This is a genomic window from Parabacteroides sp. (assembly GCF_977054455.1).
In genome coordinates this window covers 57,672-172,739 of record NZ_CDRTCT010000004.1, presented here as the reverse complement: position 1 = coordinate 172,739, position 115,068 = coordinate 57,672, and the positions used below count along the sequence as shown (strand labels likewise).

100 protein-coding genes, 4 tRNA genes, 1 rRNA gene, 1 pseudogene and 1 CRISPR repeat array (1 of these 107 cut by a window edge) are annotated in these 115,068 nt (G+C 45.8%); of the genes and pseudogenes, 31 read left to right on the top strand and 75 right to left on the bottom strand.

Annotated elements, in window-relative coordinates; all coding sequences use genetic code 11:
- From ACW6QF_RS03315 to mltG, 11 genes and pseudogenes are all read right to left on the bottom strand, one after another.
- Positions 1-103: ribosomal RNA gene (locus ACW6QF_RS03315) — 16S ribosomal RNA — on the bottom strand; the annotation flags it as partial.
- A gap of 482 nt (positions 104-585) precedes the next feature.
- A pseudogene (locus ACW6QF_RS03310) lies at positions 586-1,299 on the bottom strand (FAD-dependent oxidoreductase); the annotation flags it as partial.
- 23 nt (positions 1,300-1,322) lie between these two features.
- Positions 1,323-1,832 (bottom strand): RagB/SusD family nutrient uptake outer membrane protein, encoded by a 510-nt coding sequence (locus ACW6QF_RS03305; RefSeq protein ID WP_456086809.1) that lies wholly within the window; start codon positions 1,830-1,832, stop codon positions 1,323-1,325.
- Positions 1,771-2,115 (bottom strand): RagB/SusD family nutrient uptake outer membrane protein, encoded by a 345-nt coding sequence (locus ACW6QF_RS03300; RefSeq protein ID WP_456086808.1) that lies wholly within the window; start codon positions 2,113-2,115, stop codon positions 1,771-1,773. The genes ACW6QF_RS03305 and ACW6QF_RS03300 overlap by 62 nt, the downstream gene beginning before the upstream one ends.
- A complete protein-coding gene (locus tag ACW6QF_RS03295; RefSeq protein ID WP_456086812.1) occupies positions 2,102-2,236 on the bottom strand; it encodes a sigma factor-like helix-turn-helix DNA-binding protein in 135 nt (44 codons plus the stop codon). Before ACW6QF_RS03295 ends, ACW6QF_RS03300 begins: the two co-directional genes overlap by 14 nt.
- Positions 2,237-2,374: 138 nt before the next feature.
- Positions 2,375-4,789, bottom strand: a complete 2,415-nt coding sequence (locus tag ACW6QF_RS03290) for an alpha-L-rhamnosidase-related protein (RefSeq protein ID WP_456086807.1) — start codon at positions 4,787-4,789, stop codon at positions 2,375-2,377.
- Entirely contained in the window at positions 4,786-5,574 is a 789-nt protein-coding gene (locus ACW6QF_RS03285) for a 4Fe-4S binding protein (protein WP_456086806.1), read from the bottom strand. Before ACW6QF_RS03285 ends, ACW6QF_RS03290 begins: the two co-directional genes overlap by 4 nt.
- Before the next feature lie 5 nt (positions 5,575-5,579).
- Entirely contained in the window at positions 5,580-6,089 is a 510-nt protein-coding gene (locus ACW6QF_RS03280; RefSeq protein ID WP_298551857.1) for a TlpA family protein disulfide reductase, read from the bottom strand.
- A gap of 109 nt (positions 6,090-6,198) precedes the next feature.
- Positions 6,199-6,780 (bottom strand): indolepyruvate oxidoreductase subunit beta, encoded by a 582-nt coding sequence (locus ACW6QF_RS03275; protein WP_456086805.1) that lies wholly within the window; start codon positions 6,778-6,780, stop codon positions 6,199-6,201.
- Positions 6,777-8,375: a thiamine pyrophosphate-dependent enzyme gene (locus ACW6QF_RS03270; RefSeq protein WP_456086804.1), complete on the bottom strand. Its 1,599-nt coding sequence runs from the start codon at positions 8,373-8,375 to the stop codon at positions 6,777-6,779. Before ACW6QF_RS03270 ends, ACW6QF_RS03275 begins: the two co-directional genes overlap by 4 nt.
- Before the next feature lie 173 nt (positions 8,376-8,548).
- Entirely contained in the window at positions 8,549-9,577 is a 1,029-nt protein-coding gene (gene mltG, locus ACW6QF_RS03265; protein WP_456086811.1) for an endolytic transglycosylase MltG, read from the bottom strand.
- A gap of 281 nt (positions 9,578-9,858) precedes the next feature.
- On the opposite strand from mltG, the gene ACW6QF_RS03260 reads away from it, so the two are divergent.
- Positions 9,859-9,945, top strand: a tRNA-Ser gene (locus ACW6QF_RS03260).
- Positions 9,946-10,086: 141 nt separating this feature from the next.
- Here the strand turns inward: ACW6QF_RS03260 and ACW6QF_RS03255 are convergent.
- From ACW6QF_RS03255 to ACW6QF_RS03235, 5 genes are all read right to left on the bottom strand, one after another.
- Positions 10,087-10,160 (bottom strand) — tRNA-His (locus ACW6QF_RS03255).
- An 87-nt stretch (positions 10,161-10,247) separates the two neighbouring features.
- Positions 10,248-11,333 carry a CapA family protein gene (locus tag ACW6QF_RS03250; RefSeq protein WP_456086803.1) on the bottom strand — a complete coding sequence of 362 codons (1,086 nt, stop codon included), beginning with the start codon at positions 11,331-11,333 and terminating at the stop codon, positions 10,248-10,250.
- The gene (folD, locus tag ACW6QF_RS03245) at positions 11,330-12,226 is read right to left on the bottom strand and encodes a bifunctional methylenetetrahydrofolate dehydrogenase/methenyltetrahydrofolate cyclohydrolase FolD (RefSeq protein ID WP_456086802.1); all 897 of its coding nucleotides are present in this window, start codon (positions 12,224-12,226) and stop codon (positions 11,330-11,332) included. Before folD ends, ACW6QF_RS03250 begins: the two co-directional genes overlap by 4 nt.
- A 20-nt stretch (positions 12,227-12,246) precedes the next feature.
- Positions 12,247-13,572, bottom strand: coding sequence for a signal recognition particle protein (gene ffh / locus ACW6QF_RS03240; protein ID WP_456086801.1), 1,326 nt, complete (start codon positions 13,570-13,572; stop codon positions 12,247-12,249).
- A 719-nt stretch (positions 13,573-14,291) separates the two neighbouring features.
- Entirely contained in the window at positions 14,292-15,248 is a 957-nt protein-coding gene (locus ACW6QF_RS03235) for an Rpn family recombination-promoting nuclease/putative transposase (protein WP_456086800.1), read from the bottom strand.
- A 731-nt stretch (positions 15,249-15,979) separates the two neighbouring features.
- On the opposite strand from ACW6QF_RS03235, the gene ACW6QF_RS03230 reads away from it, so the two are divergent.
- From ACW6QF_RS03230 to ACW6QF_RS03220, 3 genes are all read left to right on the top strand, one after another.
- Positions 15,980-16,291, top strand: coding sequence for a hypothetical protein (locus ACW6QF_RS03230; protein ID WP_456086799.1), 312 nt, complete (start codon positions 15,980-15,982; stop codon positions 16,289-16,291).
- A gap of 398 nt (positions 16,292-16,689) precedes the next feature.
- On the top strand, positions 16,690-18,750 hold the full coding sequence (locus ACW6QF_RS03225; protein WP_456086798.1) for a tetratricopeptide repeat-containing sensor histidine kinase: 2,061 nt from the start codon (positions 16,690-16,692) through the stop codon (positions 18,748-18,750).
- A gap of 123 nt (positions 18,751-18,873) precedes the next feature.
- Entirely contained in the window at positions 18,874-19,647 is a 774-nt protein-coding gene (locus ACW6QF_RS03220; RefSeq protein ID WP_456086797.1) for a LytR/AlgR family response regulator transcription factor, read from the top strand.
- A 7-nt stretch (positions 19,648-19,654) separates the two neighbouring features.
- Here ACW6QF_RS03220 and ACW6QF_RS03215 read toward each other — a convergent pair whose 3' ends face one another.
- The 9 genes from ACW6QF_RS03215 to panC form a co-directional block, all read right to left on the bottom strand.
- Entirely contained in the window at positions 19,655-20,803 is a 1,149-nt protein-coding gene (locus tag ACW6QF_RS03215) for a BACON domain-containing protein (protein WP_456086796.1), read from the bottom strand.
- Between the two features lie 5 nt (positions 20,804-20,808).
- Entirely contained in the window at positions 20,809-22,464 is a 1,656-nt protein-coding gene (locus tag ACW6QF_RS03210; RefSeq protein WP_456086795.1) for a serine/threonine protein kinase, read from the bottom strand.
- Between the two features lie 3 nt (positions 22,465-22,467).
- A complete protein-coding gene (locus ACW6QF_RS03205; protein WP_298551436.1) occupies positions 22,468-23,520 on the bottom strand; it encodes a PP2C family protein-serine/threonine phosphatase in 1,053 nt (350 codons plus the stop codon).
- 18 nt (positions 23,521-23,538) lie between these two features.
- Positions 23,539-25,194 carry an FHA domain-containing protein gene (locus ACW6QF_RS03200; RefSeq protein ID WP_298551438.1) on the bottom strand — a complete coding sequence of 552 codons (1,656 nt, stop codon included), beginning with the start codon at positions 25,192-25,194 and terminating at the stop codon, positions 23,539-23,541.
- A gap of 32 nt (positions 25,195-25,226) precedes the next feature.
- Entirely contained in the window at positions 25,227-26,519 is a 1,293-nt protein-coding gene (locus ACW6QF_RS03195; RefSeq protein ID WP_456086794.1) for a protein kinase domain-containing protein, read from the bottom strand.
- A 16-nt stretch (positions 26,520-26,535) separates the two neighbouring features.
- The gene (locus ACW6QF_RS03190) at positions 26,536-27,261 is read right to left on the bottom strand and encodes a zinc-ribbon domain-containing protein (protein WP_298551442.1); all 726 of its coding nucleotides are present in this window, start codon (positions 27,259-27,261) and stop codon (positions 26,536-26,538) included.
- 135 nt (positions 27,262-27,396) lie between these two features.
- A complete protein-coding gene (locus ACW6QF_RS03185) occupies positions 27,397-28,719 on the bottom strand; it encodes an MATE family efflux transporter (protein ID WP_298551444.1) in 1,323 nt (440 codons plus the stop codon).
- Positions 28,720-28,822: 103 nt separating this feature from the next.
- Complete coding sequence (gene panD, locus ACW6QF_RS03180; RefSeq protein WP_298551446.1) at positions 28,823-29,173, bottom strand: aspartate 1-decarboxylase; 351 nt, start codon at positions 29,171-29,173, stop codon at positions 28,823-28,825.
- A gap of 134 nt (positions 29,174-29,307) precedes the next feature.
- Positions 29,308-30,150, bottom strand: a complete 843-nt coding sequence (gene panC / locus ACW6QF_RS03175) for a pantoate--beta-alanine ligase (protein ID WP_298551447.1) — start codon at positions 30,148-30,150, stop codon at positions 29,308-29,310.
- 99 nt (positions 30,151-30,249) lie between these two features.
- Between panC and ACW6QF_RS03170 the strand changes: the two genes are divergently transcribed.
- Both ACW6QF_RS03170 and ACW6QF_RS03165 read left to right on the top strand, forming a co-directional pair.
- Entirely contained in the window at positions 30,250-31,068 is an 819-nt protein-coding gene (locus ACW6QF_RS03170; RefSeq protein WP_456086793.1) for a glycogen/starch synthase, read from the top strand.
- 10 nt (positions 31,069-31,078) lie between these two features.
- On the top strand, positions 31,079-32,464 hold the full coding sequence (locus ACW6QF_RS03165) for a DUF4270 domain-containing protein (protein WP_298551451.1): 1,386 nt from the start codon (positions 31,079-31,081) through the stop codon (positions 32,462-32,464).
- 84 nt (positions 32,465-32,548) lie between these two features.
- On the opposite strand, the gene ACW6QF_RS03160 is transcribed toward ACW6QF_RS03165, so the two are convergent.
- From ACW6QF_RS03160 to ACW6QF_RS03150, 3 genes are read right to left on the bottom strand one after another with little or no spacing between them, the layout of a single operon-like run.
- Entirely contained in the window at positions 32,549-33,856 is a 1,308-nt protein-coding gene (locus tag ACW6QF_RS03160) for a glycoside hydrolase family 57 protein (RefSeq protein WP_456086792.1), read from the bottom strand.
- A 16-nt stretch (positions 33,857-33,872) separates the two neighbouring features.
- Positions 33,873-35,141 (bottom strand): glycosyltransferase, encoded by a 1,269-nt coding sequence (locus ACW6QF_RS03155; RefSeq protein WP_298551455.1) that lies wholly within the window; start codon positions 35,139-35,141, stop codon positions 33,873-33,875.
- 14 nt (positions 35,142-35,155) lie between these two features.
- On the bottom strand, positions 35,156-37,096 hold the full coding sequence (locus ACW6QF_RS03150) for a glycogen debranching enzyme N-terminal domain-containing protein (protein WP_456086791.1): 1,941 nt from the start codon (positions 37,094-37,096) through the stop codon (positions 35,156-35,158).
- A 322-nt stretch (positions 37,097-37,418) separates the two neighbouring features.
- Between ACW6QF_RS03150 and ACW6QF_RS03145 the strand changes: the two genes are divergently transcribed.
- On the top strand, positions 37,419-39,494 hold the full coding sequence (locus ACW6QF_RS03145; protein ID WP_456086790.1) for a M3 family metallopeptidase: 2,076 nt from the start codon (positions 37,419-37,421) through the stop codon (positions 39,492-39,494).
- Here ACW6QF_RS03145 and ACW6QF_RS03140 read toward each other — a convergent pair.
- From ACW6QF_RS03140 to cas1, 13 genes are all read right to left on the bottom strand, one after another.
- Positions 39,468-40,139, bottom strand: a complete 672-nt coding sequence (locus tag ACW6QF_RS03140) for a histidine phosphatase family protein (RefSeq protein WP_456086789.1) — start codon at positions 40,137-40,139, stop codon at positions 39,468-39,470. The two genes, ACW6QF_RS03145 and ACW6QF_RS03140, sit on opposite strands and share 27 nt — an antisense overlap.
- 20 nt (positions 40,140-40,159) lie before the next feature.
- Complete coding sequence (gene cmr6, locus ACW6QF_RS03135; RefSeq protein ID WP_456086788.1) at positions 40,160-40,924, bottom strand: type III-B CRISPR module RAMP protein Cmr6; 765 nt, start codon at positions 40,922-40,924, stop codon at positions 40,160-40,162.
- Between the two features lies 1 nt (position 40,925).
- On the bottom strand, positions 40,926-41,303 hold the full coding sequence (locus tag ACW6QF_RS03130) for a hypothetical protein (protein WP_456086787.1): 378 nt from the start codon (positions 41,301-41,303) through the stop codon (positions 40,926-40,928).
- A gap of 12 nt (positions 41,304-41,315) precedes the next feature.
- A complete protein-coding gene (locus ACW6QF_RS03125; RefSeq protein WP_456086786.1) occupies positions 41,316-42,008 on the bottom strand; it encodes an RAMP superfamily CRISPR-associated protein in 693 nt (230 codons plus the stop codon).
- A gap of 5 nt (positions 42,009-42,013) precedes the next feature.
- A complete protein-coding gene (locus tag ACW6QF_RS03120; RefSeq protein ID WP_456086785.1) occupies positions 42,014-43,174 on the bottom strand; it encodes a type III-B CRISPR module-associated Cmr3 family protein in 1,161 nt (386 codons plus the stop codon).
- Entirely contained in the window at positions 43,149-44,672 is a 1,524-nt protein-coding gene (gene cas10 / locus ACW6QF_RS03115; RefSeq protein ID WP_456086784.1) for a type III-B CRISPR-associated protein Cas10/Cmr2, read from the bottom strand. Before cas10 ends, ACW6QF_RS03120 begins: the two co-directional genes overlap by 26 nt.
- Positions 44,673-44,679: 7 nt before the next feature.
- Positions 44,680-46,143 carry a hypothetical protein gene (locus ACW6QF_RS03110; protein ID WP_456086783.1) on the bottom strand — a complete coding sequence of 488 codons (1,464 nt, stop codon included), beginning with the start codon at positions 46,141-46,143 and terminating at the stop codon, positions 44,680-44,682.
- Between the two features lie 13 nt (positions 46,144-46,156).
- Positions 46,157-46,585 (bottom strand): hypothetical protein, encoded by a 429-nt coding sequence (locus tag ACW6QF_RS03105; RefSeq protein ID WP_456086782.1) that lies wholly within the window; start codon positions 46,583-46,585, stop codon positions 46,157-46,159.
- 3 nt (positions 46,586-46,588) lie between these two features.
- The gene (locus ACW6QF_RS03100) at positions 46,589-48,121 is read right to left on the bottom strand and encodes a CorA family divalent cation transporter (RefSeq protein WP_456086781.1); all 1,533 of its coding nucleotides are present in this window, start codon (positions 48,119-48,121) and stop codon (positions 46,589-46,591) included.
- A complete protein-coding gene (locus ACW6QF_RS03095; RefSeq protein WP_456086780.1) occupies positions 48,118-48,894 on the bottom strand; it encodes a hypothetical protein in 777 nt (258 codons plus the stop codon). Before ACW6QF_RS03095 ends, ACW6QF_RS03100 begins: the two co-directional genes overlap by 4 nt.
- A 6-nt stretch (positions 48,895-48,900) precedes the next feature.
- Complete coding sequence (locus ACW6QF_RS03090; protein ID WP_456086779.1) at positions 48,901-49,575, bottom strand: CRISPR-associated endonuclease Cas6; 675 nt, start codon at positions 49,573-49,575, stop codon at positions 48,901-48,903.
- A gap of 383 nt (positions 49,576-49,958) precedes the next feature.
- Positions 49,959-50,246, bottom strand: coding sequence for a CRISPR-associated endonuclease Cas2 (cas2, locus tag ACW6QF_RS03085; RefSeq protein ID WP_456086778.1), 288 nt, complete (start codon positions 50,244-50,246; stop codon positions 49,959-49,961).
- Positions 50,246-52,516: a CRISPR-associated endonuclease Cas1 gene (gene cas1 / locus ACW6QF_RS03080; RefSeq protein WP_456086777.1), complete on the bottom strand. Its 2,271-nt coding sequence runs from the start codon at positions 52,514-52,516 to the stop codon at positions 50,246-50,248. The genes cas2 and cas1 overlap by 1 nt, the downstream gene beginning before the upstream one ends.
- Before the next feature lie 94 nt (positions 52,517-52,610).
- Positions 52,611-54,198: direct repeats of the CRISPR family, unit length 35 nt; unit sequence GTCTTAATCCTTATTCTAATGGAATACTCTCTGAC.
- Positions 54,199-55,044: 846 nt separating this feature from the next.
- Between cas1 and ACW6QF_RS03075 the strand changes: the two genes are divergently transcribed.
- Genes ACW6QF_RS03075 through ACW6QF_RS03065 form a run of 3 tightly spaced genes read left to right on the top strand, consistent with a single transcriptional unit; the run spans position 55,045 to position 57,684 of the window.
- The gene (locus ACW6QF_RS03075; protein WP_298551461.1) at positions 55,045-55,479 is read left to right on the top strand and encodes a dCMP deaminase family protein; all 435 of its coding nucleotides are present in this window, start codon (positions 55,045-55,047) and stop codon (positions 55,477-55,479) included.
- Between the two features lie 11 nt (positions 55,480-55,490).
- The gene (locus tag ACW6QF_RS03070) at positions 55,491-57,224 is read left to right on the top strand and encodes a S41 family peptidase (RefSeq protein ID WP_298551463.1); all 1,734 of its coding nucleotides are present in this window, start codon (positions 55,491-55,493) and stop codon (positions 57,222-57,224) included.
- Positions 57,169-57,684 carry a 5-formyltetrahydrofolate cyclo-ligase gene (locus ACW6QF_RS03065; RefSeq protein WP_456086776.1) on the top strand — a complete coding sequence of 172 codons (516 nt, stop codon included), beginning with the start codon at positions 57,169-57,171 and terminating at the stop codon, positions 57,682-57,684. Before ACW6QF_RS03070 ends, ACW6QF_RS03065 begins: the two co-directional genes overlap by 56 nt.
- A gap of 1 nt (position 57,685) precedes the next feature.
- Here the strand turns inward: ACW6QF_RS03065 and ACW6QF_RS03060 are convergent, their stop codons facing one another.
- From ACW6QF_RS03060 to recF, 3 genes are read right to left on the bottom strand one after another with little or no spacing between them, the layout of a single operon-like run.
- Positions 57,686-58,081: a YkvA family protein gene (locus tag ACW6QF_RS03060; protein ID WP_456086775.1), complete on the bottom strand. Its 396-nt coding sequence runs from the start codon at positions 58,079-58,081 to the stop codon at positions 57,686-57,688.
- 15 nt (positions 58,082-58,096) lie between these two features.
- The gene (locus tag ACW6QF_RS03055) at positions 58,097-58,390 is read right to left on the bottom strand and encodes a DUF721 domain-containing protein (RefSeq protein WP_298551468.1); all 294 of its coding nucleotides are present in this window, start codon (positions 58,388-58,390) and stop codon (positions 58,097-58,099) included.
- Complete coding sequence (recF, locus tag ACW6QF_RS03050) at positions 58,387-59,490, bottom strand: DNA replication/repair protein RecF (RefSeq protein ID WP_456086774.1); 1,104 nt, start codon at positions 59,488-59,490, stop codon at positions 58,387-58,389. Before recF ends, ACW6QF_RS03055 begins: the two co-directional genes overlap by 4 nt.
- A gap of 136 nt (positions 59,491-59,626) precedes the next feature.
- Here recF and ACW6QF_RS03045 point away from each other — a divergent pair, with 136 nt between their 5' ends.
- The 5 genes from ACW6QF_RS03045 (at position 59,627) to ACW6QF_RS03025 (ending at position 61,535) form a co-directional block, all read left to right on the top strand.
- Positions 59,627-60,313, top strand: a complete 687-nt coding sequence (locus tag ACW6QF_RS03045) for a tetratricopeptide repeat protein (protein WP_148478805.1) — start codon at positions 59,627-59,629, stop codon at positions 60,311-60,313.
- 77 nt (positions 60,314-60,390) lie between these two features.
- The gene (gene ribH, locus ACW6QF_RS03040) at positions 60,391-60,873 is read left to right on the top strand and encodes a 6,7-dimethyl-8-ribityllumazine synthase (RefSeq protein ID WP_008148823.1); all 483 of its coding nucleotides are present in this window, start codon (positions 60,391-60,393) and stop codon (positions 60,871-60,873) included.
- 55 nt (positions 60,874-60,928) lie between these two features.
- Positions 60,929-61,011, top strand: a tRNA-Tyr gene (locus ACW6QF_RS03035).
- A gap of 13 nt (positions 61,012-61,024) precedes the next feature.
- Positions 61,025-61,097 (top strand) — tRNA-Gly (locus tag ACW6QF_RS03030).
- Positions 61,098-61,211: 114 nt separating this feature from the next.
- Positions 61,212-61,535: a hypothetical protein gene (locus tag ACW6QF_RS03025; RefSeq protein WP_456086773.1), complete on the top strand. Its 324-nt coding sequence runs from the start codon at positions 61,212-61,214 to the stop codon at positions 61,533-61,535.
- Here ACW6QF_RS03025 and ACW6QF_RS03020 read toward each other — a convergent pair.
- Positions 61,532-61,735 (bottom strand): hypothetical protein, encoded by a 204-nt coding sequence (locus tag ACW6QF_RS03020; protein ID WP_298551477.1) that lies wholly within the window; start codon positions 61,733-61,735, stop codon positions 61,532-61,534. The genes ACW6QF_RS03025 and ACW6QF_RS03020 overlap by 4 nt on opposite strands.
- A gap of 488 nt (positions 61,736-62,223) precedes the next feature.
- On the opposite strand from ACW6QF_RS03020, the gene ACW6QF_RS03015 reads away from it, so the two are divergent.
- Positions 62,224-63,381, top strand: a complete 1,158-nt coding sequence (locus tag ACW6QF_RS03015) for a glycerate kinase family protein (RefSeq protein WP_456086772.1) — start codon at positions 62,224-62,226, stop codon at positions 63,379-63,381.
- Here ACW6QF_RS03015 and ACW6QF_RS03010 read toward each other — a convergent pair.
- The 7 genes from ACW6QF_RS03010 to rbsK form a co-directional block, all read right to left on the bottom strand.
- A complete protein-coding gene (locus ACW6QF_RS03010; RefSeq protein WP_456086771.1) occupies positions 63,356-64,288 on the bottom strand; it encodes a glycosyltransferase family 2 protein in 933 nt (310 codons plus the stop codon). The two genes, ACW6QF_RS03015 and ACW6QF_RS03010, sit on opposite strands and share 26 nt — an antisense overlap.
- 5 nt (positions 64,289-64,293) lie before the next feature.
- Positions 64,294-64,677 carry a GtrA family protein gene (locus ACW6QF_RS03005; protein ID WP_298551483.1) on the bottom strand — a complete coding sequence of 128 codons (384 nt, stop codon included), beginning with the start codon at positions 64,675-64,677 and terminating at the stop codon, positions 64,294-64,296.
- Positions 64,649-65,407: a hypothetical protein gene (locus tag ACW6QF_RS03000; protein WP_456086770.1), complete on the bottom strand. Its 759-nt coding sequence runs from the start codon at positions 65,405-65,407 to the stop codon at positions 64,649-64,651. Before ACW6QF_RS03000 ends, ACW6QF_RS03005 begins: the two co-directional genes overlap by 29 nt.
- A 107-nt stretch (positions 65,408-65,514) precedes the next feature.
- Positions 65,515-66,516, bottom strand: a complete 1,002-nt coding sequence (locus ACW6QF_RS02995) for a GRP family sugar transporter (protein WP_186928227.1) — start codon at positions 66,514-66,516, stop codon at positions 65,515-65,517.
- Between the two features lie 7 nt (positions 66,517-66,523).
- Entirely contained in the window at positions 66,524-67,540 is a 1,017-nt protein-coding gene (locus ACW6QF_RS02990; RefSeq protein ID WP_456086769.1) for a nucleoside hydrolase, read from the bottom strand.
- A gap of 10 nt (positions 67,541-67,550) precedes the next feature.
- A complete protein-coding gene (locus ACW6QF_RS02985; protein WP_298551490.1) occupies positions 67,551-69,104 on the bottom strand; it encodes an ADP-ribosylglycohydrolase family protein in 1,554 nt (517 codons plus the stop codon).
- A gap of 23 nt (positions 69,105-69,127) precedes the next feature.
- The gene (rbsK, locus tag ACW6QF_RS02980; RefSeq protein WP_186928230.1) at positions 69,128-70,057 is read right to left on the bottom strand and encodes a ribokinase; all 930 of its coding nucleotides are present in this window, start codon (positions 70,055-70,057) and stop codon (positions 69,128-69,130) included.
- A gap of 164 nt (positions 70,058-70,221) precedes the next feature.
- On the opposite strand from rbsK, the gene ACW6QF_RS02975 reads away from it, so the two are divergent.
- The 6 genes from ACW6QF_RS02975 to ACW6QF_RS02950 all read left to right on the top strand — a co-directional run bounded on the left by ACW6QF_RS02975 (position 70,222) and on the right by ACW6QF_RS02950 (position 76,564).
- Positions 70,222-71,811 carry a hypothetical protein gene (locus ACW6QF_RS02975; RefSeq protein ID WP_456086768.1) on the top strand — a complete coding sequence of 530 codons (1,590 nt, stop codon included), beginning with the start codon at positions 70,222-70,224 and terminating at the stop codon, positions 71,809-71,811.
- Between the two features lie 119 nt (positions 71,812-71,930).
- A complete protein-coding gene (locus tag ACW6QF_RS02970; RefSeq protein ID WP_456086767.1) occupies positions 71,931-72,491 on the top strand; it encodes a sugar O-acetyltransferase in 561 nt (186 codons plus the stop codon).
- Positions 72,492-72,598: 107 nt separating this feature from the next.
- Positions 72,599-73,567, top strand: a complete 969-nt coding sequence (locus ACW6QF_RS02965; protein WP_298551758.1) for an alpha/beta hydrolase — start codon at positions 72,599-72,601, stop codon at positions 73,565-73,567.
- Between the two features lie 6 nt (positions 73,568-73,573).
- Positions 73,574-74,440: a DUF3737 family protein gene (locus ACW6QF_RS02960; RefSeq protein WP_298551498.1), complete on the top strand. Its 867-nt coding sequence runs from the start codon at positions 73,574-73,576 to the stop codon at positions 74,438-74,440.
- A 15-nt stretch (positions 74,441-74,455) separates the two neighbouring features.
- Entirely contained in the window at positions 74,456-75,634 is a 1,179-nt protein-coding gene (locus ACW6QF_RS02955) for a MalY/PatB family protein (RefSeq protein WP_456086766.1), read from the top strand.
- Between the two features lie 201 nt (positions 75,635-75,835).
- Positions 75,836-76,564 (top strand): 6-bladed beta-propeller, encoded by a 729-nt coding sequence (locus tag ACW6QF_RS02950; RefSeq protein ID WP_456086765.1) that lies wholly within the window; start codon positions 75,836-75,838, stop codon positions 76,562-76,564.
- Positions 76,565-76,735: 171 nt separating this feature from the next.
- Here the strand turns inward: ACW6QF_RS02950 and ACW6QF_RS02945 are convergent, their stop codons facing one another.
- From ACW6QF_RS02945 to ACW6QF_RS02855, 19 genes are all read right to left on the bottom strand, one after another.
- Positions 76,736-77,047, bottom strand: a complete 312-nt coding sequence (locus ACW6QF_RS02945; RefSeq protein WP_456086764.1) for a DUF4491 family protein — start codon at positions 77,045-77,047, stop codon at positions 76,736-76,738.
- 175 nt (positions 77,048-77,222) lie between these two features.
- Complete coding sequence (secG, locus tag ACW6QF_RS02940; protein ID WP_186928235.1) at positions 77,223-77,591, bottom strand: preprotein translocase subunit SecG; 369 nt, start codon at positions 77,589-77,591, stop codon at positions 77,223-77,225.
- A gap of 7 nt (positions 77,592-77,598) precedes the next feature.
- Entirely contained in the window at positions 77,599-78,363 is a 765-nt protein-coding gene (locus ACW6QF_RS02935) for a hypothetical protein (RefSeq protein WP_456086763.1), read from the bottom strand.
- A 3-nt stretch (positions 78,364-78,366) separates the two neighbouring features.
- The gene (lptE, locus tag ACW6QF_RS02930) at positions 78,367-78,879 is read right to left on the bottom strand and encodes an LptE family protein (RefSeq protein WP_298551507.1); all 513 of its coding nucleotides are present in this window, start codon (positions 78,877-78,879) and stop codon (positions 78,367-78,369) included.
- 3 nt (positions 78,880-78,882) lie between these two features.
- Positions 78,883-80,070 (bottom strand): sigma-54 interaction domain-containing protein, encoded by a 1,188-nt coding sequence (locus ACW6QF_RS02925; protein WP_456086762.1) that lies wholly within the window; start codon positions 80,068-80,070, stop codon positions 78,883-78,885.
- Positions 80,071-80,168: 98 nt separating this feature from the next.
- Positions 80,169-80,996 carry a lysophospholipid acyltransferase family protein gene (locus tag ACW6QF_RS02920; RefSeq protein WP_456086761.1) on the bottom strand — a complete coding sequence of 276 codons (828 nt, stop codon included), beginning with the start codon at positions 80,994-80,996 and terminating at the stop codon, positions 80,169-80,171.
- A 6-nt stretch (positions 80,997-81,002) separates the two neighbouring features.
- The gene (locus ACW6QF_RS02915; protein ID WP_456086760.1) at positions 81,003-81,890 is read right to left on the bottom strand and encodes a CDP-alcohol phosphatidyltransferase family protein; all 888 of its coding nucleotides are present in this window, start codon (positions 81,888-81,890) and stop codon (positions 81,003-81,005) included.
- 7 nt (positions 81,891-81,897) lie between these two features.
- Entirely contained in the window at positions 81,898-82,626 is a 729-nt protein-coding gene (locus ACW6QF_RS02910) for an SDR family NAD(P)-dependent oxidoreductase (RefSeq protein WP_456086810.1), read from the bottom strand.
- Between the two features lie 8 nt (positions 82,627-82,634).
- Positions 82,635-83,105, bottom strand: a complete 471-nt coding sequence (locus ACW6QF_RS02905) for an adenylyltransferase/cytidyltransferase family protein (RefSeq protein WP_186928241.1) — start codon at positions 83,103-83,105, stop codon at positions 82,635-82,637.
- A 313-nt stretch (positions 83,106-83,418) separates the two neighbouring features.
- The gene (gene pdxA, locus ACW6QF_RS02900) at positions 83,419-84,519 is read right to left on the bottom strand and encodes a 4-hydroxythreonine-4-phosphate dehydrogenase PdxA (protein ID WP_298551513.1); all 1,101 of its coding nucleotides are present in this window, start codon (positions 84,517-84,519) and stop codon (positions 83,419-83,421) included.
- A 58-nt stretch (positions 84,520-84,577) separates the two neighbouring features.
- Entirely contained in the window at positions 84,578-85,609 is a 1,032-nt protein-coding gene (locus ACW6QF_RS02895) for a DUF4837 family protein (RefSeq protein WP_456086759.1), read from the bottom strand.
- Between the two features lie 60 nt (positions 85,610-85,669).
- Positions 85,670-86,701 carry a 23S rRNA (adenine(2503)-C(2))-methyltransferase RlmN gene (gene rlmN, locus ACW6QF_RS02890; protein ID WP_456086758.1) on the bottom strand — a complete coding sequence of 344 codons (1,032 nt, stop codon included), beginning with the start codon at positions 86,699-86,701 and terminating at the stop codon, positions 85,670-85,672.
- A gap of 111 nt (positions 86,702-86,812) precedes the next feature.
- Positions 86,813-88,951, bottom strand: coding sequence for a peptidylprolyl isomerase (locus ACW6QF_RS02885; RefSeq protein WP_298551519.1), 2,139 nt, complete (start codon positions 88,949-88,951; stop codon positions 86,813-86,815).
- Between the two features lie 97 nt (positions 88,952-89,048).
- Positions 89,049-90,305 carry a hemolysin family protein gene (locus ACW6QF_RS02880; protein WP_298551521.1) on the bottom strand — a complete coding sequence of 419 codons (1,257 nt, stop codon included), beginning with the start codon at positions 90,303-90,305 and terminating at the stop codon, positions 89,049-89,051.
- On the bottom strand, positions 90,305-91,045 hold the full coding sequence (gene lptC / locus ACW6QF_RS02875; RefSeq protein WP_456086757.1) for an LPS export ABC transporter periplasmic protein LptC: 741 nt from the start codon (positions 91,043-91,045) through the stop codon (positions 90,305-90,307). Before lptC ends, ACW6QF_RS02880 begins: the two co-directional genes overlap by 1 nt.
- Positions 91,046-91,047: 2 nt before the next feature.
- A complete protein-coding gene (locus ACW6QF_RS02870) occupies positions 91,048-92,412 on the bottom strand; it encodes a tetratricopeptide repeat protein (protein WP_298551525.1) in 1,365 nt (454 codons plus the stop codon).
- A 29-nt stretch (positions 92,413-92,441) separates the two neighbouring features.
- Positions 92,442-93,731 (bottom strand): hypothetical protein, encoded by a 1,290-nt coding sequence (locus tag ACW6QF_RS02865; protein ID WP_456086756.1) that lies wholly within the window; start codon positions 93,729-93,731, stop codon positions 92,442-92,444.
- Positions 93,718-94,497, bottom strand: a complete 780-nt coding sequence (locus ACW6QF_RS02860) for a type III pantothenate kinase (protein WP_456086755.1) — start codon at positions 94,495-94,497, stop codon at positions 93,718-93,720. Before ACW6QF_RS02860 ends, ACW6QF_RS02865 begins: the two co-directional genes overlap by 14 nt.
- A 199-nt stretch (positions 94,498-94,696) precedes the next feature.
- Complete coding sequence (locus ACW6QF_RS02855; protein ID WP_456086754.1) at positions 94,697-98,719, bottom strand: glycoside hydrolase family 2 TIM barrel-domain containing protein; 4,023 nt, start codon at positions 98,717-98,719, stop codon at positions 94,697-94,699.
- A gap of 141 nt (positions 98,720-98,860) precedes the next feature.
- Between ACW6QF_RS02855 and ACW6QF_RS02850 the strand changes: the two genes are divergently transcribed.
- The 6 genes from ACW6QF_RS02850 (at position 98,861) to ACW6QF_RS02825 (ending at position 108,479) form a co-directional block, all read left to right on the top strand.
- Positions 98,861-100,411, top strand: coding sequence for an ATP-binding protein (locus tag ACW6QF_RS02850; protein ID WP_456086753.1), 1,551 nt, complete (start codon positions 98,861-98,863; stop codon positions 100,409-100,411).
- A 347-nt stretch (positions 100,412-100,758) separates the two neighbouring features.
- Entirely contained in the window at positions 100,759-101,340 is a 582-nt protein-coding gene (locus ACW6QF_RS02845) for an HU family DNA-binding protein (protein WP_456086752.1), read from the top strand.
- Positions 101,341-101,353: 13 nt separating this feature from the next.
- Positions 101,354-102,553 (top strand): lipoprotein N-acyltransferase Lnb domain-containing protein, encoded by a 1,200-nt coding sequence (locus ACW6QF_RS02840; protein WP_456086751.1) that lies wholly within the window; start codon positions 101,354-101,356, stop codon positions 102,551-102,553.
- Complete coding sequence (locus ACW6QF_RS02835) at positions 102,526-104,127, top strand: alkaline phosphatase family protein (RefSeq protein WP_298551537.1); 1,602 nt, start codon at positions 102,526-102,528, stop codon at positions 104,125-104,127. Before ACW6QF_RS02840 ends, ACW6QF_RS02835 begins: the two co-directional genes overlap by 28 nt.
- Positions 104,128-104,238: 111 nt before the next feature.
- Positions 104,239-107,598 carry a preprotein translocase subunit SecA gene (gene secA, locus ACW6QF_RS02830; protein WP_456086750.1) on the top strand — a complete coding sequence of 1,120 codons (3,360 nt, stop codon included), beginning with the start codon at positions 104,239-104,241 and terminating at the stop codon, positions 107,596-107,598.
- 146 nt (positions 107,599-107,744) lie between these two features.
- Positions 107,745-108,479, top strand: a complete 735-nt coding sequence (locus ACW6QF_RS02825; protein ID WP_456086749.1) for a hypothetical protein — start codon at positions 107,745-107,747, stop codon at positions 108,477-108,479.
- Positions 108,480-108,589: 110 nt separating this feature from the next.
- Here the strand turns inward: ACW6QF_RS02825 and ACW6QF_RS02820 are convergent, their stop codons facing one another.
- From ACW6QF_RS02820 to ACW6QF_RS02810, 3 genes are read right to left on the bottom strand one after another with little or no spacing between them, the layout of a single operon-like run.
- A complete protein-coding gene (locus ACW6QF_RS02820) occupies positions 108,590-109,891 on the bottom strand; it encodes a sensor histidine kinase (protein ID WP_456086748.1) in 1,302 nt (433 codons plus the stop codon).
- Positions 109,892-109,904: 13 nt separating this feature from the next.
- Positions 109,905-111,278 (bottom strand): sigma-54-dependent transcriptional regulator, encoded by a 1,374-nt coding sequence (locus ACW6QF_RS02815; protein ID WP_456086747.1) that lies wholly within the window; start codon positions 111,276-111,278, stop codon positions 109,905-109,907.
- A 57-nt stretch (positions 111,279-111,335) separates the two neighbouring features.
- Positions 111,336-112,817: a TolC family protein gene (locus tag ACW6QF_RS02810; protein WP_298551546.1), complete on the bottom strand. Its 1,482-nt coding sequence runs from the start codon at positions 112,815-112,817 to the stop codon at positions 111,336-111,338.
- A gap of 165 nt (positions 112,818-112,982) precedes the next feature.
- On the opposite strand from ACW6QF_RS02810, the gene ACW6QF_RS02805 reads away from it, so the two are divergent.
- The 3 genes from ACW6QF_RS02805 to ACW6QF_RS02795 all read left to right on the top strand — a co-directional run bounded on the left by ACW6QF_RS02805 (position 112,983) and on the right by ACW6QF_RS02795 (position 114,241).
- Positions 112,983-113,354: a diacylglycerol kinase family protein gene (locus tag ACW6QF_RS02805; RefSeq protein WP_456086746.1), complete on the top strand. Its 372-nt coding sequence runs from the start codon at positions 112,983-112,985 to the stop codon at positions 113,352-113,354.
- Between the two features lie 97 nt (positions 113,355-113,451).
- A complete protein-coding gene (locus ACW6QF_RS02800) occupies positions 113,452-113,661 on the top strand; it encodes a hypothetical protein (RefSeq protein ID WP_298551551.1) in 210 nt (69 codons plus the stop codon).
- A gap of 22 nt (positions 113,662-113,683) precedes the next feature.
- Positions 113,684-114,241, top strand: a complete 558-nt coding sequence (locus ACW6QF_RS02795) for a phosphatase PAP2 family protein (protein ID WP_456086745.1) — start codon at positions 113,684-113,686, stop codon at positions 114,239-114,241.
- A gap of 75 nt (positions 114,242-114,316) precedes the next feature.
- Here ACW6QF_RS02795 and ACW6QF_RS02790 read toward each other — a convergent pair whose 3' ends face one another.
- Positions 114,317-115,068: the 3' portion of an FtsX-like permease family protein gene (locus ACW6QF_RS02790; RefSeq protein ID WP_456086744.1), read on the bottom strand. 541 nt of this gene lie beyond the right edge of the window; the window shows 752 of its 1,293 coding nt (coding positions 542-1,293); its start codon lies beyond the right edge, outside the window — the gene reads right to left on this strand; the stop codon is at positions 114,317-114,319.

The following is a 115,068-nucleotide window of genomic DNA, read 5'->3' as shown; positions in this document are numbered from 1 at the left end:
CCGGTCGCCGGCGGTGTATTGCTACACCCCGCTGCCCCTCGACTTGCATGTGTTAAGCCTGTCGCTAGCGTTCATCCTGAGCCAGGATCAAACTCTTCGTTGTTGAAATTGTTTCTTATACCTTTGCCCAGAATCTCGTGATTTATCGTAGTCCGTACTTGACGGTATGTTTCGTATTTCTACGTCTCTTGTACTACTTGTTGATATGTAAATCTTTCAAAGAACTTTTTTCGCTTTCTTTCGATTGCGGCTGCAAAGGTAAGGACTTTTTTTTAACTGCCAAATTTTTCAAGAGAAAATTTGAAAAGTTTTCGAAAGCCGCCGGATGGTCGGACATGTCGCTTAGCCTGGCTAACCTCATCCACCCATTCCGGGAAATACCTTCTCCATCATGTCGACTTAAACCACTCTCGCTCGAATGCGGGTGCAAAAGTAGAGATTTACAATATACGATCCAAATATTTTAGACTCTTTTTTCCGCCTTTTTTTGACGGACAAGAAAATAGGGGCTGTTTTTGGGAAGATCAGACACTTCATTTCCACAACGACCGTCTTCATCCCTTTGAAAAAAAACACCCTGTAAGTTTAAGGGACAATACCTCCATATTTCCGAATCAATACTTTTAGTTCCTCAACAGATAGATCCGCCGGAGATTTTCCCTTTGAACAAGCCAAAATCGCTGCTGCTCCTGCCGACTGCCCCATTCCCATGCAAGAAGCCTGTACCCGCAAAGCAGAATTGGCTAACCGATCACTACTAACACAGCGGCCTGCAACCAAAAAATTACGGCTACCTTTTGGTATTAGTGCACGCAAGGGAACTGTAGCAACTACTCCTTCAGCCAAATGCTTTGGTGAGACACCATGTGTAACATGTAAATCTATAGGATAATAAGAATAGGAAAGAGAATCGTCAAAAATCTTTCCTTCTATGTAATCCCGGTGAGAAATTTGGTATAGGCCATCAATCCGGTAAGTTTCACGAATCGCAGTTTCAGCTTGCATTTTTTTTATTCGTGTATTCTCACATCCCGGCAAAGTACGTACAAAACGAAGGGCTCTCAATAAGGAAGTACGCCCCTCAATATTGGCCCGTGTATGTAACTCCGAGGTTGATGAATCCGCGTTCAATACATGTTGTGTAGCCAAACCTCCTTTGACCGTCAGAAGTCCTTTTACTCCTGCATATGCATCTGTCTTTAGCAACACCCCTCCTTTTAAAGCATCATCAAATTTATTTGAAAGATCTGAAAAATCCAAAGATGATAAATCATACCCTTCCAACTCAAAGATTAAAGAACCCGGTTGTACTTCCTCTTCCTTTAAACGTCTATATCCAGCCCCTTCGTTGCCTTTATGATTTCTGCAGCTTTGCCCGTTCTTTTAAGCTCCAACCAGCGTTTACCTTCCACTTGGAATTCATATCCACGCTCCTTCATAATCAAATCTAATAAGGCACTCACAGACGGACAATCCGACTGCTTGTAATCAAATTCAGAGGCAACCATCGTATTCCGCCCATAGGCCCGACGCCGAATTTGATTGACTGCCTCCAAAGCCTCAGCCGTAACTTTCCCGTTTTCCATCACTAAGGCTTCTGCATAGATCAATAATAAATCCGAATATCCGTAAACAGGATCGTCATTAGCTCCCCCAGCCTTGCTAATTGCATTTTTATCAATGAACTTCGTGCAGACCAAAGTGTTTGTACCTAAACCAAACTCTACGGGACTCCAGAGCTGCTTCCTCAAATCCCTGTCATCCCATTCCTTATAAACAGGATTCGTCAAATCGCCATATATTGCATAAGCTCCTCCAAACGGAAAAACCACCCGTCTCAGGAACTCCTCCCCAATTACGAACCAGATGAAAATAGACGAATGCCCGCATAAATTTTGCCTCTGCAACAAAAACATCAATATCAGGATTTCCTTTCGGGAAATTCTGAATCACAAGGTTTGCACAACGTATACTGATAAAAAAGCTCTTCCATATGTCGGAGACTCTCGTTATATTCGTATCATTTAACTTCTTATACTCTCCGATTTGTGTCCAACTTCCACGTCCATAAACAAAATCGGAGAGGCACTCCAACGTCGCTTCATACACCGACATTTGAGTGGTTTTCCACCGTCCGTTTACTAATGTTCAGACTTGCAGTAATCTCCTCGTTATCAAGGCCATGTGCGCAGCTCATACGAAAGATCAGCCGGCGCTGCGGAGGCATTTGTTCCACTTTCAGATCGATCAAAGCCTGCAATTCGCGGACAAAGAGCAACTCTTCCGTATTTTCGACAACGAGCGGACGGAAGAGTTGTTCGGCATTTTACATATTCATCCTCCTTTTCCATAATAGCATCTTTATCCCGGCAAGCTATTCTACCGTCAAGACCTGTTCACCGGACTTAAGTTGATATTCTTTTCCTTTCCAAACGAATACACCATCCGTTCCCGCGGGCAATGCCAGACGTGCCGTCAGCTTGCCCTTCTTATCGAGTTTGTAGGAAGCAGTCACGCTACCCGCCGGGTGCGGCATCGTACCTGACACCTCTTTCAGGTCACCCAATGACGGAGCGATGCGGACAGACTTGAAGCCCGGCGCATTGCTGTCTATACCTAACAAGATACGGAAAAACTCGATATTCGGACTGGCTCCCCAAGCATGGCAATCGGAACGGGTCGGTTCGGGCATTTCCGCCCAAGTCGTCAGCCCCAGTGCCATCTGGTCCCGCCAAATCTGCAGATTGTCAAGCAGGCGGTCCCCCATACCGGCAGCCTTCAATGCCTGATGCACATAATAACGAAAATAGATTGTCGCCTGTATCAGCGACGGATCGTTCAACGTTCGCCCCATCACCCCCGCGGCCTCCTCGCCCGTCACGATACCCGCCAGTATAGCCAACGAGTTGACATGCTGCGAAAAACTACGGTGATCGTAAGTATCGGCAAACAATCCGCGGGCAGCATCCCAGTATTTCGCCCGGATCGTTCCCCGGATCGCAGAAGCGATCTGCGTATAATGATCCGCCATCGACGGAATGCCGAAAGCACGTTCCATGCCGGCAGCCGATTCGAGCGTCAGGATATACATCAAGTCCTGAAAAGCAGAATTGCCCTCCTTTTCACGCACAGGTTCGCCCGACTGAAAACCCGCAGCCCAGTCGGCAAAGAACCAATGCGGCACATACCCCAGGCTATGATCCGGCTTCAACCACTGCTCGTACCAGGAAAGTATCCCGCGATAAGCAGGCAGCAAAGTCTTCATATAAGCCTCATCCCCACGGTACATCCAATAGTCATGCCCCATACAGATCCACCAAAGCGAGAAAGAAGAAATGAACTGGTGCAGACTCGACGGATAGCGGCTCATCGTAATCCCGTCTGCCACGACCGACTGCCGTCCCTGCTCGATTGCATTCTTCACCATATAAGCATCATGCGTATTATATAAGGTAATCATCGTCTGGATGCGGGTATCACCGAAATACTGCAACTGCTCGTAATAAGGGCAATCCATATAAGTCTCGTTCGCACAGAGACGTGCCGTATGCCAGCCTATCTCAAGCATCTTGTTCAACTCGTCGTGTCCGGGTGCAGAAAAAGCAATCTCGCTCCGGAAAGGATAAGCGGAGAACGTACCATAGACATCTTCCAGCACAAGCGGTTCGTCGGCGGTCGAGATCGTCAGATCCACATACCGCCACGTACGCCACCAAAGAGTGGTAAAATCGCGCCCCTCGCCCCCGTCAGCAATTACTTTGTCTTCATATCCTATGAATCTTTTGCCCTCCACCTCATCACGGTTTCCTTTTGCCGGAAGCGAATAAGATTTAGTCGTACCCTGCTCTTTGCCTTCATAAAGAGCTTCGGCATAGGCAATCGCAATTTCAGCATCCTTGCCGCGGCTGAACAAAAGAGAAAGATAGCCCGTTGTCAACTTGCCGTTGTCAAGCAGGAGATGCACCTTGCTATTCGCAGGAACCGTCAGTGAAGTTTTTGTTTTCAAGAATCCGGCAGGCGCCTTCACCCCTTCGGAGATACGCACAGCCTCAAAACGTTCGGGCAGCAAGTCCATCGGAGGAATCGGACGAGGCACAAGCAGGCGTCCGGGATAGTCACGCGATCCCTTCGCTCCCCCCTCGATACCTGCACGGGCAGGCAGCCACTTGCTGTCATCATAAGCAGGCTGTTCCCATCCCCAAGGATACTTCGATGCAGAGAGAAATTCACCTGGCCCCGCCACATAGTAGCCTAAGACAGGCTTATGCCAGGGAGCATAGGCCTCGTTCTTCATGCACAGCCAGGAAGCATCCGTATTGACCACAGCCTCTACCTCCGTATTCCCTTGCAGGAGAAATCCGGTCTGGTTAAAGCTGATCTGCGCAACCGGCTTCTGTTCGGCATAATTCCAGACCACAGCCGCCAGCACGTTTTGTCCCTTTTTCAGGTAAGGAGCCAGATCGACCGTTTCAAAATTCCAGTTATAGATATCCCCACGTGCCGGTCCGAGCGAAACGAAACGGCCGTTCAGGTAAAGCTTGTAACGGTTGTCAGCCGTCACATGGACGATAAAGCGGGATGGGACTTCACCCAGTTCGAACGTCTTGCGCATGTGGTAGACGCCATACACATTGGCAGGCTCTCCAGGCATAGAAATCCAGTGCGCTTTCCAGCGTCCGGCAAGGAGTTCGGGATTGATGTCTGCTTGCCGGTAACCTTCCAAGCGGATCTGGGCGCCAAGCGACAGGCTGCAAAGCAGAGAGAGGAAAATCAGTACACGTGTCTTCATACAAATAACTCCGGTTCGCGGCGGGCACTAAAGTTCTTATGCAACATCGCCGTATAAGGCGTATCGAACGTGCGAGCGCCTTCGGGACATTCCTTCACACAAGCACAGCACTTGATACAAGTCGCCGGATCACTGAACATGCGATCATCGACAATCGAAATAGCCGATACGGGGCACACGTCGATGCAATATTCGCATTGCGTACACAAATCCTCATCCGTCACAGGAGCCTGCGGCGTGGAAGGCCCCTTCACCTTGTAGGGAAAATTCCCTTTCACCTCCAATGGCTTCAAGCAGGAAAGTTCGTCCACCTTTTCGAGTTTCTCCTTGATGGCCCGTCCGAAGCTGACCGCAGCTTCATGGTCGGCATCATCGGGACGCCCGGCAGCAATGGGCATATCCTTACGGCTGAAAGAATGCTCCCCGATGAAAGCAGCTGCCGAAACAAGGACAAAGCCGGCATCGACTAACGTGTCGGACAATTCCTTCAATGCATCCTCGTAATCACGGTTACCGTAAACCACGACCGGAACTACCGGAGCCTGATGGGCATGGAAAACACGAAGTCGCTCCATCGCCGTCTCCGCCACACGCCCGCCATAGACGGGAGCAGCCACGATGGTCAGTTCATCATCATGGATTTCAAGCTCTTCCGTCGGGGCATCGTAAGTAATGTCCGACTCCAACAGGACGCTTCCCTCCAATCCCTCCGCAATCGCATAGGCAGTCTTGGCTGACGTATGCGTCGGGGAAAAATAAATGATATGTACGTTTTTATATTCCATTTTCCTTATTTTAAAGCAGCTTCAATCTTATCCATCAGTTCCGCAAATTCCTCGTCGCTATAGCCTTTGGTGGCATATACCACTTTACCAGTCTTATCCACCAGATAGCTCCGGGGGATCAGGTTCTTGGCAAAAGCGCCATAGACCGCCCGGTTCTTGTCCGGATAGAGCGGGAAGGTGAAACCTTTCTTTTCGTTATACTTCTGCAACTCGGCGTCCGTATGCTCGCGCCCGATCACCAACAAGGCGAAATCCTTGTTGTCCTTATACTTCGGCCAAAGCGTCTTCTGCACCTCGGCAAGTTCCTTCTGGCAGGGTGGACACCAGGTCGCAAAGAAATTCACCAGGATCACTTTCCCCTTCAGCGAAGCGGAAGGCGTCTCCGTGCCATTGTCGTTCACAATCGTAAAAGCCGGCATCTGCTGGCCTACTTTGACGATATCACCACTCTCATCCTGCGCTTTCAAGGCGAAGGCTACGAGCGCGAAAAAGGTAAGGAATAAGTACTTCTTCATGTTTTTTTTATTTATATTTTTTCAGAAAGGCGTTCCGGCTACCGGATTCGTTCAATATTGTCAGGAGAGGCGTTTCGGCTATCGCCCCTCTCACTGACATTTTGATACTTTATCTCAAATTATTGGCCACATCATAGCCGGCTTTCAACGCTTTGAGGTTCATTTCAACGATTTCCTCGCCTTTCCGCCCGAAGATGCGTCGGATACCATCGGCTATCTTGTCATATTCGATCCCTATAAAGGGGGCGGCGGCCCCCAACATCACGATGTTGGCCGCACGTACGGAACCCACCTCTTTGGCGATCGCTTCCACATCCAGCACGACCTTGTGCGGCAATTTCTCCAGTTCTTCGTTCACTTTCTCCACCTCCGGATAGTTGGGGATATTGATGAACGGCTGCGAATTGGTCACCAGCCACCCGTCCTTCTTCAGATAAGGCAGGTAGCGGAGCGCTTCCATCGGTTCGAGCGAGATGATAAGGTCGGCCTGTCCTAACGGGATCAGGTCGGACGCAATCGGTTGGTCGGACAGGCGGAGGTTGGACTGCACGTCGCCCCCACGCTGGCTCATTCCGTGAACTTCGGCTTGTTTCATGTACAAACCTTCTTTTAATGCGGCTTCTCCGATAACGGCAGCGATGGAGAGGATGCCCTGTCCTCCCACACCGGATAATATGATGTCTGCTTTCATTTCTTGCTTGCTTTTTTCTTTCTTGTTAATGTCTGGATACATTCGCGGCGGGGGATCAGGACGGATACGCCTTTATATTCGATCTCTTCGCGGATGATCGCTTTCATCTCGTCGTAGTTCTTCTTCAAAGGAACCATGACACGGATATGGGCCGGATCGACACCGATACCGGCACAGATCGATTCGAGACGGCCTGTTCCGGCAGAGTCTTGTCCACCGGTCATGGCCGTCGTCTCGTTATCGGAAATGACGATCGTAATATTCGTGTTTTCATTGACGCAATCGAGCAAGCCGGTCATACCGGAGTGTGTGAATGTCGAGTCGCCGATCACCGACACAGCCGGGTAAACGCCCGCGTCGGAAGCTCCTTTGGCCATTGTGATAGAGGCTCCCATGTCGATACAAGTGTCGATTGCCCGGAAAGGAGGCAAAGCGCCCAGCGTATAACAACCGATATCACCGAACACTTTGGCGCCTTTGTACTCGGCCAGGACTTCATTCAGCGCTTCATACATATCGCGATGTCCGCAACCCTGACACAATGCAGGCGGACGTTGTTCGACAACTTCCGGAGTGGCATAATAGCTCTCGATCCGCTTGCCCAGCGCCTTACCGACAGCATCGGGAGTCAGCTCGCCGTCGCGTTGCAATGTGCCGTCAAGTCGGCCGTGCACCCGGATACCGATACTGAGAAAACCTTTCAGTTGTTCCTCGACCACCGGATAGCCTTCTTCGAGAACGAGAATTTCCTTGCATTCGCTGACGATCTTTTCGACCATCTTGCGGGGTAACGGGTACTGGCTGATCTTCAATACCGGATGTTCGAAACCGTCGGGATAGTTCTCCGAAAGATAGTTGAACGCAATACCGGTCGTGATGATGCCGAGATCCTTGTCCGGTCCGTCGAAATAAGTATTATAAGGCGAGGCTTCGGAAGAAGCGGTAAATGCATCCTGCGCCGCGATCAACGTCTTGAAGCGTTTGCGGGCAAGTGCCGGGAGAAGGATGAAACGCTGACGTCCGTCTTCGGGCGTATGCATTTCGTTTTCCATCTTCTGTTCGCGTCTGACCACACCTGCACGGGAGTGAGCCATACGGGTGGTGATGCGTACCAGGACAGGATAACCCAGTTTTTCGGATAATTCGAACCCGTCATATACCATGTCGTATGCCTCCTGCTGGCTGGACGGCTCAAGCATCGGGATCATGGCGAAGTTGCCATACATACGGTTGTCTTGTTCATTCTGGGAAGAGTGCATCGAAGGATCATCAGCCGTAATGATGATCATACCGCCATTGATGCCGCTCATGGCAGCATTCATAAAACAGTCGGCGGCAACGTTCAGCCCCACATGCTTCATACAGCAAAGAGCCCGCTTGCCTGCGTAGCTCATCCCCAACGCCGCTTCCATAGCAGTTTTTTCATTCGCGCTCCAACGGCAGTGAATGCCCCTTTCCTTTGCGACGGCCGAACCCTGTACGAATTCGGTTATCTCGGTCGAAGGGGTTCCCGGATAGGCATACACACCGGACAGACCTGCATCGATAGCAGCTTGTGCCACGGCTTCATCCCCTAAAAATAGATGTTTTTCCATGTAATGTTTATTTTTGTTTTAACTGATTTTCGTATTATTTCTCCACAAAGATAAGACTTTTACCCATACACGCAACAACCGACCGGCATGGGATTTTAGTTTCATAGGCATGGAACTAAAGTTTCACTGGCATGGAACCCAAGTTTCTTGCCGAGAAACTGTTTCCGCATTGCTTACCGGATCTTCCGCCTGTTCAGTTCCGCCCGGTAACGGTTGGCATTACGATTATGCTCGGCAAGAGTGGCGGCAAAGTTATGCCGTCCTGAGAAATCCTCCTTCGCACACATATAAAGGTAGTTATGCTTCATGTGGTTCAGCACGGCATCCAGCCCCTTGATAGTCGGGATGCGGAGCGGTCCGGGAGGAAGTCCGGCATGTTTGTAGGTATTGTAGGGAGAATCGATCTCCAGATGCTCGAACAGGATGCGCTGAAGGGAGAAATCGCCCACGGCAAACTTCACTGTAGGATCCGCCTGAAGAGGAATGCCACGCTGCAAACGGTTAAGATACAAACCTGCCACAATGGGATATTCGTCTGCGGCAGCCGTTTCTTCTTCCACGATAGAAGCAAGGATGGCGACTTCGACCGGTGTCATTCCGATTTCTTTCGCTTTCGCCAGGCGGGTGTCATTCCAGAAATTCTTATATTCGCGCTGCATACGCTGCATCAGTTTTCCGGCGGAAATATTCCAATATACTTCATAGGTATTGGGAATAAACAGCGTAAGGATCGTCTCCGTCGTAAAGCCCAATGATGCGCAGTAAACGGAATCATCAAGCAAAGAAAGCAGATCATCCTCCCCGATCATCAACTGCCCGGCAAGCCTTTGGGCCAGATCCTGCTTGAAACGTATATTATTAAAGGTGATCCGGGTGGCTTCCTGATGTCCCCGACGCAAGTTGTTGAGCAATGCCAGGTTATTCATCCCCGGCTCCACGGCATAACGTCCGGAACGCATATTGTCAGGATATTTCAGCACTCCGGCAAGCAGCTTGAAACTCCCGATACGCCGGCAACCGGCAGAGTCGACCAACTGACGGCAGAGATCGCCAAAATCTTTCTTCTCGTCAATATAGACATATACGGTCTTGCGCGGCTCGAAATCAGGAGCAAGTATCAAACGGTATGCCCAGAATCCCGCACCTGCCAGCAAGAGGACGATAAACGAGAGGATTCCAACTATGAGAGTACGCTTTCGCATCTTCTTTTTCTCCATATTATATATAGTCTGCTGTATATCAGAACCGGCCACAAAAATAATATCTTTTTCCCGAATGCCCTACCTCTTTCCGACTTATTCCGGCCACAACAACCGGAAGAGGGAAAAACGCTCACTTTTGCAAAGTTGAAATCCTCTGATTGCCAACTATGTGCAAGAAGGAGCCTTTTTTCTTAAAAAATAATGCACCAAATGCTTTGTATATTTAAAAACTTAAGCATATCTTTGCAGCGCAATTCAAGGAAATGAAGCGCGAAACTCATGGAAGTGTGGGTGAGTGGCTGAAACCACCAGTTTGCTAAACTGACGTACTCGTTAGGGTACCGGGGGTTCGAATCCCCCCGCTTCCGCTCCAAAGGCTGTCGATCGAAAGGTTGGCAGCCTTTGTTGTTTCAATATCCATACCGGATCAGGAAGATCCCGGACCAGGATCAGCCTCAACTCCAAAGGAAGACAAACAAAAAAAGGCTGCCTTTACAGACAGCCTTACGGGTGAAAAATGGGACTCGAACCCACGACCCTCGGAACCACAATCCGATGCTCTAACCAACTGAGCTATTCTCACCATGTTTATCTTATCGAGTGTTTATTTCTTTAAGACGGTGCAAAGATAGAGGTTTTATTTTAAACTGCAAATAATTCGGAAACTTTTTTATTCAAAAATATACTCTCCGACCTCCTTATTATTACCTTTTAGAAACAAACGCGTCTTATCAACATACCTAATTAATGCAGAATCGACTGAAAAAGAGGAATTTTGTTTCTTTTCCGACCAAGAGGCCGCCGGGACGACCCGAATATCTTCTTTTCCCCGTTTATTCTTATACCGGGAGGAATAAATCAACGAATATTGTGCGGAAGCAATGTACCGGCGCAAGCCTTTCCGGCCTAAAACGACTTTCACCATGACGCCTCCATCGGTATGCTCCCGGCTCATGTTCGATATAAAATTGCCCAATGAATAAACGACCAGCCGGTCGGGAGTACCCTCCTTCCCTCTGCGGAGTTCCATCGGCTGGACAACATGCGGATGACTGCCTATGACCAGATCGACCCCCTGCCGCATCAGCCAATCGGCCAGTTCGCGCTGTTTACGGGAAGGCATCCGGTCGTATTCCAGCCCCCAATGCATATTGGCAATGATAAAATCCGGATTAAAGAGCTTGGCTTCGGCAATATCGGCCTCCATTATCGCCCTATCGATATGATTGACAATCCGGGGCGTATCGACTTTCAGACCGTTGGTGTCATAGGTATAATTGAGCATGATGATACGGAAATCCTTCTTACGGAGCAACATCGGGTAGGTGCGGTGACGGTGATCGCGGTCGAGAAAGGTTCCGGTATGACGTATCCCGAGAGAGTCCAGCGTCTGTATGGTACGGACAAGTCCGCGGGTACGCCTGTCCAAACAATGGTTGTTGGCTAACAGGAAAAAGTCGAAGCCTGCTTTTTGCAAGGCCAAAGCGAAGTCTTCCGGAGCGCTGAAAGCCGGATAACCGCTATACGGCTCCCCTCCCAACGGGACTTCGAAGTTCACAACGGCAATATCGGCGGCTTTCACTTCTTTCTCGATATTTGCAAAATAACCGCCCAAATCAAAAGAATCTCCCCTCCGGGTATTGTCGAGTTGTCTCTGGTGCATCATGGCATCACCGGCAAACAAGATTGTCAGCGAGTCCTGAGCGGATAAAGACAGAAAGCTCAAAAGACAAAACCCGGAGAGGAGGATTTTCATTTATAAATCTCTTTCTTTCCGGCTAAAAGCGTATTGCGCATCAAAGAGATGATGGTCATCGGCCCTACACCACCCGGAACCGGCGTGATATAAGAACACTTAGGAGCGACCTCGTCAAACTTGACATCGCCCGTCAGCTTAAAGCCGCTTTTGCGAGTTGCATCCGGCACGCGTGTCGTACCCACATCCACGATCACAGCTCCTTCTTTCACCATATCGCCTTTCAGGAATTCGGGAACGCCCAACGCCACAATGATAATATCGGCACTCAGGCACATTTCCTTCAGGTTTTCAGAACGACTGTGGCAAACAGTGACCGTGCAATCGCCCGGATAGGCTTTCTGCATCATCAGGGTAGCCATCGGCTTGCCCACGATATTGCTGCGTCCCAGCACTACGCAATGTTTACCGCGAGTCGGGATCTCGTAACGTCTCAACAGTTCCAGGATACCGGCCGGAGTCGCCGAAACGAAACAAGGAAGGCCGATAGACATACGGCCGACATTGATCGGATGGAAACCGTCCACATCCTTGCGATAGTCGATCGCCTCGATAATCTTCTGTTCCGAGATGTGTTTCGGCAGCGGGAGCTGTACGATGAAGCCGTCCACATCCGGATCGTTGTTCAGTTCGTCCACTTTGCGAAGAAGTTCTTCTTCGGTAACATCGGCTTCATAACGGATCAGAGACGATTTGAAACCGATCTCGTTACAGGTCTTCACCTTGCTGCCGACATACGTTTCACTCCCCCCGTCATGGCCGACCAATATGGCAGCCAAATGAGGGATCTTACCACCGGCAGCCTTGATGCGGGCCACTTCTTCCGCCATTTCCTGCTTCATCCGGGCAGAAACGGCTTTTCCGTCCAATAGCTTATACTGCTGTTCTTCCATGCTTTATACTCTTTTCGGGTTTATCTTTTGAATGAAGGGAATTTCTTGCTTCCCGGTTTGGCCGCTGTCAGCATACGCATCATCTTGCGTGTTTCATCGAACTGCTTGATCAGCTTGTTCACTTCCTGAATCGACGTACCGCTGCCTTTGGCGATGCGCTGGCGGCGCGAACCGTTCAGGATAGCCGGGTTGACGCGTTCTTCGGGAGTCATGGAATAGATGATCGCTTCGATGCTCTTGAAAGCATTGTCGTCGATATCGACATCCTTCAACGCCTTGCCTACGCCCGGAATCATGGAGGCCAGTTCTTTCAGGTTACCCATCTTCTTGATCTGCTGGATCTGCGAGATGAAGTCGTTGAAGTCGAACTGGTTTTTGGCGATCTTCTTCTGCAGGCGTTTGGCCTCTTCTTCGTCATACTGCTCCTGCGCACGTTCCACCAGCGAAACGATATCACCCATACCGAGGATACGGTCTGCCATACGTTCGGGATGGAAGATATCCAAAGCATCCATCTTTTCGCCCGTTCCGACGAATTTGATCGGTTTGTCTACCACCGTACGGATAGAAAGAGCGGCACCGCCACGGGTATCACCATCCAGCTTGGTCAGCACCACGCCGTCGAAGTTCAGACGTTCGTTAAATTCCTTAGCGGTATTCACGGCATCCTGTCCGGTCATGGAGTCGACCACAAACAAGGTTTCATCCGGTTGGATAGCACTCTTGATTGCAGCGATCTCATTCATCATCTGCTCGTCGATAGCCAGACGGCCGGCGGTATCGACAATCACCACATCGTTGCCTTTCGCCCGTGCTTCGCGGATCGCGTTCATCGCGATCTCCACCGGATTCTTGTTTTCCAGTTCCATGTAGACAGGCACTCCTACCTGTTCGCCGACCACGCGCAACTGCTCGATAGCAGCCGGACGATACACGTCGCAGGCTGCCAACAGCGGCTTTTTATTTTTCTTCGTCTTCAGCAGATTCGCCAGCTTGCCCGAAAAAGTCGTTTTACCGGAACCTTGCAAACCGGACATCAGGATGATTGCCGGATTGCCCTTCAGATCCAGATCAGTTGCCGTTCCTCCCATCAGTTCAGCCAGCTCGTCATGCACGATCTTGACCATCAACTGGCTGGGCTTAACGGAAGTAAGCACGTTCTGTCCTAATGCTTTCGTTTTTACCGTATCGGTAAAACTCTTGGCTACTTTATAGTTTACGTCGGCGTCGAGCAACGCTTTACGCACGTCTTTCAATGTTTCCGCCACATTGATTTCCGTGATCTTGCCTTCACCTTTCAACAGTTTAAACGATCTGTCTAACCTTTCGCTTAAATTCTCAAACATAATTCGTATGTATATTTATTTTTATCTTTATAATCTTTGAATGAGGGGCAAAGGTAAGAAAAAGGGATGAATAAAGCAGAGCTAATAGACAGAAAACTTAGACACAACGACTATAGATTACAATAACCCCAGATTAGCCTATATTCTATCTCGGGTAAAATTCCGGAACGATTTGATTTGACTTTTTGCCGGCTTTTAGCCGGAATTGGTAACGATTAAAAAAACGTTGTTGGCGGAAAACAAGAAAACGATGTCTTTTTGTAATCAGATGGGAGAAAGAACGGATATTGTGGAAAACCTGAACTCATGGAGAATCGCCTATAATAAAAAAAGTCGGGACATTTCCCGTATATCTCAAACCGATTCCGGGACTTTCCTGCCACGACGACCGTCCTCGTTACCTTTACGACCGTCTTCGTCGCCATCAAGACGGTCGTCATGCCATATATACTGCACACTTCATGGCAATCGCGACCGTCTTTGTGGCAAAAAACTGCGCATCTCAAGTGATGAAGCCCTTTCTTATCCTTAAAAAGCCGGATTTCACGCCCATCATTAAAGAATGTATTTTATTGTCAAGAAACCGGTATTATACAATAAGTCCTCTGTTTTACCACTAATAAATAAGAAAAACAAAACGGATAAATCTACATTTACGATACAAATATTACCGGATGTGAACTATTATGATCTTTTTCCTTACAAGGGAATAGCCTTCCTTATAAAGAGCGGATCGTTTCCTCGCTCAAGCCGGTACACTTTGCGATGGTAACCATATCTACACCCGTCTCTTTCATCCTGACAGCAACTTGGCGCATGCCTTCGGCAAAACCTTTTGCCTCACCTTCGGCAATTCCTTCGGCAAGGCCTTCCGCTTTTCCTTCTGCGATTCCTTCCAACTTGGAAGTATAGATCGCGTTGTTCTGGATATTGATGTCTTCGAGGTGACGGATGTAGACGAGGCGTTCGCCGGGCGACATGGAATAGAATTTCAACTTTTCGCGGGCTTCCTTCAGGCCGGGGACGGTCGTGTCCGGGCGGATCGTGCCGTCTTTCAGGTATTCCATCCATTCGTCCAAGGGCGTAAGAGCCACTTTGTCGAACTCGTTCACGCGGATCAGGATATATTCGGGGAAGATTTCGGCGGGAAGGCGCGAGACGAGGACATTGCGTTCGCGCTCGTTGACCCGCAACTGGTCGCCCGTATGCACGCCGACGAAATGGTTCTGCCCGTGGTAGATATAGTCCGTCCCGATGCCGATGTCGAAATAGAGGACGCTGATGGAGTAGACTTTCTTGATCTTGTCGTAGTCTTCACCCAAAGAAATATGTTCGGTGATGGCTTTGGCCACGCCGTAGAGGATGCGTTCGAGGTAGTTTATCTCGCGGGTGTTCTGGATCTCGACGATGATGATCTCGCCTTTGCTGTTCAAGGCTTTGATGTCGACGCGGTTGAACTTGTCGTCGGCGCGTTCCTGGTTGCCCTCGCTTTCGAGGATCTCGACGATCTTGATCTCTTCGTTCAACATGACGGTCAGGAAACCGTCGAGCACGTCGAAGTTGGCCTTCTGGCGCAGCAGACGCTTGATGGCCCAATCAAAACGGATATACCTGTCCTGCAACTCTTTCCTTTCCATCTCTTCCATGATTTTCAGATCCGACTCTTCCTTTTTCATAGTTACTGTTTTTTAGTTATTAATTAATCCACAAATATACATATTATTTATGAACGGGAAGAATGTTTCGGATTATCTATTGCGAACTTAGTGTTATTTCTTACTTATTGTACGATTTATCCAAATACCCGTTGGTCTGGATTGAAACAATAGCGCATGAAATTTGATTTTATACCCCATATATCCTAAATTACCCGCACGGGTAACTTTTTTTAACAAACAAGAAATTTGCCTATAGACTGAATATTAACGACATGCAGATATCCGCCGTTTTTGAAGGGGTTCTTGTATTTTTTATCATATATAAATCCGTTGGGAATAGGTTTACTTCTTCTCAAATTTGAATCATAAATCTGCATTTAACCACAAACATCTACTTATTAATACAAATAAAAATCTTTACTAAACTCCGAAAATAATTAATCTTGAGGCAACATTTTTTTGCAAACTCCATCAAATAGACTATCTTTGCTTCTGTTACCGGGGAGAAATCCGGTACATTGTTATAGGACATTTAATTATCTTCACGTAAAACTGGAAATTTCACAAAATCGATATTTAGATGTTCGTACCACGCTTATGTACTTTTAGTTACGATAAGTGGGGGTACGGCATACTACGTATTCTCGATTTTGGGGTATTCCAGTACCTACGTGAAGGGGTTATGTATATGTTACGTACCCCTTTTTTATGCGGTTGCGGAACATATCTAATTTTAAACTTATAAAGATATGAAAAAGAAAAGCCGGGAATCCCTTCGCGACATCGCCAATCGCATTCCGAAACAAAGTTTATGTGAGATTGAAACATCCCTTCGCTCCCTCCTTGACGAATGGACCATTATTTTTTCTGATGGTTGCCTCTCGTTTCCGATGGACGAAGTCCCTGATCTTGTCATACCGCTGACTACGATCTATGGAACATTAAAGACAAAAGATGCCTTCTACATCATTTGCCATAACAGGGTCTTGCATCATTTTGACCATATACGGCACCTGCACCAGGTCACTTTCCTCGACGATGCCCAAGATGATATTCTTTGAGTGTCACTCCCCCTTATCACGATCTTTTAGGGGGGTGTGTCATTAATCTGTATATTAGAGCACAGATGACACAGATGAGACTGGTTCACACAGATTGATTATTGCAAATCAATAAAATAAAAATCTGCGGCTATCTGTTGAATCTGTGTCATCTGCGCTCTATTTTATATTTTGACACATTCCTAAATTATGGCTATTAGTAAGGGAATTTTTAGCCTTAAAACGATACTTTATGAAACAGGAACCTGATAAAACGGTTGCCGACCGCTTTCAAATAATAGAAAATCCGAAAAATAATCCGCTTTTTATTCGATCATGTCATTATATCCGCTACATTTGCCGCAGAACAAACTTTAGAACGAATTCAATACAATCTGTCATCTAAGAACATCGCTAATATGAAAAAAGAACACATCCTCTACATCATTGCTATCTTTTTATTTTCCTTTAGCCTTTCCTGCAAAAAGCAGGTGCCGGTGGTACAGGAGATCAACTTCGCGCCTGAGAGAGACACGGTTTTCGCACAAGCCCAAAAAGCGATCTATTCGGATGCCCTCTTCGCACGCCGGATACTGAAAGACGCGATGCAGACGCGCCCGGTGCAGGACAGCGTAGACTGGTACATGCTCTACAACCTATATGTCAAGACCTTCCTGACGACTTCCGAGTTCGACTCGATCCTGCCGCTCTGCCGGAAAGTCGAACAGTTTTGTACACGCCAAAAGACGCTGACTCCTTCTCATTATTACTTGTTGGCAGATGCGAGCAACAACATCGGGAACCGGTATGCAATCGCCAGCATGAACGATTCGGCCCTAAAATATTTCAAACAAATGCTCGCCTACAGCCGGCAGACGCACAACAGCGAAGTGCTGCTGACGGGCTACACGAACCTGGCAGACGTCTACGTCCGCAGCGGCCGCTACGACCAAGGGGCCTGGTACTACCGGCAGATACTCTACATCGCCGACTCGCTCGACCTGCCCGAACAGGAGCTTATCAATATCTACATGGGGCTGGGACAAACCTATTCGGAGTTGCGCGATTTCGACCTTTCGCATTATTACTTCGGCCTTGCTTACCGCCTTTTCGACCAAATGGACCTCAACCGGAAATTCGTCTATTGCACGAACCACGGGAACGTCTACTTCTTTGAAAAGAAATATCCCGAAGCCCTCGACCTCTTCAAAAAAGGATACGAACTGGTCAAGCCGTCGCCCGAATATGCCTACGCCCAGAATGTCTGCATGTTGAATATCGGCGCGATCTACCTGCTGACGGGACAACTCGATTCGGCCCAATGCTACCTGGATCGCTGCTACTCCTATTTCGAAAAGACCGGCAACTCGTCGGCGCTCTACCATGCCCAGACGCAGGTACTCGAACTGGCACTCAAGAAAGGGGAGATCGCCGAAGCGACAAGGCTGCTCCACGGCATGACCGATAACATGCAAGCGGAACCGACCCTGGTCGACATCCGGAAAAAATACCTACAGCATTATTACGAGGAGACAGGCGATTACCGCAAAGCCTACCAATATCTCAAGGAAAACATGCGAATGGACGACTCCATCCGCAACGACCGCATTCGAATGCGGGTGGCCGAAACGGACCTCCGCTATAAACAGGATACGACGTTGATGAAACAAAGGCTTTTCATTCAAAGACAACAGAGTGACATGCGGTCGCTGGAACTGAGCGTCTATATCTGGATCCTCATTTGCGTGATACTGCTGACCGCCGCGGCCTTCATCTATTTCTACCAGAAAAAACAACGGGCCCTCCTACTGGCCGAAACGCGCAACAAGATCATCAGCCTCCGGATGGAAAACATCCGCAACCGCGTGTCGCCCCATTTCATCTTCAACACGCTCAACCGGGTGATCAGCCATTACAACCAGAGCGACAGCAGTTACAAAGAGCTGTACAACCTGATCAAAATCATGCGCCTCAACCTGCGCCTGACGGAAAAACTGTGCATCACGCTTGCCGAGGAGATCGATTTCGTCCGTACCTACCTCGCCCTCGAACAGGAAGGTTTCGGCCCGTCTCTTCAAACCGAGATACGGATCGACCCGCAAATCGACACCGACCGGTTCGAACTTCCCTCCATGATGATCCAGATTCCGGTCGAAAACGCCATCAAGCATGGCCTCCGGGAGAAAGAAGGTGAAAAATGGCTGTCCGTCACCGTCTGCCGGCAAAACGGTTCTATCATAATCGGCATAGAAGACAATGGCGCCGGCTTCCGCCTGCAAACCGGCCGGCCGGACATGCAAAGCACGGGAACGGGGTTGAAGGTGCTGAACCAGACCATCGAACTGCTGAATGCCGGAAACCCTGTCCCCATCACGATCCGGATCAGTAAAAGCAGCCGGGGGACAGATGAAAACCCGGGGTGCCTCGTGCAATTCACCCTGCCGGAGGACTACTCGTACGCCCTGCCGGAAGGAAAGTAATCCGTTTAGCCCCTTTTTGCAACCGGATAACCGGTCAAAAAGAGAGAATATCCACAATTTCGCATAGAAAGAGCCGGAGCACTTTGATGACAACTATTAAATTTGTAAAAAAAGAGAGGACACATGAAAAATAACTATAAGATAGTAATCATCGATGACGACGAACTGGCCGTAGACAACCTGACCTTCGAATTGAAGTCCTACCAGCAATTTAATGTGGAAGGAATCGCCAAAAACGGGGCAATGGGGAAAAAGATGATTTTCAAAACGATGCCGGATCTGGTATTCCTCGATGTCGAGCTGCCCGACATGCAGGGTCCCGAACTGCTGAACCTGATCCGCAACGAGATCACCTGGAACATGCAAGTCGTCTTTTACACGGCTTACAATAAATATATGCTCGACGCGATCCGCGAATCGGCTTTCGACTACCTTTTAAAGCCGATCGACAAAAGCGAATTGTCCAATATGATGAAACGTTTCATCGAGAAGGTGGAGGAACAACAGTTGCAGACGGTCCCTTTCCATATCCTGCTGAGGAGCCTCTCCCCGTTGGAGCAGACGATCATCATCCCGTCGCCGACAAACGACCTGCAGTTTCTCAGGCCCGAAAACGTGGGCTTCTTCAAATATAATTCGGACAGGAAACAATGGGAGGCGTACCTGAACAATGCGACCGCTCCCATCTCCATCCGTAAAAACATAGCGGCGGATCAGATACTGGCAAGTTCTCCCTCGTTCATACAGATTCATCAATCCTATATCATCAACATCAATTACCTGATCATGATCAAGGATAAGAAATGCGTGTTCTATCCGCCGTTCGACAATGTCCGCGACCTGCAGATCTCCAAACTGTATCTGAAGAAGCTGCAGGAGAAGTTTCTGATGCTGTAGGAAAACGTCAATCTTCTTTGGGAGTGAACAAAACCGCCCGCTGGTAGAGAGACTTCACGTTTTTCTTTTTGCCGAGAATCGGTTGGAAGGTCGTGTATTTCGATCCTTTCGCCAGTTGGATAACCGTTATCGGAATAAGCCTGCGCCCTTTTTTCACGAAGATCGTGCCGTCACGGTCTTCTTTCATTTTATTGGACAGGCATTTCAGGGACAAAGAGGCGTTTCCTTCACGGGTTGCCGTACACCAGTTCGGATAGGAGTAGATTTCCCAGGGCGTCTCATTTTGGCTGACCGTATATTCGACAGGCAAGTCCACCGTTCCGCCTTTCGGAATAAAGACGAGCGTATCGTTTTCATTCGGAGTGAAAATCTTGAAATTATCCATTTCTTGCATCAAATGGATTTCGGCATGACGCGAACCGGCACTGATACGGATCGTCCCTGTACGCCTTGTCGCCCCTTCGTTGATGGAAGGTTCGATGTACAGGTGCAGGCTGTCTTTACGCCAAGAACACCAGGGGGCATCGTTGCTTTCAATCGCCCAGTCGCAGTTCGAAGTTATTTCGATCGCTTTCTCCGTATCGTCGGCCCGGAAAAAGAGATCGGATTCACTCAGCGTCAATTTCTCCTCCGCTCCTTCCTGCACGATTTTGACGAGTTGTTTCCTGCCCGCCCATTTCAAGGTGATGGTTTGTGAGCGGCGCACAGTCGTCCGATTCGGATTGACGACGACTTTCAGTCCTTCTTTCTCCTTAGCGGCCGTACACCAGTCATGGACATCGGAGAAACTCCAGCTTCGTTTCGTTTTCACCGGGATGGTTTGTTCGCCTCCCGTTGCGGGGAACTCGTAGCTCTCTTCGGCAGTCGCTTTGGCGGTCTGTTGCGTGAAATAGTTCAAGACCTGGTTGCAGGCGGCGATCTGTTCGTCGCAATTCTGCACGCCTTGTTGGTCGCGGTTCACCTTGTAGCATCTCTTTGCCGATTCGAATTTGCGGGCTGCCTCTTTGACGGATGCCTCCGTCCGCTTCTTCAACAGGGCCAAACCGCTCTCGTACGTCCCGTTGCAATCCTGCGAAAAGGCGGATGCGGCAAAAAGGAACAGGGACAAAAGGCCGAACATGCCTTTCACATATAATTTGCTTATCGTTGTTTTCATCTTTTTCAATTATTAGTTTGACTGGCGATAGAGTCCTGAACGGCTTCCCTGCGGGCACGGAAATCTTTCAGGATGGCCGATTCCGGTTTAACGCCGGACGCCCGTTGGTAAAAGATTTCCGCCATATCGAAATCCTGGGTTTGTTCCGCCTCTGCCGCCATAGATACGAATAAATCATAAATCTCTTCAATTTTCTTCTGCACACTGTCTTTCCGGGCCGAAACGCCTGCCACACCGGGAAACTCGGTCCGGTATTCATCCTCCAGCCTCAAGGCAGCGTCATAACGCCCGATCGCCCCCAGGTAGAACAGCTCGTAATCTCCTCCCTGGCTTTTATTGCCAAGGTCGGTCAGGCTGTCACCGGCATGGACGTACTGGAGGTATTCGTTATAGCGGGCTTCGATTTCCATTGCTTTCGCCTCTGCCTCCTCTTCTTTTTGTTTCTGTTCCAAGCTACGAAAAACAAAAAACAAGATTCCGGCAAGGGCGATCACAGGGAGGCCCCACTTCAGGATGCGGGGGAGCAAACCATTCAGAAGAGCTTTGTTTGCTATATTATCTGATTCAGGGTCATGTGTTTCTATCTTTTCTATCTCCGGCTCTTCACGATAATTACGGTTCGCCTCCCAAACTAACTCATCCGAAGATTCGGATTCTTCCGCATCTTCCGTCTCCTTCGTCTCTTCCGGCCTTTTCTTCTCTCCCGGCACCTGGGGGTCCTCCGGCATCGGTTCCCCGCCTTCGGGGATTACCTTCTCTACGGCTACTTCCAAAGGAGTTTCCGGAGCTTTTTCTTCTTTTTGGGGAAAAGACTTTTCAGCCTGCTTGCCGGGCAGAACCGGGACTTCACCGTTCAGGTATTGCTCGCTATAAACCCGTATTTCCGTTGCGGAAGGGCGTTCCCATGTGTCCTTTCGCAGACACAAATCGATTATGGCCTTCAATTCGCCGGACCACTCCCCTTCCAGCACCGGAATCTCGGCGCCATGCTGCAACAACAATCCGCCATGTTCTCCGAAAGGAACCATGCCCGTAAGCAGCTCGTAGAGCGTCGCCCCCAGAGAAAACACATCGCTTGCTTTGATCGGCAAAGGATATTTGCTGAACCGCTCAGGTCCCATATAAGCCAACGTCCCGACGGAGCCTTCCGTCTTCATGATACTCTTCCGCAACGTATTCCGCGCCTTTATGCTGATACCGAAATCGGTCAACAGATAACGTCCCGACGTGTCGATCAGGATATTGTCCGGCTTAATGTCCTGATGGATGACCGGCGGTTCCTGTCCATGCAAATATTCCAGGCCGCTCGCAATGTCCCGCAGAAAAGACCACGCCTCCCTTTCGCTCATCTGTCCGATCAGCCTGGCTGCCGAACCTTGCCGGCAATAAGGCAAAACCAGATAAGGCATCCGCTCGAACGTGTCGTAATAAGTCGGCTTAAGCAAATTGCTATGGTTCAAATTGAAAACAAGGGAGAACTCGGTCGAGAAGAGTTGTACGCCGTGTTCATCCATACCGCCTCCCGGAGCATAGACTTTTAATGCGACTTTCAGGGAGGTCAGGGTATCGTCGGCCAACCACACTTCTGAAAAGCCGCCCCGTCCCAAGAGCCGTTCCAATCTATACCGGTTTGCAAATAGTATATTTTCTTCTAACTGCATAGTTTATTTTACTGTTTGTTCATACCATTGAATAATCTTGTTTTTCCAGGGATGCCCGTTCCTTTCTGCCCAAAACAGCCAGGCCAGGCACGCCAAAAGAAGGATGAACAAGATGCCGGTTGTCCAGTATGCGACTTTCCGGACCGGCCTTTTACGGTCTTTCTCCGTAAAGGTCGAGATGGTTTGCTGCATTTCCGGTATCGGCTCCTTGTTCTCTTCCGGGACCACCTGACAAAGGACGACCGTGACGTTGTCATGGCCTCCCAAGTCCAATGCGCCCTGAATCAACGCTTTCGCACACGCATCGATATCGTCCGAAGTTCCTTGCATGACAGACTCGATCTCCTCGTCCCGAAGCATCGAATTGAGCCCGTCCGAACAAAGCAAAAGCACCTCTCCCTCCAGCAAAGGCAAACGGATAAAATCGGGATTCGCCGCTTTCTGGGGGTTCCCCAGGCTACGGGTGATGATGTTGCTGTCGGGATGGTCGAAGGCGTATTCCGGAAGAAGACGGCCGCTGTCGACCAATTCCTGCACATAGGAATGGTCTTTTGTCACCTGCGTAAGCCCGGATACGGGATTGAACAGATACCCCCGGCTATCGCCACACCAGACGATGTTGGCATAACCGTCGAACAACCAGGCCGCTACAAGGGTAGTGCCCATCGACTTGACTCCTTTTTCCTCCTTGCTCCTTCTTTTTATGGCATTGTCGGCCGCTACCACCGCCTCGTGCATATATTTATGGATGGTCGAATCGTCTTTCACGATCTCGTCCGTTATCTTATCTGCCGAAAAGAATTCTTTCATCGTATCGACGGCTATCCGGGAGGCTATTTCGCCGGCATCCAATCCTCCCATGCCGTCTGCGACGACGAGCATCGCCCCTTTATCGCCTAACGTAAAAAGGGTATGGCAATCGCGGGGAAGCAACCACTCCCCCGCGGCAAGATCCGCACTCACGACAAAATTATCCTCGTTATTCGTACGGACACATCCCACATTCGTTTGTGCTCCGAGCTTGAACTTAAAAGGATTATTATTCGTTTCTCCCATATATTCTTTCATTTTTCATTACCGGACAGCTGCTATCGGCACGACCACTCCCCGCAATCCTTCGGCCATAGAAGAAATCAGACCGATCACTTCATACTCTCCGGTTTCCGAAACGGCGAAAACAGGTGCACCCGAACCGCCTATTTCAAAACTCGTATTCGTTGTCATGATATCGCCACGATCCAATCCGCTGTTAGCCGTTACGCCACTGCCGTAAACCGGTCCCGAAGCCGAGTTGATGCCGACTTCCGCCGGGAATCCTAAAATGGTCAAAGGAATGCCCCGGCCCAGCGAGGTCGATTTCGAAGGATCGAATTTCAAACCGCCTTTCTTGGCTGTCTGGAAATAAGCCCAGTCTTTTCCGCCGTTCGACGGGGCTATACGCAAACGGGCTCCCTTGACAAGGCCTCCTAACGGCCCCCGGAGAACCGTATAGGTATCGGCGCTGCGGTCACAAGTGAACTGGTCGCTCGTAAAAGTCAACGCATCACCGGTGGAAGAATAGGCTGTAAAATAAGCCACCACCTTTTCCAGATTACAGACGGCCTTGTTCAACGGGCGCATGTCTTCGTCCATCAGGTTGCCGTTTACCTGGAAATACCATCTTTCAATGATGCGGCGGGACGTGACAAAGCGTCCGTCACTCAACAGGAATCCGGTTCCCGCCCAGCGATGTATGATATCGATTACTTCCGTCTTGCCTTTTTTATTCGTATGTTCTACCTTGTCGAGTTGGATATAATAGATGTAGGGGAAACAACTCTCGTATGAAGTCATACCGCTTGCAGCCGGAGCCACGGAAGCAGAAGCGGGAGAAGCGACCGGTTCACTGGCGACAGCCGATTGTTTGGCTGATTCGTTTTCCGCTTTTTCTTCACGGGCTGTTTTCAAGTCGCTTTTCAGGCCCACCAATTCGCTACGAAGCTGGTTTATGCCCTGCGAAGTGCTGGCTTGACTGGCCTGGCTGGCCTGTATCGCCGCCTGAGCGGCAGTCTGGGCTTGGTTGGAAACGGCTGCGAGTTGTTTTTGCGCCTCCACTCCGGCACTATCCTGGCGAGCGCTTACAGACGCGATACTTCCCGCCAACATTTCATTCGCTTTCTGGTTTTGCTGCTGGTTCAGGATACTCCAACCGATAAAGCCTCCGATCACCAGCAGGAAAACGACAGACATCCAAACCATCATCTGCTTATAAGGTTTCAATGCCTGTTGGCGGAAGAGGCTGAACCGTTCCGTAAAGTTTATATTCTTGATCATGCTTCTGTCGCCCTGGGGTACGATAAATCCCATGCGGGGTCCATTGGAAGAGAGCTGTATCTCGTCTCCGTTCTGCAGATACCATTCATCCGTGACCGGACGGCCGTTCAAAAGCGTGGTATTGACTTTAGACAAATGAACCAGTTTCCAGCCTGCTCCATCGCGGACGATAGCCGCATGACGACGGCTCACCGAGGTAAACGAATCGTCGAAACGAACCTGGCAACGCGGATCACGCCCCATCTCTATCTGATCGACAATGATCTTTTGTGTTTCACCGGCACGGTGATATTTAGAAGACATGCGATGCTCCAATACGTAATATTGCTTATGCGCACCTCCCATCAGTGCACCCATTCCTGCGCCAACCGATCCGGAAAAGGACCGTCTGTATGGCTCTGTTTGTCTTTGTACCATAAGTCTATACTTTTTTCATTAATAAATTAGAATTAATAATCTTCAATCCGAAAGGTGACATCACCGATCGTTATGATATCTCCGGGGTGAAGTTCGCTTCCTTCCGACGTTACCGGAGTAGAGTTTATATAGGTTCCATTCACCGACTCTTTCCAATAGCCCGTTCGTCCCTTTTCGGCGATCCATTGCCCGTCACGGATAAACCAGCGTCCTGTATTGCCGTCCGTTTCGATCGTACAATGCCGGCGCGAAATGTAAGGACTTTCGTTCTCCGGGATGCATACGACATTCGACTCCTCCCTTCCTATCGTGACCAGCCTTTTCCGATCCCTGAACAAACGGCTCAAATCGTATACCTTACCATGTTCCGATCCTTGCATGACGCGCATGGACAATCCTTTCTTCCCGGCTCCCGGTTTCCGTTCGACCGGCAGCGGGATATGTGACACGAATTGTCCCCGAGGCAACCGCTCAAGCACGGCGGCAGCCGATTGCAAACGTTGTTTGAAATCCGGGACCAGGCAACCTTCGATCACCCTCTGCCAGACCACGCCATTTTCGATCTGTTCCAGTAACCGCTTGTCCCAGTTGCCGTTTTTCCCGTTCCGCTGATAGACGACCAAATCGTTATGATCGTTCAGTTCGCCGAAAGGCAGTTTACCGGTCAGCAATTGGTACATCATCACGCCGAAAGAAAAAACATCGGTTGTCGGGAGCACCGTTGCGTCTCCCCGCAAGCGGTTGACCTGCTCCGGAGGCATATAAGCATAGGTGCCGAAAATTTGTTGGGGACGCCCCAATATATTCCGTTCCGTCATTCGCTTGTTCCGGTCGCCACTGATCCCGAAATCGGTTAAGACGGCTGTTCCATCCTCTTTGATCAATACGTTTTCCGGCTTCAGGTCCCGATGCACCTTCCCGCTTTTGTGCAAATCGTTTAACCCGCAAAGGATCTCCCGCCCGATCTTGACCAGGTCGACGGGGGAACGGTCCATGTACTGGGTAAGATTCCCTTTCGGGCAATAGTCCATGACGATAAAAGGATTGCCGCACTCCAGCCCATGAGCCACGGAATGAACCAGGAACCGGCTTTTTATCAATCCGGTTTCAAATTCCATGACAAAGCGATCCATCAAAGGTTTACGAAGTTCGGGGACTATTTCCCATAGTTTCAGCAGCTTCAAAGCATACACCTGCGAACCGGGTCCCGTCACCTTGAACACTTTTCCGAAAGAACCTTCCCCCAGAACAAGGTCCACCCGATAGATCCCGCCGATATATTGGCCAACCGTAAAATCACATCTGTTAACGACAACTCCGGACATGGCTATTCATTTGAGGTTATTCGTCAAACTCAAATCTCCTATTGCCCAACACGATAATGTCTCCGGGCTTCAGCTCTATTTTTTCGGTTGTATATACGAATGTTGTTTTTTGTTCGCTCCTGTCCTGAAGATACCATTTCTTATTCTCATAGGTCAGGATAGCCTGTTCTTTGGAAGTTATCGTCATATTGCCTTCATCCGTATTTTCACGGTTAAGGATGATTTCTTCACCGGAGAATACAAGCGGAGAGGAAACAACTTCCTCATTCGCGTTAGGTATCATGGAAAGACGGCATGTGCACGCCGGGGCCTGCATTTCCCACGGCGTGATCGTTTTCCTCCCGTAACCGGAACGGGGTGGCCTTACCGGTTCTTTCTTCTGTAGCTCATACCCGCAATGCGAACAATAGAATGCATCTTTTCGATTTTCATGATTACACTTGGGACAAATCAAAGGATCAGATGCTGCTCCTGCCGGAGACCGGCGGGAATAACTACAATTCGGGCATTCCGACATATCCGGCAAAAGAGGATAACCGCATTGCGGACAATTTTCGCTTTCCCCTTGCTCGCAGACTGTAGGCCTACCGACATTTACCCCTATATTTTCATTCACTGTACGCCGAGCATAAACATCCGTTACAGCATGTTCACGCATGGCATAATTTGATAACGGAGAATTACACTTTTCACAATTTGACCTGTCGCCGGAATTCTCCCAACCGCAATTAGTACACCTCATAATTCGCCTTTTTTGTATATACAAAAAAACAAATTCAAGGCATTACGCAAAAACAGCAACAACCACGAACAGGACTATCCGGTCATTCCGCAAGCCTATCAGGTCAAAACAAACTACTATCCCGCCAAAACAAAGTCAGATTTTCTTGTTCTGCCAAGACGCTTTCCTCAAATAGATAACACTTGCGACCAATAAACCGGTGTAATACACCACCTCGGTCATGAAACAGATCGCAACCGGCATGTGCAGGCGCATACCGACCACATATATAAATAAGGTATAGAAAACGAGGGTGACCAACTCCATCACAAAAGCCGAACGGGTATTTCCCGTGCCCGTCACCCCGTTGAACACGATATTGGCAACCGCTCCGATCAGCAGGGCGCCCGAAATCACATAAAGGGAAGGGATCGAGGCTTGTATCAAAGTCACGTCATTGGTATAAACCGACAATATCGCAGAAGGAATCAGACAAGTGACAGACACAAAAACAGCCATGATCCCCAACGATATCCACGTGATATGACGGATGATCGGAATGACCTGGTCCTTATGCCCCGCCCCGATGCTGTTGCTGACAAACGTGTTCGTTGCCGTCGATAAAGAGTTGACGGGAATCAATAGAACGATGTAAACGCTCCGGACGATATTCGCAACCGCCAGTTCCCGCTGCCCTAAATGCTCCACGGCGACAAACAACATAAAGTAAGTGCTGAGCGAAATAAAATATTGCAACATCGTAAATATAGAGATGCCCAACACGCGCCTCAACAGTTTGACGTCGAACGACCGGAACTGGTTCAGCGCGTACTTCTTGATATCTACCGTCATCCGGGTATAAAGCATATAAAACACGATAGACACCGCCTCCGCCATCACCGAAGCGATAGCCGCCCCTTTTATTCCCAATTCCGGAAAACCGCAATTGCCGAAGATCAGCAGGTAGTCCAGCAACACATTCGTCAATGCCATCACAATCGCATTCAGCGTCAGCACCTTCGTCCGCGTAATGCCGATAAACAGAGCACGGAACATCACATTCACGAAAGAGAAAAAGAATCCGAACACACGCCAGTCCAGGAACTCCTCCGTGGCGTTCAGGATCGTATCGGAAGAAATCAGCACCCGCATAATGTCTCCGGCAAACAAGCGGGAGAAAGTGAACATGACGGCAGCCAGCATAAGCAGGAAGAAGACGCCCTGTATCATCACCGGCCCGACCTCCTTATAATTCCGCTCCCCGTTACGGCGGGCCATGATGATCTGCGATCCGGTGCTAAAACCGAAAGCGATCGTAAAGGCACAGATGTAATACAAGCCGCCCATTGCCGAAGCTCCCAGCTCAACCTCGCCGACCCGGCCCAAAAACGCGGTGTCCGTCACATTAATGACATTCTGTGCCAGAAGGCTCAGAAAAATAGGATAACTGACATTCCAAATTTGCTTGTTTGTGTACATATACTATTATTTACGAAGGAAATCCATACTCATAAAAAAAGCCCGCCACATCAGGCGAGCTTCTTCTTTATATGCTATTGCATTTATTTCAGCTACCGATGCTTCATATCAGTTTATTGGTTGCCGTATCAGGAAACACGACCGACGGCTTAAATGTTTTCGCTTCCTCAAAATCCATCAAGGCATACGACATAATAATGATGATATCGCCAGGTTGCGCCTTGCGGGCAGCCGCCCCGTTCAGGCAAACCACTCCCGATCCACGTTCGCCTTTAATGATATACGTCTCAAAACGTTCGCCGTTATTATTATTCACAATAGCGACCTTTTCGTTGGCAATCAGATTGGCGGCGTCCAGCAAATCCTCGTCGACAGTGATGCTCCCGATATAATTCAGGTTGGCCTCCGTTACCGTCACCCGGTGAATCTTTGATTTAACTACTTCTATTAGCATACGATATGAATTAGATATTTAAATTTCTTTTGTTTCAATATAATGAAACCATAGTTTCATGCCTAAGAAACTTATGTTTCATGCCTATGGAAATTATGTTTCATGCCTATGGAACAAAACAAATCATCTATCCTTTACTTATACTTGATATTATCTATCAGACGAACCTCTCCGCAATAGACGGTAATACATCCAACCGGATAAGTCGTATCGGACCAGTTCTTGATGGATTCCATCGTATTTCCATCCACGATCTCATAGTATTCCACACGCATGACAGGATCGGCGTTTATCGTATTGATTACATAGTCAATCACCTCCTGCACACTTTTTCCGGGCGCAAAGTTAGTACTTTCTTTTAACGTACGAGCTATTAACGGAGCTTTTTGACGTTGCTCGGGCGTCAGACGCACATTACGGCTGCTCAATGCCAGACCGTCCGCCTCGCGCAAAATCGGGCAGGCATTGATCTTCACCGGTATGTTTAGCTGTTCAACCATAGCCCGGATCACAGCTATCTGCTGGAAATCTTTTTCACCGAAATAGGCGTTATCCGGTTCGACCACATAAAAAAGCTTACTCACGATCTGAGCGACCCCGTTGAAATGTCCGGGACGGCGTGCCCCCTCCATTACCGCCGAAACAGTGCCGAAATCGAATGTGCGGGTATCAGGCTCCGGATACATTTCTTCTGCCGACGGAGCGAATACATAATCACAACCGGCCGGCTCCAACAAAGCGCAATCTTTATCCAACGTACGAGGATACGTTTCAAGGTCGTGCTTGTCGTTAAACTGGGTCGGGTTGACAAAAACACTGACTACACACACGTCGTTTTCTTCCACACAACGCTTAACCAGGCTCAAGTGCCCATTGTGCAATGCGCCCATCGTGGGAACAAAGCCAATCTGTTTGTTATTACGCTTTTCTTCAGCGAGATAACTCTTCAATTCCTTAATACTGTTTACTATTTTCATCCTTTAGATGCTTATTGACGGTGCAAAGCAAATAAATAATTGCGGTAAATGAAAGAAATTTTGTATCTTTGTAGCGTCTTTATAAAACTAGTTTACAGAATGGATGCAAAAAAAATCTTGTTTATAGCTCAAGAAATAACACCCTACCTTCCCGAATCAGAGATTGCAACGATATGCAGAAACCTGCCGCAAGGCATACAGGAGCGCGGTCGTGAAATTAGGACTTTCATGCCCAAGTTCGGTAGCATTAACGAGCGCCGTAATCAATTGCACGAAGTAATCCGGCTTTCGGGTATGAATCTCATCATTGATGATACCGATCACCCGCTGATCATTAAGGTAGCATCCATTCAGGCAGCCCGCATGCAGGTGTACTTCATTGACAATGAAGATTTCTTCCAAAGAAAGCATACTATCAGCGATGATGATGGAAACGAATACGAGGATAACGACGACCGTTCGATCTTCTACGTTCGTGGTGTATTGGAAACAGTGAAAAAGCTCCGTTGGATACCGGACGTCATTCACTGTCATGGATGGATGTCAGCGCTGACCGCCCTGTACATCAAACGTATGTATGCCGACGATCCTTGCCTCAAAGATGCAAAGATCGTTTACTCTATTTATGACGATGACTTCAAAACACCGTTCAGGAAAGAATTTGCAAGTAAGTTAAAGATGGACGGAGCCAAGGACAGCGACTTGAAAGGTCTCAAAGCCGATACAAGTTTCATCGGACTGACCAAACTCGCCATCGATTTCGCAGACGGTGTGATACAGGGCAGCGAAACAATCAATCAGGATGTGCTGGATTATATTGCCACTAAAAAGCACACTCCGTTCCTGCCTTACCAGTCGCCGGACGTTTATATGGATAAATTCAACGAATTCTACGATGTCGTATTAGGCACAAAATAAATTTAGAGAAATGAAAATCAAGCTTTTTATACTTGGCCTGAGTCTCGGAATCTCGATTCTGAGCGGGTGTAATGATGATTTGACGCAGGTAGGAACAGGTATTCAACCGGAGAATGACAGGCCGTTGGTATATGCGGACACATTCTACATGAAAGCAAAAACAGTACAGACAGATTCCGTCTATGCCCGGACAATTTACGGTTCATTAGGGGAAATATACGATCCTTTATATGGAAACCTGAAGTCAGATTTTATGTGCCAGTTCTACTGCCCGGATAATTACCGGTTCAGAAATACGCCCTACAACGGCGTAATAGATTCGGTCGAATTTAAAATATATTACAGCCGAAGCTGGACAGGTGATTCGTTAACTCCGATGCGTGTACAACTATACGAAATAACGACTCCGCTAACGAGGGATTTTTATACGAACATCGATCCGGAACAATACTGCAATATGCAGAAATCATTAGGCATGCAGACGTATACGGCACGTAATTTAAGTGTTTCGGATTCTCTCTGGAATGCGACAACAACAAGCAATGGCCGAACTGTATATTCATACGATCCTAATATCACAATTCGTATGCCTAAAGAATTAGGGCAACGTTTCTATGACGCGACAATCGAAACTCCGGAAGTTTTTAACGACCAGAATACGTTCAATCAGTTCTTTCCCGGAATTTATGTCACAAATACATACGGTACAGGAAACATCCTGAATATCGAAGGCACCCGAATGAACATTTACTATAAGTACACGGTAAAAGGTTCCGCCGATCAGGATTCAATCGTACAGACTCTGGAGACTTTCAGTGCGACATCCGAAGTCATCCAGTTGAACAGATTCAAGAATACAGACATCAGCCATCTGCTGGAACCCAATGACAGCATCGCTTATCTGAAAAGTCCGGCAGGCGTATACACTCAGTTGACAATTCCGGCACAAGACATTGCCCCGATCATCAAAGGACGTATTGTCAGCAACATGGATCTTTCTTTAAAAGCCCTTCCGCAAGAAGACTGGAAATTTGCATTCGAAGCTCCGGACAACGTTCTGATACTTCCGAAAGATTCAATGGATACGTTCTTTAAAAACAATAGTGTGGAAAACAACATCACTTCCTTCCGAGGAGAATATGTGGCTTCTACCCGAACCTACTCGTTCGGAAACATAGCCAAGCTGCTTAAAACCCACATAGAGAACTCTCCGGATGAAGATCTGGTTATCAACGTCATTCCCGTACAACGCAGAATAGGAACGACAACCAACTACTACGGACAGACAAGCGATTATACGGTCGCCATCGAGAACTATTTGAAACCTTCCGGCGTGAAATTGCGCATCGACAAAGACGCGATGGAAATGCGTATCGTAACAATCGAATATAAATAAACAGACTGATTATTATATTCTCTGATACAAAAAACCGGGACTTCCTTTTGGGGAGCCCCGGTTTTCATTTATCACTTTACCTCTCTATTCGGCAGCCGCTTTCTTCGCTGCTTTTTTCTTATACTTGTCAAGTTCTTTCTGTAACTGTTCAATCTCTTCCCCCTGGTTCTTAATCGTCGTAAGAAGAGAATTCAATTCTTCGTTCTCTATCTCGACAGGATACAAGGCATCTACACGGCTGATAAAATCACCTAATATATTCATATAATTGGTAAATGCATCATACGGAGAATCATAAATGCCACGATTGAGCCAGATCCCGGTTTTCTTGGTCGTCATAAAACGGAAGTTATTGCTTGCCTGCAAATAATCCCAGTCCTGCTTGATACGGCGATCATCACACAAATGAACGCGGCCGGCCACACTATACAATTTATTAAACGCTTCGCGCTGCATCACGTTACCCAGCCAACAACTTGTATCTCTTTCCTCATCTACCCATGACATCGGATAAGGGACATCGACCTGATCGACCGACTTGAACTTTGTCACGATTTCAGACGGAGTCGAGAATGATATACCTTTTTCTTTCGCACAAGCCGGCAAAGCCTTGATAAATTGCAGGATATTCGAAGACAACGGTTGCGCAATGCCCAAAGCGGAAAGCTCCATAAAAATATTGATAACCTGTTCTTCTTCCGGCAAGCCCGCAATCCAACCGATATATTTATCAGCAAATAACGGATACTCACTCCAATCCGAATTTGAGAAACGCAGGCTAATGTCGTCCGACAATTTGAAATCACGGAGCAAAATCTTCAAATTAGGATTATAGGCACAATGATACACATAATGCGGACTCTTCCATCCCAACACATGCTTGGCGCCTTCGGTCAAAATCCCTTTAAATCCCATACTTGCAACAACCGATCCGATCTCATTTGAATAAATCAGACTGGAATTACGGAAAACCTTGGGAGCTTTCCCAAAAACCTGCTTGATCTTTGCACTCATCCTGGCAACCTCTTCACGGAAACATTCTTCATTAGCCAAAGAGGAAAGCCCATGAGAATAAGGTTCGCACAAAAATTCACAACAGCCTGTGTCATTCAATTGATGCAACAAGTCAATCACGGCAGGAGAATAAATCTCCAGCTGTTCCAAAGCCACGCCCGAAATAGAAAAAGCGACTTTAAAAGCTCCCCCATTGCTCTTTGCCATTTCAAGCAAAGCAGTCAATGCCGGAATATAAGAACGCTCCGCAATCTCCGTGATACTGCGTTCATTTTCATAATCATCATAATAGTAATGATCCGTACCGATATCGAAGCAACGATAGCGTTTCAAATGTATAATTTGATGTATTTCAAAATAAAGACAGATTGTTTTCATATCTAATTGTGTTTTATTATTTACCGTAATTCTTTAAGACATTCTCATAAAGAGCGCGAATCCGCAAGCCGACTTTTTCCCATGTGATGCCATCGACCTCTTTCTTCCCTTCCACCTGAAGATATTCGAACAAAGACGGATTCGTACAGATCGAATAGATAGCGTCTGCCATTGCATAAATATCCCAATAATCCGTCTTAATCACCTTGTCGAGAATTTCTCCGCAACCGGACTGTTTGGAAATAATGGAAGGCGTTCCGCACTGCATGGCTTCCAACGGGGCAATCCCGAACGGTTCGGAAACAGAAGGCATCACAAAGACGTCACTGTTCTTATAGGCTTCATATACCTGCCTTCCACGTTGAAATCCGGGGAAATGGAAACGATCGGCAATTCCACGCTCGGCAGCCAGATTGATCATGGCATCCAGCATATCGCCCGAACCTGCCATAACGAACCGGATATTACGCGTACGTTTCAAAACAAGCGCCGCTGCCTCGACAAAATATTCCGGTCCTTTTTGCATCGTGATACGTCCCAGGAAAGTCACGACCTTCTCCTTTTTATGCTCCGGACGAGGAATGTCCAAAAGTTCTTGCGACAACGGATAAACCGCATTATGCATGGCAAAACATTTCCGCGGGTCCTGATGATACTCCCGGATAACCGTCTGCCGCGTCAATTCAGATACGCACATAATACAATCCGCATAATCCATACCGTTCTTTTCCATTGCATACACGGTCGGGTTGACCTTTCCGCGTGAACGGTCGAAATCGGTTGCATGGACATGGATACAAAGAGGCTTTCCACTCACCATCTTTGCATGCACGCCGGCCGGATATGTCAGCCAATCGTGGGCATGAATAATATCGAACTGCTGCTGACGAGCAATAACTCCCGCAATAATCGAAAAATTATTGATTTCGTCATGCAGGTTAGCAGGATACCCTCCGGCAAACTCCATACAGCCCAAATCATTTACATTCAGATAAGAGAAATCGGCATAGATATGGTCACGGAAAGCATAATATTGTTCCGGCGTCATATAATTGGGAAGCCTGGACTTCAAATAATCATAATTAACATCCCTCCATACGACAGGTACTTGGTTCATACCTATAATATTCAGGAAACCTTCTTCTTCACCGGTCGGCTTCGGCAAACAAAAAGTTGTCTCCACATCATTCTGCAGACTCAAACCTTTAGTAATACCATAGGATGCCACCGCAAGACCACCGTATATTTTGGGAGGAAATTCCCATCCAAACATTAATACTTTCATACAGGCTCCTCCTTTTAATAGTTATATTTGCTTAATAAGTACAATATTCTCAATATTTCTGCAACATTCATTGCAAATGAAACGGCTCCACGCCCCCTGAACGGAGGATTACCATCAAACAGTTCAGGAATGGATCCAATACAATGAGACGACATTTCATCTTCGTACCCGATCAGATAACGTTCGATAAACCCTATGCCGCTCATCTTATAGATACGAAGATACGCCTCAAAATAGAAACCTGCCAGCCAAGGCCAGACCGTTCCCTGATGATAAGCATAATCACGCTGGATCTGAGGACCTACATAATTAGGATTATAGCCACCGCTTTTCGGACTCAAAGAACGGAGTCCCTTAGGAGTAAGCAACTCTTTCGTCACAATATCGAGCACACCTTTTTTCTGGCTGGAATTTAAAGGCGAATAATCAAATGCCACAGCAAATATCATATTCGGACGTACGCTCCACTCCATCATGTTACCATCGACGTAATCGAGCAAATAGCCATATTCATTCAAGAAGACATTGACAAACGACTTCCCGCTTTTTTCGGCCAAGGCACCCAATGATTCAGCCAAGGCACTATTGCCCGCCTCGCCCGACAATTCTCCGACAAACCGCAAAGCATTATACCACAATGTATTGATCTCAACAATATATCCTGTACGTGGAATAACGGGATGTCCGTTAACCGTCGAGTTCATCCATGTAACAGCCTTATTCATGCCATACGTATAAAGCAATCCGTTTTCATGCAAAACCAGATTCGGATGTTTATCCTGGCAGAGGAACGTCATGATATCTTCCAACAATAAACCATATTTTTCGCGACATGCCTCACGTGAAACCATCTTAGCATATTGTTGAATACACCAAACGGCCCAAAGCAAGATATCGGGATGCTCCATTTCATAAATTTTGATCCGGCTCGGTTCATTATGGATAAAATCATAAATCGCCTTACGGGCGGTTTCCATTACCATTTCAAACTTGGGAACCTCATCGATGGCCAAGGTCAGCCCCGGCAAGGAAATAAACAAATCACGCGCCCTACATTTGAACCACGGATAACCGGCCAAAATATAAGATTCGTTTTCCTGCTTATTCAGAAACTGGTGTGCAGCGTTGATCAGACAATGTTGAAAAGTATCGCGAGGCGTACGTTCTTCAACCTCATCTTCGAATGTCTTTTTCAACGAACGAGTTCCGATTTCGGAAACCCCGCCGGAAAAGACGATGCTTTCACCTTTCTTTATCTCGACTTCAAAATATCCGGGAACATACAGATCCTCGTTAAAATCATAGCCTCTTTCCTGCTCTTTCGGATATTCGATCCCCCGATACCAGTCCGGCTGGTAATGGAACTCATTCTTTTTGTTCAATTGCATATACAATTCGGGATAGCCCGGATACATGCAAGTTTTGATACCATTCGTCACAACCTGATATTCGCGACTGGCCTGAGCGTTCTCGTGCGTATATTCGCGGACACTGCGAAACGCCAAAAACGGACGCAAACGCAATGTTGTCGCCGAGTGAGCATCCAACAACGTATAACGAATCAGGATTCGGTTCTCATGATGGACAAACAACTTCTCTTTTTTCAGAACAACACCGCCTACACGATAAATCGTCGTAGGAACTTTCTCGCACTCGAACTCACGAATGTACTTATGACCTCTCGGACTGTAATTATCCCCTTGATACTTATGAAGCCCCAAATTAAATTCGGCTCCATGTTGTATGACGGTTTCATCCAATGACGACAACAATACATGATTCTCATCATCCAGTCCCGGAACCGGAATCACAAGTAATCCGTGATATTTTCTTGTGTTGCAATCAACGATAGTTGTACAATGATAGGCTCCCGAACGATTTGTACGAAGAATTTCTCTTGGTAGCGCTTCTTCCAGGTTCGTCATAAGAGTCTTGTCAAATTTAAGATAACTCATATTTTTATATTTGGTTTTAAGTTTATGCTTTAACGTGATAACAAATAAATTGCTTTTGTATCCTGACCAAAAGTATCACTTAAAAAATAAAAAAACAAATTCGCTTTCATATTTATTTAGAAATTTCTTTTTTTACGATTTAAAAACAGTTTGATTGATAACCGGTTACAATTATGAAGGAGTACATATATGTGTTGTCAAACACATGCCAAGCTGTTAAAAACTTCCAATTGCGGTTGTTTGGCATCGCCCCAAAATCAATGTATTTTTATTTACCGATTATTCCGTACCTTTGTTATATAATAAATCAACACTAAAGGACATGAAACAAAATAGCGAAAACCCCTTTTTCGGAATCTATCAGACTCCGTTCGGGACTCCTCCGTTCGACCGGATCAAAACAGGACATTACGAACCGGCTTTCGACGAAGGAATCCGGCAATTGGACGAAGAAGTCCGGGCCATTGCCGGCAATACGGAACTTCCTACATTCGAAAACACAATCGTAGCGCTCGAACGTAGCGGCAAGCTGCTGGACAAAGTCAGTTCGGCCTTCTTCAACGTATTGAATGCGGAAGCGGACGACGAGATGATGGATATCTCGCAGCGGGTATCACCCAAACTGTCGGAAAGTTCCAACAATATCTATTTGAATGAAAAACTATTCGCACGGGTAAAAAGTGTCTACGACCGGAAAGAGCATTTACACCTCCCGACGGAAGACGCACGCCTGCTGGAAGAGACATTCGAATCTTTTTCCATACGTGGTGCCGCACTCGGCCCCGAAGATAAAGAAAAATACCGCAAACTCAGTTCCGAGTTAAGCCTGCTTTCCCTCACATTCGATCAGAACGCATTGAAAGACAAGAACCGCTACGAACTGTTACTGACAAAAGAGAGCGAACTGGAAGGACTACCGGAAAGCATACGCGAAGCGGCCGCGCTCAGGGCTAAAGAAAAAGGAAAAACAGGATGGCTGTTCAATCTCTCGGCCCCAAGCTACGTGCCCTTCATGCGTTACTCGGCTTTGCGCGAGTTACGTGAAAAGATGTACCGGGAATATATGAGCGTGGGTAACAAAGACGATGAATACGACAATAAGGAGATCATACGGAAAATCGTCAATATCCGCCTGGAAATTGCAAAACTGATGGGATATTCCAATTATGCCGACTACAAGTTGAAACATACGATGGCCAAAACTCCCGTACGCGTCTATAAACTGCTGAACGAGCTATTGGATGCCTACAAGCCGGTCGCCCGGAGTGAATACGAGGCCGTACAAGGATTCGCTTCGGGAACGGAAAAAGAAAACATAACTGTCATGCCTTGGGACTGGAGTTATTATTCCGAAAAACTGAAAGACATCCGTTTCAACGTAAACGATGAAATGACGCGTCCCTATTTCGAACTGAATCATGTAAAGAAAGGCGTGTTCGGTCTGGCTACACAATTATATGGCATCACTTTTAAAGAGAATAAAGAGATACCGGTTTACCATCCCGAAGTAGAGGCATACGAAGTTTACGATGCCGACGGCAAATTCCTTTCCATATTATATACGGACTTCCATCCGCGCGACGGGAAACAGTCGGGAGCCTGGATGAACAGCATAAAGGAACAATACCGGGATCGAGACGGAAAAGACAGCCGGCCGCAAATCATTATCGTGATGAACTTCACCCGCCCGACCGAGACGAAGCCTTCTTTATTGACTTTCGACGAGGTCAACACTTTGTTGCATGAATTCGGGCATGCCCTGCACGGAATGTTTGCCGAAGGATCATACGCGAGCCTTTCCGGTACAAATGTCTATCGCGACTTTGTGGAACTTCCTTCCCAACTGATGGAAAACTGGCTGACGGAGAAAGAGTTCCTGGATCAGATCGCCATCCACTACCAAACCGGAGAGAAAATCCCGCAAGAATTAGTACAAAAGTTAATCGACGCATCCAATTTCAACGCAGGATACGCCTGCTGCCGCCAACTGAGTTTCGGCTTCTTGGATATGGCCTGGCATACCCGGACAGAGCCATTCGACGGAGACGTAATCGCTTTCGAGAAAGAGGCCTGGAGACAGACTGTGATCGTCCCGGAAGTTACCGGAACCCTGATGAGCAGCAGTTTCGGACATATCTTCTCCGGCGGATATTCAGCCGGTTATTACGGCTACAAATGGGCGGAAGTCTTGGATGCCGATGCTTTCTCTGTCTTCAAAGAGACGGGAATCTTCAACCGTGAGACAGCCCGTTCTTTCCGTGATAACATCCTGTCGAAAGGCGGCACCGAAGACCCGGATATCTTGTACAGGCGTTTCCGGGGAAAAGATGCCAAAATCGACGCATTGCTGGAAAGGAACGGGATAAAAACATTACAATCGGATAGGCCTGCTTCTTAATACCGCCGTCTTATCCAATTTCAATGGAGTTATTAACTCATAGTCATCCGTTTGTTTGTTCAATTCCAAAATAACCAATTCACCATTTTTAGGAGAAAGCATTTGCTCAAATTCTTCTACCGTAAGATGGAACCAGCGCATGACAAACAAACGGATGGCAAGAGAATGAGTCACTAACACACAATTCTTCGGGTAATCATCACTGGCAAAATCACGATGGAGAGAGCCTAACAGATCATTAATACGATCGTACACATCTGTACCGGCCTCTCCTCCGGGGAAGCGATAATAAAATATGCCATATTCTTTTCGCTCCCGTTTCAATTGTTGTAACTCTCCATAAGTACGTAAATACCCCCATTCCTGTTCACGCAACCGCGGTTCTTCATTATATCTGAATTGTTGTCGCGGGAAACTACGCGCTATATTTTCAAAAGTCGAACGCGTCCTCCAAAAAGGAGAAACATAAAAATACATCGATTCGTCCTTCACCAACTCTTTCAACTTTTCTCCAGCTTCCAACGCTTGCCGAATTCCATTTTCAGTCAGTTCAATAGTATAATCCGGCTCTGTAGCGAATTTACTTTCATCAGTATTGGCATGGCATTCACCATGACGGATGAGGATGATGCGATCTGGTTTCATAATGGCGAACTGTTTGTATACTATTTCACTAAAACGCTCAAAAATTGCCCGTACCCGACATTCGTTTTGGCACCGACACCTACAGTTTCCAAAATCTTTTTGAAAAGACTCAATTTATCACCAGCACCATACGTATTACCATTAACCATACACTTTGAATCATGGAATCTGAACCTGAACTCTATCATACATCCGGAAGCGATTTTCAACATAGCTATAGGAATAGGATTTTTCAAAGGTCCTCCTGTATGAGGAGTAATAACATCATCTTCAAGAAAATGGCCTTTCTTATTCAAGCCTACGACTACCGCATCAAAAAACACATCTCGTTCATAAACAGGAATGTTTGTATTATCACTTCTTTTCCCATCAAAAATTTCTTTCTTCAATGCTTTCCATTCTTCCTCTTGCATTCCTGCTTCGGCACAGAAATCTTCAAAATAACTTTTCAATACCCCTTTTACTGATGAGCCGTAAACTACAGGCATACCGGTTGTATAGTCGAAGTGCATCCCCAAATTGAATGCTCCTTCCAACTTTTTTGAACCGTGCACCAGTCCGATCCCGGTTACTAATCCCGGATAAGCAATTTCTGCATGCAAACGATGTGTACACAACTCTTTCAACTCATCGACTGCCACCCATTCAGCATTTTTAATTGCACTATTTATGATCCGTATGGCCTCTTTACTCCCTCCGCTCGGTTCTCCTCCATTTAGCACATAATTGAAATTGACCCCATTATAATAATCCTTATAAAAGAGCTTGCTTATATTTTTTTTCATATCAATCCAACTTATATGTTCTTATCACCTGTTTCAGAGCAACGGAACAATTGATTATTTCCGTTTTATTTCTTTCTTCCACTGCTGTCAAAATCTCCCTGACAAACAACTCCAAATCTGTGTATCCCATCATTTTAGCAATCACCGCCAATAAACATCTCCGATGTGCTTCTCCCCTTTTCGGCTCATCCTGATAATACACTGCAATGGTTGGTTTCAAACCTATCATAAGAATAGAAACTCCCAATGCTGATATTTGACCATTATAACTTTCATATATCGTTTTTGAAGAACGATCCTTAAACAATGGGCATTCTTCCCATTCCCGAAGAATCCGTTCGGCCAATTCCATCAATATCTTATTTGTCTCTTTATCCATAGTAATATGTTCTTACAATTTAACAAACTTACAATAGCCATAACCAATCGTTGCATTAGCTCCAATCTGAACGATCTTTCCATCCAGCACATCCAAGTCATCCTGATTTGGAGTAGCAATAATAACAGCCAATACAGACTTGGATGGAAGCACCTGTTCATACCACAAATTTACGCTTTCACCATTATCCAGACAGTTACGAGCGATAATAGGCAACGATTCGTCTTTACAAATATGTGCAAATGCATCTTTTGATATTGACCCTTGAGCCACATTAGTGAGCTTATTTGTAATATTTTCCTTTTTATACACAATTCCCAAATTCTTCGCTTTTTCTAAAAAATCATCAATGACTCCATCACTGTAAGTCAACTGATAAACTTCATTTCCATCAGTACACTGCTGCGGTAGAAAGAGCAGATTTGCATCAAAAAAGATAGCAGCGCCTTTCTGGGTATCAGAAGTATTTCCCTTCTTCTTGACAGATCCAAACAAACTCACTATTTTGTTCTCATCAAAACGAAGTTCTTCTGTCAAAAACTCTTTTACAGCCCCTTTCAACGAACTGGAATTAATGCACGGCAATTGGGTAGTGACATCACGCTGTATCGCTTTATCAATCACGCTAAAGCTAACAACACTCTCATTACCTACATGTAAATTCGTCTGGGGAATAATCAGCCAGACAGCAGCATTCTTATTCATATAATTTATTTTTGTTTGATTTTACAATACTTGTTATATCCTATCTGTACAAATTCTTTGCAGCTATCCAAAACTTCACAGAATTTGCTCATCTTTTCCAGGTCTTCAAAATAGAAAACAGAACCTGATTCGTATAAATCATAACGTTCAGAACTACGTAGCGACTTATATTTTACATTATAGTCCCGTGCATTCACACTATTTGAAGAGTTCAAGAAACGAAAAGGCCGAACCCGAGTAATCGCATAACGGACATACTCCATCGTTTTCTTCTCTTTCTCTACAAACAATGGCAGATAAGAGTCTGACAGTAACACAACACGTAAACTATCCGCCTCGTGAGGAAGAAAACCGCACTGACCATCAGACAACTCTGCTTTAAACAAAAAGTTGGAATCATCAGCCCCGAGCTTGACAAACGTCCCAGAATAAACAGTCAAATCAGCCTTTGCTTCAACCTCGAATGCAAAACAAAAATCATGCTCCAACCGATAAGAAATCTGCTTATAAAAAGCAGCATTCTTTACTTTTCCCTCATAATCTTTGTCAATGCCGATGCGAGAATCTTTTTTGAACAAGTCCTCTTCTTTTTTTCTATCAGTCCCATCAGGCGTGATATAATATGTGCCGAGTTGTTCTTTACCGGAATAATAGAGACTTTTATTTTTTTTCATCCTTATTTGAGGGATCTCCATTTTTACCTGATTGATGTTGGCACAAATACTTTCACCTAAATCCACATCCAAATCAGCATCATATCCTTCTTTAAAATAAGCTTTACACTCTTTTTGATTATAAAGAAAGCAAGGCCCCAAACGGTCAATCTTTCCAAAATCGGCTTCTATATGATCAGATTTTACTTCAAAACTCTTCCCTCCAATCCAAGCCATAACCTCATTCACCACACCCTTCTTTATATGATTTTCTTTACTATCAAACAACTGGTCATTATTTGATAACAAAAGGAAACGCAGCATCCCCAATAAGGATGTCTGCTGAGGCATCTTAAATGAATGAATGATATAGCTGGCATAGTTTGTCACATCTTTTCCTTCAAGACTGTCCGATTGGAATGTCATATCTCCACCAAAAAAGAACTTCCCCAACGGGATAAGTTTCACCAAATATTTGTTTTTCGTTTCACTCATCGCTATCTCCTTCCCCATTTATAAATTTTGCAATACGGAGCATTCCGTACATTTTAGATAATATATCCCCAGTCTCCACCTGGCCGCCACCAGCACAATCATTCATCAACACACACAGCAACCTACGGGTCAATTCGATATAGCCACTATCGCCTTCTTCCATTACTTTATCATAAAATGCAGCGATACGATTTTCATCATTTGCTTCACGCAGTATGTTCAGTAAATCCTTATTAGCACGCAGTTTATGGGAAATAGCTGAAACTAAACCATCATCCACTGTAAACGTCATGAGTAATTTGAACAATTGATAAACACTGCCCGCTGAATCATCTTTCGTAAATACCCCTGTAAAGCCCGATCCGCTATGCTTACGAAGACGCCAAGCTACCGCATTCTTGCCAACTACATTTTTTGCTTTGCCAAAAAGCAAATCCAAAGCCGATTGTAAAGCTTCATACAGCGGATATTTATAATACGATATTGATAAACCATAAGAAAGAGTAGTATAAATAAGATTCCCTTTTTCATCTTTAGGACGATCTTTCTCTTCTATCCCCTCATCCACTCCTGCCTGGTAACATTCATCGATTTTAGATAAAAGTTGGAAGATGTTTTCGACACCATCTTTACCGGAAACCACCGGAGCGATAAACAGCAAATCGTCTCCACCTGCATAAATAGGGACTCCTCCATACTCTTCTATCATTTTACTGACCTCACAGCCATATTTCATCAAAGCAGTGGACAATGTTTTCACTCGCTCGTTGGGTAAAGCAGATACAATCTTCCCCATATTATCGCCATCAGCCTGCACCACACAGATATATTTGTAGTAAGAACGATACTCCTCCTCAAAAGTGACCTTTATCTTCTGATAAAACTCATCCTCTATTTTCTCCGGATTCTCACTGTTATTCTCCTTCTCGCGCACTTCATCCCGATATTTCATCCAGAGAATTTTTTTATCTTCCTCCCCTGTTTTTGAAAGTTTATCAGTAGCAATCTCAGCCAAGAAAGGAAAATTCCAATTTGGATTACCAAAGGCACGTTTGAACAATGCCGAGTTATCTTTTTCCTGAATCAAATCCAGTACATTCATGCGACTTTTATCATCAAAAGTGCGATTAACAAGCTCTGTACAATCGAGATAGCGGTTTAAATCCTTAATAACATCTACACCTGTTTCCGATTCTACAGAAACATACATGATGTTGACATAGTCACGACCAATTCCGGTCACCTGAGTAAACTCTTCCAGAGCATGACTTAATATTTTCTCCAATTCGTCATCCTTTATGTCCTCTACAAAAACACGGTCTGGATACAACCCTACTTTCTGGATCTCATTCAGTGAAGCGGGTGAAAGAATCATCTTATTTTCAGCCTTCAATTCCTTAATTATACATTCCATCAAAAATGAAAATAAATAACTGGCTGACCATAATTCACGTGGCTTGCGAGCCATAGTGATAGTTCCAATTATCGGTCCTATATTTATTGCAGTATATTTCATAAATCAATTATTTTACTATTCGTTGAAATAATATCTCCTTATCTCCCAATAAATTATTCCAGCCAAAATCTCTTACCACCATTTTAAACCCCAGACTTTGATGAAATTGCTTTATCAACCTATCATAGTCCACCAATAATCTATTTTTTTTAGCATCTTTCAAGAAAAGAGGCAAAGTAGAACTTAAACCGCCATCTCTCGTAAATGTAAACAAAGCATCAGGAGCCGTACGTAACGCATCAATAACTTGTTTATCATACAAAATATAAATATATGCAATATTTTTCATCACACCATTTTTATCCTTAACACAGAGGAAAACAGGTTTGAATATAATAGGAGAAGCTATTCGTTTTATCTCATGATCATTATGGATAACAACCCCTACCCGCTCCTCTTTTTCCTTCTTTTTTCCATATGAAAAAGTTCCTTTTGGTATTTTGTAATTAAAGCCATTAATTGGACACCCCAAATGCGCCCGTGCAAAAAATGAAAGTTTATCATTTACTATTATGTGAGGATCATCTTCCGCCGGACAGCTTTCCAAATTCAATTCGTTTTTAATTTTTCTTTTTTCCCATGTATAGCCTTTTGCATTAAGAAAAGTCCATAAATACGACTTTATATATCTCTCTTTTTTAGTACGAATAACCTTCCCTTCTGATTTAACAATTCTTTTAGTTCCGTTTATCCCTGATTTTAAACATTTCCAATAAAAATCAATAACACCAAATAATTTCTTAATCTTTTCAAAGCCAGCATCATCTACATCATATTTCATTAATTGTGTATCATGTTCATATAACTCTATATGCTTCCAAGGTATATTTTCATCACCGATTTTAACCACCGTAAAACTACCAAATCCTTTATTACTTCTTTGTCCAAAATTAGTATTAGCAAAAAAATAAGTTATTTGCGTCCTTATAGCATTATACAAATCAAGTTCTTTTGAATCAACTTGATCTTTATACAAAAAAATAAAGTTGAGTTCAACGTATTCACTAAATGAGAAATTCACTAAATCTTCTTCTCTACTTTTCCCTCCCATATTGCTCAATATCAAAGGGAATGCTTCCATACTATAAATAATTTCAGTTTTTTTTGTTTTAGGATTATATTTTGGTACAGGAGGATTATTCTTCAAATAAACGTCCTCATCTTTCTGACTTTCTTGAATTCTAATTTTATAATTCAACGCTTTAAAATCATTCTTTTTAAACTTAATTTCCAAATCTTTATTTAAGTACACTTCCGTCTTCTCTTTTTCCCCAATATTTTCTTTATTAGATTTTTTATACCCGACTAAAAAATGTTTGCATTTTTCATAATCGTTATTAAATATTTTTTCTACAATAAACCTGTCCAGCTTCGGTTTCACCTCTGAGGCCCTCAATGTCGCTCCTTCCTGATCATGCTGAAAATGGATCAAGGGAGTATGTTGTTTTAATGTTACTTTTAATGTTTTCATGGCAAAACTTCTATTATTTCACATAATCCTTTATTATCTCATATGATTTTTTAACCTTCTCAATTTCATTCTCCAATACATCCGGAGTTATCGCTTCCTTACTACCTGATAGCAACAGATGCAAAAGCGCTATACGATTCATATCTAATTGAGGAATTTTATCTCTATTGTTCCACAATTTATCAACTTTTTCCTCTCGTTCCTTTGAGATCCTTTTTGCATCTTCGATCAGTTTATTTTCAACAATATTTTTTTCCCACACAATCTTCCTACTCCATTCGTCTCTTTTCAAAATTCTCTCTTCCAAAAATACCAATTCCTGTATACGATACTTGCTTCTGTAAAAAGAATAAATAAAATACACAAAACAACCACCCATAATCAATACAGAAATCACAATTGTCGGATATAGTCCTAACCATAGCCCAGTAACAGTTTGCATAACCTACCTCCTTCTTTTTATAAGTATATAATATATCAAAACCGAAACCAAAATAATAAACACCACATGCCCCCAAAAATCACCCTTACATTCTAAATCTACTGAACGGTTCATCCCAAAGACACCGGTCAACAGGGTTGCAGGCAAGAAAGCTGCTGCCAACCAATTCAACCATTCACCATTTTCATTTCTTTTCTGATCTATCAACAATGTAATATATTGATGTAATTCACCTATTTCCCCATCCAACTCTTTTATCTTCTCACTGGATGCGAATTGCTGCATCAACATATCATAAATTTCAATACCTTGATCTTGCACCGTCACATGCTGAAAATAGATCTGGTTTATAAAACGTATATATTCTTGATAAAGAGAGCCAATGCGTTCTGCTAAACGCCGATCCGTACGCCGGGAAAGACAACTCACTTTAGTCACTTCACCTGAAAACCTCAACATTGAAGCGCGTTGGATAATAATGAGCTCGAACATACGAGAATAAATTGTACGCATGTGCATCGCTAATATGTTAGAAGCAAACCAACTTGTATTTGTCAAAGCGACCAATGAATAACGAGATATTCCATAAAGGGTTCCTTGTTCCTGCCATCGATAATAAGTACTTTCCTCCAATAGCTTCTTCTTCATTTCATTATTCTGACAAGTATCATCATTTCCATCATCTACAAATACATATTTATACCAGAAATCTCCCATCACAAACTCTCCGTCTTTCAGGTTTTCTGTCATATCCTTCACTTGCTTAGACAATTCATCATTGCCATACCAGCAATTCACAAGCATACGATCGTCTATAACAGGAGTCACTTTCATTTCCGGCGACAAGTCCTTTATCAGATTATCGATAAACACCGCTGGTTTCCAAACATCAGACAATCCGAATTCCAAATCTTGGCCTGTCGTATGAATTTTATAATTAAATCCATCCATATATTTTGAAGGATCACCATGAAGTCCTTCTATCTTTATTGATTTAGACAGCATAGAACGATTTTCAGCAGAAAATTCACCACTGTGAGGTGGCATAATACGCCGTCCAAATTGGTTGATATTCCGAACATCCAATTCCTCTTTCTGGCATTCCTCATTATTTGCCAAGAAAAAAGAAAGAATACCTACCCCAGTAGCATACAAGTTCAAATTAATCGCATCAACCTTCAGCACATATTCCTTATCACCTACCACTATACGATATTCCACGTTCCCCGCTTTAGGTTCTCTCCTCTCGTAATGATAAATGAGAGGATTTTGCGCACCTTTTATATCATACAATACAGGATGTACGAAGTCAAAATAATATTGCAACTCACCAAAAAGTTCTTCCCGGTCTTTTGTGTCCTCACCAACAACCGGTATATATTTTTCCGCTGGATCATATTGTACCCTATCCCATAATGTATATTCATTTATAGGGATATGTTTTAAATCTATTTGCTCAGAAAAAAACTTTTTATCCTCCCCAGGTAATTCCCATTTAAAAGGAAAATAAAAAACATGATAACTATAAGTACTCATTTTTCTATCATTTTTATATGTTCCACCATTTTTTGTATCTCTTCTAACGAATAAACTCCACACTTTACCCCAACATAACCATTCTCTCCTCCACCACAAAACAGATTATCCGCCAAGTATTCCTTTTCAAAAAATTTCTTCACATTTTCCATTCCTTTTCCATAATACACCCATTCTTCATCCGTATAGACCAATAAACTCCGAAAAGGGAACAGACGATCACAAATTGGGGAAAAACGAGAAGAAAACGCCTTCACAACAAATAGATCTCCGATCTTTGTACAATTATTTGTAACAGCCTTCTCCGCCAAAGATTCGTCTTCATCTGTAATTCCCTGAGCTTTACGATCAGCATGGCGGATAAGATTTATTTCCTCCTGTGTTGCCGCGATTTCCAACATACCGGGAATATACCCCTTATCATTGGCAGCGACCAACTGTTGAGACCTGTCCATTGGTTGGCCGAGCAATGCCATCACCTGCTCTAAAGCACTATCCAAATGAGCAAATGAATTATGGTGGTCGATAGCTCTATATCCGGGCGGTTTTGGAATATCTTCCTGCAATTCCACTCCATAGACAATCCAGTCTTTCGCGGAAGCCTCTTCCAATTCTTTCCGGTAACTGCTTAACCGCGCATTGTCCCAACGAAGTTGATGATCCACATACGCAATCCCCGTCCTGTCAAGCTGCTGACGGATGGTAAGCATTTCCAAGTCATGCCCGCCTAACAAAAACAATTGCCTTTCACTCTCGCTCATTTGCTTCTGCATATCTTTTTATTTTACATCTCTTATACAATTCACAATACCATATCCCATACTTGACGATTTTCCCAACCCGATATATTCCGGTAAAAAGACATTGCACCGAAATGCAGCAGAAAAGCTCATTAATTCCACATTCTTATATCGGCTCAAGCCTGGATCTTCCAATTTTAAGATACGGCAAATAACTGGAAATTCGAAATGGATACCGATGCCTTTGCCAAAAGAAAGCACATTCCCGACCAGAATTTTCTCAAGCATAGCGATACGTTCGATAAGCCCTTCCGCCTGTTGATACTCTTTATAATTTTCGCAATTCAATGGCAACCAATAGCGAATTCGATATGTATTATCTGATTCGCAACAACAAGAAAACAAACTCTCCGTTCGAATCGAAGCCAGCTCCAACTCTATATTTCGATTTCCTAACTGACAAGAAAAAGTGCTTTCCATACCAAACAGTCTTTCCACAGCCACAGCCCCTTGATTAATACCAAGCACAACCGCACTTCCCTTGACCTTCTTATATTGGACCAAAGGGTAACTATAATTGAAACCATCACCATTATGATTATGGAAAAGAGCATCATCGCCAGACAAACGAATCATTGCTCCTCTAAAAAATGGAATTTCGTCATCAGATATCCGATTTCTGAATAGTGCTGTCGTTATTCGTGTTTGATTCATATAGATTATCTTTAATGGTTCCCCAATATTAACAAATAAATTCTAACAGACCTAATATTTTTTGCTTTTTTATTTTCAAAAAAATATCACAGTCTTTCACACAACATATAATTACCGCAAAAACAAGCCATTACCACATTCTTAATCTTTATTCGATCGATAGTTTTTTGTATAGCAATTCACATTAACCGGATGATAGAGACATAATCTTCCCGACTATTCATAGATACATGTAAAGATTATTGAGGTTTCGGAAAGATCATACGGAGTCATGCCATTTTTAGGCTGAAAGGAGCAAAAAGGAAGAATCGCATATTAATAAAACAGCTTAAAACAAACCAAATTGGTAGTAAGAAATCATTTCAACCAACAAATCTACTACTTTAAACCACCGTTACTCTCACATACTTGCTCTTCCGTTCCGGCTGATACACTATCTTCGTATAACAACCGACACATATTGGATAATACACTATCCGATCTTCACGGCTGTCTATCTTCGCACCTATATTCACCTGCAATTTTTCGAATTGTGAATCCGTAAGCAAACATTCAAAGACGCTGTAATTGATACGAACACCCACTTTCTCCAATAATTTGACTACATGACTCCTCCGCCTATCGTCTGCCACATCATAAGCGACTATTACAAAATTTTTCTTTGCTCTCATCACCACTTTGCAATATAAGGTTTGTATCTCTCCCCTTCACCAATATAGGCAGCCATCTCGTTCGCCTGCCTGCGTATGATCTGCTCCATCGTTATTTCTTCTCCCCAGTATTTCTCATACCGATTCAAGCGTTCCAATACGTTTTTGATCAAAAGCTTCTTCGTTCCGTTCTCCAGCATACCCTTTTCCACTTTCAGCGACGGCCCTTTTTGCACCATTGAGATGACAACACGATCTACAACCTGGGAGCGAAACATCTCAACTACGTCATAGACAAACGTAGGTTTACCCGGCTGACGAACATGTATGATACTGTCGAACGGGTTAAGTTTCGCTCCTAATAAAGCCTGCCAAACTCTTGTATACAACAAAGCATAACCATAGTTAAGCATACAGTTTACCAAATCCGTAGCTCCTTTCCGCTCACGCTTGACAAAACTCACCTTGTCATCAGCCAACAGTTCCCGTACATAACCCCAATATTTGACTGCCCCTTGCGCCTCTTGTCCAACCAACTGCGTCAAATATCCTTCGTCCTTACTGCCTTGATTACGGACAAATGTTTTAAACCGGATATTAAATGCAGATAATTCTTCATACATTGCCCCAAGTGTATTATAACAATGTTTATGATATTTATGGAAGTACTTCACCAAATAGAACTGATTTTTCAACTTTGCCTCAATCATGCAAGTTGCCAGAAACAAGCGTTTTTCTTTTCCACATTGCGCCTGCTTGTTCCACAACGTATTTTCGATGTATTTATTCGACAGAATAGATCCGGTATGACCACCGGAAGAATTGAAAAAGTCTATTGTGATCTTGTTTGCCAAACAATAGTCAATCAAATTGGATGACAGAGTCACCCCTTTACTGCTTATCGTTATATGCGAAAGAGCCCCTAATGGCTTTTGATGAATTACTTTACCCTGCCGTTTCACCGTTATACCTTTGCCTGAAAGACCGACGAAACAACCAAACGTATTCACCAACAATTCGCTACCTTCTCCCTCACGTTTCCGGTATTCCGCTTTTCGCTGTTCTATAATTTTCTTGTTCTGTTCTTTCGCCTTTTCTTCCTTATCCAATCCCTTATGAAAGTCATAAAGCTCTACATAATCCTGAAGTATCCTTTTCTTATACAATTGGTATTCGTTCGAAAGATAATCGATCTCCGACATCATTCGCGTCAAGACTGCGCGGTTAGCTATTTGCCGGTAAGAAGCAGACACGACCTGCTTCAAGTGTTCGTATAACAAATCATCCAGTGAATGTAATACAGGCTGAGGCAACAACGTTCCATAGTAGTTACGCACTCCAGCCCAGGCACGAAGGCTGGCCGGTGTAAATCCCTTATCCGTGACAGATAAATTAGTGATCCGTTCTTTCAAATCGACTTCTTTCTTATTAGACAAACTCAATCCGCCTTTGGATATCGTTATGCCTAAAAACTCAAAACCTTTACGTAGCTCTGCCACAATTGGCGTGTTTAACGACAGCCCCAAATGTGTTTGCAAATAAACAGACAACTGCTTCAACCAACTTTTCGCCTGTTCATGCGTTTCGCACATCAAGCAGAAATCATCAGCGTAACGAACATAAGAACGAGTTAATGTTTGCACATACTTATCGAACGGATGTAGATAGAAATTTGATAATAAAGGAGAAAGGATCGCACCTTGGGGTACGCCTTCCAAGTTGTCACTCCATTTCAAATGTTTGTTAACGATTCCCATCTGCACAGACAACATAATCAACCGCACTATCTCCTCATCCGGAATCAGGGCATGAAGTCGGGCTGCTAACAAATGGTGGTTGATCGTATCGAAATAGTTATCAATATCCAACCGCAGCACCCATTTGTTTTTCTTTTTGCAGCATTCACTCAACGCCCTCCTAACCGCTTTTGTATGTCCTTTATTGGGTCGATAGCCATAGCTGGAATCCATAAAAATATTCTCGAAAAGAGGTTCCACAAGTGTTTTGATAGCATATTGCACGATCTTGTCTTTAACCGACAACAGCCCCAACTTTCGCACTTCGCTTTTCTTTTTGGGAATTTCGATGCTTAAATAAGGCTCCGGCGACCACGTACCAGCTTTCAAATCATTGGATAATTCCGAAATATAAGTTTGAAGGTTATCTTCGAAACAAGCCAATGTGATTCCGTCTATACCTCCAGAAGCATTTTTACTTTTTATAGCCTTCCAAGCTTCAAACAAAAATTCTTCCGTACACAATACTGAATAATAAGATTTACGCGTTTCCATATTCGTATTTTTATGTTAACAATGATATTCATTATATCCTTACCGCAATTACACTCCTCTGATTACTTCCACAAATCAACAAAACGACAACAAGTTTTTTATCCTTATTCTAATGGAATACTCTCTGACAATGTGTTTTGGGGTGTTCTATTAGGAGTTATCGTGTCTTAATCCTTATTCTAATGGAATACTCTCTGACATGAAAAAACCGTGGAACTGCCGACAATTCGTATGTCTTAATTCTTATTCTAATGGAATACTCTCTGACCGACGAAGACGTAATTATTTCTTGTGAAGGAAATGTCTTAATCCTTATTCTAATGGAATACTCTCTGACTTAATCACATGGGACGCAATGTTTGGCTTTGGCGCTGAGTCTTAATCCTTATTCTAATGGAATACTCTCTGACACTGATAAATTCACCGATGAAGCTGCCGGAGCCGCTGTCTTAATCCTTATTCTAATGGAATACTCTCTGACTTTTATCGGTGGTTATGACGGCGAAATGGTCGCTATGTCTTAATCCTTATTCTAATGGAATACTCTCTGACGTTATTACGGCGGGGTTTTGCACAAAGGGCCATTATGGTCTTAATCCTTATTCTAATGGAATACTCTCTGACGACCCCTCCCAAACCGGAAGATAAGGTGCTGAGCGGTCTTAATCCTTATTCTAATGGAATACTCTCTGACAGAAACAAAAACACCGCACTTTCGACGGTGATATTAATGTCTTAATCCTTATTCTAATGGAATACTCTCTGACGCCTTGCAATTGAGAATTTCGAAGCCAAGGATCGTTGTCTTAATCCTTATTCTAATGGAATACTCTCTGACACGGCCGAAAACAAGAAGGTTGAGAAATCTACTTTGTGTCTTAATCCTTATTCTAATGGAATACTCTCTGACTAGTTCGTAATATCTTTGGAATTGAACGTCACTCGTCTTAATCCTTATTCTAATGGAATACTCTCTGACAGCTGACGCTTTGCGCCAGTCTCTGGACCAATCCACGTCTTAATCCTTATTCTAATGGAATACTCTCTGACGCCCAACGACTTTCGATTACGAGGTCAATAACGGGTCTTAATCCTTATTCTAATGGAATACTCTCTGACTGTATACGGCGATTTTATTTTGTTTTCTTCTTTACCGTCTTAATCCTTATTCTAATGGAATACTCTCTGACGCATATACTGCGCTTGTGACCTTGCGTCCTCAGCGGTCTTAATCCTTATTCTAATGGAATACTCTCTGACCGTTGTGGGTGAAACCACCATGGGCGTTTCTTTGTCTTAATCCTTATTCTAATGGAATACTCTCTGACGCCGCCAGAAAGTTCATGTAGCATCTTTTGATGTTACGTCTTAATCCTTATTCTAATGGAATACTCTCTGACTATCAGTATTATCCGAGACGGTGACGGTATCGGTTTTGTCTTAATCCTTATTCTAATGGAATACTCTCTGACGATCGCCCTGGTAGCTATGTTTAGTTTTTCATCTGTCTTAATCCTTATTCTAATGGAATACTCTCTGACTCAAAGTGAAAGAAACATTGCAGAATGCTGGGACTGGTCTTAATCCTTATTCTAATGGAATACTCTCTGACTGCACCTATCTATCTCATAGACGAGAACGATGTTTGTCTTAATCCTTATTCTAATGGAATACTCTCTGACAACCTATCAGAGAGCATTTTACGACTTTTGGAACTTTTATTCACTCCTTCTGCTTTTGTCTTTGCGTCAGAGAGTTAATCCATTTAGAACTATTTTTTCGCAAATGTAGAGATTTGAGATTTACAATCCAAGTAAAAATCGAATTAAAAATTGCTCATCTATCTATTTATCAACTATTTAAACTTTCGCAAATCAAAAATCATATCCGAAAGCTACGGGGATTTGCGAAAAACGCACAATCCCACACTTTCCAACCTTCTGATTTTTAGAACAAAACGTCAAAGAACACCTAAACTCATACATGACATTTTCGCAAATGTAACAACTAAAAAACAGAAAACAAATATTTGCGAAACTTTTCATCCTCTCTTCTTTCTGACAATTTTTATTTTTCATTAAATATCAACATCTTAGCAAAAATCTTTTTTTCGCAAATCAAAACGGTTAATCCACCTCTACGGTATCGGCCTGGCCTAAATAAACAGACACAAAAGCACAATATCCCCCCCGAAAACGAGAATAGAGCATAAATATTTAATTTATAGCAACATATAGAGAATAGTAGTTTCTTAAAAAATATTACCCTTGCGGATAATTTGAATTAGATGGGGTAGAAAATCAAATTTGATGCGGTAGTATTTTCGATTCTGACCAATGAGTTTTTTACGAATATTACAATAAGGCCCGAACAAAGGCAGTACATATCTTGAGAAAAGCGTAAAAACGGCCGGTGACAAAATTTAAAACGGTCATCCCGACAAAAACCGTTAAACCTATTCCATATATCCCAAATATATGTACCTTTGTCTGCTATTATATAATTAAGGTATATAAAATCAGAAAACGATGTGCGATAAGAAGGAAAAGCAACTCGAATTGGATAAGCGCTATCTCAGGATGGCGGCCGTATGGGCGGAAAATTCGTATTGCAAGAGACGCCAGGTTGGGGCACTGATAGTAAAGGATCATATGATTATCTCTGACGGATATAACGGTACGCCATCTGGTTTCGAGAATGTTTGCGAAGATGAAAACAATGTCACCAAACCTTACGTTCTGCATGCGGAAGCCAATGCCATCACGAAAGTGGCCGCTTCGTCGAACAGCAGTAAAGACGCGACGATCTACGTCACCTCCGCCCCTTGCATCGAATGTGCCAAGCTCATCATCCAGTCCGGCATCAAGCGGGTGGTGTACTCCGAAAAATACAGGGTGGAAGATGGTTGCAACCTATTGCGTCGCGCAGGTGTTATTATAGATTATATAGAAATAAACGATTAAAGATACGTTTTATGGACAAGAACAGAAGGTTGGCCGTATGGTTGCCTGTGATTATAGCTTTGAGTGTTGCTCTCGGGATCTTTGTAGGGAATCATTACCTTAGACTGACACAGGGAAAGAGACATATTTATTCCAGTGGAAACAAAATCAATGCCATCCTTGACATTATCGACGAACAATATGTCGATACCGTCAATATGAAACAATTGGTGGAAGATGCTATTCCTAAAGTTTTCAGCGAACTGGACCCGCATTCCGTGTATATACCGGCAAAAGACGCCCAAAGGGCAAATGAAGACCTGGAAGGATCGTTCAGCGGAATCGGTGTTTCCTTCAACATGCAGACCGACACCATCCTGGTCATCAACGTCATTCCGGGCGGCCCGTCCGAAAAGGCCGGCTTGAAGCCCTTCGACCGCATCATCACGATCAACGACTCCCTGTATGCCGGCAACAAAAGCGACCAGGAAGTCATCATGAAAACCCTGCGCGGAGCGAAGAACAGTACGGTCAAGTTGGGCGTAAAACGTAAAAACGAACCGGAGCTGTTGTACTTCGACGTGACGCGCGGCGATGTCCCCGTCAGCTCGGTCGATGTGTCTTACGAGGTAAGCAAGGGGATCGGCTACATCAAGGTAAGCAAATTCGGCCGTACCACTTACAACGAGTTCATCACGGCAATCGCCAAACTGAAACAGGCAGGCTGTACCTCCTTCGTGATCGACCTTCGCGGCAACACGGGCGGTTATATGGATGCCGCCATCAATATGGTAAACGAATTCATGCCGGAAGGCCGCCTGATCGTGTACACGGAAGGGAAGGCATTCCCGCGCAACGACGTCTATACGAACGGCACAGGCACTTGCCAGGATGCTCCGATAGTAGTCCTGACAGACGAATTCTCGGCCTCCGCCAGTGAAATCTTCTCCGGGGCTATCCAGGACAACGACCGCGGGCTGATCATCGGTCGCCGTACTTTCGGCAAAGGCCTGGTCCAGTCACCGATCCAGTTAAGCGACGGCTCGGAAATCCGCCTGACGATCGCACGCTATTACACGCCATCCGGACGTTGTATCCAGAAAAAGTATGAACTGGGTAAAGACAACGAATACGAGCAGGACATCTACCAGCGCTTCATGCACGGCGAATTCGACTCGGCCGACAGTATCAAGCTGAACAACAGCGATAAATACGAGACCGTGATGGGACGACCCGTTTACGGCGGCGGCGGTATCATGCCGGATATCTTCATTCCGCGTGACACAAGCGGCGTGACTTCTTACTTCTCCAACGTAGTCAATTCCGGTACGCTGAACCTATATGCACTCGAATACTCGGATCGCAATTACGACAAGCTGTCTTCTTTCAAGACCTATCAGGATTTGTACAAATACCTGCAACAGCAACCGCTGCTTTCCGATTTCACCAACTATGCCGCAACGAAAGGGATTAAGAAACGTCCGCACCTGATCGGCATATCAGGCAAACTGATCGAGAAACAGCTCCAGGCCTATATCGTCCGTAACTTCTTCGACGAAGCGGGCTTCTATCCCATATTCCAGAACGATGACATCACGCTGAAACATGCCATCAAAGTTCTGAACGAAGGGAAATCATTCCCGACACCTGAGAACAAAAACAATACATCCGATGGAATTGCACAAAGCCAAACAAACGCTTCGAGAGGATATGGCCTCCTTAAAGAGATCATATACGAAGACTACATTGCTGGATCTTTCTGCTAAGATAATGGAACGGCTGGAAGAGACGGCTCTCTTCCGGCAGGCTTCCTGCATAGCGCTTTACCACGCCATTGCGGGCGAGGTGCAAACGGCCGGCCTGATCGAAAAATGGTATCGGGAAAAGAAATTATTGCTTCCTCTCGTGGAAGGAGACGACCTCCGGCTGCTCTTGTACGCAGGAAAAGAATCACTCAAGGCCGGTGCTTTCGGTATTCCGGAACCGACCGAAGATTGCGTGGCCGTATCGGAAAGCGAAATAGACCTGATCATTGTTCCGGGCGTGGCTTTCGACCGCCAGCATAACCGCCTCGGACGGGGAAAAGGCTTTTACGACCGCCTGCTCTCCACACTGAACGTTCCCAAGGTCGGAATCTGCTACGATTTCCAGCTGAAAGACCGGATACCGGTCGAGCCATTCGACCGGAAAATGGACCTGATCGTAACTGAAAAAGAAATACTCTGATTCAGATCTTATCCGTCTGCAACAGTTCCATGACTTTGGCATCCGCCTTGGCTTTTATTTCCGGCGTGATGCTATCCTTTACGATTTTCAAGACAAGGCCCATGACGGCGACATCGTCGGTAAACCCGATCACCGGAAGAATACTTTCCGGAATCAAGTCGAACGGCAGGATAAAGTAGCCTAAAGCACCTATGATATAAGCCTTGTGTTGCAAGGGGACGTTCTTATCATGCAGCAGATAATAGAGTTGGAAGACAGGACGCATCACGGTCGCACCGACCTTCTTCGCGATCCGCCGCACTTTCTGCCAAAATTTATTCTCGGAATAGTACGTGCCATACTTCTCCACCTCATACACCTCTTCAAAAGGAACTTCTTCTATCTTTCTTGTATCCATAACGAGTCAATTCTTTTATCTGATAACTATATCTTGTATAACTGCCGAACCGGCATAATCGTTCAGGCTCTTCACCAGCCGCTCCCGGCACAATACCAATTCACTTCTCAGGACGGAGGAAGTGAGGGAAACATACAACACTTTGTCCTTTACATATATATTGCGCGTGTACTGTGCGACCATCGGCCCCAAAATCTCCCCCCAAGCCCGCTGGACACGGATTTCCAGTATCTTCGCACGCAACCCGGCATTGTCTTCAAAAAACTCCCGGATCGCATCGCCCAACGTCTGTGCATTCCGGTGCATCATCCTACTTCCTCCATCGGTTGCACTTCGCCCTGTTCGACCCTGAACAGAGCGTAGCCGTGATCGATCGATTGCAGGATGGCGTCCAGGTATTTCCGGTTCGTATCGGTGATGAAGATCTGCCCGAACTGGTCGCCGCTCACCAGCTTGACGATCTGCTCCACCCGGTCGGCATCCAGCTTGTCGAAAATATCGTCCAACAAGAGGATCGGACGCGCCTGCCCCCTGCGGGAAAGGAAAACGTACTGGGCCAGCTTGAGGGCAATCAGATACGTCTTGTTCTGTCCCTGCGAACCGACACGGCGGATCAGGTAGTCGTTCAGCGTCATCTCCAGTTCATCCTTGTGAATGCCGGTCGAGGTATAACCGAGTATGCGGTCACGCTCCCGGTTGGCAGCCAGCATATCCGCCAGGCTCCCCTTCTCCAGCTGGGAGATATAGCGCAGGCCGACCTGCTCGGTCGAACGGCAGATCGTCTGGTAATACTCGTTGAAGATCGGAGTGAAATCGTTTACCAGCATCTGCCGCTTCTCGTACACCATCCGGCCGTACATGTCCAATTGCATTTCCAGCACTTCATAGAGGGAGGCGTCGGTACACTGGTCCTTCAACAACGAATTCCGCTGGAGCAAGGCCTTATTATATTGTATCAGCGCATGCAGGTAGGGCTTGTCCTGCTGCGAAATAATCACATCGAGAAAACGGCGGCGTTCTTCGCTCCCGCCCTGTATCAGTTCAGAATCGGCAGGCGAAACCATCACCAACGGCAACAGGCCGATATGCTCCGACAGTTTGTCATACTCTTTCTTATTCCGCTTGAACTGTTTCCGCTGCCGGCGGCGGATGGCACAAAAGATCTCCTCTTCACGTCCCTCATAGTCATAGTTACCTTGCAACACGCACATATCCTGGCCGTTGTTGATCAGCTGGGAATCGGGCGTGTTGATATGGCTCTTGCAAAAAGAGAGATAATGCACGGCATCCAGCAGATTGGTCTTCCCCATTCCGTTATTCCCGAAAAAACAATTTATCTCGGGAGAGAAAGAAACTTCTGCCTGGAGAATGTTTTTATAATTGAGTATAGAAAGCTTTTTAAGTATCATCCGCACTATATTAGTCGCACAAAATTAAAAAATATACTTCTAAGTATAGATTTTCTCAGTAAAAAAAACTACTTTTGCGACTTGAATTGCCACAGGCATAAAACAGTGATAAAATAATAACAACTATAAAAACATTATGGCTACTAAGGAAAAAGACACCAACAAGGAGTTAGAGGTCGAAGAAATTGTTTCGAAATCGGAACAGTTCATTGAAAACAATTCAAAGAAAATCATTTACGGTATTATAGCACTCGCTCTCGTTGTTGGGGCTGTTTTGGGCATCAAGCACGGATATCTGATTCCGCAGGAGAAGAAAGCCGCAGCAGCTATGTTCAAAGGCGAACAGTATTTTGCCAAAGACTCTTTCAACCTGGCATTGAACGGAAACGGTGCGGACTATGAAGGATTCGAAGCGATCATCGACCAATACGGAAGCACATCGGCCGGTAACCTGGCAAAAGCTTACGCCGGTATCTGCTATTTCAAGATGGGCGAAAACGAAAAGGCATTGGACCTGCTGAAATCTTTCAGCGGCAGCGACGATATGATCTCTCCGGCTATCACAGGCCTGATCGGTGACTGCTATGTAAACATGGGCAATGTAAAAGAAGGCATCAGCTATTTCGAAAAAGCAGCCAAACAGGCAAGCAACGAAGTGATCAGCCCGACTTACCTGAAGAAAGCCGGTATCGCTTACGAAAGCCTGAAACAGTATGGCGACGCAGTTAAAGCATACACCACTATCAAAGAAAAATATTTCAATTCGATGGAAGCTTCCGATATCGACAAATATATCACGCGTGCTTCCGCTTTGAACAAATAATACGTATATAAATAGTATAATTCATATAAGAGGATGTCTCGTCAAACAAGGCATCCTCTTCTTTTAAGAACAAGAATATGGCAACAGCTTATCAAAATTTATCGGAATACGACTTCAACAGCGTTCCTGACGGATCGGAGGTGACTGTCGGGATCGTCGTAGCGGAATGGAACAAGCACATCACCGAAAAACTACTGGAAGGAGCCTGCAACACGTTGGAAAAGCATGGCGTCAAAGCCGAAAACATATATGTAAAACGAGTACCGGGAAGTTTCGAACTGACTTTCGGTGCAAAAAGGATGGCTGAAACAAAAGAAGTGGACGCCGTCATCGTTTTGGGTTGCGTCGTGAGAGGGGACACTCCTCATTTCGATTATGTATGTTCCGGCGTTACGCAGGGGATTACGGAATTGAACCTGATGTACGATATTCCGTTCATTTTCGGTCTGTTAACGACAGACACCATGCAGCAGTCCGAAGACCGTGCAGGCGGCAAGTACGGAAACAAAGGCGATGAAGCGGCAGTAACCGCTCTTAAAATGGTAAATTTTTCTGCCTAAACGCTTGCAGGTTTCAAAAATAGTCGTACCTTTGCACTGCAATTGAAAATAACGGGGGCAGTTACCAGAGTGGCCAAATGGGGCTGACTGTAACTCAGCTGGCTTTCGCCTTCGGTGGTTCGAATCCATCACTGCCCACTTTCTTTAATTTGCGGAAGTAGCTCAGTTGATAGAGCATTAGCCTTCCAAGCTGAGGGTCGCGGGTTTGAGCCCCGTCTTCCGCTCTCAAGAAGAGGAAAATCGAAAGGTTTTCCTCTTTTTTTATATCCTTCCCTCTTTTCATTTACAAAATAATATTACCTTAGCTACGTGTTTACTAACTATAAAAACAAGGATATATGAAAAAGATGAAATGGATGTATCTACTACTGGCTACATTCCTGCTGACAAGCTGCGGAACGCTTATGCAGCCCTACCAAATGGACAGCAAGATGAAAGACATCGAATTAGGCATGACCAAAAAGAAAGTGATCTCCATATTGGGAAAAGATTTCGAATCGGCGGGCGCCCGCATGACCTCCGAAGGGTCGGTCGAGACCATCAGTTACAAGACTGCTTCCATGACTGAGAACACGGAAGGATATTACTTATTAAGTTTCAAAGACGGAAAACTGGTCGAGTGGTTTAAGGAAAAATATCCGGTACACAATCACCAGCACTAATTGGAGCCAACCACAAAGCACAAATAAGGCAGATGCCTCTGGGCATCTGCCTTATCTCTTTTACGGTTATACACCTTTTTCGATACATGCACCCGGTTGAAACTGACCGGATGACCGTGATTCTCAATCTCCGCTTCCCTACTTCCTCTTCGGTTCGCTTTGATGTAATCCATTAACGAATCTTTCTTTTTTGCTTTCATACTGATAAACGTTTAACGAGACAAAGATACGAATAAAATCAGATCATGTACCAACAGTAGGAAATGTTTAGAAACACGCCCATCTTCCGGCTTTCCACACCCGGATGTTGTCGCTTCGTACATCCGGATGTTCGGGACGGCTACACCCGGATGTACAGGGTATCCCCACACCAACTACCTGTAATTAAGATCCTTGACAAGGATAAAAGGACTATCTCAATCCCCTCAGCATCGATAGGGTGTGATAGAGGTGTGACACAGGAGTGATACAGGAGTGATACAGGAATCCGGCATGTATCACTCCATGCACAACATGTTTATCAATGCTTACAAGACAATGTGTGATAGAGTGACAGAGGATCCCGCAAAACCGCATGTAGATCCGGCCTCACCTTTTGCCGCGATAAATCATCTTTTATCATTCATATCTCGTAAACTTTAGATACATTTGAACCCACAAATGATCTAAGGCATCATAAGACGGATAAATGAATAAAGCTGTAATAGCCATCGACTCTTTTAAAGGCTGCCTGACCTCAGAAGAGGCAGGAATTGCGGTAATGAAAGGCATCAAAGCCATCTTTCCCAATTGCGAAACCCTGCTGTTTCCGATCGCCGACGGAGGCGAAGGTATGTTGGACATACTTATCTCCGCGACAAAGGGGAAATGCCGGACCCTGCCGGCACACGGCCCCTTGATGGAACCCATGCAGGGCCGGTACGGCATTTCGGGCGACGGGCAAACGGCTCTGGTCGAGATGGCGGCCGTCAGCGGCTTGCCTCTGGTCCCCGAAGGAAAAAGGAATCCGATGCTGGCGACAACTTATGGGACGGGGGAACTGATCCTCGATGCCCTCGAACAAGGTTGCCGCCGTTTTATAATAGGTATCGGAGGCAGCGCCACCAATGATGCCGGGTTAGGGATGCTGCAAGCCTTAGGGTTCCGCTTCCTGAACAAACGGGGGGATCTGTTGGGGACAGGCGGCAGGATTTTGTCGCAGGTTGCCTCCATCGACACATCTGCCGTGCACCCGGCTTTAAAGGAAGCCCGTTTCACGATCGCCTGCGATGTACATAATCCTTTCTGCGGACCCGAGGGAGCGGCTTATGTCTTCGCCCCGCAAAAGGGAGCCGATGCGGAGATGGTCAAAGAGCTGGATGCCTGCATGCAGGCGCTTTCACGGGTTATCCGGTCGGCTACAGGCAAAGACATTTCGGATGTTCCCGGAGCCGGGGCAGCCGGAGGAATGGGCGGCGGCTTCCTCGCGTTCCTGGACGCCGAGTTGAAACCGGGCATCCGCCTGCTGCTCGACATGCTGGACTTCGGTAAGAAAATAAAGGGGGCCGACCTGATCTTCACCGGTGAGGGACGAGCCGACCGGCAGACAGCGATGGGAAAAGTGCCTTTCGGCATCCTGGAAGAGTCCCGGAAACAGAACGTCCCCGTCATCGTACTGGCTGGAAGCATAGAAGATACGGATCGGATGAACCGGGCCGGCTTCCAGGGGGTATTCTCGATCACACCCGGCCCGGTCTCCCTGAAGGACGCGATGGAGCCGGAGTTTGCCGCAGAAAATATCCGCAGGCTGGTGACTCAGATTTGTTCGGTAATCCGTCCGTTTAGAAATTCTTTTTCTCGTCGATAATATATTCCGGACGTGCTTTGATCTCGTCAAACAAGATGCCGACATATTGCCCTAACACACCGACCGTCAGCAATTGGACGCCGCCAAAGAAAATAACGGAGGTCATGATGGAAGTCCAGCCTGTTTCGGCATTACTGAAGCCGTATATCTTGCCTAAGGTAAACCAGACGGCCAGCACGATGCCGACCAATACGGCGATAAAGCCCAAGCTTGTCGCCAGGCGCAACGGTTTCTTGGAGAAATAAAGCATGGCGGTGGTGGCGAACTTCCACATTTTGCTGAACGGGTATTTCGTCTCTCCGGCGATGCGTGCCTCCCGTTCATAATAGAAAGGAACCTGTTTGAAGCCGACCCAGCTGATCAGTCCGCGAATATATTTTCCCCGCTCCTGGAAACGGTCGAACTGGTCCATCACCTTGCGGTCTATCAGGCGGAAATCGCCTGTATCTAACGGGAAATTCACATCACTCATATAGTTCAGCATACGGTAAAAGGCTTTCGCCGTCACTTTCTTGAAAAGTCCTTCCCCTTCGCGGGACTTGCGGACGCAATAAACCACGTTCGCCTGCTCCTTTTCCTGCAATTCGAGAATGGATGCGATGAGTTCGGGCGGATCCTGCATATCGGCATCCAGGATGACAGCCAGGTCGGCATCGCAATTGTTGATACCTGCCGTAACAGCCGGCTGATGCCCGAAGTTACGGGAGAAATGGATCACCTTCACCTGCCGGTCGGAAGCCGCGATCTCGTCCAGCATCAGACGTGTCCGGTCCCTGCTGCCGTCGTTGATATAGATAATTTCCGTTAAAACAGGGAGTTTCTGCAACGCCTCCCGTGTACGCCGGTACGATTCGGCAATGACCAACTCCTCGTTATAACAAGGGACTATGACCGCAAGTTTCTTCATCTGCATTAAGCCTTAAACGTATAAAACTTATTCATGATAAAATTAATCACCGTGTAAAAAGCCATTGCTATCAATTGGTTATAATAGGGGTCGATCGACAGGCATGGATTCAGGACATACACTAAAAGCCCCAATTGCAACAGATAACACACTCCGAACACGACCCCGAAACGGACGGCACTGCCGATCCATCCGGCAGAGCTTCGGAATGTCCATTGCTTATTCCATATAAAACTATTCAATACGCCTGCCACATAACCGACCACATTCGAAACGACATCCGAACATCCGAACAACTTCATCATGATCCAGATGACGGCGGCGGTTATCACCGTATTACTCACTCCTACTATACCATATTTAATGGCTTGCTTGACTGTTTCCTCCATTCTTATTTATAATCTCTTCCACTTCCTCGGCCGACAGCTCCTTCACGTTCGTAATCGTGAAAATCTGCGAAAGGAAGTTCCCATACTGGTTACATTCGTTGATCACCTTGTCCAGCGTCTGCTTGATATCTGCCCAAACCGGGATCAGGAAAACCAGCTCCATATGTTTCTCACCTATTGTCAACCGCTCGATTTCGCAATCCGCCTTTTCCAGCGAATAGGGAAATTCACGTTCGATCACTTTCTTCTGATACTCCAGGAACGGTTTCAGTTCATTCGCCAGAATCAGCACATAAAAACGCAACTTCTCCCCTTTTCCTCCCAAACCGGTAGAGATATAGATCTGCTTCTCGTCCGACAGTTCGGATTCCAGAGCGATACGGCTTTCCATCAAAGCCATATAAGCCCAGTCCGCCACATCCGGGTCCGGAGCCTGGGCATATCCTTCCAATATCCTGTATGCTTTTACCTGCCGTGAGGTTGCAAGCATAGACAATACATACTTCTTATGTTCCGTAGTCGATTCGGGATCGTCCAGACTTTCCTCGAAAACCGAAAAATCCATTTTAGAAATATCCGGCTTATCCTGATCTTTCCTGATCTTTTCCGAATATTTAAAATACTCCATCTGCCGTTCTACGGGTACACGCTGTTCTAATATATGGAAATGTCCGTCAATCTTACTAAATGAATCCCGGAACTTCTTGAAAATATCATTATCCTCTTTCATAAAGCCTGCTTTTTAGTTTTGTACATATCCAATAAACAAGAAACTAAGACAAATGTAAGGCTTTTTCGCGATAAATAACTTATCACAAGGATAAAAACAGGATATTATTATGCCCCGGCATAAATAAGGAAGCCCAAGCCGATCACAAACAGGACGAACATTCCGGCATTCAGATAATCCGAAGAACGCGGAGCTCCCCTGAATTCATGCCATACCAGAATTCCCCAAAGTGCGGATACAAGCGTCGCCCCCTGCCCCAGACCGTAGGAAATGGCAGCCCCGGCTTTTTCCGAAGCGATCATACTGAAAGATTGGCCGATACACCAGATAACGCCTCCCAATATACCCACCAGGTGCGTCCTGGCATTCCCCTTGAAATAACCGGAGATGGAAACCGGCTCACCTTCCACCGGACGCTTCATGGCAATCGTATTGAACAGGAAATTACTGATGAACACGCCTAAAGAGAAGATAAACACAGCGGTATAAGGTGTCAGCTTGCCCGGCGCAGGCTCTGCAAAATTGTCCAGATCCATCGAAGCCGCAACAAAGCGATAGAAGAAAGCCATGATCACACCGGCTGCAATCGAAATAAAGAGACCCTTTCCCGACACTTTTTTCGAACCGACCAATGCTTTCTTATAAGCCAACCCGTTCAACAGGATGGCAACCGTGATCAGAGCTACGCCGATAAAGATGTACAAAGGTTCTCCTTTGGCCGCCCCGAAATAGTTGACCAATACGCCCAATACCAATGCCAGCCCGATCCCGACCGGAAAAGCCACCGACATGCCGCAAATCGCAATAGCCGCCGACAACAAGATATTGGCTGCATTAAAAATAATGCCACCCACGAAAGCGCTCCCCAACGACCCCATATCGGCTTGCGCCAGGTTAGGCAGGAACCTCTGTCCTTCGGAGCCGAAGCTGCCCAACGTAAAAGCGGAAAGAATGGAAAAGAGCAACACGCCGATCACATAATCCCAATAAAAAAACTCATACCGCCAGGTCTTCGAGGCCAGCTTCTGTGTATTTCCCCACGATCCCCAACAGAGCATTGTGACAACGCAGAACAGGATCGCCAACGAATAATCTTGTACTATAAACATAACTTCCTTATTTTGAAACAGGTTGATGCATCATATAACTTTCAATCAAAGCTGCCATTTCCGCCGCCGGCACTTTTTCCATCAGGAGAAGATCCCTGCCTTTTCCGTCCGGCATCCAGCTATTGGCACCTTCATCATTCACGACACGGAATGTCCCGCGTTCTACATTGTAATAGGGTTCATATCCTTTGACAGCCACCAGCACAGCCGTAAGATCCCAACTCATCCGTCCGTCCGGGTCGCCTTCGGCAAAACAAAGTGAATAGGCGTCTTTCACCGGGCTGTCCTCCACATCCATCTGCACCAGCTTCTTGCCGGTAAAGATCACATTCCCGATTTCGAAACCACTGAATATGATTTCCGTAGGCCATTGCTCTGCTACCACGCGGGATGCCGGAGTATCGCAATAGACATTAAATTCCTTCCCTTCGGGGAATAAACCGGCCATCGAAACCAGACGTTTCACCTTCTTTGCGACTAAATCACGGCCGGAAAGCGGACTATACTCGTCACCACCGGAAAGCAAAAGGTCTTTCAGGTTAGTGAAAAAACCGATCGTACAGACCACGACGCTGCTATCCGGCTGCGTGCTCAAAATCCGGCGGTAGACTTTCACGGCATCCGGGGCATCCGAAGTTTTTGCCGTTTTATGCGGATAGCGGGCCGGAAGTTCTTCGGTCCATTTCGTCTTATGCCAGGTGGTCAGCGAAGCGCCTCCCTCGCTTTTCGGAGCACCGACAGGGATGTCCGGTCGGTTGAAATAGGTATTCAGCACTTCTATGCAGGGTACGACATGCTCGTCCTTATTAGACGAAACAGTCGCTAAAATGTTCACTTGACCGCTATCTGCCAACGCGTGCATCAGAGCCATCGCACCGACATCGTCATAATCCGGTCCCAGATCCGTATCCAATATCAGGTTGACAGGTTGTACCATTACTTCTTCCGGAGCAGTAGCAGCCGGTCTTCCGGAACAGGCCGCCAGCAAAACAGCCAAACAGGTAAAAAGAATCGATTTCTTCATGTTATTGAATTTATGGGTGAACAACTTGAAGAGGACTGTCGGAATAAACCAACGCCTCGTTAAAACGAACGGATGCACCCGCCACCGGGTTCAACCATTTGAATGTAAAGATATGCTTTCCTTTCGGAATTTGGTATTTCCAGAACAGATCGTGCCTGCGTGTCCTGGATGCAGCCGGTAAATTTGCCGTTTCGACAAGTTCGCCATCCATATACATTTCCACACGGGCCACATATTCTTCGTCGGCAGCACGCACACGACCTTTAAATACGATCCCGGTTCCGTCAAGCACGACCTTGCCGACATCGGCAACTTCCCGATTCACATGGATGCGCCCGACCGGATACAATCCTTCGAAGCCTTTTTCCAGACGGACCGGGACAGGTGCTTGGCAGGCAATCGTCACGTCCTCATCTCCCACTGTTCCGCCATTTCTTTCGACCATTTGCAAGGCTTGTTTAAAAGACATTTCATACGTCCGGGTCAACGAGATATCCGTATAGGCAAAGTTCATATCCTCCACCTCTTTGAGATTTCCCATCCAGTATTCCGGTATCCGGCTATAGCCCAGAACCGTACCTAAAATACCGGCAGCCGAAGCCGGGTTGCAATCCGAATCCTGGCCGCAACGGGTCGCTATATCCATCGTCTTGAAGAAATCTCCATCGCCATACAACAATCCGATCAGGATATAAGCGCTATTAATGACCGCATCGATATTGAACGGAACGAAAACTCCGTCCGGGCAACCGATATCCTCGCTCCACTTCTTCTCACACTCGAACCAGGTACGTTTCCAGTCATCCGGAAACTCGGCATGCCAACGGATCACGTCCTGCATGCATTGGTAATACCGGCTTTGCTCCGGTATCGTTTTCAAAGCCTCAGTCACGATAAATCCGATATCATCCGAGATAAACGCAAGCGAATACATCGCCCCGACATATACACCACCATACCAACCATCGCCATAATTCATGATATGCCCGATCTTGTCGGATATTTCAGACGCGGAATTAGGCATACCCGGAGACATCAGCCCGGAATAATCGGCCTCTATCTGATAGTCCAGATCGTCTGCATGCGGATTGTTCAGCCAATGGCCGGATGCAGGCGGCATGATCCCCTGCAAGATATTATAACGGGCCGCTTGGTTCGCATGCCAGAGCATATAACCGGCACTGGCAAAAGCCATGGCAAACGAATCGACAGGAGCATCCAGCCCCAACCGGTCGAAGACGTCCACAAACGTCAGGTCCATATAGACATCGTCATACAAACCTGGCGAGTTTTCATACCACCACCTCATATATCCGTCTCTCCAGGGAATCGGGACATATTCCTGTATCATCGTCCCGTTATACTTGAACTCTGTCGGTCCTCCATAGGTACAACCGATCGTTTGTCCTGCCCATCCCCCTTTTATCTTATCCAACAGTTTTTCACGGCTGATGGTAAATGATTCGGGAAGAGTCGTCGTTTTTTGTCCGATCGGTTGTTGCGAACAGGAGACAGTTCCTAACAACAAAAAACCTCCCAAGACATGTAATATTGCTTTTTTCATATTTATAAAGAATAAGATTTATATTAAACAAAAATATCCACTTCGTTCCGGTAAGGAGCAGACGACTGCGCCCCTACACGTGTCACCGAGATAGCCGAAGCCTTGCAGGCGAACCGGGCGGCTTCTTTCAGGCTTCGCCCTTCGGATAGTGCGACAGTCAGAGCGCCATTGAATACATCGCCGGCGGCAGTCGTATCGACAGCTTCCACTTTCAGGGCGGGAACCATCTCGGCCTTTCCGCCGCTATAGATAAGCGCCCCTTTCGATCCCAATGTAATAATAACATGCTGCACCCCCATTTCCGAAAGGAGACGGGCGGCTTCACCTGCCGACGATTCATCCGTTATCTTCACGCCGGTAATCATTTCCGCTTCTGTTTCGTTCGGCGTGATCAAATATAAATGACGGAGCAGATCGGCCGGTAACGGATGTGCCGGAGCCGGATTCAAAATCACTTTCTTTCCTTTTTGCCAGGCGATATCAGCAACAAAGCACACGGTCTCCATCGGGACCTCCAGCTGCATCAGGATCAGATCGGCCTGCTCGATAGCCTCCTCCGCCTTCGCCAAGTCAGACGGCAGAAGGTTGGCATTCGCACCCGAAGCGACGACAATACAGTTTTCCGCTTTTTCGTCCACCGTGATCAAGGCCACGCCGGAAGGGTTCCCGGAATCCGAAAAGACATAAGAGGTATTGATTCCCTCCTCCTCGAAAAGTTGTTGTGACTGATGACCGAAGATATCGCTTCCGGTCTTGCATATAAAAGTAACGGAACCGCCCAGACGCGCTATCGCCACAGCCTGGTTCGCCCCTTTTCCTCCGGGATTCATAAAGAATGTTCCACCCAAAATCGTTTCACCCGGACGAGGCAGATGAGCGGCTTTTATAACCATATCGGTATTACTGCTACCGACCACCAGGATTTGTCGCCTGGATGTTTGTGTTGTGTCCATGTTCTATTTCGTATTAAATATGAATCGTTTGCAATGAAGCGCTACAAATGTAATATGTATATCGCTTCTTTTTTCCACATAATTATTTGGGAAAGATAAACCCAAATCTTATTTTTGCAAAAAGCATACACAGTAATATAACTTACATACAAGCAGATAAGTTTATGAAACAGGCCACAAAGCTCAACCAGATCATCCTATTGGCCCAGTCGCTTTCCAAAGCGGAAAAACGATATATCCGGCTCTATACCAACCTGCAAAACGGGGATAAACATTATATGGTCTTATATGACTTGGCCTGTGAATGTTTCTCCTCCGAACAGATATACGAGAAGTTTTGCAGCGAAGTGAATGAAAAAAGCTTTGAGATGGCGGCTAAACATCTTTATCAGGTACTGTTGGATTGCCTTGTCCAGTTGCGGGAGAAACAGGACATACAAACGACTATCTTCAATTATATCACAAAAGCCGGTATCCTTTTCGAACGGGAACTTTTCGACAATGCGTTTGCCGAATTGGAAAAAGCAAAGAAGCTGGCTACCACATACGAAAACGATCCGCTGCTTCTCCTGATCTACCGTACGGAATTGAAATATCTGAGTACGCTCGGTTTCGAAGGTATCAGTGAGAAAGAACTGGTCAACAAGCAGATGCAGATCAACGACGTGATGAAATATGCCCGCAACACGAACCTCCACCTGCAACTATACGATATTCTGAAACACCGCATCACCTATAAAGGGTACGCCCGTTCGAACAAACAGAAAGATAACCTGAACGATCTTGTTTTAAGCGAACTGAACTTGATTGCCAACCATTCCTACCAGGGATTCGAGGCACGCAAACTTCACCTGTTGTTCCAGGCAACCTACTACCTGAATACCGGAAACTATAAATCGGCGATCCGCTTCTATCAGGAACTGATCGCGCTTTTCGAAGCGAACCGCCATCTGATCCTCAATCCGCCTATCTACTACCTGAGCGCCATAGAGGGAGTATTGAACAGCCTCCATGTTGCCGGATTATACCGGGAAATGCCTTTCTTCCTATCCAAACTAAAAGAGATCGGCACGGGTAACTACCCGACAGAGTTCCTGATGGAAGTGCAAGCCCGCGGCTACCTGTACGAACTTTCGGGATTGCTCAACACCGGACAATTCGATGCGGCAGCGCATCTTGCCGAAACCTATACCGATTTTTTATCAAAGAAAGCAGTCATGACCGGACCGGAAACCCGGCTAAAACTAGCCCTCTCTTCTTCCATCCTTTATCTTTGCCTGGGAGAACCGGCAAAAGCCCGCAAGAGTATGAAAAAGATACTCGGCTCCGACAAGTCCTTCCACACATTACCGTCCTACAAAACAGCCCGCCTCATCAACCTCCTTATCCAGGCGGAACTGGGAGACTATGACTTTTTCGCAAATGAAATAAGCTCCATCAAGCGGACGATCGGCTACGAGAAGCAGGTGTATATCACCGAAAAACTACTTTTCCGCTTCCTTATGGCCCACCCCTTGCCCATCTATAGAAAAGACCGGGAAAAGTTGTGGTCACAATACCAAAAAGATATAACGCGTATCCGGCAGGACAAATATGAAAAACAACTTCTCAAAACTTTTGATTTCACAGCCTGGATCGAAAGCAAACTAACAAATATCCCCCTCCGGGAGATTTTGTCGGAAACAAAAAAGGGAAACACCAACAGGGATTTCGCAGACGACGCAGACCAACCCGTATATCAGCAGAAACTGTAATCCTGGGCATAATATCGGTAATTTATCTACAAAGAAAAAAAGAATACATGCCGACCTTTGCAAAAGTTCAATGCAACAGATTCAATAAACATTTTGATAAATTACGAATAGCTGAAAATATGGAATTAAAAACATTTTTGGAACATGTGAAGGGGCGCAAGCCGCTCGACACGAAAGAGATTTATAGTTTCATGGATCTTATGAGTGATGAAGCGAGACGTATTACTTTCGAACTGAACAGTGCTTACCATACCCCCGATGAAGTGCGCGAATTGCTATCACGGCTTTTCGGGAAACCTGTCGATCCTTCATTTCGGGTGTTTCCCCCGTTTTATACGGATTTCGGAAAAAATATCACGATCGGGAAGAATGTGTTCATCAACGCTTGTTGCCATTTCCAAGATCATGGAGGCGTGACGCTCGGCGATGATTGCCTGATAGGCCACAATGTGGTGTTCGCCACCCTCAACCACGAAATCGCTCCCGAAAAGCGTACCTCCATGCAGCCCGCCCCCATTGTACTGGGCAAGAATGTATGGGTAGGTTCCAGCTCCACCATCCTGCAAGGGGTGACGATCGGTGACAATGCCATCATTGCAGCAGGTTCGATAGTAAAAACAAATGTACCGGCCAATACCATTGTTGGTGGCGTACCGGCCAAATTAATACGGGAGATATGAAAAGAATAATCACATTGGCTTTGTTGATGGCAGGAGTCACGACAATAGAGGCAGGAAACAGGATAGTTGAAAAAGATATAATCCAAACTGGTAAAAAGAATATAGAAATGGAAGATTCAGAATTGACGAAAGAATGGGATAAGATTTTCCCGAAGAGTGATAAAGTGAATCACAGCAAGGTAACGTTTCGCAACCGCTACGGCATCACACTTGCCGCCGATATGTACATACCGAAGAATGCGAACGGGAAAATGGCGGCTATCGCAGTATCCGGCCCTTTCGGAGCCGTGAAAGAACAGGCGTCTGGCCTTTACGCACAGACTATGGCCGAACGCGGATTCCTAACCATTGCCTTCGACCCTTCATATACCGGAGAGAGTAGCGGAACGCCTCGTTATGTCGCCTCTCCCGATATCAACACCGAAGATTTTTGTGCAGCAGTGGATTTCCTCTCTACCCGCAATGATGTCGATCCCGAACGCATCGGTATCATCGGCATTTGCGGATGGGGCGGCATGGCGATCAACGCTGCTGCAATCGACACCCGTATCAAGGCCACGGTCACTTCGACGATGTACGACATGAGCCGGGTAAACGCAAACGGCTATTTCGACTCCATGAATGCCGACCAGCGCTATGAACTTCGCCGCCAGCTCAACGAACAACGTACGGTAGACGCAAAGAACGGCTCATACGCGCTCGCCGGAGGAGTGGTCGACCCACTGCCCGACGATGTCCCCTGGTTCGTAAAAGACTATCACAACTATTACAAGACCAGCCGCGGCTATCACAAGCGGTCACTCAACTCCAACGGAGGATGGAACAAGACATCGGCTCTTTCGTTCATCAACATGCCTTTGCTCTCCTATAGCGACGAAATCCGCAGCGCCGTACTCGTGATGCACGGCGAGAAAGCACACTCCCGCTATTTCAGCGAAGACGCATTCAAGAAACTGACGGGTGACAACAAAGAGTTGCTGATCATCCCCGACGCCAGCCATGTCGACCTATACGACAACCTGTCGGTAATTCCGTTCGACAAAATCGAACATTTTTTCCATGAATATTTGAAATAACAAAATATGCAACAGATTAAACATACCGAATTCGGTGGCGAACGTCCTTTGTTCGCCACCCATGACCTCCAATTGAATGACGTGACGATCCACGCCGGAGAGTCCGCATTGAAAGAGTGCACTAACATTATAGCAGTCGATTGCCGCTTCGAGGGAAAATACCCGTTTTGGCATGTAGACGGCTTCGCAGTCAGGAACTGTCTCTTTACCGAAGGAGCACGTGCAGCATTGTGGTATTCGAAAAATCTCGTGATGACCGGAACTAAAGTGGAAGCCCCGAAGATGTTCCGCGAAATGGACGGTATCCGGTTGGAAAACGTCCAGATCCCCAATGCACAGGAAACCCTCTGGCACTGTCGTAACGTGGAAATCAAGAACGTGCAGGTCGACAAAGCCGACTACCTGTTCATGCACAGCGAGAATATCCGTATCGAGAATTATTCACAGAACGGTAATTACTCGTTCCAATACTGCAAGAACGTCGAAATACGGAACGCCATCATCCACTCGAAAGACGCTTTCTGGAACACCGAGAACGTAACAGTCTACGATTCAGAACTCAACGGCGAATACTTAGGCTGGCATTCCAAAAACCTGCGCTTGGTGAATTGTAAGATTTCAGGTACGCAACCGCTCTGCTACGCCCACAACCTGGTGATGGAAAACTGTACGATGGCAGACGACTGCGACCTCGCTTTCGAATGCAGTTCCGTGCAAGCCACCATCAACAGCCCGATACGCAGCGTGAAAAATCCGTGCACCGGATGCATCACGGCCGAAAGTTACGATGAGATCATCATCGATAACAACATCAAGGCTCCTGCTGATTGCAAACTAAAGTTATGGAACCGCCGTTCCTGCTTTTCCGCTTGAAACATGAGGTACGACATGGAATACGATTTTGATAAAATAATTCCGCGTCACGGCACGAACTCCTACAAATGGGACAGCGCCACAAATACCGATGTATTGCCGATGTGGGTAGCCGATATGGATTTCCAAACGGCTCCCGCCATCGTCAAAGCCTTGCAACGACGCGTTTCGCACGGTATTTTCGGCTATACCCGCGTGTCGGATTCATATTACAAAGCAGTGGCAAACTGGTTCGGACGCCGGCACGGCTGGACGATACAAAAAGACTGGATCATCTATACATCCGGTGTTGTGCCGGCCATTTCTGCCATCATCAAGGCTTTGACTGAGCCCGGCGACAATGTGCTGGTCCAGACACCCGTCTATAACTGTTTCTTCTCATCCATCCGCAACAACGGTTGCCAATGCATCAGCAACCCACTGATTCGCCTCGGCGATACATTCGTTATCGACTACGAAGATCTGGAAATAAAAGCAGCCGATCCGAAGGCTAAAATCCTACTGTTGTGTAACCCTCACAATCCCGCCGGAAGAGTATGGACCCGCGACGAATTGTTGCAGATCGGAGATATCTGCCTCCGCAACGGTGTAATGGTGATCTCGGATGAAATCCACTGCGAACTAACATATCCGGGGCACAACTACACACCGTTCGCCTCTCTGTCAGAACAATTCCTGCAAAATTCCGTCACCTGCCTGTCCCCCAGCAAAGCGTTCAACATTGCCGGATTACAAATTGCCAACATCATTTCGGCAAGCGAAAGCATCCGCCGGAAAATAGACAAGGCGATTAACATCAACGAGGTGTGCGATGTCAACCCTTTCGGTGTCGAAGCTACGATAGCCGCCTACAATGAAGGAGAAGAATGGTTGGATGCGCTCACGGAATACTTGGAATCGAACTACCGGTGCATGAAAGACTTTTGCCGGAAATATCTGCCGGATTTCCCGATCACTACACTGGAAGGCACTTATCTGGTTTGGATGGACTGCTCGATGCTTCACATAACGTCGGAAAAATTGGAACAGCTATTAGTGGAAAAAACCCAACTGTGGCTGAACGCCGGAACCATGTACGGCGTGGAAGGAGAAGGTTTTATGCGCTGGAACATTGCCTGTCCCCGCTCCATTTTGATAAAAGGGTTAAAGCGGTTCAGGGATTTTATTCAAAATATGCCACATAATGGGAAATGATTTTTATAAAGGATTCAAATTTCCTTCCATTGGTCAATTGGCACATTGAATATTTCGTACGACCTGGAAATAATAGCATTTAAACAATTAACAAATAAAAGATTACGCAATATTCGTAATATTATCAAACAATTCGTTTGTATTCTTAATTATTAATCTTACATTAGCCGAAAATATAATATTCACCTCATAACCTTCTGTATGATGAATAGATACCTGCTCCCCATCCTTAGCATACTTCTTTTAGCTTCTTGCAACCAAGAAACTAAAAAAGCCAAACACATCATATTCGAAATCAATGTCGAAGAAGGTATCAAGAACAAAGTACACAAACTGCTGCTAAGTGATGCGGTCATGGATATCGATATTATTCCGCTTGAAACGAATGACAGTTGCTTCATCCAGAAAATCCGCAAAATGTATATCGGGGAAAACGACCTGTTTATCAATAATGTTTCTGTTGCTTATAGTCGGCTATTCAGGTTTGATAAAAGTGGCAAGTTCAAAAATATAGTAAGCCGGGAGGGCGACGGACCAATGCATATCATGTCTATTGACGGTTTCGGCATAGATGAAAAGAACCGGCTTGTCCATGTCGCTAATGCCTTTGGTTTCCAGAACGAAATCAAAACTTATAAATATGATGGAACATGGACCAATACTATCCATCCTGCCCGTCCCGGAGAAGCCCTTTTCGGGAGCTTCGACTGGGACCAGCGTGGCTATAATTATTTTAACGGCAAACACGTTATCCGACGCTTTCTTCCTTTACAGGACGGTTCCAAAGATAACTGGCAAATCGGTATACTGGACATTTACGGAAAAGTCTTGGCACACTTTTATGATCCGAATATCCTGTGCTACCAAAAAGAGATCGATAATAACAACAGCGGACATTCCATCGACAAAATCCGGGATCTGCGCCTATAACGCATTCGACCTGCTGGAACAGGTTGATATAGATGAACTGAAGCAATCTGAAGTTCTTCTCCCTGAAAAGCGAAACCAACTGGTCAGAATACTGGAAAATCTGAAAGAGGATGACAATCCGGTTATCATGGTAGCGACGCTCAAATACTAATTAAGCCATAAAAAGTCCGATTAAGGCTTACGCTCCGGATAAGTCCGCTTGGGATTTTTAGGAAACCAGCCTTTCAGTACACGTTCTTCCTGCTCGAAAACTTCCTTTATCGTCCAGAAAGAGGAGAAAGCGAATACGCCGCATATAGCCGAAACAAAAACACTTTCAATCAGCAGAGAAGCGACCGTTCCCACTATTCCTAAAACGAGGAAGATCCACCAGCATTTCGTACCCCAATAATATTCTGCTTTTACTACGACCGGATGAAAGAGCCCGATAATCAAAAAGGTCGCAATGCCTATTAACAGTCCATCAAAGTTAATCAATTCCATATTTATTTACAATTTAAGACAGGCATTTTGCCTATTGAGACAAAGATACGAAGAAATATGTATCGCCCATGATAAAATATATCTATCCACTTATTGATAATTCTATCAAATAAAACAAAAAAGAGGCATCCTTGTTGCAGAATGCCTCTCCATTATATCGAGAATCCGTTTCCGATTAGTTAGCCGGAGCTTCTTCTTCAGAAGAAACAGGAGCTGTTGCAGGCTGCTGGGCAGTGCCAAAGTCTGGAGCAACCGTATTCGGATCGATTGTTACAGCATTATTTATCTGTTCTTTGATTTCAGACTGAGTCGTGTGCTGAGCTCTCGGAATAAAAGCAGTAATGACAATACTTAAAACAACAACAGTACCGGCAAGGGTCCAAGTTGCTTTTTCAAGAAAGTCTGTGGTTTTGCGTACCCCCATAATTTGGTTGGAAGAAGAGAATCCTGAAGCCAGACCTCCACCTTTCGAGTTCTGAATCAATACAATCAAGATCAATAGTATAGATGCGATCAGGATTAAGATAGAAATAAATACGTACATCTTTGTTTTATTTTTTAGTGTTAATAATCAACTTTTCCAGAAATCTGATTTGGTCTGCAAAGTAAACATTTTTTTCTGGATATTTCAAGTTTAAGTTTTTAATTATTTGCAATGCCTTCTCATATCGCTTCTGTTTTACATAAATATGAGCCAATGTTTCCGTAAAATAGGAATCATCCAGCGGCTTATGCTGGCTTTCCTCCAACTCCACCAGATTTCGGGGAACAGCTGCTCCGGTAGTCGTTTCCATATCCAAGTTCAGGCCACTTCCGGGAACCCTCTGCTCTTCGTTTTTGATAAAAGAATCAATCAGATCGTGGTGCTGAAAACGGACTTCCTCTTCTTTTTCCTCTGCCTGCCCATTTTCCTTTGTCAGTGACCAATAGATGTAATCCGACGAAACGGACGGCTGGAACAGAAGAGACGCATCCGCCTTCGGTTCTTCCTCCTCGCGATTGGACAGGAAAGCATCGATCAGAGAAAAAGCATCTTCACGGGCTGGATTTTCCTCTTTCTCAGGCTGGAGCTGCAAACCGAACCGTTCACCTTCTATCAGTGTGAACAACTTCCTGCGGTCAGGGACATAGATCGCCATCTTCTTTAATTCTGCGCCAAAACGTATATCGTTCAAGACTGCCAGGTTCTTCAGGTAAAGCATCCTGGCAATCTGGAAATACGGGAATTCATCGACGATCTGCTTTAACTGCGGAAGTGTTTCCTCAGTCAGCAGGGCCGGGTTCTCCATCAGTCGATATAAATCAGCAGCTTTCATTTTTTACCAGTTGGCAACCGTTGCATTATAAATTTGATCGACAAGCTCGTCAATGATCTCTTCCGACAACTGGTCCTGTACCTGCTGCAACATCTGAGTAGCATCGAATTCACGATAAGCCGAGAAACTCTGCTCGAAATCTTCGTCCGGATTCACCCGATTGGAATAACGAACCCGAACCGTAATCGTCAACTTGGTCTGCGACGCATACGCATCTTCTTTTACGGCCATAGGAGTCAGGTCGTAGCCGGTAATTTCACCTTCCAGATCCAAGTCGCCGTTGCTATTCACCAATTGCAAGCGGGTCTGACGGATATAAATATCCTTCAACGCTTCCGTAAATTTTTGCGAAAGTGGCGGATAGACTAACGGAGCCTGATTCGGGAAATCCTTGATCGTAATCGTCTTGACCTTCGTATAATCGATAGAAGCACCATTAAACTTATAAGAAATCGAACAAGCAGTCACAATCAGCCCGATCAGGCAGAAAAGCCATATCTTATTATTTTTCAACATCTTTTATTCCAGATTATATTCTTTAATTTTTCTGTAAAGCGTCCGTTCCGATATCTTCAAATCGGCAGCGGCATTCTTACGGCGACCGTTATGTTTTTCCAATGCCTTCCGGATCATCTCTTTCTCGACCTCTTCCAACGACAGGCTCTCCTCCTCTTCCACAGCTTCGGCTTCTTGGATGGAAGGAACCGGATGGACGGCATGGATCGGATGAGGGTAAGCCGCCGGTTCTTCCGGCACCTCGATCGGCATCTTGCCTCCCATGATGTCGTGTACCAGCTTCTTCAGTTCGTTGACATCTTTTTTCATGTCGAACAGCACTTGATACAGAATCTCCCGTTCACTGTTGAAAATCTTCTGATCGGGGTCCTGCTTGACAAGGACCGGATATTTCTCGACATTCAGGTCGGGTAAATACAGACGGAGCACGGAAGCGGTGATATCCCGGTTTTCCTCGATAACAGAAATACGTTCCGTTATGTTTTTCAGTTCCCTGACATTCCCCGGCCAACGATAGGAAAGCATCAATTGGCGGGCTTCCTCATCCAAACGGATCGGCGGCATCCGGTATTTCTCTGCACAATCGCTGGCAAATTTACGGAAAAGCAAAATGATATCCTCCCCTCGCTCGCGCAAAGGAGGAACCTGGATAGGAACCGTACTCAGCCGGTAAAACAAATCTTCACGGAATTTCCCTTCCGATACGGCTTGCATCAGATTGACATTCGTCGCCGCAACGATACGGACATTCGTCTTCTGGACTTTGGATGAACCGACACGCATAAACTCTCCAGTCTCCAAGACGCGCAACAAACGTGCCTGTGTGGGTATGGGCAACTCTCCCACTTCATCCAGGAAAATCGTCCCGCCATCCGCAACCTCGAAATAGCCTTTACGGTCGGACAACGCACCTGTAAAAGAACCTTTTTCGTGCCCGAACAACTCAGAGTCGATCGTGCCTTCCGGAATAGCGCCACAGTTCACGGCTATATATTGCCCATGTTTACGCGGACTGTTCTGATGTATTATCTGAGGAAAAGTTTCTTTACCGACACCACTTTCACCGGTAATCAGCACAGACAAATCTGTTGGAGCGACCTGTAGGGCAACATCTATAGCCCGGTTCAGCGCGGCATTATTGCCGATAATTCCAAAACGCTGTTTTATCTGCTGCACGTCTACCTTTATCATATTTCTTCTATTATCTGTAATTATTTCAGTTTTATCTGCCAAAATTACAAATCTTAATTCAATTAACCGAATCTGCAGGCGGTTTCTATACGGGTTTGTTATTTTTTAGCACCGTACGTCCGTTGATATAAAAACTCGGCCAGGTCTTTGTCGTCGGCAATATTTTGGATTTCTTCGGGAGAAACAGGCTCTCCGATGTAAACGTCGACTGTACGTCCGCGCTTGTTAAAGGCTTCGGCCGGTATGCGCAACGTACGGATCCGCCAGTCGATACGGCCCAGCCAATAGAAAAAGCGGGAATTCAAGAAATCAAAATAAACAGGATATACGGGCACTTTCGCTTTCCGGATCAGGCGAATCACGCTGTGCGTCCAAGGCAAATCCTGTATCTTCTTCGTCCTCTTATTATACATCGAGATTCCCCCGGCAGGGAAAAAGCCCATCGGATGCCCCTCTTTCAGTTGTTGCAGGGAGATACGGACCCCGTTTATATTCTTCAAATTGGCCCCCTGATTGTTGGAGTCAGGCTTGACGGACACGAAATTATCTCCCATAGCCCCGATTTTGGTCAGTACGCCGTTTACCATCACTTTGAAATCCGGACGGCGTGAAGCGAATATATCGATCAGCATGATCCCGTCAATTGATCCGATCGGATGGTTCGAGACAGTGGCGAAAGCGCCTTCGGGCAGGTGGTCCAGTACCTCGGCATTATGCAGATTATATTTGATATCGATCAACGGATCGTTCAGCAAGGCTGTTGTGAACTCCGCCCCCCTCAAATGGCAGCTATGGGCATGGGCCTTGTTTACCTTATCGACACTCAACCATTTGATCAGCACTTTCCCCAGAAAAGTACCGAAACGACTTTTAAAGAACGGGGCAGTTTCCTGTAAATCATGTACGTCTACTACGCTCTCTTTCATAAATCCTTATTTATAGAATGTTGCACACATCTGCTCGTGCTTCCTCATGGCAAGCAGCAAAACGATGTTCAATACGATTATCTCATATAAGAAATAAACCCAGACCTCACCTACCAGAACGACGATAAACATCACGATCGTACGTCCGTTAAAAGTCAACAGGTCTATCATGCGCATCAGCTCCTTGCTCTGCTTGCGGAAACGGATACGGATATCTTCCGGAATATCATCTCCATACCGTGCATGCAAGCTGCGAAGCATCCCCTGCAAGGACGGAGTGGCCTTCACCTGCAAAAGCGTATAGCCACGATAGAGGAAATAGAAGAATTTATTGATACCGTATTTCATCTCCTTATGACGGGCACGAACCTGTTCCAATGACTGAAATTCCGCACCTTTATCCTTGCTGATGAAATACAAATGAAGCGTCTTGTAGTAGTCCGTGATATTCGCCTGTACCAAATGAGACAAACCGGAAAAAACCGCCAATGCAAAGAACCAGTCCGTTCCATAATCATGAGACAGACGAAGGGCGAAAGCGACATAAATACACGTAAACCAGATATCCCCGGCAAAACCATCCAAAATACGGCCGATCGCCGATTTGATACCCGTCAGGCGAGCCAACTGTCCATCCACACAGTCCAGAATATTTGCAAACACCAGCAACAGGATACCGCAAACGTTGTAAATCAGATCATCATGATAAAAAAAGAAACCGACTGCCGCTCCTACAAAAATAGATACGACAGTCACCATATTAGGCGTAATACCTGTACCCTTTAACATACGGGCAATACGAAAACCGATAGGACGATAAAAAATCCGGTCAATCTTATTTTCTGTTTCTATCGACTTCAACGAAGCCTCGTACTCTTTATCCAAGTCGCTCATTTATCTTCTATTTATACGAATAACCGCCATCGACAACGATCACTTCGCCATTAAAATAACTATTTTCTACTAACATTTTATAAACTTCCGCCAGTTCCCCCGGATCACAGAAACGCCCTAATGAAACCTTGTTCTCTATATTACGGCGTATTTCGGCGGGTTTCGTTTTCTGCCATTCGGTATCCACAAAACCGGGAGCCACGGCATTCACACGCAACTCGTACGGCACCAAGAACTTCACCATATTCTTCACCAACGCATGCACGGCACTCTTCGTCACACCGTACGCCAGCGAAACCGAATGGGGCTGTATTCCCATCAGGGATCCGGTAAAGACAACGCTCCCCCCCTTATTAATCGAACCGACAATACGTTGCAACAGGAAAACAGGGAAATGCACATTGGCAAAAAAGACCTGTTCCCATTCCGCCATATCCAGTTCCTCAAACGGATCGCGGCAGGTCAGGCCGGCATTAAAGATCACCGCATCCAAACGCATAGAGCGTTCAGTTAGAAACGATTCTATCTTTTCGATTGACTTCCGGTCGGAAATATCGGCTTGAAGTGCATAAGTATCTACTTTATATTGTTGCAGCAAACTATTTGCGACCCGAAGAGCTTCCTCCTCATCCGAAGCATAGGTCAGAATCAGACTGTACCCGGCTCTTGCCAGACAAGTGGCAACCGCTTTTCCTATTCCCTTCGTCCCTCCGGTAATCAATACCCATTTTCCCATCATCGCCCTTATTCTTTTTCACCGAAGCCCTTAACGGATTCAGGTTTGGACTGTCGCTGAGACTTCAAGTTCGCTTCGTATGAATCATGGATCGTTTTCTTCAGATTGGAAGAGGAAACTCCGGTCCCGTATGGGAAATAGAACACCTGGACGCCCAAGTCCTCCAAATAGTCATACTTGCCATACCAGTCATCTCCCACGACAAAAGCGTCGATATTCAGTTTCTTGACTATTTCGGAATGGTCCAACGTATGTTGTGGGATGACAATATCGGGAGTTTTCAGTGCTTCAATGATTTGCAGACGTTCTGTAAAAGGAATAATCGGCTTCGCCTTATAAGAGGACACCAATTCATCCGTACTCACCCCCACAATCAAAATATCCGCAAGGCTGCGGGCATAGTTTATCATCCGAAGATGGTTGTAATGGAACATATCGAATGTCCCTGATGTATATACAATCGTTTTATCCTTAAACATAATACTTATATCCTTTTGAAACCGCAAACTTACACAAACTTTTCCTATCAAAAAAAAAATGACAGGAAAAAGGACAGCCTGTCCTGATTCAGTTTAGGCATCCCCCTTCTCTGCCTCATATCCACAATTATATATTCAAATAAAAGACAAGGGTACTACAACACAAGATAACAAAATAATATACAGATATTTACAACAATAGCAACCACTCTTTTACTTTTCGACTATGGGCAAAAAACAAAAAGCCATTTCCTACTTTGTCCATAAAGCAAGAAATGGCTTTTCAGTATTTAAAAGATTTCCGAGCTTCAGGTTATTCGCCTTCCTCTTTTGTCAGGTCGAGCTTTTCATTGTCGCCTCCCTTATCAAAATACTGCTTACGCAAAGGGTTTGCTGTTGCCTCCCGGTAACGGGTACGATTCCGGTAAATATCCAAAGCGGCATATAAGGCCTGACGGAAAGATTCCTCGGAAGCCACATTCTGACCGGCAATATCATAAGCCGTACCATGAGCTGGAGAAGTCCGTACGATCGATAGACCTGCCGTATAATTAACACCGTCATCCATTGCCAGCGTTTTGAACGGGGCCAAGCCCTGATCGTGATACATAGCCAATACACCGTCGAACTTATCATACATCTGCGAACCAAAGAAACCATCGGCAGCATACGGTCCGAAGGACATCACACCCCGCTTCTCCGCTTCCTGTATAGCCGGGATAATAATCTCTTCCTCCTCCTTACCCAACAATCCGGCATCACCGGCGTGCGGATTCAACGAAAGGACTGCTATACGGGGCCGCACGATTCCGAAATCCTGCTTAAGCGACTGATTAAAAATACGCAATTTGGAGACAATGTCTTCAACAGTAATCTTTGATGCCACCTGTGCCAATGGAATATGTCCCGTCACCAACGCAACGCGAAGATTATCTTTCATCAGAATCATCAATGCCTTTTTTCCAAGACCACTGAAACATTGTTCCAGGTATTCCGTGTGGCCGGGAAAATGGAATTGTTCATTCTGTATGTTGTGCTTATTGATCGGAGCTGTTACCAATACATCCACTACGCCGCGTTTCAAATCGGTAACGGCAGCCTCCAGAGCCAGATAAGCGGCTTCACCGGCAACAGTCGTAGATTGACACAACTCGACTTTAGTCTCGTCATCCACACAGTTAATAATGTTCACCCGGTTTATTCCGGCATCTTCAGCCTGTGCAATAATGCTCAAATTCACAGCAGGCAACTCCAAAGCTTTCCGGTGATAAGCGGCGATCTTCGACGAGCCATAAATGACCGGCGTACAAAGTTCGGCAATACGGGGATCCGACAATGTTTTCAGTATCACCTCGTAACCGATACCGTTTATATCTCCGTGGGTAATGCCCACCTTAATCAATCGTTCTTCCATATATTTTGATTTATGATTTATGATTTATCCTATCGCTACTACAAATCATAAATTTTTGTTATTTTTCTTCAGGAATATCCAGTTTCTCCACCTGTGTTTCTTCAAATTCACCCGGCAGGCGCAAGGTGTACAATGCGGATTCGATACGGCGGATAAAATTGCGCTTATCCGTCTCCGGGGCAAACACGAAACCTTCAACGACTACAACCCGGTTATTCTTTTCGTCCAGACGTGCATGGCTGACAAACGGACCGCCCATCATATCGCCTTTCATGTGCCACAAACCGCGGAGCACACCACAATATTTACCATTTACCGTTGTCGGGCTATAAGTCACCCAAGCTGTATCCGTAGCCATATAAGATCCGGGAAACGTACCCGGCATATTCAGTTTCATGACAGAGTCGCGTTTGGCAATCAGATAGTCGGCCGTGAAAGTATCGGCATCCTTATACGGGAAGTCATAAACGACAATATCCGTACGCCCTGTGTTAGCATTATTGGAAGCCCAGAAAAAGCCGGTCGTGTCACGGAAATAAGTCATATTTGCCGGGGCACTCAACATGACATTGAAGCGGTCCTTCACATGGTCCATCACCACCGGACTGTGTTCTTTCTCCAACTGTCCGATCGTACGGTTTCTTTCGCACTTGGTAAAGAACTCGACTATGTTCCGCGGATGAGCCTTTACATATTCAAGAATGGCATCATCGTCGGGAGCCGTCAATACCAGCACAACCTGACCTTTCGCCCAGCGATTGTTCTCATAATTCAGTGAAACTTTCGTATACTGAGACTTATCTATCTTGACAATCAAAATATTGCGTACATATGTCAACAGACCGTTAAACTGGTCAGGAGTCACATAGGTGATCTTAAAGGCGGGTTCGGCCTGTGGCAGTCCCGGAATATCGGAAGTCAGTTCGGCTTTGATAGCCTTTCCGGCAGGGGCATCCCAGTCAGCTTTATCCATCGTCACAACAATTTCATAGGCGAAACCGGTAGCATTTCTCATCACCGGACCCGAACTACATGCTCCCATAATGAAAAGAAGCATTAAAAAGCTGATCAATAAAGAATGTGTTTTCATACCCGTTTAATTTTTTTGTTATACAAATATAGTTTCTTTTCCCTCAAAAAGATACCATTTCTATTCTTTTTCTTGTTTCTTCGCCGTAGAAAGCATCCCGCATGCGGCAAATATATCCTCTCCTCGTGATGCCCGGATCGTACAAACGATGCCGGCCGCATTCAGCGTATCCCGGAACGCCTCCATTCTTGCCAAGTCCGAACTTTCCAACGGCACATTGGGGATTGCATGAAAACGGATCAGATTGACTCTGCAAGGGACTTTATCTAATAAACAAACCAAAGCCTTCGCATGTTGAAGATCATCATTCAATTTTTTAAAAACAATGTATTCGAACGAAACACGGCGTTGATGCGTAAAATCATATTGTTTGATCGTCTCGATAATATCACGCGCAGGAAAAGCCTTTTCAACCGGCATCAAGGACAACCGTTCGCCCGGATAAGGCGAATGCAGGCTGACTGCCAAATGACACTCACTCTCTTCAAGAAACCGTTTTAACCCTTTGGCGACTCCGATAGTCGAAACCGTGATCCGCTTAGGGCTCCAGGCGTATCCGTAAGAGGCGGTCAAGATTTCCAATACTTTGAACAGCTCATCCACATTGTCCAGCGGTTCTCCCATTCCCATAAAAACGATATTGGTCAGTTTCTCCGTTTCCGGTAAGGATTGTATCTGGTTCAGGATCTCGTTAGCCGACAGATTCTTGGTAAACCCCTGCTTGCCGGTCATACAGAAAAGGCAATTCATTTTACATCCCACCTGGGAAGAAACACACAACGTTGCTCTGTCTTCCGTCGGGATATACACGGATTCGACAAAATTACCGAGACCGGCAGGATACAAATACTTGATCGTACCGTCTACCGACTTCATCAAATCGCAAGGAGGTACGGCTCCCACCTCGAAGCTTTCCTGCAATAAGGCACGTTTCGCCGCGGCTATATTCGTCATGGAAGCAATAGAAGTCACCTTTTTCTTATACAGCCAGTCAGCCATCTGCTTGGCTGCATAACCCGGAAGTCCGACTTCGGAAGCTACCCCTTTCAGTTCATCCAAAGTCATTCCCAATAAACGTCTTTTCTCACTCATGATCCTTCTTCTGTTTCTTTCATGCAAAGATATAAAAAAACCGCCAATCAACTGCGATTGGCGGTTTTCTATGATGGACCGGCAGTCTCTCCTGCCGCTACAGTTCAACTATTAATAGAAGCGGATACGGTTATCTTCCACCTCTGCTTTGTTCACTAACGACTGGATAGCCTGGAAACCGAAGCGGTAAGCGTTAGAAGCATCCAATGCTTTGATTTCGGCTGCTTCGTCATAGTTCTTGGCATCCTTGTTCTGTTCGTAAACCTTAAATACATATACACCGTTGTTACCGGCAACCGGAGCGCTCAACTGATCTTTCTGAGCCAATGAAACCATTGCATTCAACTTCGGTTCAACACCGATACCTGCGATACGGCGTGTTGCAAAGCTAACGAACTTAACAGAATCTACAGAAGAATTCATAGCCTGAGCATAAGCATCGACAGAACTCAGATTCTTAGCAGACAGGTCCTGTGCGATCTTTTCACCCTTCTTCTGAGCGATCAACTCTGATTTCAACATCGGAGTAACAGATTCCAAAGAACGGTAACCTTCCGGCAACGTACCCTGAATAGCAGCAATCACAAACTTATCGTCACATTCGAAGATTTCAGAAATATCGCCCTTGCCGTTCTGGAACGCCCAACGGATTACCGGACGCGAATTCTTGATAGAACCCAGCAACTGGTCGTTAGCAGTTACCGTCACATTAGACAACAGATTGTAACCGGCTTCTTTAGCGGCATCATCCAATTTATCCATATTCTGGTTCTTTGAAATGAACTGGTTCAATTCATTATAGATGTTACCATAAGTCTTCGTACTCGGAGATACGGTCATATCGATATCAGCCACCTTATATTTGTCAACATTTGCAGTCTTATCGGTAACCTTGATGATATGCGTACCATACAAGGATTTTACAATTGAATAATCATTGACCGGGGTCGAGAAAACAGCTTTTTTGAAATCATCATTTACACCTCTCAAAGCAGTCGCTTCAGTAAACCAACCCAGTTCACCGCCTTTTTCAGCAGCCTGGTCAGCTGAATATTCCTTTGCCAGGGCAGCAAAGTCGCCGCCTTTCTTCAATACGTTCAACAAGCTATCGGCTTTTGCTTTGATAGCAGCTTCATCACCTGTATTTGCCAACATGATATGGCTGACCTTTACAGAGTCGGGAGCAACGGTTTTGTCGACCAGTTTGAACAGTCTGTATTTATCGTTTTCGAAAACAGGACCGTACACGTCACCAACATTTGCAGTCTTTACAAATTGTTTCATTTCAGGATCCAGCGCATTCTCTGTAAAGAAAGCGTCCAGATAAGGTATTTCAGAATTTTCCGTTACCAAATCAGCCACTTTTTCAGAAGTAGCCAACTCGCTCTTCAAAGATTCGATCTCAGCGCTTGCCTTATCATAGTCTTCTTTGCTCGGACGGATGTCGACAGCGATATATTTGATTACTTTCCCTTCTTTTTGCTTGAACAACTCTTTACGCTGATTGTACAACTTTTCGATATCGCTCTTGCTTACCTGTATAGTTGAATCAGGAATAGAAGCGTATGATTGCATTGCATAAACGATATCAGAACTTACAGCCGAACCGTCGAAAGCATCTTTTGCATCCAGTTTGTTGGCAGAAACCGCCTTGCTCAACAGAGTCGTATATTTCTGTTCCAGACGCTGACGTTTGATATTCTTTTCCCAGAACATCCAAAACTGGCGAGCCTGCAACAACTGTGCCTGCTGATCGGCAGGATAGTTGGCGATATTATCGTCGTCAATAGTCTTTAAGAAGTTTAATAATGCAGTTTTGTCAAATGCACCCGTCTGCGGATTCACGAACATCTGCATCTGTTGGATCATCGGAGAAATGTTTTCACCCTGAACCATATCGAACAGTTCTTCCGGACCTACTCCCATTCCTAATTCGGAGGTTGCTTCATTTAAAACGACGTCCTGTACCATGCCATCAAATACAGACTGACGGATCTGAGTCTGGTATTCTTCGGGCAAACTGGTGGAACCTGTCTGCATTTTATACATTTCAGTCATTTCGTCTACACGATCCTGAAATTCTTGAATTTTAATAACTTCTCCGTCTACTTCCGCAACCTTCTCCTGCGATTGTCTGAAATAAGTAGAACCGGAGTTCAAAAAGTCACCGATGATAAAAGCGAACAATGCCACCCCCACAACGAGTACCAGCAGTCCTGCTTTGCTTCTGATTTTTTCCAGCGTAGCCATTTATCTTTATCTATTTTAAAGTTTATTATTCTACATTTTAAGGGCACGAAGATACGAAAAAAAGAGATTGCCGCATCTTTTTATGCTCTTTTTTTAATTAACTCACTACTTTCATACGAACTAATTCGATTTTAGTAGCCGTCACTTTTATGATTTTAAAAGAATATTTATCGATTACAACCGTTTCATTCAACTTCGGAAATTTCTGATAAAAATGCAATATAAAACCGGCGATCGTCACATAATCGTCCGACTCCGGCAATTCCAGGTCAAACTTCTCATTCAACGTATCGATCTCCATACGACCGGACAACAGATATTCGTCATCTCCCACCATCTTGGCGACATACGACTTGATATCGTGTTCGTCTTCTATCTCTCCGAATATTTCTTCCACCAGGTCTTCCAGGGTTACGATTCCCGAAGTTCCTCCGAACTCATCCACCACGACAGCCATGCTTTTCTTGTCCTGCATCAGGACTTTCATCAATTTATTGGCAGCCATCGTTTCGGGAACGATCGAGACGCTCCGGATGCTTTGTGTCCAATCTTCAGGATTTTTAAACATTTCCGAAGAATGAATATATCCGACAATATCATCTATATTTTCATTATAAACAAGTATCTTGGAAAGTCCGGTCTCTATAAAACGAGAGCGTAATTCCTCAAGAGCGGCCGTCTTATCACATGCCACAATTTCCGTACGGGGAACAATGCAATCACGCAAACGAACATTCGAGAAATCAAGTGCATTCTGAAAGATCTTCACCTCCGTATCCATATCCGAATTTTGAGGTGCATCTTCAATACTCTGCTGAATAAAATAGTCCAAGTCGACCTTCCCCAACGTCCGTTGCGTCGAACCGGTCACATTCTTTACACCTGCAATTTTCAAAATCAGAAAAGAGAGCAGAGATGAAAATTTAGAAATCGGATACAATACGACGTATATGATTAACAAAGGTACCGAAAACAAAGTAAGCGAAAAATTCGGATTCAGCTTAAAAACGGTCTTCGGAATAAACTCCCCGGCAAACAATATCAAGATAGTCGAAATAATAGACTGAGTCAAGACAATTAACGCCTCGTTATTTACCACACGCGCAATAAACGGCTCCAGGACAATCGCCATCTGCAAACCGTAGACAACCAAGGCAATATTGTTTCCGACCAACATTGTAGATATAAACTGATGCGGGTTCCGGTAAAATATATCCAGGATCTTACTCGTCAGGCTTTTTTCCTTTTTGTCAAGTTCGAAACGTAACTTATTGGAGGAGATAAAAGCAATCTCCATCCCTGAAAAGAATGCAGAGAAAGCCAATGATATTAATATGTATGTAAGTGCGCTCATTACTTCGTTTTATCCATCTTGACCGGCATCAATTCTTGCGGAGCCCTTTTTCCCGTTTGTGCAGGTTTCTTCTGCTGAACAGTTGCCGCAGCAGGGTTAAGAGCTACAGATACGGTATCTGCCGGAACTGTGTTTTTGGTCGAATCGGTTACAGCCGATTCACTGACAGGGAATATCCCCTGAGAGTTAAATATCTTATATTGAGTCATATCCTGATTCGATTCGAATCCGATACCCGTAATGATCTTATCTTCTTCTTGTATCCGGATATATTTATCCGTATAGATTTTTTCTTCTTTCTGATTCCAGAAAAGAAGAGACGTTTCAAACGTTTTTCCTTCCAGGCTTTCCACCTTTACATTCCCGGCCCATTTCCACAAGCCTTGCTTCTCATAGTTATAGGCCGTATCAGCCCTGAGACTTGCTTCGGTACGAAACAACGTGTCGAATTTTTCCACATAAATACCTTCCGGAAAATACGAGAACGGCTCTTTAGCTTTATCAAATTTCAGAAATTCTTTGGCGGTAGCCCGATAGCGCGTAATTCCCGAATCGGAAAACTGAGTGGTATAATCAGTAGTCCTCAATGTATAGGTTGTCTCCGGATCGAAAGCAACCACGACCACCTCCTTCTTATCGCCATTACAAGAGGCAGTAAATAAAAGAAGCATAACAACTACCACTAAGATAGTTGTTATGCCTTGTTCGCTCGTTTTACAAAGAAAACGGTTCTTAATCATAATTATCTGATTGTGACAGTCTCGCCAATCCAGCCCCCGATTTTGAAAGTTTTTCCTTTTTCCAAATCCGGATGCATGAAAACTTCTTCCGTAGAAGGAAGGTGAGCACGATAAGTATTAGCCAATTTACCGGCGTCTTCTGCTACATTCTGGTCTACCTGTCTTGCTTTTTCAAACTTATCGATAGCTGCATAATAAACAACTTTTGCCAATACGGCATCATTCGGATAGATAGATTTAGCAGATTTAGCATACATGTTACCGATCAAGATGTACGGAGCACCGTAATCAGGATTGGTTTCGATGGCCTTCTGACAATATTGTCTTGCTTTTGACAAATTGTTCTGCTCGAACAACAGTACACCGATCAGATAATAGTCTTCAGCCTTTGAAACAGCATCCGTTTCCATATTGGCAGCTTCTTCAAAATACTGAATAGCCTTATCATAATCTTTTGCTTTTACAGCCTGTTTTGCAATACCCAAGGCAGCATCTGCACTCGGTTCCAATTTATAAGCATAAGCAGCAGCAGTATAGAATGCATCAATTTCCTGGCAACGAACACGTCTCAACAGAGATACGATTTCTTTCAATGCAGGCAGATCGTCTTTTGCTGCTTCGACTTTAGAAGCATACATATTCTGCAATGTTTCGCAATCAGCAGCACCACTTCCAGCGAACCCACCATCGATGGCAGATTTGAAAGTAGTCAGGTTCTTAATTTCCTTTTCATTATTTGCAGCCTGGGCAGCAGCCAACTGAGTAGCGATAATCTTGGAACATTTAAGATAGTCTTCCAGATACTGTTGTTTGAAGTTCGGATCAGCGATCAATTGCTGATGAGCAGCCATCATATACAGAGAGACACCCATTGCTTCCGTGTTTTCACCAAATTCATTCACAACTTCACCCAACCAACCATAAATAACTTTAGGATCAGCCTTATCACCCATCAGACGCAAATAATCAGCGGCCTTACGAGCAACAATCCAGTCTTTACCATACTTCCGGTCATTACCGAAATATTTCACACGCGTATCATACACCTTCATCAATTCATCAATAAGAGCAGCTTTCTTAGCCGGATCTTTCTCGGTATTGATTTTCCAGTCCATGATTTTCACACCATACAGATAGATATCCTTATGGGCTCCCGGACATTCGGTATAAGCCTGATGCCAGAATTCATAAGCATCCTTGAAATTCCCTGCTTTGGCGTAAGGGACAAACAAGCTGATATTGGTAATACAACGTACGCTATCTTCACCAGAACCGAACGGAGTACCAGTATCTACACCTTTTTGTGCATAAGCTCCGAACGACATCATCGAGCATCCGAGAGCCAACAATAATACTTTGATCTTCATATTTATTTCTATTAAAGTTAACTATTTAGTTAATCGACCTTAAACTTCATAAACCATGCTTCGTTGAACGTATAATTCACAGTAAAACGGAAATACTGTTCATCAATCATATTCATCTTCACTTCCGGTTTCTTTCTCACATATTCAAACGATATGTTAATCAACGAACGGTTATCAATCAACGGTAATCCCAGACCGATACTTGCCCCGATCTCGTTATAACCGTCTCCGGAAGGATTGGCATCTGTCCGATTCATACGCAAATATGAGTTTCCATAATGGACACCTGCACGATAGCGAATCCGGCTGAAATATGATTTGCGCATATAATCCGGTATATATTCGCCACCTACTGCTACCCGGTAACGATTCTTGAAATTACCTTTCTCCCCAAAGTAAAGCATTTTTCCCCAATCTTCATAGGAAAAATCAGCTGCTAACGTTAATTTATTTTGTTTCACATATGAAAGACCCACTCCATACTTATTCGGAAGTCCGAATTCTTTATTGGATATCGTATCAGAAGAGATAATCTCGTCCGTATATCCACTTGAAGTTAATGTTTCTGTATAATTATAAGAATCGGCATTCAAGTTTCTTTTTGGAGAGAAGACCAATCCTAATGTCACACTTTCCGTTTTACTAAAAGGATGAGTGTACTGCACTCCGAAATCCATTATCAGATCTCGAACCCTCAACTCTTGGCTACGAGAAGTATTGTAAGCACCCGTACCTTCAGCAGACATATTGATCAATTGCGAATGCTTGATATTCCCAAACAGGAAACCGAAATTGGCTCCCACGGCCAAACGTTTTTTCCAAATATCCACAGAGATACCTCCATATAAATCACTCAGACCGCCCGAACCGTTATAAGTTTCCGTAAATACACCCCCCTGGTCGTTGCGCAAAGCGCCAAATTTGTAACCGACATAAGAATAGGGCAACAAACCGATACTCAAGGCTATCCGGCGATGAATCGGGAATTGCATGGCAATATATTCCAAATTTCCATTGATGTCGTTCTGACGGGCATTTCCGTCATCGAACCACGACAATTGGCCGGCTACACCAAAATCAAAGAGAAATGTCAGGGAGTCCATGCAACTGTATGATGCCGGGTTCATCGGATTTATCTGCTTTGGCGAACGTAATCCGTAACCTACACCGCCCATGGCTCGGCCTGCGCCGAACGAACGTTCTCCCAAATCACCATACCCGAAACGGGTATAAGGCGAGTTAGTATTGTTTTGCGCCATCAAAGGCAACAGTATGAATATAAGAACGCTTGTTATTAGTACCTTATTAATCTTCAACATTATACTCTAAGATTCTGTTTAATCCTGTCAACACTAAATTAATGTCTGCAAAGATGGAGTTTTTTAGCCGTCTTTCAAAATAAAACGAATGACCGCCTGTTAAAAAAACCAAAAGGTTAGGATATTTTAGCCGAAGCATTTCGATATACCCGTCCATCTCGCACACAATTCCATTTACTACTCCAGCCTGGATGGCTGTTTCCGTATCCGTTCCGACCAGAGGAATATCCTCCTTTTCGGCCACTAAAGGCAATTTCTTCGTAAACTGATTCAAGGCCTTGAACCGGGTTGTCATTCCGGGCGAAATATTTCCCCCTAAATAAGAACCGGAAGCATCGATCAATTCATAAGTAATGGCTGTTCCGGCGTCGATCACCAGCAAATCCTTTCCGGGTTGCAGGTAATTAGCCCCGACAGCGGCAGCCAACCGGTCTCTGCCCAACGTTTCCGGTGTTTTATATTTCACCGTAACCGGAAGAGACACCGTTTCGTCCAAAAACACAAAATTCCGAAGATTGCTTTCCAGGTACGCAACCAATTCGTCGTCTTTATCTATCACTGTCGAGAAGATCCCTTTCGTCAACGGGTATTTCTTAAAGATAGAAGAGATAACTTCCACGTCGAATTTCTTAAACACAAAAGAAGCCTCCATATGCCTCTTGTTGTATACAGCCACCTTCGATGATGTGTTTCCTTGTTCTATAATGAGATTCACGTGTCTGAATTTTTCCGCAAAGAAAAACAAAAATGATGAGATAACAGACATATCGAAGGCATAAAGTATAAAAAAGGAAGCGTATCAAAACAAAATCCTGCTTACTTATAGCCATAATTTAAGCACGGGATTACCCGGAAAACACGGAAAGAGAATAAATTCATCCGTGTAAATCAGTGAAATCCGTGCCTAAAAGATCGTGATAAAGGGGTTTGGACACACCTCCTCCATCATATAATACAAAATTCAATTAATCAGCCAGAATCAGCAATTCTGCACCCGATGCAAAATCCTGTCCGCGTTGCTCGCTCAATGCGGTAAAGCGGATATAGCGGGCTTTAACCGGGTGATCGAACAACACTTTCCTTTCTTTCAGGTTATTTTCAAAAGTACCTTTGAGGATCGGCTCCCCCCAATTCTTACCGTCCTGGCTGACACTGATCGAATAATCCTTGATATTTCCATTCGATCCGTCCTGCCGGGGAAGGAATGAAAAACCCTTGATCATTTTTTCTTCTCCTGCGTCCAGATCCACCCAATGCGGATATTTGGCAACAGTAACAGAAAACATCGTGTGCCAGATTGTATTCGGGTCGCCATCCGTCAGATTCTTGGCATCTCCATAACCAGACTCTTCGCTGCTTGTATAGATCACTTCCGTCTGGATACTTTCGATTTTACTGAATGAAGCCGTCGCATTGATTTTAGGATTATCTTTAAACCAAGCTTTTACGATACCGCCATTGCGGAACGGTATGGCTTCCGTATATTCCTTCGCTTTTCCTTTCCCGTCGATCGTATAACAAATCACAGCGTCTTTGCGGGCTGAAGAAAGTTCAACAGCTCCGGCACGATTACGCATGATTGTCAACGGCTTTTCTCCGGTTGGTGCAACATTTGCAGTAACTGTCAAATCTTTTCCGGCGGGACGGATTATAAAACCCATGTCATGATGTCCGGCAAAGACGCGATCCTGTTCCAGCGGTCCGCCTTGTCCGCAGCTGTTACCCCCCAGCCCCGTCACAGCCGCATCCAAATGCAGATAAGTATCTCCGGCAACCGACAACTGGTAGGGATGAGAAGCCAAAATCAAATCCAATGCAGAGTATTGAAGAGCCGATACGGATAAACGATCGGTAGCCACAAATACAGCACCTTCGCCATTAGAATCAGTCAGAGCACACCAACGTACATCCTCGTGGTTGCCCATATCCTGCGGTTTCGGGAAATTCACAAACTCGCCTGCCACCGTATTCTTATGCTGTTCGATAAACTGTCCGCTTTTACGGTCAGCATAGTTATCGACCGGACCACGTCCGTAATAAGTGAAAGCGGCATATCGTTGCGGGACTTTCATCACATATCCCAGGCGCGGCAATACCAGACTCGGACGGTTGGAGGTGATGCTCGATTGCAATTCGATAGAACCGTCGGGATAAACGGTCCAGATTTGATTTGTCGTAAACTTGAAATCGTTTTCACCGAATTTCTTATCCGTCAGCTCTTCGATGCTGTTCTTTCCCGTACTGGTTCCGCCTTTGATCTTAGCCCCGTTCGGAGCCTGCGATTCAACGGTGAAAGCCAGAACGACCGTACCATCCTTTCTTTCCAGGACCGTACTGTTCGTTGCCCGGTGTTGCAAGTTATGCAAACCGTGTTCAAACCATTGAGAATAGAACCAGTTGTCGTTATTGGTAAAAGCACGCAAAGCATCGAGCTTCGGACCGTGCCCACCGGCTATAATCGTCTTGCCTCCGTATGCCAAGCTGTAGATCGTACCCGTCTCCATATCGAACTTGGCTACGAAATTGTCACCGCTCACCGTTTTAATCGAAGCATCCGAATGATCCGACTCCACTTTCCCGGCAGAAGCCGCCACGGCATTTATGGAAGGACGGGCTGTCGCTCCCTTCAACAACATTTGTTCCTCCGCCATCACAAACCCCTTTTCCGCCCATGGCATATTCTCTTTAAGCAGGAACTGAACTTTTACAAAATACTCGGAATCATTCTTCAGCTTGTCAAAAGGTACAGGAATTGTCACTTTCGCTCTGGTACGGGCCGGGATCGTCACGGAATTGACCCGACCGGATTGAATTTCATTCCCGTTTTCATAAAGAGACCATTTTACATCATAATCCGAAAGATCTTTGAAATAGTATTTATTGAATATCTCAAAAATGCCTTTTGAAGCATCAACCGCTTTCACATCAATATGCTGATACACCTTTTTCACTTCGTAATATTGCGGTTTCGGTTCCAAATCACCGAACACAATGCCATTCATCACAAACTGTCCGTCATTCGGAGTATCGCCAAAATCTCCACCATAAGCCAGATAACGTTTACCGGTCTTTTTATCATAGTTGTACATCGATTGGTCCACCCAATCCCAGATAGCGCCGCCACAGAAGAAGTTTGTCGATTCGATCGCTTCCCAGTAATCCACCAGGTTCCCGCAGGCATTCCCCATGGAATGGGCATATTCGGAAATATGGAACGGATATTTGATATCGTAATCACCTTTCACGGCACCCCGTGTCCAACCGATAGACGGATATTGGTTCGATCCCATATCTACAATATCATTATTACGCTCATATTGAACCGGACGGGATTTATCCACCAGCTTCAATGCATCATAGGCCGCCACAAAGTTTTCACCCGGTCCCGCTTCATTACCCAACGACCAGATCACGATAGACGGATTATTGATATTGGCATGAACCATCTCCATCACACGTGCGACATGCGCCTTTTTCCATTCAACCGGATGTGAAAGGGATGCAGCCCCGTAATAATATTCATGTGACTCGATATTGGCTTCGTCTTCCAGATAAAGGCCATATTTATTACATAAGAAATACCAGTAAGGATCGTCCGGATAATGTGAATTACGCACATGGTTGATATTGGCACGTTTCATCAGCATCACCTCTTTTTCCATCATATCGCGCGTGATAGCATGTCCGACAGCCGGATTCGATTCATGGCGGTTCACGCCTTTCAACTTGACAGTCTTACCATTTATATAATAGTAACGACCGGCCAGTCCGAATTCATCTTCTTCAGCCGGCGTATCTTTGATTTCCACTTTGCGGAAACCGACAATAGTCGAAACGGTCTCTACCGTTTTGCCTTTGGCATTTTTCAACTCTGCCACCAACGTATAACGATACGGGAACTCTGCCGACCATTTGTTAGGAGCCTTTACATTTAATAAAGCCTGCGAAGTCTGCGTCTGGCCGGGATTTACGACATCTACTGTTGCCGAGGCCGCCACATTGTCTACCTTCGTGTTATCATCCGAATACAGCATGTTGGCATACAGTGTATATTCCAACTTATATCCTTTAGCCGCTTTCTTATCCAGGTTCCGCACATCGGCCGAGATTTCCAGTGAGCCATCCGTATAAGCAGCATCCAGATCAGGAGTTACGATCAGGTCGCGAACGTGTACTTTCGGAACTGAATAAAGAGCGACCGTCCGGAAGATACCCGGCAGGCGGAACATATCCTGTGCTTCCAGGAAAGAACCGTCTGAGCTACGATAAACTTCCGCAGCCACAACATTTGTCCCTTTACGAAGATAAGGCGTAATATTAAAATTTGCCGTATTGCGGGAATTTTTGGAAAAACCGACATATCGACCGTTGATCCAGAGATAGAAGAAAGAGTCGACTCCATCAAAGCTGATAAAGACTTCGCGTCCGTCCCAATCCTGCGGAACCTCGAAATCACGACGGAAAGAACCGACTTCATTCCGGTGCTTGTAAGTCGTCCAGTTTGTCGGCGGAATACGCATCACGCCCCCGCGCCAGTCGTCAACCGCCACTTTATGTTGGAAGATAACCGGCTGGTTCACATAGATCGGAACTCCATATTTCAAACTTCCGTCTTTCTGGATGCCATAGATATTCCAACTGGAAGGAACCGGGATATTATCCCAGCCGGACGCATCGAATTCATTCTTATAAAAATCTTTCGGACGTGCATCAGGATCAGGCGCCCAATTAAATTTCCAATCCCCATTCAATGATTGCCAGAATGTGCTGTTCTCAGGCAACACCTTACGGGCGCTTTCCACATCCTGGAAAGGGAAAATATAAGCATGCGGTTGTTCTTTGTTCAGAGCCAGATTCTCAGGAGACTCCCACTCTTTGCCGGTCGGCGCTTCCACCGGTCCGTAACTAAATCCCCCAAGCGGCAATTGATCAGCCATGCCATAAAAAGAAGCACAGCAAAGCGCTAAGGCTAATGAGATTTTTTTCATGATGTTCATTTTAGGAATAATAGATTTTATTTGTGTATTCATTCTTTCAGACATGCCAAAATATCTACAAATATAGGCAATTAACACAGAATATGAAAGAAATAAGTATCTTTGTATAGTAATATTCAAAAGCGGCCCAGTATGAGCAACAAAATTTATCCTATCGGCATACAGAATTTTGAAAAGATTCGTAAAGACGGTTATTTCTATGTAGACAAAACGCCCTGGATTTACCAACTTGTCAAAACAGGCAGTTACTATTTCCTGAGCCGTCCACGCCGTTTCGGAAAAAGTTTGCTAATCTCGACACTCGAAGCCTATTTCCAGGGGAAAAAGGAACTTTTCGAAGGGTTGGCTATGGAAACATTAGAAAAAGATTGGATCAAATACCCGATCCTTCATATCGACCTGAACACACAAAAATACGATACTCCGGAAAGTCTGGAAGACAAGCTCAACGGTATTCTATACGAATGGGAATGCCTTTACGGGAAATCTCCTGCCGAGAAATCCTTAGCCATGCGCTTCGAAGGCATCATCGAGCGGGCTTGCCGGAAAGAAGGACAACGGGTCGTGATTCTGGTCGACGAATATGACAAACCCATGTTGCAGGCGATCGGAAACGAAGAACTGCAAAAGAGTTTCCGTGAAACGCTGAAAGCCTTTTATGGAGCTTTAAAAAGTAAAGACGGTTGCATCAAGTTCGGAATGTTGACCGGAGTAACCAAATTCGGCAAAGTCAGTGTATTCAGTGACCTGAACAACCTGGATGACATTTCGATGCGGAAAGAATACGTGGAACTTTGCGGGATAAGCGAGCAGGAGCTTCATGATAACCTGAAAGAAGAACTCTACGAATTTGCGGATGCGCAAGACATGACGTATGAGGAAATATGCAACAAATTGCAGGTTTATTACGATGGTTACCACTTCACCCACAACACTATCGGCATATACAACCCGTTCAGCCTCCTCAATGCTTTCAAATATAAAGAGTTTAACAGTTATTGGTTTGAGACGGGGACACCGACCTATTTAGTCACGCTCCTGAAGCAGCACCATTACGACTTGGAACGAATGGCACACGAAGAAACAAGTGCCGATATTCTAAATAGCATAGATTCGACATCCACCAACCCGATTCCGGTTATTTACCAAAGCGGATATCTGACTATCAAGGGATATGACCGGGAATTCGGCATGTATCGCTTAGGTTTTCCCAATCAGGAAGTTGAAGAAGGTTTCATCCGTTTTTTGCTTCCCTTTTATGTACACATAAACGCAGTCGAATCTCCATTTGAAATTCAAAAATTTGTCCACGAAGTGCGTTCAGGCGACTACAACTCTTTCTTCCGCCGCTTGCAAAGTTTCTTTTTCGATACGCCTTATGAACTCGTTCGGGATCTGGAGCTGCATTACCAGAACGTTCTTTTTATTGTTTTCAAACTGGTCGGTTTCTACGTAAAAGCAGAATATCACACCAGTGAAGGACGCGTCGATCTCGTTTTACAGACCGATAAATTCATTTATATAATGGAATTCAAACTGGACGGGACCGCCGAAGAGGCTCTACAACAAATCAATGATAAACATTATGCACAGCCTTTCGAGGCAGACTGTCGCAAACTGTTTAAGATCGGCATAAACTTCAATTCCAAAAGCCGGAATATCGAGAAATGGATTGTTGAATAGCATTTCCCCGATGTAACTTATTCTATCCTCGCACTTCGACAATCCGTTTCCGGTTCAATACGGTAATCTTCAGGAAACAAGTACAAAGGTAAACGCCGTAACACTCTGTCTTTTCTTAAAATAATCCACACTCCCGGTACATTTTCCTCCGATCTGTCGTATATTTGTAGCTCAACGATCTGCCTGTCGACAATCGTCGGCAAGCCTGCCGATAATTATCGACAAGTCTGCCGACAGTTGTCAACAGGCCTGCCGACGATTGTCGGCAGGCAATTAGATGGGAAGGAAAAGCAAAACAACCGGAGGGTATTTCCGATTATCTGCCGGGTAATTAAACAATAGAAGCAATGGCAATTAAATTCAGCGTACACAAAACTCCGCAACCGAACGACAGGAAGGGGCAGCAACAAACACATGCACGGGCAATCGCACGCAATACACAAAAAATGGATGATATCTGCGCTCTGGTCTGCGAAAGGGGCTCTATCTCATCGGCCGACGTCAAAGCCGTGCTCGATTCTTTCGTCTGGGTAATCGGACATTCGCTCAAATACGGGGATAACGTCGAGTTGGAAGGCTTGGGGCACTTCTCTCCTTCCTTGCGTACGCAGAAATTGCCGGACGGCAGATCGGTCGTAAGACTCGACAACGTAAATTTCCGTTGTTCGGAAAAGCTGAAGAAAGAGCTGAAATCCGTCCAACTGGAAAAGGCAAAAACGGCTGCCGGCTATATGCCGGAGGAACGCAAGACGAAGATGCTGGAGCACCTGCACCACAATGAAAGCATCACGACGATCACATATACCAAACTAAACGCCTGTTCCCGCTACCAGGCGACCGCCGACCTGAAAAAATATGTCGAAGAAGGACTCTTGTACCGAGTTGGCTCCAGCACGCATGTGACCTATTTGCTGGCGGAAAACAAATAATAACTTTCTGTGTATGAAAAAATATATCTTTCTACTTTCTCTTCTAATCTCATCTATCTCGCTTCCGGCACAACAGCCGCAGCTCAGCAAAGATGCCGAGATCAGTTTATTGACTGTCTCGCCGTCGGAAGACGAAGTGTACACGGTCTACGGGCATACGGCTTTGCGGGTAAGAGATGCGTCACAAAAGCTCGATGCCGTTTTCAACTACGGGATATTCGACTTCTCGAAGCCCAACTTCATCTACCGGTTTGCAAAAGGGGAAACCGATTACAGGCTGGCAGCGCAATACACACGCGACTTCCTGATCGAATACGAGATGCGGGGGAGCGAAGTCACCGAACAAATCCTGGATATCGATTCCACCGGAAAAGCACGGATATGGGAAGCCCTGCTGATCAATAACCGGCCGGAAAACCGCGTGTACCGCTACAATTTCTTTTTTGACAACTGCGCGACCCGACCCGCCGCCATCATCGAAAAGCAGGTAGGAGGGAAAATAGATTACAACGCACCGTTCAAGCAGCAGACCTTCCGTGACCTGATCAACTATTGCACCCGCAACAAACCGTGGCTTACGTTCGGGTGCGACCTGGCACTGGGCAGCCCGACCGACCGGATTGCGACCATTCACGAAATGATGTTTCTTCCGCCTTACCTGAAAGAAGCATTCGGGACAGCAACCATTACCGGCGCAGACGGTTCCCAAAAGGAGCTGGTCAGTTCGACCCACACACTGATTAAAGGACTGACCGACGAGGTAAGGGCGGAGACAGGTTTCTTCACGCCACTCGTCTGCTGCTGGGCTTTTTTCCTGCTCGTACTGGCCGTCACATTCATCGAGTGGCGCCGTAAAACCTATTTCAGGATTATCGATTTCCTCTTGTTTTTCATAGCCGGAATGGCTGGAGTCGTACTGTTTTTCCTAAGCTTCGTTTCGACCCATCCATGTGTTTGCCCGAATTGGAATATCATCTGGTTACAACCATTCGATCTGATAGCTGTTATTTTGTTTGCAGTAAAAAAGTTAAGAAAGGTCGCATATTATTATCATTTTATTAACTTTGCGGCGCTTACGCTGATGCTGGCTGGCTGGCATTTCATTCCGCAGCACTTAAATACAGCATTTATCCCGCTGGTAATGAGCCTTTGGCTACGTTCGGGATATGGCATTTACAGAAAAATATGGAACATCGGGTACGAAAAATACTAACATCGCTCATCGCAATTCTGGCAGCAACCAACCTGGAGGCTCAACAAAGCACGCCCAAATTGGTGGTGTGCATCACAGTCGACCAGTTGCGGGGCGATTACATAGAATATTTTTACAACACGTTCGGTGAGCGCGGTTTCAAGCGGTTGATGAATGAAGGGCTGGTGTATAACAACATCCGGTTCGAATTTTCCGATATCGACGAAGCCAGTGCGTTTGCAACCCTGTTCACCGGAAGCAACCCGAACTTCAACGGAGTATCGGGAAAAAACATCTTCGATTTCGATAAGGAAAGAGAAGTCTCGGTCTTGTACGACCCGGACTATCTCGGCAACTATACGAAAGAACATTATTCCCCCCGGAAACTGATCAGCTCCACAATCGGAGACGAATTGAAAATCGCCTCCAAAGGCAGAAGCGACGTATATGCCATTGCTCCTAACCCTGAAAGTGCAATCCTCTCCGCCGGACATGCGGCAAACGGCGCTTTTTGGATGGACGATTACAACGGCAAATGGGCGACGACAACCTATTATAAAGGACTTCCCTGGTATGTGGACCGCTACAACAACGGCCCGGAATCCCTGTCGGCGCGTTTGGAACAGATGACTTGGACGCCGTCTTTGTCACCGGACAAATTCAACGCATTCCCATATGTGCTGGATGAAATTCCCTTCAAATACACGTTCAAGGAAAATACGAACGAGTGTTTCTTCAACTTGAAGACCTCTCCTTTTATCAATAAGGAGATCAACCGCCTGGCGCTCCAATTCCTCGAATACGGGGCTTTCGGCACCCGTTCGTGTCCGGATATGCTTGCCATCACGTATTATGCTGGTAACTATCGCGGCAATATGCACAAGGAATATACCCGCGAGATACAAGATACATACTACCAGTTAGATAAGGACCTGGAACAGTTGTTGGACAAGATCGACAAAAAGGTCGGGCTGAGCAACACACTGATCGTCTTTACCGGCTCGGGATATTATAAAAGCGAAGAAGAATATGCCGACGGCATGCAACTGACGAATGGCGAGTTCCATCCGAAACGTTGTGTCGCCCTACTCAATATGTACCTGATGGCACTTTACGGCCAGCACACGAATTGGGTAAAAGGGTTCTATGACAATCAGATTTACCTGAACCGTAAAGCGATAGAAGATGCGAAACTGGAACTGACCGCCATACAGGAAAAAGCGGCCCAATTCCTGCGCGAGTTCAGCGGCGTGCAGTTCGTAGCGACCGAAAACGTCCTCCGTACAGGCAACTGGAACGAGAAGACCTCCAAATACCTGCACGGTACACATATTTCAAGCCGTGGAGACCTGATCATCGAGTTGCAGCCCGGATGGACTATCAATAACGACGACCCGAAAGCGAAAGTAAAAGTAATACGAAATAATGCTGTTATAACCCCGCTGGTGTTTATGGGCAACGGTATCAAGCCGGAACATATCTACCGCGAAGTAAAAGCCACAGAGGTAGCCCCTACGGTAACCCATGTGCTGAGGATCAGGCCACCCAATGCCAGCAATTCTCTGCCGTTGACAGAACTCACAATTCCGCGGTAGGAACGCAGGCGGTGCGTTTCTGCCACACCGCGCATTATACATATTATTATATCACCTACGGACGTACCGCCTACGTCCCGACTGACAGAAAATAAATAAAACAAATATATCATGGGATTTAATGAATTTATGACGAAGCTGTTCGGCAATAAGTCGCAGCGTGACCTGAAAGAAATTACCCCGTATGTGGATAAGATCAAGGCCGTATATCCGTCAATCCAAAAGCTCTCGAACGATGAGCTTCGTGCAAAAACAGATGAAATCAAACAGCGTATCCAGGATTATGTAGCCGATGAACGCGCCCAAGTAGAAGAACTGCGTAAAGGCATCGACGACAAGGAACTGGAAGAACGTGAAGCGATCTGGGCGGAAGTAGACAAGATCGAAAAGAATATCACGGAAAAGATGGAAGTAGTATTGGAAGAATCCCTTCCTGAAGTATTCTCCATCATGAAAGATACAGCCCGCCGTTTTTCCGAAAACGAAACGATCGAAGTAACGGCAAATGACTTCGACCGTAACCTGGCCACCAAATACGACTTTGTGGAAATCGACGGCGACAAGGCTCTCTACCACAACCATTGGGTTGCCGGCGGTAACGAAATCACCTGGGACATGGTTCACTACGATGTACAGTTGTTCGGTGGTGTCGTACTGCACAAGGGTAAGATTGCCGAAATGGCGACCGGTGAAGGTAAAACATTGGTGGCTACCCTGCCGGTATTCCTGAACGCATTGACTCGTAACGGTGTGCATGTGGTAACCGTGAACGACTACCTGTCAAAACGTGACTCGGAATGGATGGGCCCGTTGTATATGTTCCACGGACTGTCGGTAGACTGTATCGACAAGCACCAGCCGAACTCCGATGCCCGCCGCGCCGCTTACAATGCCGACATCACGTTCGGAACGAACAACGAATTCGGTTTCGACTACCTGCGTGACAATATGGCGATCAGCCCGAACGACCTGGTACAGCGCAAACATAACTATGCCATTGTCGATGAGGTCGACTCCGTATTGATCGACGATGCCCGTACACCGTTGATTATTTCCGGCCCGATCCCCCGTGGCGAAGAACAGTTGTTCGAACAGTTTCGCCCGAACGTGGAAGTCGTCGTAAACGCACAGAAAGACCTTTGTTCCAAGTTGCTGATCGAAGCCAAGAAGAAAATGGCAAGCAGCGACCAGAAAGAGGTGGAAGAAGGTTCTATCCAACTGTACCGTTCCTTCAAGGGATATCCGCGTAACAAGGCGCTGATCAAATTCCTGAGCGAACAGGGCGTAAAAGCCCAGATGTTGAAGACCGAAGAATACTTCATGTCTGAAAACATGCGCCACATGCACGAAGCGACAGACGAACTGTACTTCGTGATCGATGAAAAGAATAACAGTATCGAATTGACTGATAAAGGTATCGACTTGCTGACCGGCAAGACCGACGACCCTACATTCTTCGTATTGCCGGATATCACCTCCCAGCTTTCCCAGTTGGAACATATCCAGAATGAAGAAGAAAAACAAGCCAAGAAAGATGAATTGCTGGCCAACTACTCTGTCAAGAGTGAACGCGTACATACGATCAACCAGTTGCTGAAAGCCTACACCTTGTTCGAGAAAGACGACGAATATGTCGTGATGGACAACAAGGTCATGATCGTCGACGAACAAACAGGCCGTATCATGGACGGACGACGCTACTCCGACGGCTTGCACCAGGCAATCGAAGCCAAGGAAGGTGTAAAAGTCGAAGCAGCCACACAAACATTCGCTACGATCACCCTGCAGAACTACTTCCGTATGTATCACAAGCTGTCAGGTATGACCGGTACGGCTGAAACGGAAGCCGGTGAATTCTGGGACATCTACAAACTGGATGTTGTCGTAATCCCGACAAACCGCCCGATCGCCCGCAACGATATGAACGACCGCATCTACAAGACGAAACGCGAAAAATATAACGCTGTAATCGATGAGATCGTCCAGTTGACCGAAGCAGGGCGCCCGGTACTGGTGGGTACGACATCCGTCGAAATCTCCGAATTGTTGAGCCGTATGCTTACCATGCGTAAGATTAAACATAACGTCTTGAACGCAAAGTTGCACCAGAAAGAAGCCGAAATCGTGGCGACTGCCGGACAGAGCAGTACGGTGACGATCGCTACCAATATGGCCGGCCGTGGTACCGATATTAAGCTGTCGCAGGAAGTAAAAGCAGCCGGCGGTTTGGCCATCATCGGTACGGAACGTCATGAAAGCCGTCGTGTAGACCGCCAGTTACGTGGCCGTGCCGGACGTCAGGGCGATCCGGGTTCTTCCGTATTCTTCGTTTCTCTGGAAGACGATTTGATGCGTCTGTTCGCATCCGAAAAGATCGCCGGACTGATGGACAAATTAGGGTTCAAGGAAGGTGAAGTACTGGAACACAGCATGCTTAGCAAATCCGTTGAACGCGCACAGAAGAAGGTGGAAGAAAACAACTTCGGCATCCGTAAGCGCCTGTTGGAATACGACGATGTGATGAACTCGCAACGTAACGTAATTTATACCCGCCGCCGTCACGCCCTGATGGGAGAACGTATCGGTCTGGACGTATTGAATACGATTTATGATACTTCCGTTGCCATCGTCGACCAGCATGCCGATGGCGACTACGAAGGTTTCAAGCTGGAACTGTTCAAGACTTTCGCAATGGAATGTCCGTTCACGGAAGAAGAATTCAAGAGTGGCAAAGCCGACAAGCTGGCCGATAAGCTGTTCGATGAAGCGCTGCAACTGTTCAAACGCCGCATGGAACGCATGACTCAGGTTGCCAACCCGGTCATCAAACAGGTTTACGAACATCAGGGCGCCATGTATGAAAACATCATGATTCCTATCACGGATGGTAAACGTATGTATAATGTTTCCTGCAACCTGAAAGAAGCTTACGAAACGGAAAGCAAAGCCATCACGAAAGCATTCCAGAAATCGATCGTCCTGCACACTATCGACGAAGCTTGGAAAGAACACCTGCGTGAGATGGATGAACTTCGTCACTCGGTACAGAACGCCAGCTACGAAAACAAAGATCCTCTGTTGATCTACAAGCTGGAATCTTACAACCTGTTCAAGAATATGGTGGATGTAATGAACCGTAAGACAGCCGCTGTCCTGATGCGTGGTCAGATCCCTGTTCGCGAAGAACCGACCGAAGAAGAAAAGCAGGCTATGGCAGCCCATCAGGCTGCGATGGAAGAGGCTGCCCGTCAGCGTATCGCCATCCAGAGAGCAGAAGCCGAACACCGCCAGGACATGAGCAAATATCGTGCTCAAAAGACCGATATCACCGGTAACAACAATCCGGAAGAACGTGCCCCGCAACAACCGCGCCAGGAACCGATCCGCGCCGAAAAACGTGTAGGCCGCAACGATCCCTGTCCTTGCGGAAGCGGTAAGAAATACAAGAACTGCCACGGACAAGGTTTATAGTCCTAACCGTTGACATTAAAACAAAGGCGACCCCAAAAGGTCGCCTTTGTTTTCTTTATAAATCTAAAAAAACATAAAATCCTTTTGTTCCTTACATTACACTTACTACCTTAGTCGGACTAATTTAAATATTACATTTAATCACCATGAAGAAAATTATCTTATTACTGGCTTTTTGCCTGAGTGTAGGCAATTTATTCGCACAAGATGCGAACGCAGACAAACTGCGCGAAGAAGGAGACGCAGCCATGACTGCAAAAAACTATCCCGAAGTTGTAGCAAAATACAGCGAATACCTGAAACTTACGAACTATGAAGATGAAAGCCGTATTTTTAACTGTGCATTTGCGGCTTATAATGCTAAAAAGTATGACGATGCCATCAAATTCTATGACATGGCCATTCAAAAGGGCTATAAAGCAGACGATGCTTATGTTGGAAAAGCAATGTCTTTGCGTAGCCAGGACAAAGCAGCCGATTTTACAGCTACAGTTGAAGCAGGTCTGAAAGCAAATGCCCAGAACGCAAACCTCGAAAAACTTTTGTATGCCTATTGCATGAAAAAAGGACAGGCTGCCCAGAAAGCAGGTAAGACAGCAGAAGCAGAAGAACTGTTTAAAGACGTATTAGTTGTAGGTAACGCCAAATATAAAGGCAACGCTCTGTACAGCCTCGGCGTTATGTTCTACAATGCAGGTGCAAAAATCCTGGCAGATGCCAACCCGATCGCAACATCCGATCCTGACAAATACGCAGCTGAAAAGAAAAAGGCAGATGCCCAAATGGCAAAAGCGAAAAGTTACCTGGAACAAGCAGTCGCCCTGAACGCAGCCGATGCCAACTCCAAAAAGATCCTGGACGCTATCAACGCAACCAAATAAGCATTGTGTATAACTTGACAATAAAAAAGAGGACTTCGGTCCTCTTTTTTTATTTATACAGACATCATAGTTCCTTATTATCATTCCATTCAATCAACCTTTCCGGTATATTACTCGAACAATATCCTGAACCGGGTCAGCCCGTCCGCATACGTCCTGAGGGAAAAAGAACAGTTGTGTTTCTGGAGCACTTCACGGATAAATATCAAGCCGATGCCCTGACCGCCGCGTTTGGTGGAAAAGAAGGGGCTGAACAGCTTGGCCTCCGTCTCCTTGTCAATACCTTTTCCGGTGTCGGCGATCTCCAGGCAGACCGGATTACGGGAGGTACGGATATAGATCTCGCCATCGTGGTCGATCGATTCAGAGGCGTTCTTGATGATGTTAACCAGCACCTGTTCGAAGAGTGAATTGTCCAGATTGACAACCGGCGAAACGGGGTCCAGTTCCATCACGATCCGGATATTCCGGTTCAGGCAAATCGTTTCCATAAAACGCTTGCACGAAAAGACGACCACATTCAGCGGCTGCATCTTGGTTTGCGGCTCCGGTATGCGGACCACGTCGGCAAAGTTCGTGATAAAATGGCTCATACTGTAGCAACGCTCTATCGAAACACGCAGGACTTCACAGATATCTTCCGTATCCTGCATCTCACTGAAGGTCGCCTCAAGCGTGTCCAATGTGGAAGTAATGCCGGCAGTCGTGTTGTTCACCTCGTGGGCAATCATACGGATCACCTTCTCATACGCTTTCTTTTCGGCCTTAAAGACTTCTTGCGTCAGCATTTCCACCAAATAGAACGAATGATGGAAACCACGGTCCACAAACGATGAGTGCGTACATTTATATATATTGGCATCGTTCAGGCGGACTGTCTGCGAATCGTACAAGGGGATCGGTTCCAACTCCGCCGCCAAAGGCGAATCCAGTTCCGGCAGACGCTTGCCTACGATATCCGGCAGAGAAGGAATTCCCAACATCTTACGAGCCGCCGGATTGACAGAAAGAACTTCCTTATCAAGGTTCAACATAATCACTCCCATCGGCGAAGCATTGATCAGCAAATCCAGGAAATGGTTCTGTTCCCGTAGATGCAGGCGTTCGTTCTTCAATTGTTCCATCATCTTGTTGAAAATATCGACGATGCGGTCCGCCTCCTTCTGCCCCACGTGGCTCAGACGGGAACTGAAATCCTGCTCCTTCAACAATTCCATACCGTTCCCGATGATATGAAGAGGCTTGATGATACGACTATAGAACACAAGCAAATAGATGATCGTCAGAATCACGACCCCTTCCACGAAGAAGAACATGAGGGAGGATTCCGTATAGAAAACATGATAGGTAATGATCGCCAATACGGACAACAACAATGCAGTCAAAATCCAAAACAATCCTCTTATTCTCATCAGCCGTTGCGATTTATTTGTCTACAGGGATATCATATTTCTCAAGGCGTCGGTACAGGGCTGCCCGGCTGATACCGAGTGCCGTGGCGACGTGCGAAAGATTACCGGCATGTGTCTTCAGCGCCTGCAGAATCGTTTGCTTTTCCAACTCGTCCAGTGTCAGCCCCTCAAGCGAAGGAGCAGCCTCAGCTTTTGCCGACAATGTCGTATGGAGGCACTGGCCCTCGAAGTCAGAAGCTTCCAGGACTGCTTTCCCCGATACCAGCATCGTCCGTTCCACCAAATTCTTCAACTCACGGATATTACCCGGATAAGGCAGTTTTTGCAGGAAGGTCAAGGCTTCAGACGAAAAGCGAACAGCAGGCAAGCCGTTCATCTCCGATTGTTTGTCAGCAAAATAGCGTGCCAACAAAGGGATGTCGTCCTTACGCTCGCGGAGTGCGGGCAGGTGGACGGTTATCAGGTTGATACGATAAAACAAATCTTCCCGGAACGTGCGCTCAGCCACCATTTCACGCAGGTTGCAGTTTGTCGCGCTGACCACACGGATATCGACTTTGCGGGGACGGCTATCGCCCAGTACCTCGAACGTCTGGTCTTGCAGGACGCGTAGCAGCTTCACCTGACAGGACAGTTCGAGATCCCCTATCTCGTCGAGAAAGATCGTCCCTTTATTTGCCATCTCGAAACGTCCGGTACGGTCGATGTAAGCATCGGTGAACGCTCCTTTCTTATGTCCGAACATCTCGCTCTCGAAGAGGCTTTGCGAAAGTCCGCCGAGGTTGACCTTTACAAACGGCTCCTTCGCACGCGGGCTGTTCGTATGGATCGCTTCGGCAATCAGCTCCTTCCCTGTTCCGCTCTCGCCTGTTATCAGGACGGAAGCGTTGGTCGGAGCGATCCGGGAAACCGTCCCCAACACATCCATCAACGGGGCGCTCTGGCCTATGATCTTGTCAAAATGAAATTTATTATCAGCATCCAGGCGGTTCAAAGGCGTTTCCTGCTCCTTCTTCTGTTCGCTCAATTCGATTGCCGTACGGATGGATTTCAGCAATACAAGATTGTTCCAGGGTTTGGTCACAAAATCGAAAGCGCCAGCCTGCATTCCCTGTACGGCAAGCGAAATAGATCCCCATGCCGTCATCAGGATCACCGGAACGTCGGGCTGGAAAATCTTCACCTTCTTCAACAGTTGTATGCCCTCTTCACCGGTGGTAGTCAACGTAAAGTTCATATCCATCAGGATAAGTTGCGGCACCGTCCGGCGCACGACAGCCAACGCCTGTTCCGGTCCCGGAACAGCTTCCGGTTCGAACCCGGCGCGTTTCAACAAGAAGGTTAGCGAAGAACGAACAGCTGCATCATCGTCTACTATCAAGATCATTGATTTATGATTTCAAATTTATGATTTATAATTTGCAAATTTATGGAATTAAATCAATTATCGTCTCACGATCTTCTCAAATTCCGCATCGAGAGTCCGGTCATTGATGAAATCATAGAGGGTGACGCTACGGATATTATAATAGTAGTTCCAATAATCATACAGTTCCTGGATATGTTTCTGCTTTGCCTCATCCTTCGATTGTTGCGCGTCGTTCAGGTCCAGGATATTGATCTTTCCGATCATGAATGTCTCGATAGAAGTCTTGTAACGCTTCTCGGCGATCGCATCGGCTTCCTGCGCGATCTCCAACTGGGCGGCCTGATTGTTGAAATTTTCCACCAACAGGAAAATATCCTGATTGAAACTGATCTCCTCCTGACGGATCTTGGACAACGTCACATCGCGGTTAGACTCGGCGACCTTCACTTTCCCCCGGCGCTTGCCCCAGTCGAGAATCGGTATCGTCATACCGACTTCGACCACCTGGTTTCCTTTCAGCCGGTTATAAGCGGCATCAAACGTGTGGTCCTTTCCGGTATAACCGATCGTGGCGAAAAGGTTGATATTGCGGCGGTTTCCTTTAGCTGTCGCGACCTCATAGTCAGCTTCCAGCTGGCGACGACGAATATTCTTGGCGAACGAATTGTTTTCCTGCGCTTTTTGCAACACAACCTCATAGATCATCCGCAGAGAAGGGGCGGACTCCGGCAGGATCGGCTCGATCACCTCCTGTTCGCTCAAACCCAAAAAAGCACGGAGCTGGAACATATGGGCATTGAGACCGGACTGCGCCTCGGTCAGTTTTCCTTTCATCTGCAAGGCGGACAACTTCAACTGCATCAGTTCACTTTCGGAAATATGACCGATCTTGCGCTTGGCAACAGCTATCTCATACAGTTTATCGGCATTTTCGAGGTTCTGTCTGGCAATCTGCAAATTCTCATTCGCCAGCAGCAGGTTAAAGAAATAGCCGATCGTGTTGATCGTCACCCCTTCAACGCTCTCGATATAAGCAGCTTTCGCTTCCTGGTAGCGGACAGGCTCGATGCGCCTTTTCCATTTCTGGTCGTTCACACCGAAAATCGGCTGCGTGAGCGTCAACCCGATAGGCACGCTCATATATTCGTTGAAAGCCCCCTTTCCCAACTGTCGGTTGAAATCGAGGGAAGAGTTCAGCGATATCTTACCACCGGTCAAGGCGATGTTCTGATCGATCGAAATCTCCCCGTTCAAGCCGAGCGAGTTATTCTGGACAAAAGTGTACGAACCGTCGGACTGCTGGTATTTGGAATACTGTTTGTTGTAAGCGGGAAGCGTCCCCTTGAAGTTGATCTCCGGCAACTGATCGGCGATATGCGTACGGTATTCCCAGTAAGCAGTCTTCAGTTCATTCAAGGCAACCGCAGCATCCACCGATTGCATTTGCGCCAGGTGGATCGCTTCTTTGAGGGTCAGCCTGACAGTATCTTGTTCCTGCGCCTGCAATCCGGTACCCGACAACAAGAGAGAGATAATGACTATATAGATCTTTTTCATCGTAATAAATGTTTTGTCTTTCCGTTGGCAAAAGCTATGCCAAAAAGATATACAACTGATTATCTGCAACATGTCAAAAACGATAGTGTCCGAAAATGAACAGTGTGTCCGTTTTTGAAGTATTATTTATATCTTTGTCGCATTCTCTCAAAAACAATAAATAATATGAAAAACAGCGGCTTCACTTTTCGTAAACGACTGGCCAGTTTCCGGTATGCATTCAATGGCATCCGTTTATTAATACAAAAAGAGCACAATGCATGGATACATTGTTTCGCAGCTATTTGTGCAGTTATAGCCGGCTTTTCTTTTGGTTTATCCAAGACAGAATGGGCAGCGGTCGTGATCGTAATCGGAGCTGTATTATCGGCCGAAGCAATCAATTCATCCATTGAATCATTGGCCGATCTGGTCTCACCCCAATACAACGAAGCGATAAAAAAGACGAAGGACCTCGCAGCAGGTGCCGTTTTAATTATAGCAATAGCGGCAGCAATAGTCGGATTGATTATTTTTCTTCCTAAACTGGGATTTTAAATAACTATTTAAAAGAATAATCCTTTATTTCATTGTTTTACAATTCTCTTTGTTTATATTTGTGCCATTATTAATTAAACATTAAAAACAGGAGATTATGGCACGCACAGTAAACTATCCGAAAAGAGCAGAGAAAATTAAAGAAATGATTGATGATTTAGTACAGGAAATGGGACATTCTCCACACAGAATGGCTAAAAAAAGCAAAATTAAACTCATCGATATCGACTTTGAAAGCGCAGACCTTGTAACCTTAATGCAGGTACAAGCACGTATCAGCCGCATCATTCTTGAAAGAAGCAAATAACGCGAACCAGGCATATCTATAAATGAAACGAATTCTTACCCTGATTTTCGTATTATTCGTTTGTTTATCGGGAAAAGCGCAGGAAGTTGAGATAAGCGATAGCCGTAAGGCTGTCCGTACATCCGGTGATGTTTTGGCGTTCGTAACGCCTGTAGCGAGCCTGACCACCGTGTTGGTGTTGCAGGACTGGCAAGGATTGAAGCAAGGCGCTTTGGCAGGAGTTTCTACTATAGGTATGACATATGCTCTGAAATATCTGATCAAGAAAGAGCGTCCGGACGGCAGCGACAAACATTCGTTTCCTTCCATGCATACCTCGGTATCCTTTACAGGAGCAGCGTTTATCCAACGGCGCTACGGCTGGAAATGGGGAATTCCGGCCTATGCGATTGCCTCGTATGTAGGATGGAGCCGGACATATGCCAAGAAGCACGATTGGTGGGACGTGGTAGCGGGAGCCGCTCTCGGAGCCGGAAGCGCCTATATTTTCACCCGTCCGTTTGCCGCGAAGCATAACCTGTCTATCAGCCCTGTTGCAAGCGATAAACATTTCGGCATCTATGCTTCCATGACATTTTAAAAGAATAAGCCCGGCCTCGCAATCCCTGCGAAACCGGGCTTTTTTATAAAAAACAAATAGTGTCATTATCAATCTTTATTCATAATGCAGGGCCTCTGCCGGCGCCATCTTGGCTGCTTTATCGGCCGGAAGCCAGATAGCCGCCACAATCACAACCGCCAGCAAAGCCCAGGTTAATAAATTGGTCAGGATAAAACGCAGGACGAGACGGTCGGGAAGATACCCCAGGTTGTTTTTCCCCTGTCCCAACGTATCGATCAAACCGAGATAGACAAACTGAGCCTCGATCAGCATAGCAGGCAGAACCACGACAGCCAGCAGGCAAAGCCCTTCCAATATCAACATCTTCCGGATATTCGTACGTGTCGACCCCATCGCCATACGCAAACCGACCTCATCACGCCGTACCCGAATACGATACCAGAAAGTACCCATGACGCAAAGCATGATGTTGACCAAGAAGAATAGCATCATGCCGGTGCGTATCCGTACATCGCTCGTTTGTCCGAATGTGAAATCCGTTTCGGCATTAATCTGGTTATAGGATTTGATTCCTCTCAGGTAGAAGTTGCCTATACGCAGTTCACGGCTCATCGCATTCTTAAAGTTCTGAAGGAATCGCCCGTCCGACAGGTGCTCCCGACTGCGGATAGCAATCTCCATATTTGCTATATTATCGGGCTTTATCCGTTCCGGACGATAGAAAGCCAGCTGGGGACGTTCATAATCGAAGCGTTTAATATCTCCGATCGAACCTTTTACTACGAAATAATAGTCTTCCGGACTGTTCGGACTCTCCAAGACCTCCCCTAACAGTTTCCCGTCCG

What these genes read in the sequence shown, in the direction of transcription:
- ACW6QF_RS03015 (WP_456086772.1), top strand. Translation starts at nt 62,224, where the DNA reads ATGAATAAAGCTGTAATAGCCATCGACTCTTTTAAAGGCTGCCTGACC.
- ACW6QF_RS02970 (WP_456086767.1), top strand. Translation starts at nt 71,931, where the DNA reads ATGGAATTAAAAACATTTTTGGAACATGTGAAGGGGCGCAAGCCGCTC.
- ACW6QF_RS03145 (WP_456086790.1), top strand. Translation starts at nt 37,419, where the DNA reads ATGAAACAAAATAGCGAAAACCCCTTTTTCGGAATCTATCAGACTCCG.
- ACW6QF_RS02845 (WP_456086752.1), top strand. Translation starts at nt 100,759, where the DNA reads ATGGCAATTAAATTCAGCGTACACAAAACTCCGCAACCGAACGACAGG.
- ACW6QF_RS02955 (WP_456086766.1), top strand. Translation starts at nt 74,456, where the DNA reads ATGGAATACGATTTTGATAAAATAATTCCGCGTCACGGCACGAACTCC.
- ACW6QF_RS02915 (WP_456086760.1), bottom strand. Translation starts at nt 81,890, where the DNA reads ATGAGCGACTTGGATAAAGAGTACGAGGCTTCGTTGAAGTCGATAGAA.
- ACW6QF_RS02975 (WP_456086768.1), top strand. Translation starts at nt 70,222, where the DNA reads ATGAAACAGGCCACAAAGCTCAACCAGATCATCCTATTGGCCCAGTCG.
- cas1 (WP_456086777.1), bottom strand. Translation starts at nt 52,516, where the DNA reads ATGGAAACGCGTAAATCTTATTATTCAGTATTGTGTACGGAAGAATTT.
- ACW6QF_RS03185 (WP_298551444.1), bottom strand. Translation starts at nt 28,719, where the DNA reads ATGTACACAAACAAGCAAATTTGGAATGTCAGTTATCCTATTTTTCTG.
- ACW6QF_RS03170 (WP_456086793.1), top strand. Translation starts at nt 30,250, where the DNA reads ATGGATGCAAAAAAAATCTTGTTTATAGCTCAAGAAATAACACCCTAC.
- ACW6QF_RS02905 (WP_186928241.1), bottom strand. Translation starts at nt 83,105, where the DNA reads ATGTTTAAGGATAAAACGATTGTATATACATCAGGGACATTCGATATG.
- ACW6QF_RS03195 (WP_456086794.1), bottom strand. Translation starts at nt 26,519, where the DNA reads ATGTCCGGAGTTGTCGTTAACAGATGTGATTTTACGGTTGGCCAATAT.
- ACW6QF_RS02820 (WP_456086748.1), bottom strand. Translation starts at nt 109,891, where the DNA reads ATGAGAATAAGAGGATTGTTTTGGATTTTGACTGCATTGTTGTTGTCC.
- ACW6QF_RS03070 (WP_298551463.1), top strand. Translation starts at nt 55,491, where the DNA reads ATGGACAAGAACAGAAGGTTGGCCGTATGGTTGCCTGTGATTATAGCT.
- ACW6QF_RS03120 (WP_456086785.1), bottom strand. Translation starts at nt 43,174, where the DNA reads ATGGGGAAGGAGATAGCGATGAGTGAAACGAAAAACAAATATTTGGTG.
- ACW6QF_RS02995 (WP_186928227.1), bottom strand. Translation starts at nt 66,516, where the DNA reads ATGTTTATAGTACAAGATTATTCGTTGGCGATCCTGTTCTGCGTTGTC.
- ACW6QF_RS03010 (WP_456086771.1), bottom strand. Translation starts at nt 64,288, where the DNA reads ATGAAGAAACTTGCGGTCATAGTCCCTTGTTATAACGAGGAGTTGGTC.
- secG (WP_186928235.1), bottom strand. Translation starts at nt 77,591, where the DNA reads ATGTACGTATTTATTTCTATCTTAATCCTGATCGCATCTATACTATTG.
- ACW6QF_RS03300 (WP_456086808.1), bottom strand. Translation starts at nt 2,115, where the DNA reads ATGTCGGTGTATGAAGCGACGTTGGAGTGCCTCTCCGATTTTGTTTAT.
- ACW6QF_RS02935 (WP_456086763.1), bottom strand. Translation starts at nt 78,363, where the DNA reads ATGAAAGCTGCTGATTTATATCGACTGATGGAGAACCCGGCCCTGCTG.
- ACW6QF_RS02835 (WP_298551537.1), top strand. Translation starts at nt 102,526, where the DNA reads ATGGAACATCGGGTACGAAAAATACTAACATCGCTCATCGCAATTCTG.
- ACW6QF_RS02990 (WP_456086769.1), bottom strand. Translation starts at nt 67,540, where the DNA reads ATGAAGAAATCGATTCTTTTTACCTGTTTGGCTGTTTTGCTGGCGGCC.
- cas10 (WP_456086784.1), bottom strand. Translation starts at nt 44,672, where the DNA reads ATGAAATATACTGCAATAAATATAGGACCGATAATTGGAACTATCACT.
- ACW6QF_RS02965 (WP_298551758.1), top strand. Translation starts at nt 72,599, where the DNA reads ATGGAAGATTCAGAATTGACGAAAGAATGGGATAAGATTTTCCCGAAG.
- ACW6QF_RS03060 (WP_456086775.1), bottom strand. Translation starts at nt 58,081, where the DNA reads ATGGATACAAGAAAGATAGAAGAAGTTCCTTTTGAAGAGGTGTATGAG.
- panC (WP_298551447.1), bottom strand. Translation starts at nt 30,150, where the DNA reads ATGAAAATAGTAAACAGTATTAAGGAATTGAAGAGTTATCTCGCTGAA.
- ACW6QF_RS02880 (WP_298551521.1), bottom strand. Translation starts at nt 90,305, where the DNA reads ATGAGCGCACTTACATACATATTAATATCATTGGCTTTCTCTGCATTC.
- ACW6QF_RS03210 (WP_456086795.1), bottom strand. Translation starts at nt 22,464, where the DNA reads ATGCAGTTAGAAGAAAATATACTATTTGCAAACCGGTATAGATTGGAA.
- ACW6QF_RS02985 (WP_298551490.1), bottom strand. Translation starts at nt 69,104, where the DNA reads ATGAAAAAAGCAATATTACATGTCTTGGGAGGTTTTTTGTTGTTAGGA.
- lptC (WP_456086757.1), bottom strand. Translation starts at nt 91,045, where the DNA reads ATGATTAAGAACCGTTTTCTTTGTAAAACGAGCGAACAAGGCATAACA.
- ACW6QF_RS02850 (WP_456086753.1), top strand. Translation starts at nt 98,861, where the DNA reads ATGAGCAACAAAATTTATCCTATCGGCATACAGAATTTTGAAAAGATT.
- ACW6QF_RS03065 (WP_456086776.1), top strand. Translation starts at nt 57,169, where the DNA reads ATGGCCTCCTTAAAGAGATCATATACGAAGACTACATTGCTGGATCTT.
- ACW6QF_RS03200 (WP_298551438.1), bottom strand. Translation starts at nt 25,194, where the DNA reads ATGGTACAAAGACAAACAGAGCCATACAGACGGTCCTTTTCCGGATCG.
- ACW6QF_RS03130 (WP_456086787.1), bottom strand. Translation starts at nt 41,303, where the DNA reads ATGGATAAAGAGACAAATAAGATATTGATGGAATTGGCCGAACGGATT.
- ACW6QF_RS03150 (WP_456086791.1), bottom strand. Translation starts at nt 37,096, where the DNA reads ATGAGTTATCTTAAATTTGACAAGACTCTTATGACGAACCTGGAAGAA.
- ACW6QF_RS03290 (WP_456086807.1), bottom strand. Translation starts at nt 4,789, where the DNA reads ATGAAGACACGTGTACTGATTTTCCTCTCTCTGCTTTGCAGCCTGTCG.
- ACW6QF_RS03025 (WP_456086773.1), top strand. Translation starts at nt 61,212, where the DNA reads ATGAAAAAGATGAAATGGATGTATCTACTACTGGCTACATTCCTGCTG.
- ACW6QF_RS02945 (WP_456086764.1), bottom strand. Translation starts at nt 77,047, where the DNA reads ATGGAATTGATTAACTTTGATGGACTGTTAATAGGCATTGCGACCTTT.
- ACW6QF_RS02815 (WP_456086747.1), bottom strand. Translation starts at nt 111,278, where the DNA reads ATGATCTTGATAGTAGACGATGATGCAGCTGTTCGTTCTTCGCTAACC.
- ACW6QF_RS03190 (WP_298551442.1), bottom strand. Translation starts at nt 27,261, where the DNA reads ATGAGGTGTACTAATTGCGGTTGGGAGAATTCCGGCGACAGGTCAAAT.
- ACW6QF_RS03125 (WP_456086786.1), bottom strand. Translation starts at nt 42,008, where the DNA reads ATGAATAAGAATGCTGCTGTCTGGCTGATTATTCCCCAGACGAATTTA.
- ACW6QF_RS03205 (WP_298551436.1), bottom strand. Translation starts at nt 23,520, where the DNA reads ATGGGAGAAACGAATAATAATCCTTTTAAGTTCAAGCTCGGAGCACAA.
- cmr6 (WP_456086788.1), bottom strand. Translation starts at nt 40,924, where the DNA reads ATGAAAAAAAATATAAGCAAGCTCTTTTATAAGGATTATTATAATGGG.
- ACW6QF_RS02910 (WP_456086810.1), bottom strand. Translation starts at nt 82,626, where the DNA reads ATGGGAAAATGGGTATTGATTACCGGAGGGACGAAGGGAATAGGAAAA.
- pdxA (WP_298551513.1), bottom strand. Translation starts at nt 84,519, where the DNA reads ATGGAAGAACGATTGATTAAGGTGGGCATTACCCACGGAGATATAAAC.
- ACW6QF_RS03055 (WP_298551468.1), bottom strand. Translation starts at nt 58,390, where the DNA reads ATGATGCACCGGAATGCACAGACGTTGGGCGATGCGATCCGGGAGTTT.
- ACW6QF_RS03075 (WP_298551461.1), top strand. Translation starts at nt 55,045, where the DNA reads ATGTGCGATAAGAAGGAAAAGCAACTCGAATTGGATAAGCGCTATCTC.
- ACW6QF_RS03000 (WP_456086770.1), bottom strand. Translation starts at nt 65,407, where the DNA reads ATGAAAGAGGATAATGATATTTTCAAGAAGTTCCGGGATTCATTTAGT.
- ACW6QF_RS02960 (WP_298551498.1), top strand. Translation starts at nt 73,574, where the DNA reads ATGCAACAGATTAAACATACCGAATTCGGTGGCGAACGTCCTTTGTTC.
- recF (WP_456086774.1), bottom strand. Translation starts at nt 59,490, where the DNA reads ATGATACTTAAAAAGCTTTCTATACTCAATTATAAAAACATTCTCCAG.
- secA (WP_456086750.1), top strand. Translation starts at nt 104,239, where the DNA reads ATGGGATTTAATGAATTTATGACGAAGCTGTTCGGCAATAAGTCGCAG.
- ACW6QF_RS03275 (WP_456086805.1), bottom strand. Translation starts at nt 6,780, where the DNA reads ATGAAAGCAGACATCATATTATCCGGTGTGGGAGGACAGGGCATCCTC.
- ACW6QF_RS02825 (WP_456086749.1), top strand. Translation starts at nt 107,745, where the DNA reads ATGAAGAAAATTATCTTATTACTGGCTTTTTGCCTGAGTGTAGGCAAT.
- ACW6QF_RS03235 (WP_456086800.1), bottom strand. Translation starts at nt 15,248, where the DNA reads ATGAAAAAGGAAGAGTCGGATCTGAAAATCATGGAAGAGATGGAAAGG.
- ACW6QF_RS02865 (WP_456086756.1), bottom strand. Translation starts at nt 93,731, where the DNA reads ATGTTGAAGATTAATAAGGTACTAATAACAAGCGTTCTTATATTCATA.
- ACW6QF_RS03225 (WP_456086798.1), top strand. Translation starts at nt 16,690, where the DNA reads ATGAAAAAAGAACACATCCTCTACATCATTGCTATCTTTTTATTTTCC.
- ACW6QF_RS03160 (WP_456086792.1), bottom strand. Translation starts at nt 33,856, where the DNA reads ATGAAAACAATCTGTCTTTATTTTGAAATACATCAAATTATACATTTG.
- ACW6QF_RS02925 (WP_456086762.1), bottom strand. Translation starts at nt 80,070, where the DNA reads ATGATAAAGGTAGACGTGCAGCAGATAAAACAGCGTTTTGGAATTATC.
- ACW6QF_RS03105 (WP_456086782.1), bottom strand. Translation starts at nt 46,585, where the DNA reads ATGCAAACTGTTACTGGGCTATGGTTAGGACTATATCCGACAATTGTG.
- ACW6QF_RS02805 (WP_456086746.1), top strand. Translation starts at nt 112,983, where the DNA reads ATGAAAAACAGCGGCTTCACTTTTCGTAAACGACTGGCCAGTTTCCGG.
- ACW6QF_RS03020 (WP_298551477.1), bottom strand. Translation starts at nt 61,735, where the DNA reads ATGAAAGCAAAAAAGAAAGATTCGTTAATGGATTACATCAAAGCGAAC.
- ACW6QF_RS02840 (WP_456086751.1), top strand. Translation starts at nt 101,354, where the DNA reads ATGAAAAAATATATCTTTCTACTTTCTCTTCTAATCTCATCTATCTCG.
- rlmN (WP_456086758.1), bottom strand. Translation starts at nt 86,701, where the DNA reads ATGAGTGAGAAAAGACGTTTATTGGGAATGACTTTGGATGAACTGAAA.
- ACW6QF_RS03250 (WP_456086803.1), bottom strand. Translation starts at nt 11,333, where the DNA reads ATGAAAATCCTCCTCTCCGGGTTTTGTCTTTTGAGCTTTCTGTCTTTA.
- ACW6QF_RS03100 (WP_456086781.1), bottom strand. Translation starts at nt 48,121, where the DNA reads ATGAGTACTTATAGTTATCATGTTTTTTATTTTCCTTTTAAATGGGAA.
- ACW6QF_RS03220 (WP_456086797.1), top strand. Translation starts at nt 18,874, where the DNA reads ATGAAAAATAACTATAAGATAGTAATCATCGATGACGACGAACTGGCC.
- ffh (WP_456086801.1), bottom strand. Translation starts at nt 13,572, where the DNA reads ATGTTTGAGAATTTAAGCGAAAGGTTAGACAGATCGTTTAAACTGTTG.
- ACW6QF_RS02810 (WP_298551546.1), bottom strand. Translation starts at nt 112,817, where the DNA reads ATGAAAAAGATCTATATAGTCATTATCTCTCTCTTGTTGTCGGGTACC.
- ACW6QF_RS03285 (WP_456086806.1), bottom strand. Translation starts at nt 5,574, where the DNA reads ATGGAATATAAAAACGTACATATCATTTATTTTTCCCCGACGCATACG.
- ACW6QF_RS02920 (WP_456086761.1), bottom strand. Translation starts at nt 80,996, where the DNA reads ATGAAAGAGAGCGTAGTAGACGTACATGATTTACAGGAAACTGCCCCG.
- ACW6QF_RS03230 (WP_456086799.1), top strand. Translation starts at nt 15,980, where the DNA reads ATGAAAAAGAAAAGCCGGGAATCCCTTCGCGACATCGCCAATCGCATT.
- ACW6QF_RS02895 (WP_456086759.1), bottom strand. Translation starts at nt 85,609, where the DNA reads ATGAAAACACATTCTTTATTGATCAGCTTTTTAATGCTTCTTTTCATT.
- ACW6QF_RS02860 (WP_456086755.1), bottom strand. Translation starts at nt 94,497, where the DNA reads ATGTCTGTTATCTCATCATTTTTGTTTTTCTTTGCGGAAAAATTCAGA.
- ACW6QF_RS02870 (WP_298551525.1), bottom strand. Translation starts at nt 92,412, where the DNA reads ATGAAGATCAAAGTATTATTGTTGGCTCTCGGATGCTCGATGATGTCG.
- rbsK (WP_186928230.1), bottom strand. Translation starts at nt 70,057, where the DNA reads ATGGACACAACACAAACATCCAGGCGACAAATCCTGGTGGTCGGTAGC.
- ACW6QF_RS03280 (WP_298551857.1), bottom strand. Translation starts at nt 6,089, where the DNA reads ATGAAGAAGTACTTATTCCTTACCTTTTTCGCGCTCGTAGCCTTCGCC.
- ACW6QF_RS03140 (WP_456086789.1), bottom strand. Translation starts at nt 40,139, where the DNA reads ATGAAACCAGATCGCATCATCCTCATCCGTCATGGTGAATGCCATGCC.
- lptE (WP_298551507.1), bottom strand. Translation starts at nt 78,879, where the DNA reads ATGTTGAAAAATAATAAGATATGGCTTTTCTGCCTGATCGGGCTGATT.
- folD (WP_456086802.1), bottom strand. Translation starts at nt 12,226, where the DNA reads ATGGAAGAACAGCAGTATAAGCTATTGGACGGAAAAGCCGTTTCTGCC.
- cas2 (WP_456086778.1), bottom strand. Translation starts at nt 50,246, where the DNA reads ATGAGAGCAAAGAAAAATTTTGTAATAGTCGCTTATGATGTGGCAGAC.
- ACW6QF_RS02795 (WP_456086745.1), top strand. Translation starts at nt 113,684, where the DNA reads ATGAAACGAATTCTTACCCTGATTTTCGTATTATTCGTTTGTTTATCG.
- ACW6QF_RS02800 (WP_298551551.1), top strand. Translation starts at nt 113,452, where the DNA reads ATGGCACGCACAGTAAACTATCCGAAAAGAGCAGAGAAAATTAAAGAA.
- ACW6QF_RS03270 (WP_456086804.1), bottom strand. Translation starts at nt 8,375, where the DNA reads ATGGAAAAACATCTATTTTTAGGGGATGAAGCCGTGGCACAAGCTGCT.
- ACW6QF_RS03005 (WP_298551483.1), bottom strand. Translation starts at nt 64,677, where the DNA reads ATGGAGGAAACAGTCAAGCAAGCCATTAAATATGGTATAGTAGGAGTG.
- ACW6QF_RS03045 (WP_148478805.1), top strand. Translation starts at nt 59,627, where the DNA reads ATGGCTACTAAGGAAAAAGACACCAACAAGGAGTTAGAGGTCGAAGAA.
- ACW6QF_RS03090 (WP_456086779.1), bottom strand. Translation starts at nt 49,575, where the DNA reads ATGAATCAAACACGAATAACGACAGCACTATTCAGAAATCGGATATCT.
- ACW6QF_RS03165 (WP_298551451.1), top strand. Translation starts at nt 31,079, where the DNA reads ATGAAAATCAAGCTTTTTATACTTGGCCTGAGTCTCGGAATCTCGATT.
- ACW6QF_RS03110 (WP_456086783.1), bottom strand. Translation starts at nt 46,143, where the DNA reads ATGAAAACATTAAAAGTAACATTAAAACAACATACTCCCTTGATCCAT.
- ribH (WP_008148823.1), top strand. Translation starts at nt 60,391, where the DNA reads ATGGCAACAGCTTATCAAAATTTATCGGAATACGACTTCAACAGCGTT.
- ACW6QF_RS03215 (WP_456086796.1), bottom strand. Translation starts at nt 20,803, where the DNA reads ATGAAAACAACGATAAGCAAATTATATGTGAAAGGCATGTTCGGCCTT.
- mltG (WP_456086811.1), bottom strand. Translation starts at nt 9,577, where the DNA reads ATGCGAAAGCGTACTCTCATAGTTGGAATCCTCTCGTTTATCGTCCTC.
- ACW6QF_RS03095 (WP_456086780.1), bottom strand. Translation starts at nt 48,894, where the DNA reads ATGCAGAAGCAAATGAGCGAGAGTGAAAGGCAATTGTTTTTGTTAGGC.
- ACW6QF_RS02885 (WP_298551519.1), bottom strand. Translation starts at nt 88,951, where the DNA reads ATGGCTACGCTGGAAAAAATCAGAAGCAAAGCAGGACTGCTGGTACTC.
- ACW6QF_RS02950 (WP_456086765.1), top strand. Translation starts at nt 75,836, where the DNA reads ATGATGAATAGATACCTGCTCCCCATCCTTAGCATACTTCTTTTAGCT.
- ACW6QF_RS02855 (WP_456086754.1), bottom strand. Translation starts at nt 98,719, where the DNA reads ATGAAAAAAATCTCATTAGCCTTAGCGCTTTGCTGTGCTTCTTTTTAT.
- ACW6QF_RS03155 (WP_298551455.1), bottom strand. Translation starts at nt 35,141, where the DNA reads ATGAAAGTATTAATGTTTGGATGGGAATTTCCTCCCAAAATATACGGT.
- panD (WP_298551446.1), bottom strand. Translation starts at nt 29,173, where the DNA reads ATGCTAATAGAAGTAGTTAAATCAAAGATTCACCGGGTGACGGTAACG.